At 62.4% G+C, this 112,211-nt stretch carries 99 protein-coding genes, 2 tRNA genes and 9 pseudogenes (2 of these 110 only partly in view); 40 read left to right on the top strand and 70 right to left on the bottom strand.

The window, feature by feature from the left end; all coding sequences use genetic code 11:
* Positions 1 to 228, bottom strand: the 5' portion of a protein-coding gene (locus tag ACIU1A_RS11160) for a MarR family winged helix-turn-helix transcriptional regulator (protein WP_404927301.1). It extends 225 nt beyond the left edge of the window; 228 of the gene's 453 nt are visible here — the first part of the coding sequence; it begins with the start codon at positions 226 to 228; its stop codon lies off the left edge, out of view.
* 47 nt (positions 229 to 275) lie between these two features.
* Between ACIU1A_RS11160 and ACIU1A_RS11155 the strand changes: the two genes are divergently transcribed.
* Complete coding sequence (locus ACIU1A_RS11155; RefSeq protein WP_140561218.1) at positions 276 to 1,187, top strand: alpha/beta hydrolase; 912 nt, start codon at positions 276 to 278, stop codon at positions 1,185 to 1,187.
* Between the two features lie 7 nt (positions 1,188 to 1,194).
* Here ACIU1A_RS11155 and ACIU1A_RS11150 read toward each other — a convergent pair whose 3' ends face one another.
* Positions 1,195 to 1,596, bottom strand: a complete 402-nt coding sequence (locus ACIU1A_RS11150; RefSeq protein ID WP_140548470.1) for a rhodanese-like domain-containing protein — start codon at positions 1,594 to 1,596, stop codon at positions 1,195 to 1,197.
* Positions 1,597 to 1,668: 72 nt separating this feature from the next.
* On the bottom strand, positions 1,669 to 2,283 hold the full coding sequence (locus tag ACIU1A_RS11145; RefSeq protein WP_404927898.1) for a TetR/AcrR family transcriptional regulator: 615 nt from the start codon (positions 2,281 to 2,283) through the stop codon (positions 1,669 to 1,671).
* Between the two features lie 98 nt (positions 2,284 to 2,381).
* Between ACIU1A_RS11145 and ACIU1A_RS11140 the strand changes: the two genes are divergently transcribed.
* Complete coding sequence (locus tag ACIU1A_RS11140; RefSeq protein ID WP_404927300.1) at positions 2,382 to 3,128, top strand: SDR family oxidoreductase; 747 nt, start codon at positions 2,382 to 2,384, stop codon at positions 3,126 to 3,128.
* Positions 3,129 to 3,338: 210 nt separating this feature from the next.
* Positions 3,339 to 5,234: a murein L,D-transpeptidase gene (locus tag ACIU1A_RS11135; RefSeq protein WP_404927299.1), complete on the top strand. Its 1,896-nt coding sequence runs from the start codon at positions 3,339 to 3,341 to the stop codon at positions 5,232 to 5,234.
* Positions 5,235 to 5,238: 4 nt separating this feature from the next.
* Here the strand turns inward: ACIU1A_RS11135 and ACIU1A_RS11130 are convergent, their stop codons facing one another.
* The 4 genes from ACIU1A_RS11130 to ACIU1A_RS11115 form a co-directional block, all read right to left on the bottom strand.
* The gene (locus tag ACIU1A_RS11130) at positions 5,239 to 5,715 is read right to left on the bottom strand and encodes a hypothetical protein (RefSeq protein ID WP_404927298.1); all 477 of its coding nucleotides are present in this window, start codon (positions 5,713 to 5,715) and stop codon (positions 5,239 to 5,241) included.
* Between the two features lie 169 nt (positions 5,716 to 5,884).
* Positions 5,885 to 6,142: a PepSY domain-containing protein gene (locus ACIU1A_RS11125; protein WP_140557198.1), complete on the bottom strand. Its 258-nt coding sequence runs from the start codon at positions 6,140 to 6,142 to the stop codon at positions 5,885 to 5,887.
* A 153-nt stretch (positions 6,143 to 6,295) separates the two neighbouring features.
* Positions 6,296 to 6,370, bottom strand: a tRNA-Val gene (locus ACIU1A_RS11120).
* Between the two features lie 251 nt (positions 6,371 to 6,621).
* Positions 6,622 to 7,305, bottom strand: a complete 684-nt coding sequence (locus tag ACIU1A_RS11115; protein WP_404927297.1) for a phosphoglycolate phosphatase — start codon at positions 7,303 to 7,305, stop codon at positions 6,622 to 6,624.
* A 386-nt stretch (positions 7,306 to 7,691) separates the two neighbouring features.
* Here ACIU1A_RS11115 and rpiA point away from each other — a divergent pair, with 386 nt between their 5' ends.
* The 3 genes from rpiA (at position 7,692) to gor (ending at position 10,515) form a co-directional block, all read left to right on the top strand.
* The gene (gene rpiA / locus ACIU1A_RS11110) at positions 7,692 to 8,387 is read left to right on the top strand and encodes a ribose-5-phosphate isomerase RpiA (protein WP_140498616.1); all 696 of its coding nucleotides are present in this window, start codon (positions 7,692 to 7,694) and stop codon (positions 8,385 to 8,387) included.
* A gap of 22 nt (positions 8,388 to 8,409) precedes the next feature.
* Entirely contained in the window at positions 8,410 to 9,006 is a 597-nt protein-coding gene (locus ACIU1A_RS11105; RefSeq protein ID WP_404927296.1) for a DUF2059 domain-containing protein, read from the top strand.
* 117 nt (positions 9,007 to 9,123) lie between these two features.
* Complete coding sequence (gene gor, locus ACIU1A_RS11100) at positions 9,124 to 10,515, top strand: glutathione-disulfide reductase (RefSeq protein ID WP_404927295.1); 1,392 nt, start codon at positions 9,124 to 9,126, stop codon at positions 10,513 to 10,515.
* A 52-nt stretch (positions 10,516 to 10,567) separates the two neighbouring features.
* Here the strand turns inward: gor and mgtE are convergent, their stop codons facing one another.
* The 4 genes and pseudogenes from mgtE to ACIU1A_RS11080 all read right to left on the bottom strand — a co-directional run bounded on the left by mgtE (position 10,568) and on the right by ACIU1A_RS11080 (position 17,311).
* Positions 10,568 to 11,932 carry a magnesium transporter gene (mgtE, locus tag ACIU1A_RS11095; protein ID WP_404927294.1) on the bottom strand — a complete coding sequence of 455 codons (1,365 nt, stop codon included), beginning with the start codon at positions 11,930 to 11,932 and terminating at the stop codon, positions 10,568 to 10,570.
* 290 nt (positions 11,933 to 12,222) lie between these two features.
* Positions 12,223 to 14,127 carry an ABC transporter ATP-binding protein/permease gene (locus ACIU1A_RS11090; protein ID WP_181165342.1) on the bottom strand — a complete coding sequence of 635 codons (1,905 nt, stop codon included), beginning with the start codon at positions 14,125 to 14,127 and terminating at the stop codon, positions 12,223 to 12,225.
* A gap of 612 nt (positions 14,128 to 14,739) precedes the next feature.
* Entirely contained in the window at positions 14,740 to 15,420 is a 681-nt protein-coding gene (locus ACIU1A_RS11085; RefSeq protein WP_404927293.1) for a DsbA family oxidoreductase, read from the bottom strand.
* A gap of 71 nt (positions 15,421 to 15,491) precedes the next feature.
* Positions 15,492 to 17,311, bottom strand: a pseudogene (locus ACIU1A_RS11080) (extracellular solute-binding protein).
* A gap of 225 nt (positions 17,312 to 17,536) precedes the next feature.
* Between ACIU1A_RS11080 and ACIU1A_RS11075 the strand changes: the two are divergent.
* A complete protein-coding gene (locus ACIU1A_RS11075; protein WP_140498608.1) occupies positions 17,537 to 18,166 on the top strand; it encodes an invasion associated locus B family protein in 630 nt (209 codons plus the stop codon).
* Positions 18,167 to 18,258: 92 nt separating this feature from the next.
* Here ACIU1A_RS11075 and hspQ read toward each other — a convergent pair whose 3' ends face one another.
* Positions 18,259 to 18,582, bottom strand: a complete 324-nt coding sequence (gene hspQ, locus ACIU1A_RS11070; protein ID WP_181165343.1) for a heat shock protein HspQ — start codon at positions 18,580 to 18,582, stop codon at positions 18,259 to 18,261.
* 159 nt (positions 18,583 to 18,741) lie between these two features.
* The gene (locus ACIU1A_RS11065) at positions 18,742 to 19,956 is read right to left on the bottom strand and encodes a UbiH/UbiF family hydroxylase (RefSeq protein WP_404927292.1); all 1,215 of its coding nucleotides are present in this window, start codon (positions 19,954 to 19,956) and stop codon (positions 18,742 to 18,744) included.
* A 112-nt stretch (positions 19,957 to 20,068) separates the two neighbouring features.
* Between ACIU1A_RS11065 and ACIU1A_RS11060 the strand changes: the two genes are divergently transcribed.
* From ACIU1A_RS11060 to ACIU1A_RS11025, 8 genes and pseudogenes are all read left to right on the top strand, one after another.
* Positions 20,069 to 20,965 carry a DUF2182 domain-containing protein gene (locus tag ACIU1A_RS11060; protein WP_404927291.1) on the top strand — a complete coding sequence of 299 codons (897 nt, stop codon included), beginning with the start codon at positions 20,069 to 20,071 and terminating at the stop codon, positions 20,963 to 20,965.
* A 14-nt stretch (positions 20,966 to 20,979) separates the two neighbouring features.
* Positions 20,980 to 21,594 (top strand): DUF1326 domain-containing protein, encoded by a 615-nt coding sequence (locus tag ACIU1A_RS11055; RefSeq protein WP_140515399.1) that lies wholly within the window; start codon positions 20,980 to 20,982, stop codon positions 21,592 to 21,594.
* Positions 21,591 to 22,409, top strand: a complete 819-nt coding sequence (pcsA, locus tag ACIU1A_RS11050) for a phosphatidylcholine synthase (RefSeq protein ID WP_140498605.1) — start codon at positions 21,591 to 21,593, stop codon at positions 22,407 to 22,409. Before ACIU1A_RS11055 ends, pcsA begins: the two co-directional genes overlap by 4 nt.
* A gap of 27 nt (positions 22,410 to 22,436) precedes the next feature.
* On the top strand, positions 22,437 to 23,414 hold the full coding sequence (locus ACIU1A_RS11045) for a quinone oxidoreductase family protein (protein ID WP_404927290.1): 978 nt from the start codon (positions 22,437 to 22,439) through the stop codon (positions 23,412 to 23,414).
* A 215-nt stretch (positions 23,415 to 23,629) separates the two neighbouring features.
* The gene (locus tag ACIU1A_RS11040) at positions 23,630 to 25,207 is read left to right on the top strand and encodes an ABC transporter ATP-binding protein (RefSeq protein ID WP_181171811.1); all 1,578 of its coding nucleotides are present in this window, start codon (positions 23,630 to 23,632) and stop codon (positions 25,205 to 25,207) included.
* On the top strand, positions 25,204 to 26,334 hold the full coding sequence (locus ACIU1A_RS11035; RefSeq protein ID WP_140548520.1) for an ABC transporter permease: 1,131 nt from the start codon (positions 25,204 to 25,206) through the stop codon (positions 26,332 to 26,334). The genes ACIU1A_RS11040 and ACIU1A_RS11035 overlap by 4 nt, the downstream gene beginning before the upstream one ends.
* Positions 26,334 to 27,255, top strand: a pseudogene (locus ACIU1A_RS11030) (ABC transporter permease). Before ACIU1A_RS11035 ends, ACIU1A_RS11030 begins: the two are co-directional and overlap by 1 nt.
* 51 nt (positions 27,256 to 27,306) lie before the next feature.
* Complete coding sequence (locus ACIU1A_RS11025; RefSeq protein WP_404927289.1) at positions 27,307 to 28,374, top strand: BMP family ABC transporter substrate-binding protein; 1,068 nt, start codon at positions 27,307 to 27,309, stop codon at positions 28,372 to 28,374.
* Positions 28,375 to 28,420: 46 nt separating this feature from the next.
* On the opposite strand, the gene ACIU1A_RS11020 is transcribed toward ACIU1A_RS11025, so the two are convergent.
* Positions 28,421 to 29,527: an acyltransferase family protein gene (locus ACIU1A_RS11020; protein WP_404927288.1), complete on the bottom strand. Its 1,107-nt coding sequence runs from the start codon at positions 29,525 to 29,527 to the stop codon at positions 28,421 to 28,423.
* A 98-nt stretch (positions 29,528 to 29,625) separates the two neighbouring features.
* Positions 29,626 to 30,939 carry a 30S ribosomal protein S12 methylthiotransferase RimO gene (gene rimO, locus ACIU1A_RS11015; RefSeq protein ID WP_404927287.1) on the bottom strand — a complete coding sequence of 438 codons (1,314 nt, stop codon included), beginning with the start codon at positions 30,937 to 30,939 and terminating at the stop codon, positions 29,626 to 29,628.
* 315 nt (positions 30,940 to 31,254) lie between these two features.
* Between rimO and ACIU1A_RS11010 the strand changes: the two genes are divergently transcribed.
* Complete coding sequence (locus tag ACIU1A_RS11010; RefSeq protein ID WP_140584412.1) at positions 31,255 to 31,680, top strand: hypothetical protein; 426 nt, start codon at positions 31,255 to 31,257, stop codon at positions 31,678 to 31,680.
* Positions 31,681 to 31,709: 29 nt separating this feature from the next.
* Here ACIU1A_RS11010 and ACIU1A_RS11005 read toward each other — a convergent pair whose 3' ends face one another.
* The 8 genes from ACIU1A_RS11005 to ACIU1A_RS10970 form a co-directional block, all read right to left on the bottom strand.
* Positions 31,710 to 32,396: a TerC family protein gene (locus tag ACIU1A_RS11005; RefSeq protein ID WP_404927286.1), complete on the bottom strand. Its 687-nt coding sequence runs from the start codon at positions 32,394 to 32,396 to the stop codon at positions 31,710 to 31,712.
* Positions 32,397 to 32,581: 185 nt separating this feature from the next.
* Complete coding sequence (locus ACIU1A_RS11000; RefSeq protein WP_140498595.1) at positions 32,582 to 32,989, bottom strand: DUF930 domain-containing protein; 408 nt, start codon at positions 32,987 to 32,989, stop codon at positions 32,582 to 32,584.
* 44 nt (positions 32,990 to 33,033) lie between these two features.
* Positions 33,034 to 33,732, bottom strand: a complete 699-nt coding sequence (locus ACIU1A_RS10995) for a DUF2161 domain-containing phosphodiesterase (protein WP_140674693.1) — start codon at positions 33,730 to 33,732, stop codon at positions 33,034 to 33,036.
* Positions 33,733 to 33,779: 47 nt separating this feature from the next.
* A complete protein-coding gene (locus tag ACIU1A_RS10990) occupies positions 33,780 to 35,336 on the bottom strand; it encodes an FAD-dependent monooxygenase (RefSeq protein ID WP_404927285.1) in 1,557 nt (518 codons plus the stop codon).
* Positions 35,337 to 35,614: 278 nt separating this feature from the next.
* Entirely contained in the window at positions 35,615 to 36,748 is a 1,134-nt protein-coding gene (locus tag ACIU1A_RS10985; RefSeq protein WP_140669900.1) for an acyltransferase, read from the bottom strand.
* A 465-nt stretch (positions 36,749 to 37,213) separates the two neighbouring features.
* Positions 37,214 to 38,403 (bottom strand): IS3 family transposase gene (locus ACIU1A_RS10980; protein WP_404924977.1). Its coding sequence is split into 2 segments (ribosomal slippage): positions 37,214 to 38,145 and positions 38,145 to 38,403, totalling 1,191 coding nucleotides; the frame shifts between segments, so codons are not numbered across the junction.
* 42 nt (positions 38,404 to 38,445) lie between these two features.
* Positions 38,446 to 40,239, bottom strand: a complete 1,794-nt coding sequence (locus tag ACIU1A_RS10975; RefSeq protein WP_404927284.1) for an FkbM family methyltransferase — start codon at positions 40,237 to 40,239, stop codon at positions 38,446 to 38,448.
* A 459-nt stretch (positions 40,240 to 40,698) separates the two neighbouring features.
* A tRNA-Ser gene (locus tag ACIU1A_RS10970) sits at positions 40,699 to 40,788 on the bottom strand.
* Between the two features lie 327 nt (positions 40,789 to 41,115).
* Between ACIU1A_RS10970 and ACIU1A_RS10965 the strand changes: the two genes are divergently transcribed.
* The 8 genes from ACIU1A_RS10965 (at position 41,116) to ACIU1A_RS10930 (ending at position 49,491) form a co-directional block, all read left to right on the top strand.
* Complete coding sequence (locus tag ACIU1A_RS10965; RefSeq protein WP_404927283.1) at positions 41,116 to 42,333, top strand: septal ring lytic transglycosylase RlpA family protein; 1,218 nt, start codon at positions 41,116 to 41,118, stop codon at positions 42,331 to 42,333.
* Positions 42,334 to 42,416: 83 nt separating this feature from the next.
* Positions 42,417 to 43,583 carry a D-alanyl-D-alanine carboxypeptidase family protein gene (locus ACIU1A_RS10960; RefSeq protein ID WP_404927282.1) on the top strand — a complete coding sequence of 389 codons (1,167 nt, stop codon included), beginning with the start codon at positions 42,417 to 42,419 and terminating at the stop codon, positions 43,581 to 43,583.
* A gap of 184 nt (positions 43,584 to 43,767) precedes the next feature.
* Positions 43,768 to 44,442 carry a dTMP kinase gene (gene tmk / locus ACIU1A_RS10955; protein ID WP_140561191.1) on the top strand — a complete coding sequence of 225 codons (675 nt, stop codon included), beginning with the start codon at positions 43,768 to 43,770 and terminating at the stop codon, positions 44,440 to 44,442.
* Complete coding sequence (locus ACIU1A_RS10950) at positions 44,439 to 45,494, top strand: DNA polymerase III subunit delta' (RefSeq protein WP_404927281.1); 1,056 nt, start codon at positions 44,439 to 44,441, stop codon at positions 45,492 to 45,494. The genes tmk and ACIU1A_RS10950 overlap by 4 nt, the downstream gene beginning before the upstream one ends.
* Positions 45,495 to 45,577: 83 nt before the next feature.
* Positions 45,578 to 47,131 carry a methionine--tRNA ligase gene (gene metG, locus ACIU1A_RS10945; protein ID WP_404927280.1) on the top strand — a complete coding sequence of 518 codons (1,554 nt, stop codon included), beginning with the start codon at positions 45,578 to 45,580 and terminating at the stop codon, positions 47,129 to 47,131.
* A complete protein-coding gene (locus tag ACIU1A_RS10940; protein ID WP_404927279.1) occupies positions 47,131 to 47,925 on the top strand; it encodes a TatD family hydrolase in 795 nt (264 codons plus the stop codon). Before metG ends, ACIU1A_RS10940 begins: the two co-directional genes overlap by 1 nt.
* Positions 47,926 to 47,928: 3 nt before the next feature.
* Positions 47,929 to 48,750 carry an MBL fold metallo-hydrolase gene (locus ACIU1A_RS10935; RefSeq protein ID WP_404927278.1) on the top strand — a complete coding sequence of 274 codons (822 nt, stop codon included), beginning with the start codon at positions 47,929 to 47,931 and terminating at the stop codon, positions 48,748 to 48,750.
* A 255-nt stretch (positions 48,751 to 49,005) separates the two neighbouring features.
* Positions 49,006 to 49,491, top strand: coding sequence for a heme-binding protein (locus tag ACIU1A_RS10930; RefSeq protein ID WP_140498580.1), 486 nt, complete (start codon positions 49,006 to 49,008; stop codon positions 49,489 to 49,491).
* A 281-nt stretch (positions 49,492 to 49,772) separates the two neighbouring features.
* Here the strand turns inward: ACIU1A_RS10930 and ACIU1A_RS10925 are convergent, their stop codons facing one another.
* Entirely contained in the window at positions 49,773 to 50,261 is a 489-nt protein-coding gene (locus ACIU1A_RS10925) for a RidA family protein (RefSeq protein ID WP_404927277.1), read from the bottom strand.
* A 171-nt stretch (positions 50,262 to 50,432) separates the two neighbouring features.
* Between ACIU1A_RS10925 and ACIU1A_RS10920 the strand changes: the two genes are divergently transcribed.
* Together ACIU1A_RS10920 and ACIU1A_RS10915 are read left to right on the top strand one after the other, a co-directional pair.
* Complete coding sequence (locus ACIU1A_RS10920) at positions 50,433 to 51,131, top strand: TetR/AcrR family transcriptional regulator (protein ID WP_404927276.1); 699 nt, start codon at positions 50,433 to 50,435, stop codon at positions 51,129 to 51,131.
* A gap of 62 nt (positions 51,132 to 51,193) precedes the next feature.
* A pseudogene (locus ACIU1A_RS10915) lies at positions 51,194 to 52,101 on the top strand (agmatinase).
* Positions 52,102 to 52,146: 45 nt separating this feature from the next.
* Here the strand turns inward: ACIU1A_RS10915 and ACIU1A_RS10910 are convergent.
* Positions 52,147 to 52,407 carry a DUF1127 domain-containing protein gene (locus tag ACIU1A_RS10910; RefSeq protein WP_404927275.1) on the bottom strand — a complete coding sequence of 87 codons (261 nt, stop codon included), beginning with the start codon at positions 52,405 to 52,407 and terminating at the stop codon, positions 52,147 to 52,149.
* Positions 52,408 to 52,542: 135 nt separating this feature from the next.
* Here ACIU1A_RS10910 and ACIU1A_RS10905 point away from each other — a divergent pair, with 135 nt between their 5' ends.
* Positions 52,543 to 54,060 carry a winged helix-turn-helix domain-containing tetratricopeptide repeat protein gene (locus ACIU1A_RS10905; RefSeq protein ID WP_181168655.1) on the top strand — a complete coding sequence of 506 codons (1,518 nt, stop codon included), beginning with the start codon at positions 52,543 to 52,545 and terminating at the stop codon, positions 54,058 to 54,060.
* Between the two features lie 48 nt (positions 54,061 to 54,108).
* Here the strand turns inward: ACIU1A_RS10905 and ACIU1A_RS10900 are convergent, their stop codons facing one another.
* The 5 genes from ACIU1A_RS10900 to ACIU1A_RS10880 form a co-directional block, all read right to left on the bottom strand.
* Positions 54,109 to 54,501: a GFA family protein gene (locus ACIU1A_RS10900; protein WP_140498579.1), complete on the bottom strand. Its 393-nt coding sequence runs from the start codon at positions 54,499 to 54,501 to the stop codon at positions 54,109 to 54,111.
* A gap of 78 nt (positions 54,502 to 54,579) precedes the next feature.
* Positions 54,580 to 55,464 (bottom strand): aldose 1-epimerase family protein, encoded by an 885-nt coding sequence (locus ACIU1A_RS10895; protein ID WP_404927274.1) that lies wholly within the window; start codon positions 55,462 to 55,464, stop codon positions 54,580 to 54,582.
* 205 nt (positions 55,465 to 55,669) lie between these two features.
* A complete protein-coding gene (locus ACIU1A_RS10890) occupies positions 55,670 to 56,386 on the bottom strand; it encodes a Bax inhibitor-1/YccA family protein (protein WP_140525179.1) in 717 nt (238 codons plus the stop codon).
* Positions 56,387 to 56,409: 23 nt separating this feature from the next.
* Positions 56,410 to 57,180 (bottom strand): anti-sigma factor, encoded by a 771-nt coding sequence (locus ACIU1A_RS10885; protein WP_140664474.1) that lies wholly within the window; start codon positions 57,178 to 57,180, stop codon positions 56,410 to 56,412.
* The gene (locus tag ACIU1A_RS10880) at positions 57,177 to 57,710 is read right to left on the bottom strand and encodes a sigma-70 family RNA polymerase sigma factor (protein ID WP_404927897.1); all 534 of its coding nucleotides are present in this window, start codon (positions 57,708 to 57,710) and stop codon (positions 57,177 to 57,179) included. The genes ACIU1A_RS10885 and ACIU1A_RS10880 overlap by 4 nt, the downstream gene beginning before the upstream one ends.
* A gap of 193 nt (positions 57,711 to 57,903) precedes the next feature.
* On the opposite strand from ACIU1A_RS10880, the gene ACIU1A_RS10875 reads away from it, so the two are divergent.
* Together ACIU1A_RS10875 and mazG are read left to right on the top strand one after the other, a co-directional pair.
* The gene (locus ACIU1A_RS10875) at positions 57,904 to 59,088 is read left to right on the top strand and encodes an aromatic amino acid transaminase (RefSeq protein ID WP_404927273.1); all 1,185 of its coding nucleotides are present in this window, start codon (positions 57,904 to 57,906) and stop codon (positions 59,086 to 59,088) included.
* A gap of 89 nt (positions 59,089 to 59,177) precedes the next feature.
* Complete coding sequence (gene mazG, locus ACIU1A_RS10870) at positions 59,178 to 60,002, top strand: nucleoside triphosphate pyrophosphohydrolase (RefSeq protein ID WP_140584645.1); 825 nt, start codon at positions 59,178 to 59,180, stop codon at positions 60,000 to 60,002.
* A gap of 61 nt (positions 60,003 to 60,063) precedes the next feature.
* Here mazG and hflX read toward each other — a convergent pair whose 3' ends face one another.
* The 8 genes from hflX to dusB form a co-directional block, all read right to left on the bottom strand.
* Positions 60,064 to 61,452 (bottom strand): GTPase HflX, encoded by a 1,389-nt coding sequence (gene hflX, locus ACIU1A_RS10865; protein WP_404927272.1) that lies wholly within the window; start codon positions 61,450 to 61,452, stop codon positions 60,064 to 60,066.
* Positions 61,453 to 61,698 carry an RNA chaperone Hfq gene (gene hfq / locus ACIU1A_RS10860; protein ID WP_006202172.1) on the bottom strand — a complete coding sequence of 82 codons (246 nt, stop codon included), beginning with the start codon at positions 61,696 to 61,698 and terminating at the stop codon, positions 61,453 to 61,455.
* Positions 61,699 to 61,843: 145 nt separating this feature from the next.
* The gene (locus ACIU1A_RS10855; RefSeq protein WP_140638084.1) at positions 61,844 to 62,707 is read right to left on the bottom strand and encodes a D-amino-acid transaminase; all 864 of its coding nucleotides are present in this window, start codon (positions 62,705 to 62,707) and stop codon (positions 61,844 to 61,846) included.
* A 184-nt stretch (positions 62,708 to 62,891) separates the two neighbouring features.
* Entirely contained in the window at positions 62,892 to 64,253 is a 1,362-nt protein-coding gene (locus tag ACIU1A_RS10850) for a sigma-54 dependent transcriptional regulator (protein ID WP_140557244.1), read from the bottom strand.
* Positions 64,243 to 66,528, bottom strand: coding sequence for a PAS domain-containing sensor histidine kinase (locus ACIU1A_RS10845; protein WP_181169983.1), 2,286 nt, complete (start codon positions 66,526 to 66,528; stop codon positions 64,243 to 64,245). Before ACIU1A_RS10845 ends, ACIU1A_RS10850 begins: the two co-directional genes overlap by 11 nt.
* Positions 66,529 to 66,657: 129 nt before the next feature.
* Positions 66,658 to 68,118 (bottom strand): nitrogen regulation protein NR(I), encoded by a 1,461-nt coding sequence (ntrC, locus tag ACIU1A_RS10840; protein ID WP_404927271.1) that lies wholly within the window; start codon positions 68,116 to 68,118, stop codon positions 66,658 to 66,660.
* A complete protein-coding gene (locus tag ACIU1A_RS10835) occupies positions 68,115 to 69,257 on the bottom strand; it encodes a nitrogen regulation protein NR(II) (RefSeq protein WP_140564575.1) in 1,143 nt (380 codons plus the stop codon). The genes ntrC and ACIU1A_RS10835 overlap by 4 nt, the downstream gene beginning before the upstream one ends.
* The gene (gene dusB, locus ACIU1A_RS10830) at positions 69,254 to 70,276 is read right to left on the bottom strand and encodes a tRNA dihydrouridine synthase DusB (RefSeq protein WP_404927270.1); all 1,023 of its coding nucleotides are present in this window, start codon (positions 70,274 to 70,276) and stop codon (positions 69,254 to 69,256) included. The genes ACIU1A_RS10835 and dusB overlap by 4 nt, the downstream gene beginning before the upstream one ends.
* A 239-nt stretch (positions 70,277 to 70,515) precedes the next feature.
* On the opposite strand from dusB, the gene ACIU1A_RS10825 reads away from it, so the two are divergent.
* The gene (locus tag ACIU1A_RS10825) at positions 70,516 to 71,745 is read left to right on the top strand and encodes a bifunctional 2-C-methyl-D-erythritol 4-phosphate cytidylyltransferase/2-C-methyl-D-erythritol 2,4-cyclodiphosphate synthase (protein ID WP_404927269.1); all 1,230 of its coding nucleotides are present in this window, start codon (positions 70,516 to 70,518) and stop codon (positions 71,743 to 71,745) included.
* Positions 71,742 to 72,248 carry a CinA family protein gene (locus tag ACIU1A_RS10820; RefSeq protein WP_404927268.1) on the top strand — a complete coding sequence of 169 codons (507 nt, stop codon included), beginning with the start codon at positions 71,742 to 71,744 and terminating at the stop codon, positions 72,246 to 72,248. Before ACIU1A_RS10825 ends, ACIU1A_RS10820 begins: the two co-directional genes overlap by 4 nt.
* Here the strand turns inward: ACIU1A_RS10820 and ACIU1A_RS10815 are convergent.
* The 11 genes and pseudogenes from ACIU1A_RS10815 to eno all read right to left on the bottom strand — a co-directional run bounded on the left by ACIU1A_RS10815 (position 72,227) and on the right by eno (position 82,301).
* Positions 72,227 to 72,682: a type II toxin-antitoxin system RatA family toxin gene (locus tag ACIU1A_RS10815; protein WP_140515423.1), complete on the bottom strand. Its 456-nt coding sequence runs from the start codon at positions 72,680 to 72,682 to the stop codon at positions 72,227 to 72,229. The genes ACIU1A_RS10820 and ACIU1A_RS10815 overlap by 22 nt on opposite strands.
* 114 nt (positions 72,683 to 72,796) lie before the next feature.
* A complete protein-coding gene (gene lipA, locus ACIU1A_RS10810; protein WP_404927267.1) occupies positions 72,797 to 73,762 on the bottom strand; it encodes a lipoyl synthase in 966 nt (321 codons plus the stop codon).
* A gap of 135 nt (positions 73,763 to 73,897) precedes the next feature.
* A complete protein-coding gene (locus ACIU1A_RS10805) occupies positions 73,898 to 74,155 on the bottom strand; it encodes a GlsB/YeaQ/YmgE family stress response membrane protein (RefSeq protein ID WP_140498561.1) in 258 nt (85 codons plus the stop codon).
* Between the two features lie 99 nt (positions 74,156 to 74,254).
* On the bottom strand, positions 74,255 to 75,700 hold the full coding sequence (gene lpdA, locus ACIU1A_RS10800; protein ID WP_404927266.1) for a dihydrolipoyl dehydrogenase: 1,446 nt from the start codon (positions 75,698 to 75,700) through the stop codon (positions 74,255 to 74,257).
* Between the two features lie 15 nt (positions 75,701 to 75,715).
* A complete protein-coding gene (locus tag ACIU1A_RS10795) occupies positions 75,716 to 76,351 on the bottom strand; it encodes an SGNH/GDSL hydrolase family protein (RefSeq protein WP_140584652.1) in 636 nt (211 codons plus the stop codon).
* 123 nt (positions 76,352 to 76,474) lie between these two features.
* A pseudogene (locus ACIU1A_RS10790) lies at positions 76,475 to 77,425 on the bottom strand (2-oxo acid dehydrogenase subunit E2); the annotation flags it as partial.
* Between the two features lie 128 nt (positions 77,426 to 77,553).
* Positions 77,554 to 77,868, bottom strand: a pseudogene (locus tag ACIU1A_RS10785) (biotin/lipoyl-containing protein); the annotation flags it as partial.
* 18 nt (positions 77,869 to 77,886) lie between these two features.
* Positions 77,887 to 79,277, bottom strand: a pseudogene (locus tag ACIU1A_RS10780) (pyruvate dehydrogenase complex E1 component subunit beta).
* A 15-nt stretch (positions 79,278 to 79,292) separates the two neighbouring features.
* Positions 79,293 to 80,330, bottom strand: coding sequence for a pyruvate dehydrogenase (acetyl-transferring) E1 component subunit alpha (gene pdhA, locus ACIU1A_RS10775; protein WP_140525504.1), 1,038 nt, complete (start codon positions 80,328 to 80,330; stop codon positions 79,293 to 79,295).
* 214 nt (positions 80,331 to 80,544) lie between these two features.
* The gene (locus ACIU1A_RS10770) at positions 80,545 to 80,868 is read right to left on the bottom strand and encodes a septum formation initiator family protein (RefSeq protein WP_404927265.1); all 324 of its coding nucleotides are present in this window, start codon (positions 80,866 to 80,868) and stop codon (positions 80,545 to 80,547) included.
* Positions 80,869 to 81,026: 158 nt separating this feature from the next.
* Entirely contained in the window at positions 81,027 to 82,301 is a 1,275-nt protein-coding gene (eno, locus tag ACIU1A_RS10765) for a phosphopyruvate hydratase (protein WP_404927264.1), read from the bottom strand.
* Positions 82,302 to 82,500: 199 nt separating this feature from the next.
* Between eno and ACIU1A_RS10760 the strand changes: the two genes are divergently transcribed.
* Entirely contained in the window at positions 82,501 to 82,623 is a 123-nt protein-coding gene (locus ACIU1A_RS10760) for a hypothetical protein (protein WP_263483006.1), read from the top strand.
* Positions 82,624 to 82,691: 68 nt separating this feature from the next.
* Here the strand turns inward: ACIU1A_RS10760 and ACIU1A_RS10755 are convergent, their stop codons facing one another.
* The 7 genes and pseudogenes from ACIU1A_RS10755 to ACIU1A_RS10725 all read right to left on the bottom strand — a co-directional run bounded on the left by ACIU1A_RS10755 (position 82,692) and on the right by ACIU1A_RS10725 (position 89,143).
* Positions 82,692 to 83,057 carry a PRC-barrel domain-containing protein gene (locus ACIU1A_RS10755; RefSeq protein ID WP_140501340.1) on the bottom strand — a complete coding sequence of 122 codons (366 nt, stop codon included), beginning with the start codon at positions 83,055 to 83,057 and terminating at the stop codon, positions 82,692 to 82,694.
* 173 nt (positions 83,058 to 83,230) lie between these two features.
* Positions 83,231 to 84,076, bottom strand: coding sequence for a 3-deoxy-8-phosphooctulonate synthase (gene kdsA, locus ACIU1A_RS10750; RefSeq protein ID WP_404927263.1), 846 nt, complete (start codon positions 84,074 to 84,076; stop codon positions 83,231 to 83,233).
* Entirely contained in the window at positions 84,073 to 84,963 is an 891-nt protein-coding gene (locus ACIU1A_RS10745) for a VOC family protein (RefSeq protein ID WP_404927262.1), read from the bottom strand. Before ACIU1A_RS10745 ends, kdsA begins: the two co-directional genes overlap by 4 nt.
* Positions 84,964 to 85,011: 48 nt before the next feature.
* Entirely contained in the window at positions 85,012 to 85,302 is a 291-nt protein-coding gene (locus tag ACIU1A_RS10740) for a Dabb family protein (RefSeq protein WP_140501335.1), read from the bottom strand.
* Positions 85,303 to 85,420: 118 nt separating this feature from the next.
* Complete coding sequence (locus ACIU1A_RS10735) at positions 85,421 to 85,555, bottom strand: hypothetical protein (protein ID WP_263486323.1); 135 nt, start codon at positions 85,553 to 85,555, stop codon at positions 85,421 to 85,423.
* A 192-nt stretch (positions 85,556 to 85,747) separates the two neighbouring features.
* Positions 85,748 to 87,726 (bottom strand): annotated as a pseudogene (locus ACIU1A_RS10730) (bifunctional 2',3'-cyclic-nucleotide 2'-phosphodiesterase/3'-nucleotidase).
* Between the two features lie 151 nt (positions 87,727 to 87,877).
* Positions 87,878 to 89,143, bottom strand: coding sequence for an NAD(P)/FAD-dependent oxidoreductase (locus ACIU1A_RS10725; protein ID WP_140525508.1), 1,266 nt, complete (start codon positions 89,141 to 89,143; stop codon positions 87,878 to 87,880).
* A gap of 165 nt (positions 89,144 to 89,308) precedes the next feature.
* Between ACIU1A_RS10725 and ACIU1A_RS10720 the strand changes: the two genes are divergently transcribed.
* A complete protein-coding gene (locus tag ACIU1A_RS10720; RefSeq protein WP_140515432.1) occupies positions 89,309 to 89,968 on the top strand; it encodes a 5-formyltetrahydrofolate cyclo-ligase in 660 nt (219 codons plus the stop codon).
* A 30-nt stretch (positions 89,969 to 89,998) separates the two neighbouring features.
* On the opposite strand, the gene ACIU1A_RS10715 is transcribed toward ACIU1A_RS10720, so the two are convergent.
* Complete coding sequence (locus ACIU1A_RS10715) at positions 89,999 to 90,472, bottom strand: Lrp/AsnC family transcriptional regulator (protein ID WP_140501327.1); 474 nt, start codon at positions 90,470 to 90,472, stop codon at positions 89,999 to 90,001.
* A gap of 158 nt (positions 90,473 to 90,630) precedes the next feature.
* On the opposite strand from ACIU1A_RS10715, the gene ald reads away from it, so the two are divergent.
* On the top strand, positions 90,631 to 91,746 hold the full coding sequence (ald, locus tag ACIU1A_RS10710) for an alanine dehydrogenase (protein ID WP_404927261.1): 1,116 nt from the start codon (positions 90,631 to 90,633) through the stop codon (positions 91,744 to 91,746).
* Positions 91,747 to 92,122: 376 nt separating this feature from the next.
* Here the strand turns inward: ald and ACIU1A_RS10705 are convergent, their stop codons facing one another.
* From ACIU1A_RS10705 to ACIU1A_RS10680, 6 genes are all read right to left on the bottom strand, one after another.
* Positions 92,123 to 92,590: a DUF1203 domain-containing protein gene (locus tag ACIU1A_RS10705; RefSeq protein WP_140525509.1), complete on the bottom strand. Its 468-nt coding sequence runs from the start codon at positions 92,588 to 92,590 to the stop codon at positions 92,123 to 92,125.
* Positions 92,591 to 92,734: 144 nt separating this feature from the next.
* Entirely contained in the window at positions 92,735 to 93,292 is a 558-nt protein-coding gene (locus ACIU1A_RS10700; protein WP_140501321.1) for an OmpA family protein, read from the bottom strand.
* Positions 93,293 to 93,389: 97 nt separating this feature from the next.
* Positions 93,390 to 93,953, bottom strand: coding sequence for a GNAT family N-acetyltransferase (locus tag ACIU1A_RS10695; RefSeq protein WP_140564586.1), 564 nt, complete (start codon positions 93,951 to 93,953; stop codon positions 93,390 to 93,392).
* A 2-nt stretch (positions 93,954 to 93,955) separates the two neighbouring features.
* A complete protein-coding gene (gene sseA / locus ACIU1A_RS10690; RefSeq protein ID WP_404927260.1) occupies positions 93,956 to 94,807 on the bottom strand; it encodes a 3-mercaptopyruvate sulfurtransferase in 852 nt (283 codons plus the stop codon).
* Between the two features lie 81 nt (positions 94,808 to 94,888).
* Positions 94,889 to 95,632, bottom strand: a complete 744-nt coding sequence (locus ACIU1A_RS10685; protein ID WP_140501316.1) for an alanyl-tRNA editing protein — start codon at positions 95,630 to 95,632, stop codon at positions 94,889 to 94,891.
* Positions 95,632 to 96,666, bottom strand: a complete 1,035-nt coding sequence (locus ACIU1A_RS10680) for a cysteine synthase A (protein ID WP_404927259.1) — start codon at positions 96,664 to 96,666, stop codon at positions 95,632 to 95,634. The genes ACIU1A_RS10685 and ACIU1A_RS10680 overlap by 1 nt, the downstream gene beginning before the upstream one ends.
* A 228-nt stretch (positions 96,667 to 96,894) precedes the next feature.
* Between ACIU1A_RS10680 and ACIU1A_RS10675 the strand changes: the two genes are divergently transcribed.
* Positions 96,895 to 97,716 (top strand): SDR family oxidoreductase, encoded by an 822-nt coding sequence (locus ACIU1A_RS10675; protein WP_404927258.1) that lies wholly within the window; start codon positions 96,895 to 96,897, stop codon positions 97,714 to 97,716.
* A gap of 93 nt (positions 97,717 to 97,809) precedes the next feature.
* Positions 97,810 to 98,783, top strand: a pseudogene (locus ACIU1A_RS10670) (alpha/beta hydrolase).
* Between the two features lie 106 nt (positions 98,784 to 98,889).
* Here ACIU1A_RS10670 and ACIU1A_RS10665 read toward each other — a convergent pair.
* Entirely contained in the window at positions 98,890 to 100,305 is a 1,416-nt protein-coding gene (locus ACIU1A_RS10665) for a DEAD/DEAH box helicase (RefSeq protein ID WP_404927257.1), read from the bottom strand.
* 398 nt (positions 100,306 to 100,703) lie between these two features.
* On the opposite strand from ACIU1A_RS10665, the gene ACIU1A_RS10660 reads away from it, so the two are divergent.
* Positions 100,704 to 102,236 carry an acyl-CoA carboxylase subunit beta gene (locus tag ACIU1A_RS10660; RefSeq protein WP_140515440.1) on the top strand — a complete coding sequence of 511 codons (1,533 nt, stop codon included), beginning with the start codon at positions 100,704 to 100,706 and terminating at the stop codon, positions 102,234 to 102,236.
* A gap of 18 nt (positions 102,237 to 102,254) precedes the next feature.
* On the opposite strand, the gene ACIU1A_RS10655 is transcribed toward ACIU1A_RS10660, so the two are convergent.
* Positions 102,255 to 103,784 carry an NAD(P)H-hydrate dehydratase gene (locus ACIU1A_RS10655; protein WP_404927256.1) on the bottom strand — a complete coding sequence of 510 codons (1,530 nt, stop codon included), beginning with the start codon at positions 103,782 to 103,784 and terminating at the stop codon, positions 102,255 to 102,257.
* A gap of 333 nt (positions 103,785 to 104,117) precedes the next feature.
* On the opposite strand from ACIU1A_RS10655, the gene ACIU1A_RS10650 reads away from it, so the two are divergent.
* Positions 104,118 to 104,456, top strand: coding sequence for a P-II family nitrogen regulator (locus ACIU1A_RS10650; RefSeq protein ID WP_006205430.1), 339 nt, complete (start codon positions 104,118 to 104,120; stop codon positions 104,454 to 104,456).
* Positions 104,457 to 104,514: 58 nt separating this feature from the next.
* Positions 104,515 to 105,924: a type I glutamate--ammonia ligase gene (gene glnA, locus ACIU1A_RS10645; protein WP_404927255.1), complete on the top strand. Its 1,410-nt coding sequence runs from the start codon at positions 104,515 to 104,517 to the stop codon at positions 105,922 to 105,924.
* 846 nt (positions 105,925 to 106,770) lie between these two features.
* On the opposite strand, the pseudogene ACIU1A_RS10640 reads toward glnA, so the two are convergent.
* A pseudogene (locus ACIU1A_RS10640) lies at positions 106,771 to 107,810 on the bottom strand (glutamine synthetase beta-grasp domain-containing protein).
* A gap of 311 nt (positions 107,811 to 108,121) precedes the next feature.
* On the opposite strand from ACIU1A_RS10640, the gene ACIU1A_RS10635 reads away from it, so the two are divergent.
* Positions 108,122 to 108,316 (top strand): DUF2735 domain-containing protein, encoded by a 195-nt coding sequence (locus tag ACIU1A_RS10635; protein WP_140501298.1) that lies wholly within the window; start codon positions 108,122 to 108,124, stop codon positions 108,314 to 108,316.
* A gap of 77 nt (positions 108,317 to 108,393) precedes the next feature.
* Here ACIU1A_RS10635 and ACIU1A_RS10630 read toward each other — a convergent pair whose 3' ends face one another.
* From ACIU1A_RS10630 to ACIU1A_RS10615, 4 genes are all read right to left on the bottom strand, one after another.
* Positions 108,394 to 110,283 carry an MFS transporter gene (locus ACIU1A_RS10630; RefSeq protein WP_140880447.1) on the bottom strand — a complete coding sequence of 630 codons (1,890 nt, stop codon included), beginning with the start codon at positions 110,281 to 110,283 and terminating at the stop codon, positions 108,394 to 108,396.
* 172 nt (positions 110,284 to 110,455) lie between these two features.
* On the bottom strand, positions 110,456 to 111,247 hold the full coding sequence (locus tag ACIU1A_RS10625) for an ATP12 family chaperone protein (RefSeq protein WP_404927254.1): 792 nt from the start codon (positions 111,245 to 111,247) through the stop codon (positions 110,456 to 110,458).
* 1 nt (position 111,248) lies between these two features.
* The gene (locus ACIU1A_RS10620) at positions 111,249 to 112,172 is read right to left on the bottom strand and encodes a DMT family transporter (RefSeq protein ID WP_224681524.1); all 924 of its coding nucleotides are present in this window, start codon (positions 112,170 to 112,172) and stop codon (positions 111,249 to 111,251) included.
* 2 nt (positions 112,173 to 112,174) lie between these two features.
* Positions 112,175 to 112,211, bottom strand: partial view of an RluA family pseudouridine synthase gene (locus ACIU1A_RS10615; protein ID WP_140515445.1) — the 3' end only. The gene runs 944 nt beyond the window's last position; the window shows 37 of its 981 coding nt (coding positions 945-981); its start codon lies off the right edge, out of view — the gene reads right to left on this strand; its stop codon occupies positions 112,175 to 112,177.

The raw sequence follows: 112,211 nt of genomic DNA, 5'->3' as shown, positions 1-112,211 counted from the left end.
CAGCATGGTGATGTTGGAGCGGCCGACGAGCAGCTTGCGGGCGAGATCGTGCTGCGACATGCCGGGATGGCGGTAGAGATTCATCAACACATCGAGCTGCGCGGGCTTCAGATCGAGCGGCGCCAGCTTCACGGCAAGCGTGCGCTCCAGCACATGGCAGGCGCGCGCAACCGCGACCCAGTTGCGAAACCGCGGGTTGTCCCAGGGCAGCTCTTGTTTATTGTTCATCTTTGAACTATTATGTTCATGCTTGAACGTATGGATGGATTCCCACTATGGCATCATTCGGACTGAAGGTCATCCGGGGTGTATTCGGGGCCGCCGAACATGTCGCCCCCCGCCTCACTGGGCGCGCCGCATTCGAGCTGTTCTGCCGTACGCCGAACGCCAGGGTGCTGAGCGAGGGCGAACGCCGTGCCGTCGACCGCGCGGCAGATTTCATGGCTGAAGCGCGGCATCACCGGCTGAAAGCCGGATCCGGCTGCGTCATGGTGCATGAATTCCGTCCGGAGCCGGGCAGGGCGTCCGCCGGAACGGTTCTCGTCGTTCATGGGTGGCGCTCGCGCACCGAATATATGCGCATGCTGATCGAGGGCTACCGCGCCGCCGGCTACAGGGTCGTCTCGCTCGACCTTCCCGGCCACGGCCAATCGCATGGCCGGCGGTTGAACATGGTCAATGCCGTGGATGCGGTGCGAATCGCGGGCGAATGGTTCGGCCCGTTCGCGGCGGTGGTCGGTCATTCCTTCGGCGGCGCCGTCGCCGCCAATGCAATCGCCGGATCGATCAGGAACATTGCGCCGCTGGCGGCCGGGCGCCTGGTGCTGATCGCCGCGCCCAGTTCATTGCCGGCCATCTTCGCCGACTTCAGTCGCATGCTCAATGTCGGTCCGCGCTCGCAGGCCGCCATGGCGGACCGTGTCGAACACCTTTCCGGCCGGCCGCTGCACGAATTCACCGGCGATCGCCAGCTTGCCCAGGCGCCGGTGCCGACGCTGGTCATCCACGCACCCGACGATCGCGAAGTCTCGGCCGATCATGCCTGGCGTTATGCCGGCGCCGGTGACCATGTGTTGCTCCACTGGGCCGAAGGGCTCGGCCATCGCCGCATCCTGGCGGACAAGGGCGTGGTGGAACGCGCCGTCAGCTTCGTGGCCGCGCACCGGGAGCCGTCGCTGCTCCATTGAACCGCAATCAGGGCTGTTTCTTCTTCTCGCCGGGTTCCACCGGCAGTCCGGCCGCCTTCCAGGCGGTGTAGCCGCCAAGGATATGCTTGACGGGCGACAGCCCCATGTCCTGCGCGGTCTTGGTGGCGAGCGCCGAACGCCAGCCGCCGGCGCAGAAGAAGACGAAGCTCTTTCCCGACGCGAAGAACGGCTTGTGGTAAGGGCTCTCGGGATCGATCCAGAATTCCAGCATGCCACGGGTGACATGTTTGGCGCCGGGAATCCTGCCGTCGCGTTCAATCTCGCGAGGATCTCGCAGGTCGACAAAGATGGTGCCTTCGTCCTCGATCAGGGCTGCCGCTTCCTCGGGCGAAAGCACTTCGATCTCGGCATTCGCCTCGTCCAGCAGTTCGCGATAACCCTTTTTCACCGTCCGATCCTCCCGGCCCGTTTAGACTGGCGCTCCGTCCGTTCGGATTTCGAGCACAACGCCCGGCGTTTGTCATCCCGCGTCGGTACCGGCTATCATCTTCCAGGCGGCCATTGCCCCCTCCACGGTTGCCAGCAGGGCCGCATGCGAAGCACCGTCGCGCGCCTGGATCGACATGCCGTGTTGAACCGTCGCGAAAAAGGTCGCGGCGGCTTCGCAGTCGAAACTCCTCGGCAATTCGCCCTCGGCCACGCCACGCTCCAACCGCCTCTGCAAGGCTGCGTGGTTTTCGGCGCGCCGACGGCGCAGGTCGTTGCAGATGGCGCCGCGCGAGCTGTCCTGATGCAACGCGCCGAGCGTGACCAGGCATCCTTGCGGGCGGTCGGTCTGCGAATAGGCCTTGGCGGTCTGACGCAGGAAAGCCTCGATCGCCTCACGTGCCGTTGGCGCCTCGTCCAGCGCGGTCCAGATGTCCGTGCCTTCGGCCTGCGTGTAAAACTCGGTCGCCTCGAGGAAGAGCGCTTCCTTGCTGCCGAAGGCGGCGTAGAGACTTGGCGAATTGATGCCCATCGCCCCGGTCAGGTCGCTTATCGACGTGCCTTCATAGCCCTTGACCCAGAACACCTCCATCGCGCGCCCCAGGGCGGCGGTTCTGTCGAAGGTGCGGGGGCGGCCTCGTTCCGGCATCATGCTCTTTCTGTGCTGATCGATACATAATTCAGTTGACGGGGCCGGACAAGCCTGACATCTATTTATGTATCGATCGTTACAAAAAGGAGAATGCAATGTCATCGAACCGTCTGAGCGGCAAGGCCGCGCTCGTCACCGGCGGCAGCCGCGGCATCGGCGCAGCGATCGCTCGCAAGCTGGCGGCAGACGGCGCCAGCGTGGCACTGACCTATGTCAATGGCGAGGAGCAGGCCCGTGCGGTGGTCGGCGAGATCGAGGCCAATGGCGGACGCGCCATCGCCATCAAGGCCGACAACCGCGACGCCGCGGCGGTCGCGAGGGCGGTCGACGATGTTGCTTCTGCCTTCGGGCGGCTCGACATATTGGTCAACAGCGCGGGCATCTGGCGCGCCGCGCCCATCGACACCCTGTCGCTCGCCGACTTCGATGAAACCATGGAGGTCAACCTGAGAGCGCCGTTCGTCGCCTCCAAGGCCGCGGTGGCACATATGGGCGAGGGCGGCAGGATCATCTCCATCGGCAGCAATCTGGCGGAGCGTGTGACCGACACAAGCCTCAGTGCCTATTCCGCGAGCAAGGCGGCGCTGGTCGGACTAACCAAAGCCCTGGCACGCGACCTCGGTGCGCGCGGCATTACCGCCAATATCGTCCATCCGGGCTCGACGGACACCGACATGAATCCGGCAAGCGGTCCGCATGCCGAGCATCAGCGGGAAAAAATGGCCACACCGCGTTTCGGCGACGCCGATGAGGTCGCTGGCATGGTCACCTGGCTCGCCGGTCCCGAGGGGCGCTTCGTGACCGGCGCCGCGCTGACCATCGATGGCGGCGCCAACGCCTGACGTCGCCCGCCCGCTTCGACGGCCGGAGCGGGTTGTGTCCGCTCCGGCCGTCACGATGTTGTGAAACCGTTCTGCCACAGCCGCCCCAAAATTTATGAAAGCTTAACGAAATCGGTATGAATCGGTATAGTCGCGTCTTACATCCGCCATGCGGTGGGCAAGACGCACGAGCGTGCGGAACGGAGCCGGTTGCGGCTGGAGCGGGTGACCATGAAATTGCCGGGAAACAAAGCTACCGCGTTGCCGCTTGCAGCGCTCGTGGCGACGCTGGCCCTGGGAACGCCGCAAGCAGGCGCGCAGGGGCTTTTCGACATGCTTTTCGGCGGCGGCGTAAGGCACGAGCCGCAAGGTGAGTTTCCCCCTCCGCCACCAAGGCGCAAGCCGAACCCCAACGTATCCGCCGGCGGTGGTGGCGGCGGCAGCGTGAAGATCAGCAGCCCTTCCTACTACACCTACAAAGCCGACAAGCTCGTGCGCGTCGACTTCTCGGCGCTTACGGCAGCGCCGCAGCCGGCGACGCCGCAGGACGCCGCCTTCGTGCCCTCAGCCACCGGCAACGCCTTTCGCGAGGCAATCGCCGGACTGAGCGACTACGAGCTCTATGCGGAGCCGGATATCGCCAAGGCGCTGATCGCCTATTATTCGGCCAATCCGGATTTCATCTGGGTGACCGGAGCCAACGCCAACAGCCGCGCGCAGGACGCGGTGCGGGTGCTTGGCGAGGCGGCGAGCTACGGCCTGGCACCGTCCGACTACACGGTCGACGTGCCGACCGCCGCTGCGTCGACTGGTGACGCCGCTGCACGTTTGAAGGAGTTCGTGCGCTTCGAAATGGCGCTGTCGGCCCGCGTGCTTCGCTATGTCCATGATGCCCAAAGCGGCCGCGTCGAACCCAACCGCATGACCGGCTACTATGATTTCCCCGCCAAGCCGCTCGACATGGAAGGCGTTTTGAAGACGCTGGCGCATACCCAGGAAGTGCGCACCTATCTCGAATCGCGGCATCCGCAGAACCCGGAGTACCAGGCGCTGCGCGTCGAGCTGGAGTCGCTGCAAGCGAGCGCCGAGAACGAGATCGTCGTCGATCCCAAGCTGTTGCTGAAGCCGGGCGAAACCAGTCCCGAGCTTCCCAAGCTGCTGAGCCTGATCGCGCGCGATCTCGACGACGAGATGGGCGGCGCCTACGGCGAAGTGCTGTCGCGGCTCGCCACCAGCGACGTCTACCTCCCTGAGCTGGTTCCGGTCATCAAGGCGGTGCAGCAAAAAGCAGGCATGAAGGGCGACGGCGTCATCGGACCGCGCACCGTCGCGTCGCTGGCCGGAACGTCCAAGGCCGACCGGTTGCTCAAGGTACAGGTGGCGCTGGAAGAACTGCGCTGGCTGCCATCCGACCTCGGCAGCCCGCGTGTGTTCATCAACCAGCCAGCCTTCACGGCGAGCTACATCGACAATGGCGAGGAAAAGCTGAAAACCCGTGCGGTCATCGGCAGGACCACCAACCAGACCGCCTTCTTCTACGACCAGATCAAGCAGGTCGACTTCCATCCCTATTGGGGGGTGCCGCAGTCGATCATCGTCAACGAAATGCTGCCGAGATTGCGCAGCGATCCGGGTTATCTCGACCGGGCCGGCTATGAGGTGACCGATTCGCGCGGCAAGCGCATTCCGTCCTCGGCGGTCAACTGGGGCGGCTATGGCGCGAACATCCCCTACAGCGTGCGCCAACTCCCGAGCGAGGCCAATGCGCTGGGCGAATTGAAGATCCTGTTCCCCAACAAGCACGCCATCTACATGCATGACACACCGCAGAAGTCGTTCTTCCAGCGCGACATGCGCGCGCTCAGCCATGGTTGCGTGCGGCTGCAGGATCCGCGGGGCATGGCGGCTGCGGTGCTGGGTACCTCGGTCGATGAGGTCGCCGAGAAGCTGAAGCACGGCCATTCGACCGAGAGCGTGACGCGCACGATTCCGGTCTATGTCGCCTATTTCACCGCATGGCCCGACATGTCCGGCAAGGTCGAATACTTCAACGACGTCTACGACCGGGACACGCGGTTGAAGCAGGCCCTGGACGCCACCGAAGCAGCACGCTCGCCGTCGAGCTAAGAATTCAGCGGGCCGAGAGCGGTCGCCGGAAACCGGCGTCGCGCCCTGCGATCAGCCAGTAGACAAGCCCGGCGACCAGGCCGGCAGCGGCGATGATGCCGATGTCGGCCCAGCGCTCCGAGGCCATGTCCTCGAGCGCGCTCGGCCAGATCAGGGCAAAGCCGCCGACCGCCGCCGCACCGCCGAAGAGCATGTGGAGCCACAAGCCGCGCAACGAGAAGAATTCGGCGATCAATGCGAAGATCAGGGTCTGCGCCCCGGTCAGCACGATCGTCAGGAAATAGATGAACATGCCGAGCGGCGGCACCACCAGCGCCGCGATCGGCGAGACGCCCATCAGGTCGAAATACCGGGGCGCATTGGGCAAGGAGCTCAACGCAGCGTAGATCGCGACGATGGCGATCAGGCCGACCAGCACGGCGACGAGATAGCCGGCAAGCACCATCAAGATACGTTTCAACACATGCCTGGCCGTCGCCATGCATACCCCCCGTGAAGCTCCGCTGTAATCAGCCATCAAAGGTGCATTGGCGCAAGGGCGGGCACATCTCACGCCGCAGGCTCGGCATTTTCAGATTGGGACCGGTGATCATTGCGGGGAGGGATCGCAATACGGGTTGCTCGCCCCCGCAGGTTTTCTCCTGACGAAGCTATCTGGGCTCGGCTGTTACCGGATCATAGGTGATTTCGACCTTCGCCTTGTCGGCGGTGTAGTAGGTGACGGTATAGGCGCCATCATCCCAGTCGACCTCCTTGACATAGCGGAAGCCATCGCGCTGCTCGACCTTGGCGATGATGTCAGACAATTTCTTGGCATTGGGCGGCGGCAAAGGCTTGTCGTCCACGGCGAAGGCCGGCCCGGCGCCGAGGAGAATGGCGACGCTGGTCGCCAGAAGAAGTCTGGACATGGTTTTCCCTCAAGTTTCCACGCACAGAAACTCACTTGTGTGCAGGTTTGTTCCGCGACCGCGCAATGCCGTACCGTTCCTGCCTGGCGCGTTGCGAGGCGCCGTGCTGTCGTCATCAGAACCGGAGGATGGAGGTATTGCCGAGAAAGGAGATGGTGGGCGATGCAGGGATTGAACCTGCGACCCCACCCGTGTGAAGGGTGTGCTCTCCCGCTGAGCTAATCGCCCGCTCGTTGCCCGAAGGCCAAGCGAGCCGCGATATAAGGGAGGCCGGTGCGGGAAGTCAAGGCGGTGTCCGGCGTTCTCACAGAGGGCAGGTGCTTCCGGTTTCGTCACCCTCTTTCAAGCGCCGGCGCCATCTTCGATGTTGGAGGCATCCGCCGCAAATCGGAAATCGTCATTTCGTCGGGCGATTGCCTTGCGACGTTCTCAGAAGGATCGGTTTTTGCCCTTTCGCCTCTATCCCGCCTTGCGGCCGCTCAATGTTGCGCCGCGGCGATCAGCCGTTCGACCAAATCCAGCGTCAGCGCGTCGAAATGCGAGATCACCGCCGAGGGCTCGAACTCGCGCACGTGGCGGTCGGTGTAGCCGAAGTCGACGGCCACCACTGGGATGCCGGCGGCTTTCGCGGTGTCGATGTCGGTCTGCGGATCGCCGACCATCAAAGCTCGGTGCGGGTCGCCGCCGGCGCGCTTGATGGTTTCGGTGAGGTGACGCGGGTCGGGTTTGCGGAAGGCGAAGGTATCCTGTCCGGCAATCGCCGCGAAGTGTTTGGTCAGGCCGAGCGCCTCGATCAGCGCCAGCGAGTTGGCCTCGTATTTGTTGGTGCAGACGGCCAGGAGATAGCCTGCCTTCTCGAAGCGGGCGATCGCCTCGAGGACGCCGGGGTAGGGGCGGGACTTGCCGGGAATGTTGAGGGTGTAGTGGTCGAGGAACAGTTTCAGCAGCCGGTCGTGTTCGGCGACATCGAGCGACCGCTGCTGCGCGGCGTGCGCCCGTTCGATCATGACGCGGCCGCCATGGCCGACGAAGCGCCTGAAGCCGGCTTCGTCGACGGCCGCGAGCGCGCTGGCGGCAAGGCTGTGGTTAAGGCTGTCGAGCAGGTCCGGCGCTGTGTCGATCAGCGTACCGTCGAGGTCGAACACGATGATCGGGCGGGTCATGATCCATCCTGGGCAGTTTATGCAATGGGCAGGCGATAAAGGCTGCGGCGCGTCAAGGCAAGCGCCGGGCAGGCTCGTTCAGGCAAGCAAGCTCCCCGGACCGGGCATTCGCGACGAACCGCCAGGCATGAAAAAACCCGCCAGAGCGGCGGGTCCCGGCGCAAATCTGCACCATAGGCAAATATGTAGCATAACTGCCTTCACCCAGTCAATGGGCTATAAGAAAAAATTCCTATGAACGTCGCCGCACATCACTCGCCGACCGCGCGGGCACACCATTGACGGGAGGCCGAACGTCATCAACCTACGCCGCTGCAAGGGCTTTGACCGGACCGGCAAAAATGGTAGGAGCCGCAAACACCAGGTTCCGGGGCGGTAAAAGCGGCATGGATGCAAGACAGTTGAAGGTCGAAGCCGCGCGGGCGGCCCTTGCCCATGTCACCGATGGCATGCGGCTCGGCATCGGCACCGGCACCACCGCCGACGAGTTCGTGCGGCTGCTTGCCGACAAGGTGGCCACGGGCCTGACCATCATCGGCGTGCCGACGTCCGAGCGCACCGCCTCGCTGTGCCGCGAACTTGGGGTGCCGCTGTCGACGCTGGAGGAGACGCCGGAACTCGATCTCACCGTGGACGGCGCCGACGAAGTCGACCCGGCGCTGACGCTGATCAAGGGCGGCGGCGGCGCATTGCTGCGCGAGAAGATCGTCGCGGCGGCTTCCGCTCGCATGATCGTCATTGCCGATCGCTCCAAGATGGTCGAGACGCTCGGCCGTTTTCCATTGCCCATCGAGGTCAACCCGTTCGGCCTGCGCGCAACCGAAATCGCGATCGGGAAGGCGGCTGCAAGGCTCGGCCTTTCCGGTCCGGTTACATTGAGGATGACGGGCGGCCAGGCTTTTGTTACAGACGGCGGCCACTTTATCCTCGATGCATCTTTTGGCCGCATTCCGGATACAAGAGCGCTATCGAATGCTCTCCACGCCATTCCCGGCGTGGTCGAGCACGGTCTTTTCATCGGGCTGGCGTCAGCGGCCATCATCGCCGGGGGCGATGGCATCCAAACCGTCCATGCCGCCTGAAAAACAGGGAGTTCTATCGACCATGATGTTGCATAACCGGGTTCGCCGCTTGTCCGTCCTTCTGTCGGCATCGGCCGTCTTCGCCTTCTCTTCGCCGGCGTTCTCGCAGGACGTCACGGAAGCACACCTGAAGGCGGCGCGCGCCGCGGTCACCGCGATCCATGCGACCGACCCGTTCGACAACATCCTGCCGCAGGCCGCCGCCGCCCTCGAATCGCAGCTCATCCAAAAGAACCCCGACATGCAGGAGCTGATCGCCAAGACGATCAGCGAGAAGGCGCTGGCGCTTGCCTCGCGCCGGGCCGACCTGGAGAAGGAAGCGGCCCTTGCCTATGCGAAGGTGTTTTCCGAACAGGAACTCAACGACATCGCGACCTTCTACAATTCGGACTCCGGCAAGAAGCTCCTCGAGAGCGGCCCGGCCGTGACGCGCGACCTGGTGAAGGCCGCCGATATCTGGCAGAACGGGCTTGCTCGTGACCTCGCCCAGCAGGTCGGTGAAACGCTGGCCGCAGCGGCCAAGGCGAAAGCGCCGGCAGCGCCTGCTAATGCGGCCGCGCCCGCCGATGGCGCCGCGCCTGCCGATGGATCGGCCCCTGCCGACGACACTCAGAACTGATCCTGCCATTCCAAACGGCCCTGCGGCCATCTGTGAAGCCCGGCTTGTCCGGGCTTTTCTTTGATGGTTTGCGGCCTACCTGTCACTCACATTTTCCGAAGCTCAAGGAGCCGCGCGATGGCCGGTTACGACTACGATCTTTTCGTCATCGGCGGCGGTTCGGGCGGGGTGAGGGCGGCGCGCGTCGCCGCAGCGCTCGGCAAGCGCGTCGGCATCGCCGAGGAATACCGCTTCGGCGGCACCTGCGTCATCAGAGGCTGCGTACCGAAGAAGCTCTATGTCTATGCTTCGCAATTTCCCGAGCATTTCGCCGATGCCGCCGGCTATGGCTGGACGGTGCCGGAAGCCAGTTTCGACTGGCCCACGCTGGTCGCCAACAAGGACCGCGAGATCAGCCGTCTGGAGGCGATCTACAAGAGGAACGTCGAGGGCGCCGGCGGCGAGGCCTTTCACACGCGCGCCATGATCGTCGACCCGCATGTGGTGCATCTTCTGGACGAGGACCGTACCGTCACCGCCGACCAGATCCTGATCGCCACCGGCGGCCGTCCGGCGCCGCACCCGGCACTGCCCGGCCACGAATACTGCATCTTCTCCAACGAGGCCTTCGACCTCGAGCAGTTGCCCAAGTCGATCATGATCGAAGGCGGCGGCTATATCGCGGTCGAATTCGCCAACATCTTCCATGGCCTGGGCGTCAACACCACGCTGGTCTATCGCGGCAAGGAGATCCTCAGTCGCTTCGATATGGACCTGCGGCGCATGCTGCACGAAACGATGGAGAAGAAGGGGATCAAGATCCTTTGCCATGCCGTCTCGGAATGGATCCGCAAACGGCCGGACGGCCGGCTCGACGCGTTGCTCACCGGCGGCCAGACGCTGACGGTCGACCAGGTGATGCTCGCCATCGGCCGCATCCCCAACACCGAGAATATGGGACTGGAAGGCATCGGCATCGAGATGACCGCGACCGGCGCGATCCAGGTCGACGCGTACTCCCGCACCAACGTCGAAAACATCTGGGCGATCGGCGACGTCACCAATCGCGTGCAACTGACGCCGGTGGCGATCCACGAGGCGATGTGCTTCGTCGAGACCGCCTTCAAGGGCAACCCGACCGCGCCCGACCACGACACGATCGCCACCGCCGTGTTCTCGCAGCCGGAGATCGGCACGGTCGGCCTGTCGGAAGACGAGGCGGTCAAGCGCTTCCCCGACATCGAGATCTATCGCGCGGCATTCCGTCCGATGCGGCACACCTTGTCCGGCCGCGACGAAAAGATGCTGATGAAGCTGGTGGTCGATGGCGCGTCTAAGAAGGTACTCGGCGCGCACATATTGGGGCCGGATGCCGGCGAGATGGCGCAGCTTCTCGCCATTCCGCTGAAGGCCGGGCTGGTCAAGGATGATTTCGACCGCACCATGGCCGTGCATCCGACGGCCGCGGAAGAGCTTGTGACCATGTACAAGCCGACTTACCGAGTGAAGGATGGCGAGCGCGTAGACTGACGGACAAACGCGCCGCGGCAAGGTGCTTGCTGCGACGCAGCTAGGAGAGCTGCTACAGCAACGTGCCGCGCAGGATCACCTGCGCCACCGAGAAATAGATGACAAGCCCGGTGACATCGACCAGCGTGGCGACAAACGGCGCCGACGCGCTGGCCGGGTCGAAGCCGACGCGTTTCAAGGCGAACGGCAACATCGAACCCGACAGCGAGCCGAAGGTGACGATGCCGACCAATGCCGCTCCGACCGTCGCGGCGATCAACGGCCAGTGCGGGCCGTAGTTGTAGAAGTCGAAATACTGCCAGAGCGCGATGCGGCAGATGCCGACGACGCCGAGTATCGCCCCGAGCAGGAGGCCGGTGGGCAATTCGCGCAACGCCACCCGCCACCAGTCGCGCAGGCCGATCTCGCGCAACGCCAGCGCGCGTATGACCAGCGAGGTCGCCTGCGAGCCGGAATTGCCGCCGGAACTCATGATCAGCGGAATGAAGAGCGTCAGCACGATCGCTTTTTCCAGCTCGCTCTCGTAGCTTTGCATCGCGTTGGCCGTCAGCATCTCGCTGATGAACAGCGCGCACAGCCAGCCGGCACGCTTCTGGATCATGGCGAGGAAGCTCATCTTCATGTAGGGCTCGTCCAGAGCCTCCATGCCGCCGAAGCGATGCACGTCCTCCGTCGTCTCCTCGATCATCGTGTCGATGATATCGTCGATGGTGACGATGCCGAGGATCTTGCCGTGATCGACGACGGGAACGGCGAGCAGATCGTATTTGGAAATCGTCTGCGCCAGGGTTTCGCGATCGGTCAAAGGCGTGACGGTCACCGGCACGCGGTCCGGCGCCACCGACAGGATCGAATCGTCAGGCTCGCCGGTGATAAGCCGGCGCAGGCCGGTCGAGCGCATGAGCAGATACGTCTCGGGATCGACGATGTAGATGGCGTGGACAGTTTCGCGCGTCCGCTCGACCTTTCGGATGTAGTCGAGCGTGCGGCCGACGGTCCAGTCCGAGGGCACGCTGACGAACTCCGTCGTCATGATCGAAGCGGCACTGCCTTCGGGGTAACCGAGAATCGAGAGCAGGGTTGCGCGCAGCGGGGGCGCCAGCACGCCGAGCAGCTCGGAACGGGCGGGTTCGTCAAGATCGCGCAGGATGTCGGCAGCGCGATCGACCGACATGGCGGTAAGCAGCTTGCCCGCCTTGGCGCGAGGCAAGGCCTCCGCCAGCTCGGGCGCGCCCTCGAGCTCCGGCTGGTCGAAGATATCGACCAGCCGTTCGAACGGCACTTCGCAAAGCAGCTCGGTCGCCGTTTCGCGCGACTCGCGGTTGAGCGCTTCGACCACGTCTGCGACATGGTCGTTTGCAAGGACGCGGGCGATGGCGACGGCCTCGTCGTCCGCTACGGGGGAAAAATCGTTCATGGTTCACTCCTTGCCGTCCGGCAAGACGTGAACCGTCGAGGTCACGTCAGGGCGGACGGCGGTTGCGTTCGACTGTGACTGTCGCCAGGCATGGCGCGGTGACCTTTCCGCTCGCGGGTTCGAGTTTGATGTCTGCGAGCGGGCGCAACATAGGAGCTCGCCTTGCCCTGTCAATCGAGGTGATCGAGGAAAATGCGGGCAACATGCCCCAGTCGCGAGACTGTGATCGCTGAAGCGTATCGCGCCGAAACGGTAAAATGGCTGGACGGCCTATGCCGCGGCGAGTCCGGCTACTTCTGCTTCAGCCGGCGCGGAAAACGCAGCCATTTGTCGTCGACCGGCCTTGGCACCGGCCCTGGCTGTGCGAGAATGGTGGTGAGCTCGGGAGGCAGGCTCGGCACCAGCGGCTTCTTGGTGGCGACGCCGTCCGCGATCGCGACGATCGAGTGGTAGAACTCGGCGCCGGTGACCGATCGCGGCGCCACCGCTTCATGCATGACGCTGATCACCGTTACATCGGGGCAGTTGTCCTTGATCGCCTGGTGGAAGGCAACCTTGCCCTCCGGATCGAGTGCGCCGGTCGCCTCGTCCAGGAATAGTAGCCCGGGTTGATGGAGCACGATGCGGGCCACCACCAGCTTCTGTTTCTGACCGCCGGACAGGACCTGATCCCAGCTTTTGCCTTCGCGGCTTTCGTCGCCCATATTCTCGATGAAGTCGCCCAGACCCGCCTTGTGCAGCGCGGACGCGACCTGCGCGTCGCCATGGTCGTGCTCGGAGCCCGGCAGGCAGACCAGCTGCTTCAGGGTCACCTGCTGCAGCTTGACCTCCTGGGCTGCATAGAAACTCTTCACCCCTTCGGGGAAGACGATGGTGCCGCGGCCGTAGGGCCATAGGCCGTTGATGGCCTTGATCAGCGAGGTCTTGCCGCAGCCGGATTCGCCTTTCAGGAAGGTCCATTCGCCGCGCCGGAAGCGCAGGTTCGCCGCTACGAGGAAAGGCGTTGCGTCCTCGCCCTGATGCGCCAGTTCAAGCTTCTGGATGGTCAAGCCGAAAACCGGGTTCTGGCTGGCGTAGCGGAAGTCGGAACGGCCGCTCTGGCTGTAGAATTCCTGGGGATGCTGAACGTTCTCGATCGCATTGGCCAACTCGGTGACACGCTGGCTGTTGGCGCGCAGGGTGGCGATGGCGGGCATGACATGGATGAACCACGAACATTGGCCGATCAGCGAATTGACCAGTTCGGAGCCGGTTATGTAACCCTTCAGGTCGAAGCCGTTGTGGATGAACGGCACAAGGCCCGGTCCATAGGCGACAATGCGGGCGCCGATGAAATTGTAGATCAGCTCAAAAGACATGTAGACGGTGTTGACGATGTTGAGCCGCGTCCATGTGCCGTCAATATCGCCATAGAGGCGGCCATGCATGGTCCTCTGAACGCTTTCGCCCCGCGAGGCCGCGACATGGAAGCTGCGGCGCAGGAATGTCGTCAGCTCGCCACGGTAACTGCCTTCGGCCTGCTGCATCCTGACATTGAGACGCTCGAGCATGCCACCGAGCTTTACCGCGATCCAAGTGTTGAGCGGCACATAGATGGCGACGGCAAGGAGGGCGAGGATGGCGCTGCCATAGCTGCCGAGGAATTCGAGCCCCTTTACCTCGACGGAGGTCTCGAGCAGCTTCTGGCCGACGAAATAGAGCGAGGTGGCGACACCCAGCACGCCCATGGCCAGGCCGATGGCGCCGCCGGTCATGTCCTTGATCGATTCCTGGACGCGCTGATCGATGTTGTCGGGGGCCGGCGCGCCATTCCCGGTCGAGGCATGCTGGGCGTGGAAATGGGTGTGGTTGCCGTCCAGCAGCGCCTCGTTGAAACGGCTGTCGAGCCAACCGCGCCATTTGCGGTGCAAGGTTGCCGAGACAAGATTGCGGATGCCCGTGAAGCCGGCGTCCTTGAGCACGACCAGCAGCACCAAAATACCGGCATTGGCCAAAAGCGTCTGGAGAGGGGTGGTGTTGGCGGCGTCGTGGAAGAAGGCGATCGAGTTGACCAGTTCTCCGGACGCTTCTGCGAACCAGACGCCGGCCTTGCTGGACAGAGCGGTGAGCAGCGCGATCACCAGCGTCAGCGTCCAGGCCTCCTTCCACCGGTCCGAGACCCAGTAGGCCCGCATCAGGCCCCAGAAGCTGCGCATCGAGGAAACCGGGGTCAGAAGCGACCGCCTTGCGGCATCGCTGTGTAGTCCATCTGTTCCTGACAGTTGCGGTGGTCTGTCGACCCGAATCACAATCCCGCCCAAACCTTTTTTGTATTGTTACGGATGGTAACACCAATTGATCATTTTCCATTAATTTTTATAGGGGGGCAGCGGGATTGAGGTGGATGCCGTGGCTGCAGGGCAACAGGTTCGGCTTCCCGAGCGTCGCGCCAAAGCCGACGAAAAGCCGGTTTAAGCTAGTGATGTCAGGTAATTACGCGGCATCAGGGCGCGACGTTTCTACCTTCCCCTAGGGAAAGCGTTCGCACGAATTTGTGACCCGCTTGGGCTGCCCGGCAAGCCGGCTTTTCATCGCAGGCTAATCAAAATTCCGGAAAACACGTCGCCCTGGACGCCTGATTCCTCGCCGGCATGTCCACGCCGGAGGTCCGGAAATGACCTGAGACGCTGGGCAAGCCATCGATCGACCGGACCGGCGGCGTCAGGGCAGGCCGCGACGCCGGCAAAGCCGACGATCGCGGAACCACAGGGCCAGGCGCGGCCTCACGCCCGGGGAGCTGCTTGAAAATCCTGCGTTGAAGATCGGGCTCAGTCGACTTTTTCCAGTTCGCCACGCGCCTTGGCGGCGGCTACCTGGCGGATGGCGTCGGCGAGCGTGTCGACGTCCTGCGCGCCCATCACCGCGTATTTGCCCTCCAGCAGGAAGCATGGCACGCCTGATATGCCCATGCGCGACGCGGTGGCGATCTCGGTGCGAACCGCCTCGACATCGGCGTCGGTCGGCAAGAGCGTCTCGACAACGGATGCGTCCATTCCGGTCTCGCGCGCCGCCTCGACCAGCACGGCGTGATCGCCGATGTTGGCGCCTTCTTCGAAGTTCAGCTGGAACAGGCGGCGCACCAGCCGGTTCTGCACGTCTTCGCCGGCCGCACCGGCCCAGCGAATGACGCGATGGGCATCAAGCGTGTTGGGCGCGACCTTGATGGCGCCGAAAGCGAAGGAAATGCCTTCGGCTTCACCGAGCGGCTCGATACGGGCGTGGATCTGGCGAATGTGTTCGTCGCTGCCGAATTTGGCCAGCATGTACTCGCGGCGATCCTTGCCTTCCGGCGGAATGGTCGGATCGAGCTGGAACGGCCGCCAGCGTATATGCACATCCACCTCGCCGGCGGCGGCGACTGCCTTGTCCAGCCGCCTCTGGCCGATGAAGCACCATGGGCACACGACGTCGGACACCACGTCTATGGTGATCGCATTCGCTTGGCTCATCTCGATCTCCTGAACGTCTTGGGTGCCGTGCACTTCCCGGAGAACCCGGCTTCCACTCCTCGGGCCCATGCTCAGTTCGGCTTTCGCCACCAGGTCGGCAACTGGTAACCGAATATGGGCGTCTTTCGCGGATGGTCCAGATAATTCCAGTAAGCGATCCATTGCTGCGTGTTGTGCTGCATCGGCACCATGTAGTTGCCGGAGATCAGCAACCGGTCGAGAACGCGCACGGCGGCGATGTAATCCTCCTTGGTGCGGGCGCGCAACATGGCCTCGATCGCAGCGTCCACCGCGGGATCGGCGACGCCGGCGAGGTTGAACGAACCTTCAGCCTTGGCGGCGGAGGATGACCAACGCCCGATCTGCTCGATGCCGGGCGAGAGCGAATTGTTGAAGCCGCTCGAGCCGATCAGCACCTCGAAATCGAAACGCTGCTTGCGCGACTGGATCTGGTCGCCGTCGAGGCTGCGGATGGAGACATCGATGCCGATCTTTTCCAGCGTGCGCTGGTAGATGCCGGCGAGACGCTCCTCGTCCTGCGAGGCGGTCAGTATCTCGAAGCCGAAGGGCTTGCCCTCGGGGTCGAGCATCGTGCCGCCCTGCAGGTGGTAGCCGATGCTTTTCAGGAGATCGAAAGCAGCCTTGAGCACCTTGCGATCCTGGCCCGAGCCATCGGTCACCGGCGGCCGCCAGGTTCCATTCATGACGTCGGCCGGTACCCGGCCGGGGTAGGGCGCCAGCAACGCTTTTTCCTGTCGTCGGCCGGATGGCCGAGTGCGGAAAGCTCGGAATTCTGCCAGTAGCTCATGGTGCGCGCGTATTTGCCGCCAAACAGGTTCTTGTTGGCCCATTCGAAGTCGTAGAGCATGCCGAGCGCCCGACGCACCACGGGGTTCGAGAATTTCGGCAGCCTCGTGTTGAACAGGAAACCGGTCACGACGGGTGGAATACCGGTGTCGAAAGTTTCGGCAACCACCTCTCCCCTATGGAAAGCGGGAAAATCCAGATCGCGTTCGCGCTTCACCGGATCGCTGTCGTCGTCGATGGCGCAAAGGCCTTTCTTGAACGCCTCGAGCTTGGCATTGGCGTTGAGGAAATATTCGATGGTGATCTGGTCGTAATTGTCGAAGCCGCGCTTGGCCGGAATATCCTTGCCCCAATAGTCCGGGTTGCGCTTGAAAACGATGCGCTGGCCGGGCGTCACCTGTGCGATCCTGTAGGGGCCGCTGCCGATCAACGGCTTCAGCGTCGTCCTGTCGAAAGTCTCGATGTCGAAGGCGTGCTTGGGGATGATCGGCGTCAGCGCGATGATCAGCGGAAATTCGCGATCGGCCTTGTCGTTGAAGGTGAACCGCACGCTGTGGTCGCCGGTCTTCTCAAGCTTGGCAATCCTGGCCATGCGGTCGCTGTAGGGCGGACGGCCTTTCTGCGTATAGGCATCGTAGGTGAACAGCACGTCCTCCGGCGTCACCGGCTGGCCGTCCGACCATTTGGCATTCGGGTTGAGATGGAATTCGATGCTCTTGCGCTCGGAATCCATGTCGGCCGACTCGGCAAGCAAGCCATAGAGCGTGAAGGCCTCGTCGGCATTGCGCTGCATCAGCGGCTCGAAGACCAGATTGCCGAAGATCGTGTCCATCATGCCGCGCGCCGTGGTGCGCAGGCTCTTCAGGATGAAGGGGTTGAGATTGTCGAAACTGCCGACGACGCAATAGGTAATGCTGCCGCCCTTCGGCGCGTCGGGATTGACGTAGTCGAAATGCGCATAGTCGGGCGGCAGGGCCGGCTCACCCTGCATGGCAATTGCATATCTGGGTTCCGACGCCGCCGGCAGGGGCGAAAGGGCGAAAAATGATGTCGCGGTGATCAGCCAAACGAGAACGCGGCCCATGACCGTCTCCTTACCGGGTCGGCTTGATGATTCGGTGCGCACACTAGCATGGGGCCCCGCCAATGTTCGTTGCCAAGAATCGCAGATTGCGGGCTGGATTCGGCACCGCTTGCAGTGTAACACGCCGTCCGAAGTCATTCTGTTGCCTCATTTCGGCAACAGGTAGCTGGACCACACGGCGCGAAGAAGCGGGTCCCCGGGATCATTTGAGAGGAAGTGCACGACATGACGAGCCTGAACAGCAATGCGTACCGCCTGTCGGTCATGGCCGCTGGCGTGATCGGCTTTCTGGGCGCGGCAATTCCCGTTGCTTCCGCACAGCAGCAACAACAGATCCCGCAGGGCTGGTTCAAGGCTTGCACAAAGCAGGAAGACGTCGACATCTGCAACGTGCAGAACATCACCACCGCCGGCAACGGCCAGTTGGTCACCGGCGTGAGCCTGATCGAGCTGAAAGGCAAGGTGAACCGCAAGGTCTTCCAGGTGACGGTTCCGACCGGTCGTCTGGTTGGTGCCGGCATTGGCCTCCAGATCGATACCGGCAAAACGCAGAAGCTTGAATATGTGGTCTGCTTCCCCGACCGCTGCGTTGCGGAAGTACCGCTGACCGACCAGCTCGTCGCCTCCTTCAAGAAGGGCCAGGCGCTCACCTTGACCTCGATCAATTTCCAGAACCAGCCCAATCCGATCAAGGTCGCGCTGCAGGGCTTCAGCGGCGCCTATGACGGCCCGCCGCTGCAGCAGTCGGACATCGAGGACCGGCAGAAGAAGCTCCAGGATTTCGTCGCCAAGAACAACCAGGACTTCGCCAAGAAGCTCAAGGAAGAGCAGGACAAGGCGAAGACCGCGAACTGATCGGTTCGGGCATTCTCAAAACCACAAAAAAGCGGGGTCATGCCCCGCTTTTTTGCTTCTGCACCTGACTTACTGATCAGTGCCTGAGGTGATCAATGCCTGGACTGCCGTTTCGGTTCGTAGCGTCCGTCCGGCTTTTTGTCGAACATTTCCTTGATCTGCGGGTGGCGGACCGGTTCTCCCGATTGGTCCTCGAGCAGATTCTGCTCGGACACATAGGCGATGTACTCGGTTTCCGAATTCTCGGCGAGCAGATGGTAGAACGGCTGGTCCTTGCGCGGGCGCACGTCGACGGGGATCGCCTCGTACCATTCCTCCGTATTGGCGAATTGCGGATCGACATCGAAAATGATGCCCCGGAACGGAAACAGCCGATGGCGAACCACCTGTCCGATCGCGAATTTGGCTGTTCTCATCGTACTCACCACTGAATTCCTTAGCTTTATTTGGCGCAGACTCCGAATCAATTCAATCCCGAAGCTTTGAGCGTCCTCAAGCTGCGTGTGATACGGAGCAAAGATTGTGGGCGAGTTGCCGGCCATCGATGCCTGCCGGCAGCAAATGTGTTCGCAAGCTCACTGCTGGCGCGCTTGCTTTCCCAAGCCACCGCCAAGCGCCGCAAACCCGCTGCCGGGACGGAGCCCTTCGCGCATGAAGAAAGCGCGAAGCGGTGCAAAACCACCAAGCACGCCGAGCCCGGCACCGCGCGCCATCTGCGCCGGCAGCAGGTCGGAAAGCAGCGACATGTTCAGTAGATTGACCGCGCTGCTGCGCGCCAGAATATCGGGCCGGCGCTTGAAGTCATAGATGGCGAGGGCTTTCGCGGCCCCTGGGTCTTCATAATTTTCATTCGCGATTCCAATAAGATCATCGATATCCCTAATGCCAAGATTGAGCCCTTGCGCGCCGATCGGCGGAAATACGTGGGCGGCTTCGCCGACAAGCGCCACCCGGTCGCGCGCAAAACGCAGCGGCGTCGCCGTTGCAAGCGGATAGACCTGCCGGCCTGGCTCGACCGTCACCCGGCCCAGCATGGACTGCATCCGCTGTTCGACCCGCAGCGACAACGTCGCATCGTCCAGCGCGGCAAGTTCCGTGGCGGTTTCCGGCTTGACCACCCAGACCAGGCTCGAGCGGTTGCTGGGCAGCGGAACCTGCGTGAACGGACCGGTTTCGGTATGGAACTCGGTCGAGGTGAAGGCATGATCGCGGCCGTGGGAGAAGTTGAGCACCAGCGCTGCCTGGGGATAAGTCCGGGCGGCGGTCGAGATGCCCGCCGCCTGGCGCGCCGGCGACAGGCGTCCGTCGGCGGCAATCGCCAGGGATGCTTCGATCACGCTGCCGTCGGCAAGGGCCGCGCGAGCCTTATCGGCGCCGAGATGCCAGGCATCGACCATGGATGTCAGCCACGCGATCCCGGAATGCGCGGCAACCCTGCCGGCGAGCGCGGGAATGAGGACGCTATTGGGCAGGTTGAGCCCGAACTGATCCTCGTCGATCTCGCTGGCGCGGAAGGTGACGACCGGACTGCGGATCAATCGGTTGGTCGCGTCGACGATGCGCATCACCTTGAGGGGCGCGGCCTGCGGCTTGATGTCGGCGAGGACGCCCAGCCGCTCAAGCACCTTCAAGGCAGGGTTCATCAGTGCCGTCGTGCGGCCATCGGGAGCGGATGCCTCCGGCCCGACGAGCGTCACCGGAAAGCCGGCATCGGCGAAACCGAGCGCGGCGATCAGCCCTGCCGGCCCCGTGCCGGCGATGAGTATCCGTGTTGTTTTCTGATGCTCCAAGATCGGCTTCCGGCTTGCGATGCGGGGCAGCGCACGCGCCCCGCCACTCGATGAGCATATAGGTCAGGTCATACGGCTTGATCAACGGGGCGATTCGGCCCATTCGAAGGTCATGACCGGCCGCCAGGACGACTTCAGCCATCTCGACAGCGCAGGCCGTGCGACGGCCGATATCGCACGCAACCCGCGTTTGACGGTGAACCTCGTTGTCGGCGCCGGCATCCTGCTTGCCTGGCTCTCCCTGGCCGCAATGGCGGTCCGCGCCGCGGAGGGACGCGCCGCGGGTATCGGCGCGCCCGGCGACGCCTTGTTGAAAGCCCTGCCGCAGCTGCCGTTGCCCGATCTGCTGGCCCGGTTCTTCGCCCTCTGCCTCTCGGCCGCGCCCCTGGACGGAGATATCGGCCCGCGCGCCGGTGCGCTGACGGCAATGTGGTTCCTGATGGCGACCGCGACGATGCTGCCCTCGGCGGCACCGATGATCCGAACCTATTGCGAGATCGCCGACACGGCCAGGATCAGGCATGAGCCGGTCGTCCATCCGCTGGTGCTGGTCGCCGGCTATCTCTCGACATGGCTGGCCGCGTCGGCTGGGTTTGCGGCGCTGACGCTCGCCATCGATGCGTTCGCCTCGTCAGGCCAGATGTTCGATCCGGTTCTGGGCATTGCCGGCGCTGTCGCCTTGCTGGTCGCCGGCCTCTACCAGTTCAGTGGCCTGAAGGAGGCCTGCCTGAAGAAATGCAGGAACCCCTTCGCGATCCTGTTTGCCAACTGGAGCGCGCGGCCTGCAGCCATTTTCCGGCTCGGCGTCGCGCAAGGCATCTGGTGCCTTGGCTGTTGCTGGGCACTGATGCTGGTGATGTTCGCCGTGGGCGTGATGAACGTCTTCTGGATGGCGCTGATCGGCCTGTTCACCCTGATCGAAAAACAAGCCGCGGGCAGGCTTCCAACCCGGCTGGCCGGTGCGATACTGCTTGTCTGGGCAGCCGCGCTGCTAGTAGTCTCGCTATGAGTGGGGGAAACTCGATGACGGATCCGAGCTGGGCAATGAAGGGGGAGCTCGTACTCTCCTGCAATTGCACGGTTTTTTGCCCTTGCGTGCTGTCGCTGGGCAGCCATCCTCCGACCGAAGGCTATTGCCAGACCTGGGCGGGTTTCCGTATCGATGCCGGTCATTTCGGAGAGGTCGACCTGTCAGGGCTTAATCTCGGGCTGATCATGGAAATCCCCGGCTATATGAGCCGCGGCAACTGGACCGCCGGCCTGTTCATCGACGTCAGAGCCTCGATCTACGCGGTCAAGGCGTTGACGAAGATTTTCACCGGCAAGGCGGGCGGGACGACGTCGCTGCTTTCGATCCTCGTCGGCAAATTCCTCGGTGTCGAACAAGTGCCGATTACCTATGAGACACGCGACAAGACGCGTATCTTCCAGATACCGAAGATCATCGATGGGGCGGTCACGCCAATTGCCGGCAAGGACCGCGACAAGGACACGGTGATCAGCAATTCCGAATATTGGATCGCGCCGGAGATCATCGTGGCCAAGTCCGACAAGAGCAAGATGCGAGCCTTTGGTCGCAACTGGAATTTCGGCGGCCGTTCAGCCGAAATCTGCAAGCTGGACTGGCAGGGCCCGTGAGCAAGAACACAACGGCCAGGAAAGCCGCCAAGAAAATCGCCGACCGGATTCCGCGGCCGAAGAAGAAAGTCACCTGGCCGCAGGCGCGCGCCTTTTCGGTGCATCTCCTGACCGCCTCCGGTTCGTTCCTGGCCTTCCTGTCGCTGGTGGCGGCGAGCGAGGAGCGCTGGACGGCCATGTTCTGGTGGCTGGGGCTGGCGCTGTTCGTCGACGGCATAGACGGGCCGATCGCGCGCAAGCTCGAGGTCAAGGAGATCCTGCCAACATGGTCGGGAGAGCTCCTCGACAACATCATCGACTATGTCACCTATGTGCTGATCCCGGCCTTCGCGCTCTATCAGCGCGGCTTCATGGGCGAGGGCCTGTCGTTCCTGTCGGCGGCCATCATCGTGGTGTCCAGCGCGATCTACTATGCAGACACCGGCATGAAGACGAAGGAGAATTTCTTCAAGGGATTCCCCGTTGTCTGGAACATGGTGGTGTTCACGCTGTTCGTCATCGAGCCGGGACAATGGGTCTCGTTCGCGGTGGTCGTGGTGGCGGGCATCCTGACATTCGTTCCGATCAACTTCATCCATCCGGTTAGGGTGGTGCGGCTGCGGCGCATCAATCTCGCAATGACTCTTTTGTGGTGCGCTTTCGGCGCGCTTGCGCTTGCGCAAGCGGCACTCGCCGCCTTCTATGACCAGATCGGCGTGCTGGGCGCGCAGGTCAGCACCTTCATAAAGATTGGCATTACCGTTACCGGGCTCTATCTCGCCTGTATCGGCGGCATCATGCAGTTCTTTCCAAATCTCGGTGCCAAAAAGGCCTGATCGGCAAATTTTTCAAGGAAGCCCACCATGCCCAAAGCAGTCCGCATCCACGCCCATGGCGGTCCGGAGGTCCTGACCTATGAGGACACCGATCCCGGCCAACCGGGATCAGGGCAGATCCTGGTCAGGCACACGGCAATCGGCCTCAATTTCATCGACGTCTATCATCGCTCCGGTCTCTATCCGCCGCCCGGCGGGTTTCCGCTCATTCCCGGCAGCGAGGCCGCCGGTTTGGTCCTGGCTGTGGGCGAGGGCGTCGACTGGCTGAAGCCCGGCGACCGGATCGCCTATGCCGTCACCACAGGCGCCTATGCGCAGGAGCGCGTCATCGATGCCAGCAAGGTCGTCAAGGTGCCGGACGGCATCAGCGACGAGCAGGCGGCAGCAATGATGCTGAAAGGCATGACCGCCGAATATCTCTTGCGCCGGACTTTCAAGGTCAAGGCAGGCGACACCATCCTGTTCCATGCGGCAGCCGGCGGCGTCGGGCTCATTCTCGGCCAATGGGCGAAGCATCTGGGCGCGACCGTCATCGGCACGGCAAGTTCGAGCGACAAGATCGAACTCGCAAAGGCACACGGCTTCGACCATGTCATCAACTACAAGGAGCAGGATTTCGTTGCCGGCGTCGCGGCCATCACCGGCGGCAAAAAATGCGACGTCGTCTACGACTCCGTCGGCAACGACACATTCCCGGCCTCGCTCGACTGCCTGAAGCCGCTCGGCATGTTCGTCAGCTTCGGCCAGTCGTCGGGACCGATCCCGCCATTCTCGATGTCGCTGCTAGCGCAGAAAGGATCCTTGTTCGCCACAAGGCCGACGTTGTTCGTCTACAATGCAAAACGCGAGGATCTGGACGCCTCGGCCGCGGCCTTGTTCGAGGTCGTGCTCAGCGGCGCCGTCGAGATCAAGATCAACCAGCGTTATGCACTCAAGGATGCGGGCAAGGCGCACGCGGATCTTGAAGGGCGCCGGACCACGGGCACGACCATACTGGTTCCCTGACGGGAACTGCCCTGGTTTTGAGCTCTCTGCCGCAGGTGCGGGCACGGTTTGCGCGAAAAGGCGGCCCGCCGCGTGGTTGCGCGAAGAAGACTGATCTTTGCCCTTGAGTTTCCGCTGAAATTCTTGAAGCTCTTTCAAGTCGAGTGCTGCTTTCGCATGAGAGCTGGCCGCGCATACGATGCTTGCGGGAACACAGAACATATCCGGGAACCTGGATGGGAGGCACTGTGAGTGCAAATCATAACGGAGCGAATCTGCTTGAGGTTCGCGGCCTGACCAAGATTTTCGGCACGCTGACGGCGTGCGATCATGTCGACCTCGACATAGCCAAGGGTGAGATCCACGCGCTGCTCGGCGAGAACGGCGCCGGCAAATCGACGCTGGTCAAGATGCTGTTCGGCTCGCTGGAGCCCAATTCCGGCGAAATCTTCTGGAATGGCCAGGCCGTCAGAATTACCAGCCCGGGCGTGGCGAAAAAGCTCGGCATCGGCATGGTGTTCCAGCACTTCTCGCTGTTCGAGGCGCTGACGGCGGCCGAGAACATCGCGCTTTCCCTGGATGACGGTTCGCCGATCAGCAGCATCGCGGCCAAGGCGAGGGCGCTTTCCTACAGCTATGGCCTGCCGCTCGATCCGGAATCGCTGGTCGGCGACCTATCGGTGGGCGAGCGCCAGCGCATCGAGATCATCCGCTGCCTGCTGCAGACGCCGCAGCTCATCATCCTCGACGAGCCGACTTCGGTGCTGACGCCGCAGGAGGCCGACAAGCTGTTCGAGACGCTCGAACGTCTGCGCTCGGAAGGCAAATCGATCCTGTACATCTCGCACCGGCTGGAGGAGGTCAAACGCATCTGCGACCGCGCCACCGTGCTGCGGCACGGCAAGGTGGTCGGCCACTGCAATCCGCGCGAGGAAACAGCCTCGTCGCTGGCCCGCATGATGGTCGGCAACGAAGTACAGGCTGTGGTGCGGGCGCCGGTCGCGGGCATCGAAACAGCGCAGTCCCTGCTCGAAATCCGCGGCCTCAGCCGCAAGCCGGCGACGCCGTTTTCGATCCCGCTCAAGAACATAAACCTCACCGTCCGCGCCGGCGAGGTGATCGGAATCGCCGGCGTCGCCGGCAATGGCCAGGGCGAGTTCTTCGAATCCGTTTCCGGCGAAGTCCTGCAGCCGGATGCCGCCTCGGTGCGCATTCGCGGCAAGGATGCGGGCAGCCTTAGCATTACCGGGCGCCGGCTGCTCGGTGCAGCCTTCGTGCCGGAGGAGCGCCTCGGCCATGGTGCCGCCCCGCGCATGCGGCTTTCGGAAAACCTGCTCCTGTCGCGCCATGCCACCGATGGCAAGACCTTTGTGGGCACGGGCGGAATGGTCAAGAGCGGCACCGTCTACGCCGCCGCCCAGCGCATCATCGAGGCGATGGACGTGCGCAAGAGCGCGCCCGATCCGGAGGCGGCAGCCCTGTCCGGCGGCAATCTGCAGAAATTCATCGTCGGCCGCGAACTCGACCGCAGGCCTGACGTCATGGTGGTCAACCAGCCGACATGGGGTGTCGATGCAGGCGCAGCCGCCCATATCCGCCAGGCACTCATCGAACTGTCCCGCAGCGGATCGGCGGTGTTGGTCATCAGCCAGGATCTCGACGAGCTGTTCGAGATATCGGATGCGATCGCGGTGATGCACAATGGCGAACTGTCCAGGCCGCTGGCGATCGCCGAGGCGACCTTCGAAAAAATCGGCCTGCTGATGGGCGGCGCCGAACCAGGCCACGCCGAACACACGCTGGAGACGGCATGATGCGCCTCGAACTCGTCAAACGGCCGCAGCGCTCGGCGCTGTTTTCGATGCTGTCGCCATTCATCGCCTTCGCGCTGACGATCATCGCGGGCGGTATCATGTTCGCGCTGCTTGGGGTCAATCCGTTCAGCGCGTTCAACATCTATTTCATCGAGCCGATCAGTCAGGTCTGGCAACTGCACGAGCTGGCGATCAAGGCGGCGCCGCTGATCCTAATCGCGGTCGGCCTGTCGGTCTGCTACAAGGCCAACATCTGGAACATCGGCGCCGAAGGCCAGTTCATCTTCGGCGCCATCTTCGGCTCGGCCGTTCCGGTGCTGTTTCCTGGGTTCGAGGGCCCATTGGTGCTGCCGCTGATGCTTCTGCTGGGCATGGTCGGCGGTGCCGCCTACGCGGCTATCCCCGCATTTCTGAAAACCCGCTTCAGCACCAACGAGATCCTGACCAGCCTGATGCTGGTTTACGTCGCTCAGCTCTTCCTCGACTGGCTGGTGCGCGGACCCTGGCGCGACCCGCAGGGCCATGGCTTCCCGCAGACCATCCAATTCGGCGATTCCGCCATCCTGCCGGAACTGATGCCGGATGCCGGCCGCGCCAATTGGGGCTTCGTGTTCGCGCTGGTCGCGGCGGTGCTGGTGTGGCTGATGATGAGCCGCATGCTCAAGGGTTTCGAGGTTCGCGTGCTCGGCTCCAGCCCGAGGGCAGGGCGCTTCGCCGGCTTCGGCCTCAACCGCATGGTCTTCTTCGCCTTCCTGTTGTCGGGCGCCCTGGCCGGGCTTGCCGGGATATCGGAAGTTTCCGGCGCCATCGGGCAACTTCAGCCCGTCATTTCGCCCGGCTACGGCTTCACCGCCATCATCGTGGCGTTCCTTGGCCGGCTCAATCCGCTCGGCATCGTCGCGGCGGGCCTGGTGCTGGCCCTGACCTATCTCGGCGGCGAGGCGGTGCAAAGCGCGCTCGGCATCTCCGACAAGGTGGCTCGCGTGTTCCAGGGCATGCTGCTGTTCTTCGTGCTCGGCTGCGACACGCTCATCCATTACCGCATCCGGTTGATCGGTCTGGCGCTGACCAAATCGGAGAGTGCCGCGAAGCTCGAGGCCGCGCCAAAGTTGAAGGAAGCCCGCTGATGGACATCACCGTCAACATCCTCCTGACCATCGCCACGGCGGCGACGCCGCTGCTCATTGCGGCGATCGGGGAACTGGTGGTCGAACGCTCCGGCGTGCTCAACCTTGGCGTCGAAGGCATGATGATCATGGGCGCCGTCGGCGGTTTCGGCGCAGGCTATCTGACCGGCTCGCCCTGGATCGGGCTCTTGGCGGCCATCGCCATGGGCGCGCTGTTCTCGCTGCTGTTTGCCGTCATGACGCTGTCGCTGGCCACCAACCAGGTGGCGACCGGCCTGTCGCTGACACTGCTCGGCCTCGGCCTCTCCGGCATGATGGGAACCAGTTTCGTCGGCCAGCCCGGCGTCAGGTTGCCCAATCTCGATATTCCCGGGCTCAGCTCCATCCCGGTGGTGGGCAGACTGCTGTTCGGCCAGGATCCGCTGTTCTACATCTCGATAGCGCTGACGGCGGCGGTGATGTGGTTCCTGTTCCGGACGCGCACCGGGCTGACGCTGCGCTCGATCGGCGACAGCCACGCCCTCGGCGCATGCGCTCGGCATCAGGGTCATCCGCTACCGCTATCTCTCGGTGATCTTCGGCGGCGCCTGCGCCGGTCTTGCCGGCGGCCATCTCTCGCTGGTCTACACCCCGCAATGGGTCGAGAACATGAGCGCGGGCCGCGGCTGGATCGCGCTTGCGTTGGTGGTGTTCGCGTCCTGGCGGCCGTGGCGGGTGCTGGCGGGCGCCTATATCTTCGGCGCGGTGTGGATCGGCCAGCTTCATGCACAGGCTTTTGGCATTCCAGTGCCTTCGCAACTGCTTTCTTCGTTGCCCTATCTGGCGACCGTCGTGGTTCTCGTTCTAATCTCGCGCAACAAGCGTCTGACGATGATGAACACACCGGCTTCCTTGGGGCAGCCATTCGTTCCGGATCGTTGACAACAATAACAAGACGGGAAGCTCCAAGGCTTAACTCAGAGAGGTAACACGATGAAAAAACTGCTTATTGCCCTGATGACGACGACAGCGGCATTTTCGCTGGTCGCGTCCGCGGAGGCCGCCGACAAGCTGAAGGCATGCTGGGTCTATACCGGCCCGATCGGCGACTTCGGCTATTCCTACCAGCACGACCAAGGCCGCCTCGAAGTCGAAAAGGCGCTCGGCGACAAGGTCGAGACCGCCTATCTGGAAAACGTCTCCGAAGGCCCCGATGCCGACCGCGCTTTCGAGCGCTTGGCGCGCGAGGGCTGCAAGATCATCTTCGGCACGTCCTTCGGCTTCATGGATGCAGAAGTGAAGGTCGCCAAGAAGTTCCCCAAGGTGATGTTCGAGCACGCCACCGGCTACAAGACGGCGGACAATCTCGGCATCTACAACGCGCGCTTCTATGAGGGCCGCTATGTGCTCGGTCAGATCGCGGCCAAGGAATCGAAGTCCGGCGTCGCCGGCTACATCGTCTCCTTCCCGATCCCGGAAGTGGTGATGGGCATCAACTCCTTCATGCTCGGCGCGCAGTCGATCAATCCGAATTTCAAGGCCAAGATCGTCTGGGTGAATTCCTGGTTCGATCCGGGCAAGGAAGCCGATGCGGCCAAGGCCCTGTTCGACCAGGGAGCCGACATCATCGTCCAGCACACGGATCTGACCGCGGCCCTGCAAGTGGCCGAGGAGCGCAAGCTGCACGGATTCGGCCAGTCCTCCGACATGATCAAGTTCGCGCCGAACGCGCAGTTGACTTCGCTGACCGACGAATGGGGACCCTATTACATCAGCCGGGTTCAGGCAGCCATCGACGGCACCTGGAAGCCCGACAATGTCTGGCTCGGCATCAAGGACGGCGCGGTGAAGCTCGCGCCCTACACCAATATGCCCGACGACGTGAAGGCAATGGCCGAGGCGACCGAGAAGAAGATCGCCGGCGGCTGGAACCCCTTCACCGGACCGATCGCCAAGCAGGACGGCTCGCCATGGCTGAAGGACGGCGAGGTCGCCGATGACGGCACGCTGCTCGGCATGAATTTCTACGTCAAGGGCGTCGACGACAAGCTGCCGCAATAGGTGTTACGCAAGGTCCGACGGGGAAGGGCGCCGCGAGGCGCCCTTCTCATTCGGCGGCTTGCGCTACCGCCGAGACATGGCGAAACCGCGCCAGACCGACGTGCACCATGAGGCTGAGCCGGACCTTGAACCAACGCTGCACCGGCCGCTCGAAATAGCGCCAGATCGCCCACGACACCAAAACCATGAGCGCCACACAGGTCCACGCTGCAACCCATTTGCCGGCCAGCGGCGACACGGCGTTGATGAAGAGATAGCCGGCATTCTGGTGAAGGAGATAAAGCGGGTAAGTCAGCCCGCCGAGAGCCAGCGTGAGCGGCGACGGTCTGATCCGGTCGCGCAGCAGGACAGCGCCGATCAGCGCCGCGTGCATCGCTAGGTTGGCGGCCACGAGATGGGCGGACGAGACCGCAATGCCATAATGCCCGATCATCCACTGTTGCGTCACCGATAGCGTATAGCTGGAGAGCACGAAGGCGGCCGCCAGCAACAGCAAGGCCGGCACTGAGCGACCATGCGCGTGGAGATGATGGACCAGCATGCCGGCGGCGAAGAACGGCCCGAACTCGGTGAGAAACAGAAGCCGCGCCGCGCCGCTGCCGAGGAAGAGTTCGTTGATGGCCGAGATCGCCAGCCAGCCGAGGATCAGCCCCAATTTCCATCGCTGGAAAACGCCGGCAATCAGGGCCAGCGTCACCCAGCCGTAGAAAACCACTTCAAGCACGACCGACCAGTAGACGCCGTCCATGAAAGGTTGGCCGACGGCCGGCGCGAACATTGTGAGATTGGCGAGATACTGGCTGAAGGAGGCTGGGAGCAGCCGCGTGCCGGAAAAGGCGATAACCGCGAAGCTTATCGTCATGCAGAGCAGAAAGCCCGGATATAGACGCGCGAAACGCGCGACGGCGAATTCTTCCCAGCCGCCGCCTTCCGCCGACCATGCGATGACGAAACCGCTGATCAGAAAGAAAAGATTGACGCCGAGATAGCCGTACAGAGCGAGTGGAGCGGCATGAGGATAGCCCGTCGTGAGAAAGCCGTCGGCAGCCGCGCCGCGGAAGAAATAGTGAAACAGCACAACGGCCAGCGCCGCCGCCAGCCTCAACAGGTCGAGCGTCGCGATATAATCCTGGCGGACAGGTCTGGGGTCCATCCTGAGTTCCTGCGTTTACGGTCCGGAAACCATAAGGCAGGCGGCGGCCAAACAGGGTAAATGGCCGGAACTATCGCGAAATGTGGTAAATCGCAGTCTCAGACGGCCGAGCCGTAGAGGTCATAGGCGTCGGCGCGATCGACCTTGACGGTGACGATGTCGCCGGCGCGCAGCGGGCGGCGCGACTGGATATGGACGAAGCCATCGATCTCCGGCGCATCGTATTTGGTGCGGCCCTTGGCCGATGTGCCATGCGCTTCGTCGATCAGCACCGGCAGGCGCTTGCCGACCTTCTTGGCCAATTGCGTCGCCGAGATCTTCTGCTGGCGTTGCATGAAGCGATGCCAGCGCGCCTCCTTGATTTCCTGCGGCACCTGCTCAAGGCCGAGTTCGTTGGAGCGCGCGCCCCGTACAGGTTCATATTTGAAGCAGCCGGCGCGATCGATCTTCGCTTCATCCAGCCAGTCGAGCAGCATCTCGAAATCCTCGTCGGTCTCGCCGGGAAAGCCGACGATGAAGGTCGAACGGATGGCGAGGTCCGGGCATACATCGCGCCAGCCGCGAATGCGCTCGAGCGTCTTTTCGCCATGTGCCGGCCGGCGCATGTTCTTCAATACCTGCGGCGAAGCATGCTGGAAGGGGATGTCGAGGTAGGGAAGGATTTTTCCCTCGGCCATCAGCGGGATGACGTCGGCCACGTGCGGGTAGGGGTAGACATAGTGCATGCGCACCCAGATGCCGAGCTTGCCCAGTTCCTCGGACAGATCGAGGAATTTCGCCCGCACCTCACGATCACCGAACATGCTGGCCTGGTATTTGATGTCGATGCCGTAGGCGCTTGTGTCCTGCGAGATGACGAGGAGTTCCTTGACGCCGGCCTTGGCCAGTTTCTCGGCTTCACGCAGCACATCGGCCGCCGGCCGCGAGACAAGGTCGCCGCGCAGCGCCGGGATGATGCAGAAGGTGCAGCGATTGTTGCAGCCTTCCGAAATCTTGAGATAGGCATAGTGGCGCGGCGTGAGCTTGACGCCTTGAGGCGGCAGCAGATCGATATAGGGATCATGGCTCGGCGGCGCCGCCTCGTGCACGGCCGCCATGACGCTCTCATAGGCCTGCGGACCGGTGATGGCGAGAACGTTGGGATGCTTCTCGCGAATGACATCGGGCTCGGCGCCCAGGCAGCCTGTGACGATGACCCTGCCGTTCTCTGAAAGCGCCGAACCAATGGCGTTGAGCGATTCATCGCGGGCGGAATCGAGGAAGCCGCAAGTGTTGACCACGACGAGATCGGCACCGTCATGCTTGCGCGCGATCTCATAGCCCTCGGCGCGCAGGCGCGTGATGATGCGTTCGGAATCCACCAGGGCTTTGGGGCATCCGAGACTGACGAAGCTGACGCGCGGGGCGGACATGGGCAAGGTTCCAATGGACATGAACCGGAAACGCTGATCCGGCTCGAAGTCTCGACATATAACGGTTTGCACGGCTCTGGCGGGAGCTCGATTCGGGCGGCGCAATAGCACGGCTCGCCCCATCAGGCAAACAGGCGAGCTCTGCGACGCCGGCGATCTCGTCGTGCAGATCGAAGCGAAGAAGCCGAAAGCCGTTGGTTCGTGGCTCTTACAAAAAGCGAATTGTCGGGTAATGGCAGCCAGTCAGCGCGACTTTCAGTGCTATGATTAGGACTCACTAATATGCTATAGGCAGAATGGTGAGGGGCTAGTCCCATGAGACAGTTGCTAGGACACATTGCATTGGCGTGGCTTGTGCTGCCCGGCGATGCGGACGCACACGGTTGGTATACGGGCAAGACCGATCCCGTTCTTCACTATGACTGCTGCGGAAACAAGGATTGCCGCCCCATCGATTCCAACGATGTCAGAATGACCAAAGACGGCTATTTTGTCAGGCTGCACCCTACCTACTTGAATGAGCCACAAGAAGCAGAGTGGTTTATCCCGAGAGAACGTGTCCAGGCTGCGCCCGATGATCGATACCACATCTGCGAGCGTCTAGTGACGTTTTATCGAACGATCATTCCCCATATGAAGTTTGATCCTTACCAGCGATATAGGTGGACATGCTTCTTCGCGCCGATGGGCACCGGTTCAATCCCAATTAGAATGAACCACTACGCTGCAATTTCAAACTGACCAACATCGGCGGGCGCGAGGGTTCCGGCTCAGTGGCCGCTCGACCCGAACCAGGGCGCCAGGAAAGCGAATTGGTCGGGAAACTGCTGCACGGCGCCATCGAGAAGCATCTTCACGGCGACGTAAAGGATGATCAGCAGGCCGATATAGGCGATCCAGCGGTATTTGTGCAGCAGGCGCGCGACGAAGGACGCGGCGAAGCCCATCAGCGCAATCGATAGAGCGAGGCCGATGATCAGCACCGTCGGATGGTTCATGGCCGCACCCGCGACGGCCAGGACATTGTCGAGCGACATCGAGACGTCGGCAATGACGATCTGCCACGCGGCCTGCGAGAAGGTCTTGCGCGGCGACTTGCCGGCGATGGTCCCATCCTTGTCGAAATCGCCATTCGACAGCACTTCGGTCGCGTCGCGCTCCTGCTCGTGGCTGACACCCAGCTCCCGCCACATCTTCCAGCATACCCAAAGCAGCAGCAGGCCGCCGGCGATGAGGAGCATGGGGCCAATTGTCAGCAGCCATTGCGTGATCAGGGCGAAGAAAATGCGAAGGACGGTGGCCGCGATGATGCCGACCAGAATGGCCCGTTTGCGCTGACTGGCCGGCAGGCCGGCCGCCGCAAGGCCGATGACGATGGCGTTGTCCCCAGCCAGCGCAAGATCGATCGCGATAACCTGAAAAAGGGCCGATAAGCCTGCGGCAGTAAATATTTCCATCGACCTGGAAGCCCTTGCCTGTTCGCCGAGTGTTCGTTGTCGATCACCCAGCCCGCCCTAAAGGCATGGTTCCTTGCCGTCAAGACATCGCTTCGGGCAACGCCGCAAAACCGCTTTCGTTGCAGCGGCGCCATTGAGGGGATTCGACAATCACGGGCAGACGAGCCGAAACGGCAATGAAAAACCTAATCGTAGAGATTGTATTTTGCCCAGTCGGTCTCCGGAATCTCGTCGCCGATGCGGTAGCGGAGCTGTAAGACCTCCATATGGTCCGGCGCCGTCTCGCACTTGAATTTCAGCCGGTACCATTGCCCCTTGCTGCGGAAGGCGGCTCCCGGGCTCTTGATAGCGTCGTCGCTCATGACGGGCGTGGCAAAGGCGTAAGCGACCACCCGATCCGCCTTGTACTTGCGGTCGTCATGGGTGATCCGGTCGAGAACTTCAGCGTCGCAGCGCTGTTCGAGGCGGGTTTGCGGGTCGAGTTTCAGGAGGCCTGCGCGCAAGGCGCTGTCCATGGCGTTGGCCGGAAAAGCCAGGGTCAAGAACGCCATGACCGTCGTGCAGAGTGTCTTCATGGGCGGGACAAGCAGCATATTTTGTCTGAAAAATCAACCAAAGGCCGGGCGTTGTCCCGCGCTCAGGCACTCGGCGCGTTCAAAATCCCGTGTCGGGATTCATCGTGCGATGGCTGCGGCCAACGCATCAGCGAGGCACGGCCGGCGTCGGTCAGATCATAGACGCCGCGGTCGACGCGCGCAAACCAGCCATAGACATTGTGCAGCAGGATTTTCGGCGCAAGCGGCGTCAGCGCCTTGAGATCGCGCGGGCGCTTGGGCCCGTCGGCCAATGCCGCGGCGCAGGCGAGGGCGCTTTGGCGGTACGCTGTCATGATGGGATTGCGCGATCCCCCGCCCGCGACAGGATCGCCGCGGCGCCGGCGGTGCTCGTCGACCAGCCGCGAGCGGCGCCGTGGGTTCTTGCGCGGCGCGACGGTGACCGGACTCAGGAGCACCTCGACCCGGTCGCTCGCCGTCACGCCGAGCAGGCCGAAGCCAAGCCGGCGGCAAAGATTGCGGAACCGGGCGTCGCTCTCGCGTCCCTTGCCCCTGGCCGACATGCGCGCGGCCAGCCACACCTCGTCGCAGGCGGTCGCGCGGTCGACGCCTTGCAGCACCAGTTCGAGATTGAACGCCAGCTTCAACTCGCAAATGACGACGATAGGCGGCTCCCCCTCACGCAGCGCGACGATGTCGCAGCCGCCGATCTCGCCCTTCACGGCAAAGTCCAGGCTTTCGAGAAACCGCTTCACCGGCGCGTAGAGGGAGGTTTCGTTCATAGGCTCAAGGCTTAGCCGATTCGGCACGAAAAGCCTCGGGACCAGGCCTACATGCCTTTCCGGGGTTCGCCGAACCATCGTGATGCGGCTTGAGCGGCTTCCTCCGGGTTGGGGTCATCCCCAGCGGCCCAGGCCACGAAGCCATCGGGGCGCACGAGCACGGCGCTCAGGCCCAGTTGATCCTTGGCCTTACCGGCGACGTAGGTGATCCGGTCGCCCCAGCGGCCTGCAAGCGCTTCAAGCGATGGGCGAGCGTCAAAGTCAAGGAACAGGCCCTTGCCCGGGCTGAGGAGTTCGCTGATTTTTCTTCCTTCGCTCAGCTCGAAATCGGGAACACTGCGCCCGACCAGCCGGTGGCCGCTGCCAGGATCGTAGCGAAGAGAAATACCCCATACCCGTTCGGCGAAGTATGTCGCGCCGTCGCGCGTGTCGATCAGGTCACGGATGATGGTTTCGAGCGCGCGCGTTGCCGGGCTTGGCCGCATGAGCGCGACCTGGGCGCGCGACCAGTCGAGGATTTGCGCCCCGACCGGATGGCGTTCGCTGACATAGCTGTCGAGCAGACCGTCCGGCGCGTCGCCGCGGATGGTGGCGGCCAGCTTCCAGCCAAGGTTCATCGCGTCGCCGAGCCCGAGGTTGAGACCCTGGCCGCCCAAGGGGGAATGGATATGCGCGGCGTCGCCGGCAAGCAGCACTCGTCCCTTGCGGTAGGTCGTTGCCTGATAGGCGCGATCCGTCCAGGTGGCGGCGAGTTTGAGGGCCGTCAGCGTGATGTCCGCGCCGGATACTCGGCGCAAAACCGCCTGCACGTGGTCGCAGGTGATTGGCCGGATTCGGTGGAAAGCCCCGCCATCGAACTCGACCATCGCGACGGTACCGGGTCTTTGATAAGTGTACATGCCGGTCGGCGTGTAGTGGCGGCCGGGCGTGAGCCCGTCCGGGTCGGCCATTTCGATCTGAACGGAATAGCCGGTGAATTCCGGATTGGTACCGACGAACGCGAAGCCGCTGGCCTTGCGCACCGTGCTGCGCCCGCCGTCACAGCCGATAAGCCAGCATCCGCGAAAAATCTCACCGCCGGCGCAAACGGTCACGCCTTCATGCGTCTGATCGAAATCCTCGACACCGAAGCCGCGCCTGATCTCGACTCCCATTGCGATTGCGCGCGCGGCCAAGACTGATTCGAGATGCGCCATTTCGACCGCGATTGCGGCGGTGGCCGAACCTGGCAGGCGGTAGGGCCATTTCGCGGCGTCGATGGCGTCGTGGAAGAACTGGATACCTGCGAAATGGCCGCCCGGACGGCGCGGTTGATTCAGCCAGTGCGCGCCAGTCGCAGCGCCACCGTTGCCCGTCCCATCCCTCGCACTTTGTGGAGCGACGATGTCGTCCAGCAGACCGCGACGGTAGAGGGCTTCGATGGTGGGCACCGAGAGGCCGCGCAGCCCGAACGGAAGCTGCTTCAACGGGGAGTGCGGATCTTCGGCTTGCTCCAGCACCAGCACCGAGAGGTCGGCGAGGCGCAACTCACAAGCGAGGAACAGGCCGACAGGGCCTGCACCAGCAATTATTACGTCATGGGAATCCAGATGGCGGTTGTGCATGAACTGCTCCTTTGTCGATGTTCGACCGGAGCGTTCCTCGGATTTGAGAACCACGGACGAACGATTGGACGCGAGAGAAGCGTCCGATGTTCGTCGTGGGGATCTCCTGCAGGAGGCCAAAGACCAGAGCTTTCGTTACCGAAAGGACTTGGGCTTACCAAACCAAGTCTGCCTTTTCCGACACCGGCTCTATAGCGTTGCGGTGAGCGATCCGCAACAGACGGGGTTGCGGCCGACGCCGAACGGAATCATGGCCGCTCAGGCTAGAACCGATAGGCCTATTCTGCTGGCGTCGGCACCGCTTGCGAGGCGGCCGGCAACTCAATGGGCGCCCTTGGGCGGCGCGCAAAGAGGCGCTGGCCGAGACGAATAAACGGTTGCTCCAAATATCGCTCACAATAGGCAGATATCGGGATGGCAATCCCCGCGATGATCACGGCAAAAATCAGCCCGAACACCGCGTAATGGTTCGCAACCCGCTCCGCGCCTATTGCACTCTCATAAAACGGGAACAAGGTTGCGCCGACGATTGGATGGATCAGGTAGAGGCCATAGCTGATTTTGCCGAGGAACTTGAGCGCGGGATGGTCAAGCAGGTGGCTCTCTTCCTTTCCATGGTAGAGGCTGGCGACTACCAGGAACGAAATTGCCAAGATCGCTATCAGCGCGGGCATTGACGACAACGGGAAATAGAACCGTATCGCCACCATGGCCGCAAGCCCGGCCAGAAACGTCCAGCCGGGCAATCTCTGCACATCATTGGGTTGGATGGCAGTTGGGATCAGCATGCCAAGCGCAAAGGACGGCAGCGCCACGGCCAGCCATATCGACGCAAATGGCGCACCGGTCAGCAGGCAAGTCGCGGCCCAAAACAGGAAGGCGATAAGCGCAATGTTGCCGATGAATGACCTGCACCATGCAACAAACAAGATCACAGGGACCATCAGCATTTCGGATTGGAGCGTCCATGTACCCCCGTTCACCGACGAGGTGATCAACAAGCAGTTTTCCAGGACCTGGCGCAATGTAAATGGAGCCGCCTGTCGCGCTGGCAATGTGACCAGGCTGATGACGCCAAAGGCAAGAACGGTAGCGATCATCGCGGGGTAGATCCGGAGGATTCTCCGGCCGGCAAACCGTATAACCGCTGCAAGATTGAATAAGGGCTCCCGCTGAAGCGAAGCTATCAATACCGCGCCGCTCAGGATGAAGAACAAATTGACCGCCATGCCCCCGCTGGCGATGGACATCAGCAAACGGCCGGGGACATCGCCTGTCGCGACGCCTGATAGCGGCGGATCGAGCACCCGCTGAACAAGACTGGTATTCATTTCATGGAAAGCATGGTGAAACACCACGCACAGCGAAGCGATACCGCGCAGGCTGTCCAGCCTGCTATTCCGCACTGCCATCAGAGTTCCCCAACCGGGCGGAGCCGCCGGTTCACCAGTACAAGAAGTAAGTATAGGTTGCAATTCCCCTCGTCACACTTGCCCCACCGCAGCTAGTCCCTAAATTTCATCGGCGCAGAGAGCGCGACCGTCGCTTCGCGGTGAGCGATCCGCAACAGACGAGGTTGCGGCCGGTGCCGAACGGAATCACGGGCGCTCAGGTTTCAACCGATGAAGCGCTGCCCGTTGCATTGTTCGATTCGTTCATCTCGTGGCAGTTTCGCTGTCGATCGGTTTGAAGAATGCCATTCCAGGGCGCCATTCCCGTGGCACAACCCTAAGGACTTCCTGACGGCGGATGGCTTTCATCTTTGAGACGCCGGCAGAGCCGCCTGCTCGACCGAGCGCGGACACTACGGAGACTCTCGAATGTTTAGCATTGCTCCTCCTGTTGCTTCTCAACCGTGGTGACGTTGCCCCCAAGTTTTATCCAATCCTGAGTTCGCTCCGGCGATCTATGTTGCCCTGTTGGGCGGTTTGAGCGACGGGCACAGGCGCGGAGCTGATCACGGTGCGCAGCGCTGTGTCCCGTCGCGGGGTGAAGGTGTGGGCGAACTCGAAGGGGGTCTGCCATCCGAGCCGCGAATGTGGGCGATTGAAGTTGTAATCTGTCCGCCAACTGGCCAAGACCGCGCGAGCCTGTGCCAATGAGGTGAACAGCGTCTCGTTCAGCAGTTCGTCACGGAGGCGACCGTTGAAGCTCTCGATGAAGCCGTTCTGCATTGGCTTGCCCGGCGCGATATAATGCCAGTCCACGCGGCTTGCATCGGCCCAGGCAAGGATCGCATTGCTGGTCAGTTCGCTGCCATTGTCACTGACCACCATCTTCGGCTTGCCGCGTTCGATCACGAGCCGATCGAGTTCGCGGGCAACCCTCACGCCGGACAGAGACGTATCCGCGACCAACCCCAGGCACTCGCGCGTGCAGTCGTCGACGACGGTCAATATCCGGAAGCGACGGCCATCGGTCAGCTGATCCGACACGAAGTCCAGTGACCAACGGTCGTTGGGTGCAACGGGGACCATCATCGGTGCCCGCGTTCCAATGGCTCGCTTGCGGCCGCCACGGCGCCGAACGGCAAGCCTCTCCTCGCGATAGAGCCGGAACAGACGCTTGTGATTGACCACATAACCTTCCCGCCGCAGCAGCACGTGCAGGCGGCGATAGCCGAAGCGCCGGCGCTCATGCGCGATCGCCTTCATCCGCTCCCGCAGGTCACCATCGTCGCCACGGCTCGCCTTGTGGCGAACCGTCATCCGACAGCAGCCGATGGTCTTGCACGCCCGCCGCTCGCTCATCTCGAATGCCGTTCGAAGATGCGCGACAGCCTCTCGCTCGGCAGCGGGCGTCACCATTTTTTTCCGAGAAGATCTTTCAAAGCGGCATTGTCGAGCATGGCGTCCGCCAGGAGCCGCTTCAGACGAGCGTTCTCATCCTCCAGCGTCTTCAGCCGCTTCGCTTCCGACACGTCCATGCCGCTATACTTCGCCTTCCATTTGTAGATGCTGGCGTCGCTGACCCCGTGCTTGCGGCACAGATCGGCCACCGAAACTCCGGCCTCATGCTCCTTCAAAATCCCGATGATCTGCTCTTCACTGAAACGGCTGCGCTTCATTCTCTGGTCCTCGCGTTGGGCCAGAGCGAACTTCAAACCGGATTAAGCCAAAGGGGCAACGTCAAATACAACATTGTTGTACTCACCATCCTTGACTCTGTCTGTGATGCGAAAACCTGTCCTCTCAGCTAATATTTCGGGCGATCGGCCGAGGAGAAATATCGTATGAAAACGCGTTATGGGATAAAGATATTCGTAGCAGGGAGACGAGTGTGCCATTTTCCCGCCTGGTGCGAGTACGCGCTGAAACTCGCGGAACTGAACGATTGGCTCCTTGAAATGTTCAATCACGTTGTTAGAAAAAATACCTGCAAGATCGCTCCCTAAGTCTGATCGATCCATTTTCACAAAAGGCGCTTCAGATGGCGCGTTGGGTTCAAAACTCCAAACATCATACCCGTCGGCACGTAATACTTGGGTTGTGTCGTTCCAGACTCCTGCACCCCAATTTACGTAGGTAGCTCCCCGGATGGGTCGAAGAGACTGGAAAGTTCTCTTTTCGTTTTCTCCAGTGTTCCCTTCACGATAGCGAGAATAGAGCAATCGATAGTCGAGATCGGTCATGGCCTCGTCGAGATCGAGAAACTTTTGACCGCCAAAGACGCAATCGCAATTTGGGCAGCGGTATCGCTCAAGCCGCCCCCCGTTGAAAATGCATTCTGATCTGAGAATCTCGAAGCCGTCTCTAAAGTCGTCATGATCGCAGACTAAACACTTTAACCGTCGCGACGGTAGCGCCAGGTCGTCAATTTTGTCGAGCGTGTGCCAGAACCCACGTATATGATGAGTTTCGACAAGTTCTACCTGTTCCTCAAGCTTCCTAACTCTTTCCTGCAAACCTTTCGCCACCGATTCGGGCGTGGTGTTAATTCCTTGGCTTGGAGTTGCCGGATCTGTCCGAACTCGTTCCGAGGAGCTGTCATTGGTTGCCTGCAAAGACGTCCCAATCACATCTGGTTTGCGTTTGGTTCGCTTTAGATGCCGAAGGTTTCGCAACACCTCCAAGGCCCTCCAGCCCCTGGAATTCGTCATCGTCTCTACAAGTTCTACGAGTTCTTTCTCGCGCTCCTTAAGCCACTTCGCTTCAGTGTTGAGTCGATCAACCTCGATCTGTTTGTCAGCGATTTCAGCACTTAGCTGCTCGACCTGATGTTGAGTTCCGCTATTTCCCGCCAATCGACGAAACGCCATGAGCGGTATCATGTCCGTTCGCACGAAATATGCGTTAGCAAAAGAGTGAATGTCATATTGGTAACCGAGTTCACCCATGACTATTCGAAGCTGATCAAACCCCACGTGACCAAACTCGATGCACATGACGTGGGGCAACACAGGGCTATTTCTCATTCCGGACAACACAGATAACTCATGACCCTCGACGTCGAGAACCATCAGGTCGACGTCCGTAATTTTTTGGGTCGAAATAAGTTCTTGCCAGCTTATGGCCCTGATCTTGATCTCCTCAAACGTACAACCGCCGGCTATTAGCGCTTCCTTGAAGACCGGGTCGTGATCGACCGATCCAATCGTTGTATCTCGCCCGTAGACTGGATGAGTGACGCTTTGGAAATTCAACACGCCTGTCTTGTCGGACATGCCGACGTTGATGTTTTTACTGTTGGGACGATTAACGACCAATTTATCGTATATCCACGGAACCGGTTCAAGGTTGTAGCCCTGCCATCCCATCGTTTCTTCAAAGAAACGACAGGAACATTCGGTCTGCCCGTCAAAAGCCCCGCATTCAATAAATACGCCCTTAATGTCGGGGTCGGGGAAATAGCGCTCGAAAATGAAACGATCGACAGGAACCTCGAATTGTCCGTAGAATTTCATTCTTAGTCTCACTTCCGAAGAATCTGAAGGATATTGCGGGCAGTTGATTCCTTAATTGCACGCGGGCTCATTAGGCGACGCGATTAATGCCGAATTCACGACGATTGGCATCACCCTGAACAACGCTTCGTAACGGGTCCGGAGATCCCCTTGCAAGTGCGATTACTCCGGTCAAGTGCGTCGCGGCTCGGCATCCATTGCAGGGGCATTATGACGAGCGGCACACGGCCTCACATTTAATGGCCGGCGCCAAACAGGAGGCGGGGTTGGGGTGGGTACCTGATGAGCGCCGGCCGTGCAGCCTTGGGTGCCTTCCCATCCGTTTCGCTGTTCACATCAACCATCCGAAGCAATGCTAATAAGTTGGGTATTTTCGGTGGTAGCCGCCCTCATTATTCGCAGGAGTTAGGCGCCAAGAGGAAAACAAAAACGACGCTATTTCCATTCGATAGCAAAAAATGGCGGAGGGAGTGGGATTCGAACCCACGGTGAACTTGCGCCCACGCCGGTTTTCAAGACCGGTGCCTTAAACCGCTCGGCCATCCCTCCAGCGACATCTCTTCGCCAACGTCACCCGATCAGATATTCGAGCTTGGCGGCGAATGAAGAGAGCCATCTCGCTGATGCTCTAGTGTGCCCGGCAAAGACCTGTCAACCGGCATGCGCGGACCGCATGTTTCCCGGCAGCCGACGCCGGGCAGGGTGGCGTCACAATCTGCCCGGTTCCGGCCACAATCGATTAATAGCGTGATAAACAATTCCTGCGCACAAAGGACAGGGGGTTCGAGGCGTCGTTGGTCTTGGTCAGGTAAGCTTTGGCTCCTGCGACGTCCAAGCCGCGGCGTTTTTGGTCGAGACTGTAGGGGACATCAGGAAATGCAGACTACGGTGCGCCCGCGTCTACGCCGTGCTTGCGCTTTCGCGCTATTCACCATGTCGGCAGCCTTGCTTCCCGCCTGCGCGTCGCAGCCTGAACCAAAAGGGATGGTCCACAAGAAGATCCGTTCCAAGGAATATTTCGCCGAAACCGAATATGGCGTGAAGGCCAGCCCTCGCGTCGCCTTCATGCGGCGTGGCGGCGGCCGCGACCAGCTTGGTAAACCCTACCAGGTTCGCGGCAAGTGGTACTATCCGAAGGAAGACAAGCACTATGCCAAGGTCGGCCTGGCGTCGTGGTACGGCGATGCCTTTCATGGACGGCTGACCGCCAACGGCGAAGTCTACGACATGAGCCATCTGACGGCGGCGCACCCGACCATGCCCCTGCCGAGCTACGCCCGCGTCACCAATCTCAAGACCGGCAGTTCGGTCATCGTGCGCGTCAATGACCGCGGTCCCTACCACCAGGGCCGCATCATCGATGTCTCGGAACGCGCCGCCCAGATGCTCGACTATGCCAATGTCGGTACGGCCGAGGTGAAGGTGGAATATGTTGGCCGCGCACCGCTCGACGGCAATGACGACCAGTATCTGATGGCCTCCTATCATCCAGGCAACAGGATACCGGATCCATCGGACGGCCTGCCGACCGGCGTCATGGTGGCCATGAACGGACCGTCGCCCAGCCTGCCGGTGGGCGCTGCCGCCGTGCCGTTCCCAGGCCAGTTGACGAATTCCGATATGGTTCCGCAAGGGCAGGTGCCGGCACAATCGCCGGCGTTGGGTGACCTGGCGCTGCCCGACTTCGGTCCGATCGTGCCGGAGCGTCCGGATATCGGCCTGCCGCCGCAATCGCCGTTTTCGGTGGCCTCGCTCTCCTATGCCGACGAGCGCGTGCGGAGCGCCGATGTCTTTGCCGCACTTGACGACGATGGCATGTCGCCCGCCGACATCCTGCGCTCATGGAAGAGCGCCAATCCCCAGGCGCCATCGCCGGCCTATGTCGCGGCCGGCACCTTCGATGACGCCACCGAGGCAAAACGCGTGGCGGCCGCGCTCGAGCCCTTCGGCAGGATCGAGATCCAGCGGTCCGAATTCGACGGCAAGGACTGGTATGCGGTGAACCTCTATCCGGACGGCCATGGCGGCGTCGACGATCTGCTGCAGGCGGCCTGGTCGCACGGTGCGCCGGACGCTCTGGCCGTGCGCAACTGATCTATTTTTCCGGCACGGTTGATCCTGCGGAAAAAACCCTGATAGCTTGGCTGCGCCAGAACCGGCAAACGGGTCGAGATTTCATGCAGTTGCGCGTCTTTCCGCCTTTGGCCGGATTTCTGGGATTGGCCCTGCTGCTGTTTTGTATCGCACCCGCCAGCGCGCAGCTTTTCGAGACCAAGGCAGCCCAGGCCTTCATGATCGACGCCGAGACTGGAACGGTGTTGTTTTCCAAGGACGCCGACAAGCCGATACAGCCGGCCTCGATGGCCAAGCTGATGACGATGGAAGTGGTGTTCAACGCCGTCAAGTCTGGACGCCTGACCCTCGACGACACGTTCGTGGTGAGTGAAAACGCCTGGCGCAAGGGCGGCGCCCCTTCGGGAACGTCGACGATGTTTGCCAAGCTCAAATCGGCGGTCCGGGTCGAGGACCTGATCCAGGGCGTGACGGTGCAGGCGGCCAATGACGGCTGTATCGTGCTGGCCGAAGGCATCGCCGGGTCCGAGGACAATTTTGCCGCGCAGATGACCGAACGCGCCCGCCAGATCGGCCTGACCAAATCGACTTTCGTCAATTCGACCGGGCTGCCGGCGGACGGCCAGCAGACGAGCGTGCGCGAGCTGGCAATGCTGGCCTTGCATCTGTGGCGCGACTATCCGGACCTCTATCGCTACTACGGCCTGAAGGACTTTACCTGGAACAAGATTTCGCAGAGGAACCGCAACCCGCTGCTGGCGATGGACATCGGCGCCGACGGCTTGGCGGTCGGCAGCAGTGAGGTGTCCGGCTTTGGCATAGTCGGCTCGGTCAGCCGCAATGGCGCGCGGGTGATCGCGGCGATGAGCGGGCTCGCCAGCGACAAGGAACGCGCCGAGGAGGCGCGCAAGCTGCTCGACTGGGGTTCCCGTTCCTTCGAGAAGACGCAAATCTTCGCCAAGGACGAGGTGGTGGGCCAAGCTCAGGTTTTCGGCGGCATTAAAGCCGGCGTGACGCTGAAGGCGAAAGGGCCGATCGCCATCTTCCTGCCGGTAGCCAACCGCGACAAACTGACGGCGAGCATCGTCTATGACGGACCGGTTGCCGCACCTGTGGAGGAGGGGCAGCCGGTAGGCGTGCTGCGGGTCTGGATCGGCGATACGCTGAGCCAGGAGACGCCGCTGTTCGCCGCCGAATCGATCGGCATCGGCACGCTGCCGCAACGCGCCCTCGACGCCGTCAAGGAACTGGCCGTCGGCTGGCTCCGCTAAAGCGCGTCGCGCTGAACCGGATTCACGCTATGCGCTTTGGCGTCTTTGTTTATGCATGTCGTTCTCTCAAAGCCGAGGTCACTTTTGAGCGGCATGCGATAACGCCGGCGGCATGGACGTTTTCCCGAACGCGGACTATCTAGAGCGCTAGAATCCATTCAAATAAGGGACAAAGGCCTTTCGATTGGCACGCGGATTTTTCATCACCTTCGAAGGCGGCGAAGGAGCAGGCAAGTCGACGCAGATCGAGCGGCTGGCGGGAAAGATGCGCGCCAAGAAGTACGACGTCCTCGTCACCCGGGAACCGGGCGGCTCGCCGGGCGCGGAAGCGGTCCGGCATGTGCTGCTCTCGGGCGCCGCCGAGCCGTTCGGGCCGAAGATGGAAGCGCTGCTTTTCGCGGCGGCGCGCTCCGACCATGTCGAGCAGGTCATCCGCCCGGCGGTCGAGCGCGGCTCCATTGTCCTATGCGACCGCTTCCTGGATTCCTCGCGCGTCTACCAGGGCGTCACCGGCGGCCTCGACCCGGTGTTCATGGAGACGCTGGAGCAGGTCGCCATCAATGGCATGATGCCCGACATGACGCTGATCTTCGACATCGATCCCACGGAAGGCCTGAGACGCGCAACAGTGCGTCGCGGCGCCGGCGCCGGCCCCGATCGCTTCGAAAAGGAAACGCTTGCCATCCACCAGGCGCGCCGCGAGGCGTTCCTGGCGATCGCCGCGGCCGAGCCGGAGCGCTGCGTTGTGATCGACGCATCCGCCGCTCCCGACGCGGTAGAAAATGTCGTCACCGCCACGGTGTTCGCGGCGCTGGAGGCGAGGGCGCCCATGCGCAACAGACAGACCGCACCCGCATGATCTTCGAACGCATCGCGCCGGAACAGCATGACACGCTGGACGGCGTCCCTGAACCGTCCGAAACGCCACGCCTGGTCGGGCACGGGCAGGCCGCCGCCATGCTCGCCGCCGCCTATCGCGCTGGAAAGCTGCCGCACGCGCTGATCTTCACCGGACCGCTCGGCATCGGCAAGGCGACGCTCGCGTTCCATCTGGCGCATCATCTCCTGAAGCATCCGGCCTTCGAGCAGGCGCCGGAGACGCTCGCCGTTCCCGATCCGGCGTCCTCGCTGTTTCGCCAGATCGCCACTGGCGCGCATCCCGGCGTGCTGCACCTGACGCGGCCGCTGAACGACAAGACCAAGAGCTTCAAGACGGTCGTCACCGTCGACGAGATCCGCAAGGTCAATCGCTTCCTGTCGCTGACTTCGCATGACGGCAGCTACCGGGTGGTGATCGTCGACCCGGCCGACGACATGAACACCAATGCAGCCAATGCCTTGCTGAAGAATCTTGAGGAGCCGCCGGCGCGAACGCTGTTCATCCTCATCGTCCATGCGCCGGGCAGCCTGCTGCCGACGATCCGCTCGCGCTGCCAATTGGTGCGGCTGTCGCCGCTCGATATCGACGAACTGATGGCGGTGCTGGAAACCGCCGAGCCGCCGCCGCCGGGCGATCCGGCGGCGCGGGCAGCGCTGGCCACGCGGGCGGGCGGCAGCGCCCGCAATGCGATCCTTCTGACGCAGTATGGCGGACTGGAGATCGCCGAGACGCTGGATGCCCTGGTGAGCGCCGGCAAGAGCGACATCGCCGGCGCCTATCGCCTTGCCGAGGTGGTGGCCGGGCGCGACCAGGCGATCCAGTTCGATATATTCAACTGCCGCGCGCTCGACCTGTTGTCCGATGCGGCGAGCCGGGCGGCGCTGGCCGGCGACCTCGCACGAGCCAAAACGCTGTCGGACACTTGGCATGAGGCGCTGGACGCTATATCTGAGACCGATACCTACAATCTCGACAAGAAGCAGCACGCCTTGACCATGATCGACCGCCTGAAGTCTGCAATGCGAATGTGATGGTTCCCTCGGGATGGCAATCGCCGCCCCGATGCGATATCCACCGCCACGCCTTCCATTCAGACATTCATGACGGTTCATTCATGTCACGCGATACATACTACGTCACGACCGCGATCTCTTACCCCAATGGCAAGCCGCATATCGGCCATGCCTACGAATTGATCGCCACCGATGCGCTGGCCCGCTTTCAGCGGCTCGACGGCAAGCAGGTCTTCTTTCTCACCGGCACCGACGAACACGGCATCAAGATGCTGCAGACGGCGAAGAAGGAAGACATTTCTGCGCGCGAACTGGCCGACCGCAATTCGGCTGAGTTCAAGCGCATGGCGACCGCGCTCAACGCCTCCAACGACGATTTCATCCGCACCACCGAAGAGCGGCACTACGTGGCCTCTCAGGCGATCTGGAAGGCGATGGCTGCCAATGGAGACATCTACAAGGGCGGCTATGCCGGCTGGTACTCGGTGCGTGACGAAGCTTATTACGGCGAGGAGGAAACCGAGGTTCGTCCCGACAATATCCGCTATGGCCCGCAAGGAACGCCGGTCGAATGGGTCGAGGAGGAAAGCTATTTCTTCCGGCTTTCGGCCTATCAGGACAAACTGCTGGCGCTCTACGAGGGCCAGCCGGATTTCATCGGCCCGGCCGAGCGGCGCAACGAAGTGATGAGCTTCGTCAGATCGGGACTGAAAGACCTGTCGATCTCGCGCACGACGTTCGACTGGGGCGTGCCGGTGCCCGGCGACGAGAAGCACGTGATGTATGTCTGGGTCGACGCGCTGACAAACTACATTACCGGCGTCGGCTATTCCGATGAAAACGCAGATAATTGGAAATTCTGGCCGGCCGATGCGCACATCATCGGCAAGGACATCGTGCGTTTCCACGCCGTCTACTGGCCGGCCTTCCTGATGTCGGCAGGCATTCCGCTGCCGAAGCGCGTCTTTGGCCACGGCTTCCTGTTCAACCGCGGCGAGAAGATGTCGAAATCGGTCGGCAACGTCATCGACCCCTTCACCATGATAGAGCACTACGGGCTCGACCAGGTGCGCTATTTCTTCCTGCGCGAGGTGCCGTTCGGCCAGGACGGCAGCTACAGCCACGAAGCGATCGTCAACCGCACCAATGCCGACCTCGCCAACGGCATCGGCAATCTGGCGCAGCGCTCACTGTCGATGATCGCCAAGAACTGCGGCGGCGTGGTGCCGACGCGCGGCGAGCTGACGGATGCCGACAAGGCAATCCTCGATCAGGCGGCGGCAGCTCTTGCCGCCGCGCGTAAGGTAATGGCCGAGCAGGGCATCCATCTGGCGCTGGCATCGATCTTCGGCGTGGTGGCCGAAGCCGACCGGTATTTCGCCGGACAGGAACCCTGGGCGCTGAAGAAGACCAACCCCGAGCGCATGCAAACGGTGCTATGGACAACGGCCGAAGTGGTCCGGCGCGTGGCGATTATGTGCCAACCCTTTATTCCAGGATCGGCCGCGAAGCTCCTTGACCTGCTGGCGGTGCCGGCAGACGAGCGCGATTTCGTGCATCTCCACGCCGACCATGCGCTTGTGCCGGGCAGAGCGTTGCCTGTGCCAGAAGGCGTGTTTCCGCGTTATGTCGATCAGCCGGAAGCGAACGGCTGATGCTCGTCGACAGCCACTGCCATCTGGATTTTCCGGACTTCGCCGAGGAGCGGGCGGCCATCGTCGCCCGCGCCCTGGCTGCCGGGATCGGCCGCATGGTGACGATCTCGACGCGCGTGAAGCGATTTCAGCAAATACTTGAAATCGCAGATGCTTTCGACGAAGTGTACTGCTCCGTCGGAACCCATCCGCACAATGCCGCCGAAGAGCTTGACGTGACGACGGCGGATCTCGTGCGCCTGTCCGTTCATCCAAAGGTGGTGGCGATCGGCGAGGCCGGGCTCGACTATTTCTATGACAAGGCGCCCCGCGATGCGCAGGCGCTGGGTTTGCGCAACCACATCGCCGCGGCCCGCGAGACGCGCCTGCCGCTGGTCATCCATTCGCGCGATGCCGACGACGACATGGCTCATATCCTGGAGGAAGAAACGGGGAAGGGCGCCTTCCCGTTTATCCTGCACTGTTTTTCGTCGGGACGCAGGCTGGCCGAGGTTGGCGTCTCGCTGGGCGGCTATGTTTCGTTTTCCGGCATCCTGACCTTCAAGAATTCGCCCGAAATACGCGCCATAGCCGCCGACCTGCCGCACGACCGGCTGCTGGTGGAGACCGATGCGCCATATCTCGCGCCGATCCCATTTCGCGGCAAGCGCAACGAACCCGCTTATGTCGCGCACACGGCCAGGGTTCTCGCCGAGACGATCGGCGTCAGCGAAGGTGAAATCGCAGCTTTGACGACCGATAATTTCTTCCGGCTGTTCGGCAAGATGCCGCGCCCCGCCGAGCAAAGCGCCTGAACGATGACAGACCGGCTGCGCCTCACCATTCTCGGCTGCGGCTCGTCACCGGGCACGCCGCGCATCACCGGCGACTGGGGCAATTGCGATCCGCAAAATCCGAAAAATCGGCGCATGCGCACGGCAGCCCTTGTCGAGCGGATTGCCGAGAGCGGCGCCCGCACCACCGTCGTCATCGACACAGGACCGGATTTCCGCCAGCAGATGCTGATGGCCTCCGTCAAACGCATCGATGCCGTCGTCTACACCCATCCACATGCCGACCACATCCACGGCATCGACGACCTGCGCGGCTTCGTGCTCGACCAGCGGCAGCGGATCGATATCCATGCCGACCAGCCAACGATGCTGCGGCTGCGCCAGGCCTTCGGCTACTGTTTCGAGACGCCGCCAGGCAGTTCCTATCCGCCGATCGTCGACGCCCATATCATCGATCACGCAAAGCCCGTCGTGATCGAAGGCGAGGGCGGTGCCCTCACCCTCGAGCCGCTGCCGCAGGTCCATGGCGACATCATATCGCTCGGCTTCCGTATCGGCGGACTAGCCTATTGCCCCGACATCAGCGATTTTCCGGCTGCCACTGCCGAACGACTGCGTAATCTCGATGTCCTGATCATCGACGCGCTGCAGTACAGGACGCACCCGAGCCATCTGTCGCTCGGCGAGGCGCTTGAGTGGATCGAGCGGCTGGCCCCGAAACAGGCTGTGCTGACCCATATGCATGGGCCGCTGGACTACGCTACCGTGATGGCTGAGACTCCGGCAAATGTCGAGCCGGCATTTGATGGCATGGCGCTTGAAATTCCTTATAGATCAGACAGATAGAATATTCTCTTCATAGCCGGTGGCATTGATCGCCTGGCCATGAGCCGCGATTACAGGTCCGATGTCGAGATCTTGCACTTGGCTGTCGCTGTAAGATTTGCAAAAATGCCAAAAGAGGATTGCATTGTCAGGCCGGTGGATGCTTGTCGATCTGCATTGCAGGCCTGACAGGCAGTCTATGTGATGGCTTCCTAAAATATACATTGAGAGCAAGAGGCGCTAACCTTTGCCCGTTAGTTGGAAAGGAGAGGCCCGATGATTCGCAAACTCATACTTACAGTGACGCTTCTTGCTCCTATCGCTGCCACAGCGCAGGAATTGCCAACCGCCCCTTACTTGCCGCTTGAGCGGGCAACCAAGGCAGCACAAGCCGCGCTGGAGGCTTGCGCTGCCGAAGGCAGCAATGTCAGCGTCGCCATCGTGGCGCGGAGCGGCGCGACGCAAGTGCTGCTCAAGGCCGACAATTCCGGCGCACACACCGCATCCAGCGCCGAAGGCAAGGCCTTCACCGCGGCAGCCTTGGGTCGCGACACTGCGGGGCTCGCCGAATTCATAGCCTCCAAGCCGGCAAATGACGGCATGCGTGACATGGATCCTCGCATGGTGATCCAGGCTGGCGGCTTGCCGGTCAAGTTCGGCGATGCCCTGGTGGCCGGCATTGGCGTCGGCGGTGCTCCTTCGGGCGATATCGACGCCAAATGCGCCGCCGCCGGGCTCAAGGCGATCGGCGCCGCCGAGTAAACTTGCCTAGGATGTGCCAACGCAGCCCGCCAAAGGCGGGCTGCTCCGTTGAACGGGGTTCAGTGAACCTGTCTCCACACCCGAACCGGCCGACGTGCAAGATCGCATTCGCTGGCAACCGACGGCCGATTCAGAGACCGGAGCTGAAGGCTTAGTTCCATAATCTATCTTATGCGACTTATGGGCACCAAATCGCCGCAAGAGGCGCAATATGCCAGCCGCATTCGGTGGCGGTGCGGCCGGTCATCTTCAATCTGCTGTCTGGCAGCCCCTGCTCGCCGCTATTCCAGAACGACGACGGCTTCCACTTCGAAGAGCATGGGGTCAATTGCAAGCTTGGGAACGGGAACAAGGGTCTGCGCCGGCAGCGCTTCGCCGAACATCTGCTTGACGTTCTTGGTCAGCACCTCAAGTTTGGACATATCGTGGTCGACCACGAAGACCGTGAGTTTGGCGACCTGATCCGGCCTGGCACCGAGCGCATCGATGGCAGCGCGCAAATTGGCGTAGGCCTGCTCGACCTGGACAGCGAAGTCGGGCGATAAAGCCCCCGTGTTGTCTTGACCGCCCTGTCCGGAGATGTAGGCCACACGGCCTCCGCGGGGCACGATCACCGCCGTGCTGTAGCCATTCGGCGACGGGTCGTAGAGGTTTTTCGGATTGACGATGGTCAGCTTGAGATCATTCTCATTCGCTGTGGTCGCAGTGGGAACTGCCATAGACATGATGATTAACCCTCCGATAAGCAGACGTTTGATTCCGCGCGACATGATTTTCTCTTGGCTCTGCGGCTTGCGAGCAACCTGCCCTCGCGACCGGCATGAGTGAACGTTAGACCTGCATCGCCCATACAACTGGTACGACGTACGAGTCAATCGTGCAGGATCGACATTGGTCGCGTTGCCGGCCAAAATCGACGTCCTGACCAGCGAGGAAAACGGATGGTAGCCAAACGCAACGGCGTCCGGAGCAACCGGTCTCAACGGACAAATATGCAGTCCGAGATCGTGCAGAAAGCGCGCAGTGAGCCAGCTCTCTGCCTGGAACGTATCGGGGCGACTGCGGTAGAATTGCTGGACGCTCAAGGAGTCGGCGGATTGACAATGCGTCGGCTTGCCGATCGCCTCGGCTCGGGCGTAATGAGCTTATATTGGCACGTGAGCAACAAGGAAGATGTCTTTGATCTGGCACTTAATTCTGTGCTCGAATATCATAGGCCGCCTCAAGCAGTAGAGTCTCAAGACTGGCGCGGAGAAATCGTTCATATGCTCGAAGATTGGCGCGCCAGCATGCTTCGCCATCCTTGGTCGGCATCGCTGTTGCCGCGCCGGGCGCTCGGCCCGAACATCCTCAGTCGCCTGGAACTGCTGGGCAAGATCTTGTCCAGAGCCGGTGTGGCGGACGCGGATTTGAACGTCGCGATCTGGTCGCTCTGGAACTATGTGATGGGCGCCACCATCACCCGGGCGAGCTTCGACCTATCGGGTGACGACCAAGCCTCCGCGCAGCAGCGCCTTGCCGGTCTCAGCGAACGCTTTCCGACGATCGAACGCTCCCGTCTGCTATTGGATAACGACTGGGATGGCGCATTTCAGAAGGGCCTCGACTTCCTGCTCGATGGCCTCGTACCGAAACATTGAACACTTCTTCAAAAAGCTGCTTATCGAGCTTCAGCGGAACTCACCATCAGGACCTTCAAGAAATGACCGCCGCTTCCTTTCTCGGCTTTCCCGATCGCCTCGCCGACGGCCGCCTGCCCTGTGCGGTGATCTTCGGAGTCGGCCACGGCAGTACTTATCCCGGCAAGGACAGCAGCGGCTATGCTTTGGCCGCCGAGGCTATCCGCGCCGCGAGCCAGGATGATGCCGGCCTCGTCGAGCATTGGGATTTCGATCTCGGCGGCCCGCTGTTCGACGGCAGGCCGGTCTGCTGCATCGACGCCGGCGACATCGAGACCATCATGCATGACAATGCCGGCAACCGGGCTCGCATCGAGGCGAAGACGCGCGAAGTCCTGGCATTGCCGGCCGTGCCGATCCTGCTCGGCGGCGACTGTTCGGTGACCATGCCCTTCGTCGCCGGCTTCGCGGTCCACGGGCCGATCTGGATCCTGCAGATCGACGCCCATATCGACTGGCGCGACGAGGTCGATGGCGAGCGCCATGGCTATTCGAGCCCGATGCGCCGGGCGAGCGAGATGCCGCATGTCGCCGGCATGGTGCAAGTCGGGTTGCGCAGCGTCGGCAGCGCGGGCCTCGCCGACATCGAAGCGGCGCGGCGCTATGGCAGCCGCTTCGTGACCGCCCGCGAGGTCCATGCCCAAGGCGTCGAAGCCGCTCTGCGGCATATTCCGGAAGGCGCGCGGGTCGTCGTCAGCCTCGACTGCGACAGCCTTGACCCCAATATCATGCCGGGCGTGGCGGCGCGCACCCCCGGCGGCCTCACCTACACGCAGGTGATCGACCTGATCGCAGGCCTCGGCAGGCGAGCCACGATCGCGGGATCGACCTCGTCGAGTTGCGTCCTCCCGCCGATATCGACGGCCTGTCGGCCCTGACCGCCGCACGGCTCGTCGTCAATGCGATCGGCACCATCGTCCGGCAGGTCTGACAACCCGCCCCTATCTTTGCCGCGGAGATCTGCTCAGCATTCGGCCTACCGTTCCCAAAAAGGCTTTGCGAGCTCTGCCTCGACCTGCCCTCTCGTCAGTCCGATGTCGCCGATCAGATGGGGATTGTCCTTCGACATTCGCTCAAGCTCCCAGCGAAAGCGTATCCGCTCGCGCCAGGTCCGATCGTGCCAGGCCGCGACAATGCTTCGCAGGGTCGCCAAGTGCCGACGCGACGCTTCCGCCAGCACTACAGGCATTCTCGGCCGCACCGTCGGACACCGCGTCGATGCAAGGGTATCGTTCATGGCAACCTCCTATGGTTTGAGGGTGGGTCCTCGACTTGGGACCTCGACCTGAAAGAGGTTGAATTGTGCCGGATGCGAACAGTGCCGTAATTAAGCTCTCCCAAATAGTTCTCAAAATTTCCAAACGGGCTATAGATGCGCCTTATGCAGGGATCGCGCTTTGCCTTCGGTCCGTTCGTGCTTGATCCGGATGCGGGAACGCTGCTTCGGAACGATGATCCTGTTGCCGTCGGCTACCGCGGGCTGAAGCTGTTGGCGGCGCTCGTCGGGCGGCCTGGCGAAATCCTCGACAAGGCCAAGCTGATGGATGCGGCGTGGCCGGGTACGGCCGTCGAGGAAGGCAATCTCACCGTCCAGATCGCGCAGCTGCGCAAGCTGCTTGGTCCGTCCGCCGACGGCGGTGAATGGATCACCACTGTTCCGCGCGTCGGCTACCGCTTCACGGGGATCGTCGAACCCCTCGATGGCGCGAACCGAAAAGCTTTGCCGCTGCCCGACAAACCGTCGATAGCCGTGCTCCCCTTCGTCAATCTCAGCAACGACCCCGAACAAGAGCCTTTCGCCGACGGATTGACCGAAGACCTGATCACCGACCTGTCCAGGGCCTCGGGCTTGTTCGTCATCGCGCGCAATTCGACCTTCGCCTACAAGGGAAAGGCGGCGGACGTGCGCGAGATCGCCCGGGAGCTTGGCGTGCGCTACCTCCTGGAGGGCAGCGCAAGACGTGCCGCGGGGCGCGTGCGCATCAACGCCCAGCTGGTCGACGCGGCGAGCGGCGATCACCTGTGGGCGGAACGCTTCGATCGCGGCCTGGACGATATCTTTGCCGTTCAGGACGAGGTGACGGCCAAGATCGTGGAGGCGCTGCTTGGCCGGCTGCGCGCGCCGCCGCCGCGCAATCGGCCCAAGACTCTCGAGGCCTACGATCTGTGCGTGCGGGCGCGCAAGCTGATCGACGATTCGCCGCAGACCGCGCGGGAGGCGCATCTGATGCTGACGCGCGCGGTCGCGCTCGATCCGGACTATGCCGAGGCCTATCGCTGGCTTGCCATGAACCACTGGATGGGATGGGTGCATTGGGGCGAGCCGGTGGAACCCAACCGCCGTATTGCCCTGGAGCTGGCGCGCAAGGCGGTGGCGATCGATCCCAACGACGCCGGCTGCCGCTGGGTGCTCGGCAACCTGCTTGCCTATGAGCGCGACTTCGCCGAAGCGGATGCCGAGTTCGCCAGGGCGTTCGAGCTCGACCCCAACGAGGCCGATGCCTGGGCGACACTGTCTGACATCTCCGTGCTGGCCGGGCGGGTCGAGGAAGGACTCGAACAGATCCGCAAGGCGTTCCGGCTCAACCCGTTTCCGGCAAGCTGGTACTATCTGACGCTCGGCGCGGCGCAATATGCGGCGCGCGACTACAAAGCCGCCGTCAAGACACTGCGCCGGGACGAGACTTACCGCACCAGCTCACGCCGCTTCCTGGCGGCCAGCCTCGCGCAGCTCGGCCGGCTCGACGAGGCGCGCGCGGAAGTCGAACTGTTCCTCGTCGGCAATCCGCATTTCACCACCAGCCATTGGGTCTGGACGGAGCCCTTCCGCGATCCGGCGATGCTCGACCATTTCGTCGATGGCTTCCGCAAGGCCGGCCTTCCGGATTGAAGCGCCGCCGGTCCCTTGGTCATGGCGCCTTCCCGCCGTTCGTGCCGCCTACTCTTCGAACCGACCCGTGGCGTCACGATCGCGCTCATATCGTCTCGTGAGCGGAAACGGCGGCAACCAGGTTTCGCGACGGACGATCCAGCTTTCGTACGTTGGCGTCAGTTGGTCCGGGGCATCCAGGGATCCCAGGTTCACTTCGATTTCGTCGGCGGTGCGACCAAAAATGGTCGAGCCGCAACGGGGACAGAAGAACCGCCCGGCGTAGTCACGGGTTTCGCCATCGATCGTCACCGCATCCTGAGGGAAAATCGCGGAAGCATGAAAAAGCGCCCCGTGATGCTTGCGGCAGTCGAGACAGTGACAAAGGCCCACCCGGTATGGGCGTCCAGTCGCCACAATTCGGACGTTGCCGCACAGGCAACCGCCGGTGAATCGGTCCATGCTGCATTCCTCCAAATCAAGCGAGCTGGATGTTTACGAACAACTCCACCATCCATGAACGCGACGCCAGCCTTTCAGCTAATGCGTCTGCGGTTGAAGTTCGATCCGATAGCCGAGCACGCGCCTTCCGGCCGGCTCGATCAGCATCACTCCTGGCTTGTCGGCGAATTCGCCATCGAAATCCACCGGGCTGGCGAGGCCGTGCCAGGGTTCGATGCAGAGGAATGGCGCGCCGCCCGGCTTTGACCAGACGCCCAATTCCCGGAATCCGTTCCAATGCATCTCGATCGCCGGACCACGATCGGCACCGTAACGCACAGCGGTGCTGGAAGGCTGGTCCAGGATCAAGGCATCCTCGTCAAACAGCCGATCCGACAAAGCGAGAATGTTGCCCTCGATGGGCGTGGGCTGCCTTGCCGCCAGCAGTAACCCGTCCTTGAGACGGCGGATCGGCGCATGCTCGGGCTTTGCAAAGGTCAGGCAGTAGGCCTCCTTGGGCAGGTCCGGCAGCAGCGGCCAGTTGAATGCCGGGTGCGCCCCGATCGACGCCGGTAGCGGCTCGTCGCCGGTGTTGGTGATCTCGAACGTGACGCCAAGCTGCCGGCCGTCGAGAGTGTAGGTTACCGCCAGACGGAAGGCGAAGGGGTAGTGCGTTCGGGTCTCCGCGTCGTCGGTGAGCACCAGCATGCAGGACCGAGAACCCCTCTCCGCCCAGGCAAACGACTTATCGCGGGCGAAGCCGTGCTGCGTCATCGGATAGGTCTGGCCGCGATGGCGCAGTTGGTCGCCCTTCAGCCGGCCGACGATCGGAAACAACACCGGGGAATGACGGCGCCAGGCCGGTCCGGCCTGCCACACAAGCTCCAGCCCATCCGCATCCCGCAGCGAGACCAGTTCGGCCCCCTGCCCGACTATAACGGCCGAGATGTCGTCGCCATGAAGTGTCTGGCTGTCCTGTGCCATATGTTCTCGCGGTTTGTCTTTGCTTGGCCGGCAGGCTAGCAAATGGCCAGGCGTGAACTCAAGGCGGCGGTTTGCATTGCGTTTCACACAGTCACGATGAACGTGCGATGGCACAAGCGGGCAAGGCGCCGTCTCAAATGAAGAGTGGCCGGAGATTTCCCTCCGGCCACGGCAAGATGCAAGGTGTTGCCTGCTACAGTTCGGACTATTCCCGCTCGCCGGTGAAGTTCAGCAACAGCTGGAAGATGTTGACGAAGTTGAGGTAGAGCGAGAAGGCGCCGAAAACGGCCAGCTTCTGCCGCGACTCCGCGTCGAAGTTCTCCGCATACTGTTCCTTGATCGACTGCGTGTCCCAGGCAGTCAGGCCGATGAACACGGCGATGCCGATCACCGAGATGGCGAACTGCAAAGCGGTCGAGCCGAGAAAGATGTTGACGATGCTGGCAATCACCACGCCGATCAGGCCCATGATCAGAAAGGACGAGAACTGGGTCAGGTCACGCCGGGTCGTGTAGCCGTAGAGGCTGGTGGCGCCGAACATGGTGGCGGCGATGAAGAAGGTGCGTGCGATGCTGGTTCCGGTGAAAACCAGGAAGACCGAGGCCAGCGACAGACCCATGACCGCACAGAAGGCCCAGAACATCGCCTGCGCGCTTGCCGCCGACATCGTCTGCATCTTGAACGAGAACAGCAGGACGAAGGCGAGCGGCGCCAGCATCACCACCCATTTCAGCGGGCTGGAAAAGATTGGCACGTAGAGCGCGGGCGTCGACGACACCATGAACGCGATGAGGCCGGTGACCACGAGGCCGAGGCCCATATAGTTGTAGACGCGCAGCATGTGCTGGCGCAGGCCCTCGTCGTAGAGGGCGCCGCTTTGGGCGCCGGTGCCGACGCGGTATCCCAGGTTGGGCGTGTTCATTTGCATTCTCCTTTGTGAACGGATCAGTAAAGCGTTCTCGCAAGGGTCTCGGCGGCGCGGTCGAGGTCGCGGACCTGGCTTTGCGCGACCACCGCATAAGCGACCTCGCCGATCTGGAAATAGGCCGAGGAAATGTCGCCCGAGGGCGCGACGGTCGGCTTGACCACGTCGAAGGTTCCCGGCCGTATCGCGAACAGCGACACCAGGCCCATCTCCTTGGTCTCGACCGCCATCTCGACGCTGGGGCCGAAGCGCGATGGATAGACCTGCACGTCGCGGACCTTCCAGTCCTTGGGCAAGGACGGCATGACGATGGCCGTCGCCGCGCGGATTTCGCCGGCATTGTAGTTTGGCGCCTCGGCCTGCGAAGACATGCTTTCGCGCACAAGGGTCGTCCTGTGCGCGCGCACCGCCTCGTCGACATAGGCGGGCGGCTGCGGCGAGGCGACGACCCTGGTCACAGACATCGGCCCGACGATGCCGTTAGCCAGCCAGCCGGCAGCGACGAAAGCGGCCACCGCCGCGGCACGTTGCAAGACGCCGAAGATGCGGCCCCGGGCAAGTCCCCTCTCCAGGCGCCGCGCGGCATCGGTCGTCACCGGCCTCGCCATGCCTGATCCGGCCAGCGCCACGCGCAGTTCGTCCCGCATCCTGAGATCCGACATCACACGCGCGGCCTCTTCCGGCCGGGCGGAGAGGAAGGCCTCGACTTCGATACGGCGCGAGACGTCGAGCTGATCGTCGACATAGGCGTCGAGATCAGCGTCCGTCACGGGGTCGATAGTTCCTGTCATGACGGGCCTCCAACAATCCTGAGGTGATTTTTCGCCTTCGTCGGAGCCCCCTCCTCCATCTTCCGAAGCGCGGCGCGCGCCCTACCGATGCGCGACATCAGTGTTCCGAGTGGCACGCCGCTGGCATCGGCCGCCTGGCTGTAGGAAAGGCCCTCAATGGCGACGAGATGCAGGGCCGAGCGCTGTTCTTCGGGCAGGCTGAAAAAAGCATCGCGCACCTGGCCCAGGCGCACCGAATGCTCCTGCGGCGCCGCCGCGCTGCCATCCGCAAGGTATCCAGCCTGTTCGATGCGCGCTGCTTCAGAGCGTCGCGAGCGCATGCGGTCGACGAACGTGTTGTGGACGATGGACAGCAGCCAGGCGCGCAAATTTCCGCCCGAGCGGAAGGTGCCGCGCCGCTCATAGGCGCGCACAAGAGCGTCATGCACGAGATCCTCGGCATCGGCACCGTCGCGCGTCAGCGAGCGCGCGTAACGCCTGAGCGAACCGAGTTGTCCGACGATATCGAAGCGTGGCATCGACCGTTTCATGCCCTGTTTACGGAACATGTGGGGGTTTTAATCCCGGCCCCGCAGATTTTTTCGCGAAACGCCGCAGATATGCAGCCGCCGAGGTAGCTCGCAGCGATGCCAGGCTATGCGATTCAGGCTGGCGCGAGTTAAAACCGCTGGTGCAAGGGGGTCGATTTGCGTATCACTCCGCCGCGCCAACGGAACCATGCAGATGTTTGAAAACCTTCAGCCGGCTGCCGCCGACAAGATCCTTGCCCTGATCGGCCTCTATCGTGCCGATCCTCGACCCGACAAAGTCGACCTCGGTGTCGGCGTCTACAAGGATCGCGACGGCAAGACGCCGGTCATGCGGGCCGTGCGCGAGGCGGAGAAGCGGCTGCTGCAGGGTCAGGACACCAAGACTTATCTCGGCCTCGCCGGCGACACCGGGTTCAATACCGTGATGGCCAGGCTGGCCTTCGGTGCGGATGCAGACATGACGCGGATCCGTGCCGCGCAGGCGCCGGGCGGCTCCGGCGCGCTGCGGCTGGTAGCCGAGCTTTTGAAGCGAACCCGCGTCGATGCGACGGTCTGGTTGTCCGACCCCACCTGGCCGAACCACATGCCAGTGATGCGCGCCGCGGGGCTGCAAATCCGTGAATATCCCTATTTCGACGCGACATCGGGCGCCGTTCGCTTCGACGACATGCTGGCAGCACTGCGCAAGGCGAAGGGCGGCGAGGTGGTGCTGCTGCATGGCTGCTGCCACAACCCGACCGGCGCCAATCTGGACATCGCGCAGTGGGCCGCTGTCACCGATCTCGTCGTCGGGCGCGGCCTGCTGCCGTTTGTCGACATTGCCTATCAGGGCTTTGGCGATGGCCTCGAGGCCGATGCCGCCGGACTGCGGCTGCTGGCCGAAAAAGTTCCGGAAATGGTCGTCGCGTCCAGCTGCTCGAAGAACTTCGCCGTCTACCGCGACCGTGTCGGCGCGGCGATGATCCTGGCCAGGGACAGCGCGCAGGCCGACGTGGCGCTGGGCCAGATGCTGTCGGCGGCTCGTGCCATGTATTCGATGCCGCCGGACCATGGCGCGGCGGCGGTGCGCATCGTGCTCGAGGACGCGGCCTTGCGCGCGGACTGGGAAGCCGAGCTCGAGGAGATGCGCGTGCGCATGCTGAGACTTCGGGTGCAATTCGCTGAGGCGCTGCGCCGGCAGTCCAATTCCGACCGCTTCGATTTCGTCGCCAGCCATCGCGGCATGTTTTCCCGGCTTGGGCTCACGGAAGCGCAGGTCGAACGGCTGCGCGCGGAATATGGCGTCTACATGGTCGGCGACAGCCGCATCAATGTCGCCGGCCTGCCGGAAGACGGCATGGACAAGCTCGCCAAGGCGATCGTTTCCGTGCTCGACTGACTGGACTTGTCCGGCGCAGTTGTGGACAAGCCCGCTTCGCCCGCCGACAGCATTGGCCGCGCGGCGGACCGCGCGATAGCATCCGCCGCATGAAGCCATCGAAAGACATTTCGCGCCTGATCGAAATCATGGCGGCGCTGCGTGCGCCAAAGACCGGCTGTCCCTGGGATATCGAACAGGATTTCTCGACCATCGCGCCTTACACGATCGAGGAGGCCTATGAGGTGGCCGACGCCATCGCGCGCGGCGATCTCGACGATCTGCGCGACGAACTCGGCGATCTCCTTTTGCAGGTCGTGTACCACGCGCGGATGGCTGAGGAAGCCGGCGAGTTCGCTTTCGGCGACGTGGTCCAGGCCATCACCACGAAGATGATCCGCCGCCATCCACACGTCTTCGGCGACGAACAGGCCCGCAGTGCCGGCATGGCCAAGGGCATGTGGGAGAAGATCAAGGCACAAGAGAAGACCGAGAAGCGTAGCGCCCGTCTCGCGCGCGGACTCGACCCGGAAGACAACGGCAAGGGGTTTCTGGACAGCGTGCCGGTCGCCCTGCCCGCACTGACGCGGGCATTGAAGCTTCAGGAGAAGGCCGCCCGCGTCGGTTTCGACTGGAGCGAGGCAGCGCCCATCCTCGACAAGATCGAGGAAGAGATCGGCGAATTGCGCGAGGCGCTGGCCAAAGGCCAAACCGCGGAGATCAAGGATGAATTCGGCGATATGCTGTTTGCCGTCGTGAATCTCGGCCGTCACCTGAAGCTCGATTCGGAAGCAGCGCTCAGCGGCACCAACGAGAAATTCCGTTCGCGCTTCCACTATGTCGAGCAGGCCCTGGAGAAATCCGGCAGCTCGCTGGAAAAGGCTGATCTGGACGAAATGGAAGCGCTCTGGCAGGAAGCAAAAGGCACGAAGTAGAGCTCTTCGTCATCACGCAGCCTCGGGCGGAATAACGCCCAGCGTTTTTCCTGGAATCCCTTCAGCCGTGGTTCTTGCGACGCAATCTGCTTTCGATCTCTTCGCGGGCACTTTGCGTGGCCTTGAGGGAGATGGTGGCGCTGCCGTCGTCATTGTCGGTTCGCGAAACAACATCGCCATTGCGGTAAAGCCAGTCGACAAGGCCGAACTGCGCCGGCCCGATCGTCACCGTCAGATCCTCAAGCTCGCCGGACATGCGTGTCTCGATAATCGCGTTCAGCGCGTCAATGCCTTCGCCCGTGACGGCCGATATGGCGACGGGCGGCGCCTTGGCGTCCGTACTCTCGGCAAGCAGCCGTGCGCGATTGCCTTCATCGAGCAGGTCGACCTTGTTCCAGACTTCGATGACCCGCTTGGCGTCGCTAGCGTCGACGCCGAGATCGGCCAGGATGCGCTCGACGTCCTCAGCCTGGGCTGCGGTATCGGGGTCGGAAATGTCGCGCAAATGGATGACGAGATCCGCCTCGACCACCTCTTCAAGCGTGGCGCGGAAAGCCGCGATGAGATGCGTCGGCAGGTCCGAGATGAAGCCGACCGTATCCGAGAGGATGATCGGCGTGCCGTGCGGCAGCCGCACGCGGCGCAGCGTCGGATCGAGCGTGGCGAACAGCATGTCCTGCGCCAGCACCCCTGCCCCGGTCAGCTTGTTGAACAGCGTCGACTTGCCGGCATTGGTGTAGCCGACGATGGCCACCACCGGAAACGGCACCTTCTTGCGCTTGGCACGATGCAGGTCGCGGGTGCGGCGTACCGTCTCCAGCTCGTGCTTCAGCTTGACGATCTTGTCCTGCAGGACGCGCCGGTCCGATTCGATCTGGGTTTCGCCGGGGCCGCCGAGGAAGCCGGCGCCGCCGCGCTGGCGCTCGAGGTGGGTCCAACTGCGCACCAGCCGGCCCTTCTGGTAGTTGAGATGGGCAAGCTCGACCTGCAGCGTGCCTTCCTTGGTGCGGGCGCGCTCGCCAAAGATCTCGAGGATCAGCCCGGTGCGGTCCAGCACCTTGGCGTTGAATTCCTTCTCGAGGTTGCGCTGCTGCACCGGCGTCAGCGGATGATCGACGATGACCACCTCCGCATGCCCTTCCTTGACGATCTCCGCCAACTCCTCGACCTTGCCGCTGCCGAGCAAGGTCGCCGGACGTGGATCGTTGACGGTAACCACGGCCGTGTGGATCAGATTGAGATCGATGGCGCGGGCAAGGCCGACCGCCTCGTCGTGACGGGCCTCGGCTGAGCGCGTCAGCCGCGGACGGTTGGTGTCGTCCTCGCCGCGCGGCTGGCGGGTAAGCACCGGCACGATGACAACTGCCCGGGTCGGACCCTCGGCCTCCGTCCCCGGCTGATGTGCTGATTTTCCGCGAACGCTGCGGTCCGGGTCCTTCTCACGTGCCAATCAGGCGCCCTGGCTTTCCTCGCCATCGAACATCTGAACCGGCTGGCTCGGCATGATCGTGGAAATGGCGTGCTTGTAGACGAGCTGGGAGTGGCCGTCGCGGCGCAGCAGGACGCAGAAATTGTCGAATGAAGTGACGACGCCGGTCAGCTTCACGCCGTTGATGAGAAAGATGGTGAGCGGGTTCTTGCTCTTGCGAACAGAGTTCAGGAACAGGTCCTGAAGGTTTTGCGATCGTTCCGCCATTGTTCTTGTCTTTCGCCGATCCCCTTCGGTTTGCAGGCCAATGCGCCAAATTAACCAGCACATGTCAAGCGCGCAAACACCGTCTTGTCGTCAGTAACGACAAGCAGAACGAGATATATTGATGTTCATTCCACCTGTGCGGTTATCAGGCTGGACTTTTTTCCGCAATGTCAAAAAAGGCTTGCCGCAACGAAAGTGTTATCGAGCCGGGGTGGCCGTTGGCGATCGGGTCGCCGTCTATGGCCACGACCGGCATGGCGATCGTGGTCGCGGAACTGATGAAAGCCTCCCTCGCCGCCTTGGCCTCGGCGACGGAAAAACCGCGTTCCTCGATCTTGAGTCCGAGCTTGGCCGCCACTTCAAACATGGTGGTGCGGGTTATGCCGCGCAGAATACCGTGCTCGGCGGGCCTGGTGACCAGAACGCCGTCCCTGGTGACGATCCAGGCATTCGACGACCCGCCTTCCTTGACGTTGCCGTCCGTATCCACGAACCAGGCTTCCTGCGCGCCAGCTTCCTTCGCCTTCTGCTTGGCCAATACATTGGGCAGCAGGCCGGTGCTCTTGATGTCGACGCGATCCCAGCGATTCTCGGGCACGGTGATGACGGCGATACCGGTCTCGGCCCGCTTGGTCCCAGCAGCGGGATCCATCTTCCTGGCGGTGATCACCAGCGACGGCTTGGTATCAGCCGAGGGGAAGGCGAAGTCGCGGCTGGCGACGCCGCGTGTGACCTGGACGTAAACAAGGCCGTTGACGACATGGTTGCGATTGACCACTTCGCGCATGATGAGCGGCAGGACGCCTGGGGTGACGGGCCAGCCGATCGACAGCTCGCTCAGCGAACGGTTCAGCCGGGCAAGGTGACGCGGCATGTCCACGATGAAGCCGCGCGCCACTTCGCAGACCTCGTAAACGCCGTCGGCGAACTGGTAGCCACGGTCTTCGATATGCACAGCGGCATCGGCATGAGCGGTGTAGCGCCCGTTCACATAGGCAATACGCGGCATTTGTCACCTCGGGGGATCTGCTTCGGGTTGTTTAGGCGATTCCGCCTCAACAGTGATGGATAATCGCGTGGGCCACTGAAGCAATTCCAGAAAGCGTGTAACGGTTTTCCGGCCGGAACTGCTTGAGCAAGGTATCGAACCGGGCCGGCAATGCATCAAACGCCGAACCGCTCAACCTATCAGGTCAGACGCCGAGCGACTTCAGCTTGCGGTGCAGCGCGGAACGCTCCATGCCGATGAACTCGGCCGTTTTCGAAATGTTGCCGCCGAACCGGTTGATCTGGGCGATCAGATAGTCCTTCTCAAATTGTTCGCGCGCCTCGCGCAGCGGCAGCGCCATGATGTGCTGGTCCGACTGATTCGGCGTGCGGGGCATGACATCGCCGATTTCGGATGGCAACAGGTCGGCGGTGATCGGCGCATCGACATCCTCGCCGCGCGCCAGGATCATCAGCCGTTCGACATTGTTGCGCAATTGGCGAACATTGCCTGGCCAATTGTGCGCCTGCAGCACCGCCATGGCGTCATCGCCGATGCGGCGCGGCTTGATGCCGGCCTGACGGGCGATCTGCTTCATGAAATTGTCAACGAGGTAAGGAATGTCCTCGCGCCGCTCGGCAAGTCCCGGCACCGTCACCGGTACCACCGCAAGGCGATGGTAAAGATCCTCGCGGAAACGGCCATCGGCGATCATCGCCTCCAGGTTCTGCGACGTCGAGGAGATGATGCGGACATCGACCTTGACCCGTTTGGTGCCGCCGACGCGCTCGAACTGCTGTTCGACCAGCACACGCAGGATCTTGTTCTGCGTCTCGCGCGGCATGTCGGCCACCTCATCGATGTAGAGGATGCCACGATGGGCTTCCTCCAGGGCGCCGACCTTGCGCTCGACGCCGTTCGATTCGGTGCCGAACAGTTCGATCTCCATGCGTTCGGGCGTGATGTTGGCGGCGCTCAGCGTCACGAAAGGCGCGCTCTTGCGCGCCGACAGCGTGTGGATGGCGCGCGCGGCCAGCTCCTTGCCAGATCCGGAGGGGCCAATGATCATGACGCGGCTGTTGGTCGGCGCGACGCGCTCGATGGTCTGGCGCAACTGGCTCATCGCCGACGACATGCCGATCAGGTCGAAGGTCTCGCCGCTGCGCAGCTTGAGATCGGAAACCTCGCGCCTCAGCTTGGAGGTTTCCAGCGCACGCTCGGCAATCAGAATCAGCCTGTCCGCCTTGAAGGGCTTCTCGATGAAGTCATAAGCGCCGCGTCTGATGGCGGAGACCGCGGTTTCGATGTTGCCATGGCCCGAAATCATCACCACCGGCAGGTTGGGGTGCATGGTCTTGATCTCGTCCAGCAAAGCCAGGCCGTCCAGGCGCGAACCCTGCAACCAGATGTCGAGGAAAATCAGCCGCGGGGCTCGGTCGGCGATGGCCGCCAGCGCGGTGTCGGCATCGGATGCCGTGCGGGTTTCGTGACCTTCGTCGCTCAGTATGCCTGCGACGAGCTCACGGATGTCTTCCTCGTCATCGACGATCAGAATATCAGACGCCATTACCGACCTTTTCAGTTTCTCTTTCGTGTTCCGTCCTGCTTTCGCCGCGCGCTGGCGCCACGGCCGCAGGTGGCAGGATGATGCTGATCATCGCGCCGCGCCCGCCATGGAAATCCGCAGGCGCATCGTGGAGCTCCAGCCTACCGCCATGGTCCTCCACGATCTTCTTGACGATGGCGAGACCAAGGCCCGTGCCCTTCTCACGCGTGGTCATGTAGGGCTCCAGCAGCCGCTGACGATTCTCCCGCGGCAGGCCTTTGCCATTGTCGATGACGTCGATGCGAATCGCGCCATTCTGACGCCCGGCTTGAATCCGGATTATGCCGTGCGAACCGTCCTTCTGTTCCAGCCCGTCGATCGCTTCGGCAGCGTTCTTGATCACGTTGCCGAAAGCCTGCGCCAACAGGCGGCTGTCGAAAGTACCCTTGAGCGGTTCGTTGCCGAATATGCGCTCGAACGTGATGTCGGAACGGCTCACCTCGACCAGGAAGGAGGCCTCGCGCAGGGATTCACGCAGGTCTATGGACTTCATCTCGGGCTTCGGCATGCGCGCGAAAGCGGAGAATTCGTCGACCATGCGACCGATATCCTCGACCTGCCGGATGATCGTGTCAGTGCACTGGTCGAACACCTCGCGGTCCTCGGTGATGACCTTGCCGTAGCGGCGCTTGATGCGCTCGGCTGAAAGCTGGATCGGCGTCAGCGGGTTTTTGATCTCATGGGCGATGCGGCGCGCCACATCGGCCCAGGCAGAGGAGCGCTGCGCCTGGACCAGATCGGTGATGTCATCGACCGTCACGACGTAGGATTTCTCCTCCGTGCCGTTATCGCCGGCCTCGATGGTGATCTGCACGTTGAAAGTCCGCTCCGTGCCGGCGCGGAAAAACGTCACCTGCTCGCGATAGACGGGCTTGCCCGATTGGCGGCCGATCTCGAAGACGCGGCCGACATGCGGCAGAATGGCGGAAAGGTTCTGCCCGAGCGCCGCACTGGCCGAAATGGCCAGCATGGACTCGGCCGAGCGGTTCACGATGGTGACGATGCCATAAGGATCGACGCCGATGACGCCGGCGGTGACACCGGCCAGCACCGCTTCCGAAAAGCGCCGTCGCTCGTCGATCAGATCCTTGGCGGACAGGATCTCGTTGCGCTGCGATTTCAATTCTTGAAGCATCTTGTTGAAAGTATTGCCGAGCGAGGCAACGTCGCCGTCGGACGGCCGCACCGGCACGGCGACATCGAGATTGCCGGTCGCGACCTCGTCGGCAGCGCCGATGAGCTGACGAATCGGCCGCACCAGCCGGTCGGCCACGGCAATGCCGGTCCAGATTGCCGACAGGATGATAATCAAAGTCAACGACAGATAAGGCAACGCGAAAGCCACCTGCGAAGTGCGCCTGTTGTCTTCGAGATTGCGATATTCGTCGGTGTTCGATCTGACGATCTGGCGCGCCTTTATCACCTCGGGATCGACCAGCCGGATCGTGTAGAGGTAGAGCCCCTCGATCTCACGCAGCTTGACGATGGCGCCCATGATGTTGCGCGTGCGCGGCTCGATCAGAACCGGCTTGCCGTCGGTGGCGCTGGCGACCGCTCCCTCCGGCGGTTCCGGCATGGCGAAGTCGGCATCGGTCTTGGCGCTCATCACGAAGGAGCCGTCGGGCTTGATCAGCGCGGCATGCGCCAGCGAGCGGCCCACCGCCTCCTTGCTCATCAGATCGAGGAAGCCAGTTCGGTCGAGGCCGTAAAGCGTGCGCGACGCGTCGAGGTCATAGGCCATCGACAGCGTCGTGCCCTGCAGGTTGCGCGCGTTTTCCTGCACATAGGCATCGGCGATGGAAAGCGACGAATTGACGATCGTCTTGGTGCGAATCTCGAACCAGCGGTCGAGGCCGATATCGAGCGTGATCGATGCGATGATGGCCACCATGATGGCGGGGATGGCGGCGACGAGCGCGAACATAGCCACGATGCGCACATGCAGCCGCGAGGCTGCCTTGCCATGCCGGCGCGCCATGACGATGCGATGCACCTCCCGGCCGATCAGTGCGATCAGCAACAGGACGAAGATGGCGTTGAGCGCGATCAGCGCCCAGGTTGTCCTGGCATCGGGCGCAATCGGCGTCGCGCCGACCAGGATCGCGAACGAAATGGCCGCCATGACCAGCGCACCGACGACCGCCACCACGCCGGGCAGCGCCAGCAGCCGGCGCCCGTCACGCGTGCCGGGGTCGTTGAAAAGCGGTTCGTTCGGTGTCGGAGCCTGCGAAGCCATGTCGCCGTCTAGAGCCAGTGATTGCGTCGGATCTATGCAACGCATTGTGGCGATTATGCAACAAGTGTGGCCTGGACGGAAATCTTTCGCGGACAGTCCCCCGGAAAAGCGCTTCGGCTCTATCCCGGCTCAGGCTTGGCGCGACGATTTGTAGACGTTGACGCCGAGTTCGCGAATCTTCTTGCGCAGCGTGTTGCGGTTGAGCCCCAGCAGTTCCGCGGCTTTGATCTGGTTGCCGCGCGTCGCGGTCATCGAGGCCAGCACCAGCGGATATTCGACCTCCGAGAGAATGCGCTGGTACAGCCCGGCAGGCGGCAATTCGCCGGCAAACGAGGTGAAATAGCGCTGCAGGAAATGCTCGACCGCCTGGCCGATGGACAGGTCGTCGGGAATGAGGTTGCCGCCGCCCGGCACCACGGGACGCTCGCCGGTCTTGAGTTCCGCCTCGATGATCTCGGCGGAAATCTCGTCCTGTGAATAGAGCGCGGCGAGCCTGCGGACCAGGTTTTCCAGTTCGCGCACATTGCCCGGCCAGGGATAGCGCTTCATCAATTCGATGCCGCCCGAGGAGATACGCTTGGTCTGGAGACCCTCCATCTCGCCGAGCTTGAAGAAGTGCCGGACGAGGTCCGGCACGTCCTCGGAGCGCTCGCGCAGTGCCGGCAGCCTGAGGGGCACGACATTGAGGCGATAGAAAAGATCCTCGCGGAAGAGCCCCTGGTTGATCAGCGTGCGCAAATCCTTGTTGGTGGCGGCGACGATGCGCACGTCGGTCTTGATCGGCGTGCGGCCGCCGACCGTCGTGTATTCGCCTTGCTGGAGGACGCGCAGCAGGCGCGTCTGCGCTTCCATCGGCATGTCGCCGATCTCGTCAAGGAACAGCGTACCACCTTCGGCCTGTTCGAAGCGGCCGGTTGAGCGGTTCTGCGCACCGGTGAAGGCGCCCTTCTCATGGCCGAACAGTTCCGATCTGATCAGGTCGCGCGGGATAGCCGCCATGTTGATGGCAACGAAAGGGCCGCCACGGCGGCGTCCATATTCGTGCAGCGCACGCGCCACCAGCTCCTTGCCGGTGCCCGATCTGCCCGAAATCATCACCGTCAGGTCGGTCTGCATCATGCGCGCCAGCATGCGATAGATGTCCTGCATGGCGGCCGAGCGGCCGACCAGCGGCATGGTCTCGGGCTGCTCTTCCGGCCGCGCGTCGATCTTGGGGCGCCGAGGCTCCGACAGCGCCCGGTTGACGATGTTGAGGAGCTCGGTGAGGTCGAACGGCTTCGGCAGATATTCGTAGGCGCCGGTCTCGGAGGCACGGATCGCCGTCATGAACGTATTCTGGGCGCTCATGACGATGACGGGCAGCTCCGGCCGTGCTTTCTTGATGCGCGGCAGCATGTCGAATGCGTTCTCGTCCGGCATCACCACGTCGGTGATGACGAGATCTCCCTCGCCCGCCGCCACCCAGCGCCACAGCGTCGAGGCATTGGAGGTCACGCGCACCTCATGGCCAACACGCGAAAGGGCCTGGTTGAGGACCGTACGGATCGCCGCATCGTCGTCGGCGACGAGAATATTGCCGCGAACGGTCATTTGCGGTCTCCTTCAGCGTCTTCATCGGCACCGAGCGCCGTTTCCTTCCAGGCCGGCATCAGGATGCGGAACATTGTCGCGCGCGGCGTCGATTCGCATTCGATGATGCCGCCATGCTCACCGACGATCTTGGCCACCAGCGCGAGGCCCAGTCCCGAGCCGTTCGGCTTGGTGGTGATGAAGGGATCGAACAGGATCGGCAGGATATCCTCCGAGACGCCGGAACCGTTGTCGCGCACGCAGAACTCGAGCGGCAGCGACACGCGATCCTGAGTGCCTGGAACCGAAACGCGAATGCCCGGCCGGAAGGCCGTCGACAGGACGATTTCACCTTGGGGATCGCCGCCGATCGCCTCGGCGGCGTTCTTGACCAGGTTGAGGAACACCTGGATGAGCTGGTCGCGGTTGGCGAAAACCGGAGGCAATGAAGGATCATAATCCTCCAATATCTTGATTTTTTTCGCGAAACCGTTCTTCGCGATCGCCTTCACATGGTCGAGTACGACATGGATGTTAACGGGGTAGCGGTCAATCGGCCGCTCGTCGGAAAACACCTCCATGCGATCGACCAGCGACACGATGCGATCGGTCTCGTCGGTTATCAGCCGCGTCAGCGCGCGATCCTCGTCGGAAGCGGACAGTTCAAGCAGCTGGGCAGCGCCCCTGATGCCGGAGAGCGGGTTCTTGATCTCGTGAGCCAGCATCGCCGCCAGGCCGGTCACCGAGCGCGCCGCGCCGCGGTGCGTCATCTGCCGGTCGATCTTGTCGGCCATCGACCGTTCCTGGAACATCACCACGACGGAGCCTGGAAACTCCGGCACCGGGGCGACATAGAGATCGACCACCTTCTCGATGCCGAGACGCGGAGACGACACGTCGACCCGGTACTCGTTGACGGGGGCCCGGCGCTCGCGCACCTGGTCGACCAGCGTCAGCAACGGGCTGCCGAAGGGAATGAGCTTTGACAGCGTGTTGCGGGCGAGCATCGTCGCGCTCGAGCGGAAGAAGTCCTCCGCATCGGCGTTGGCGAAGGTGATGAACCCCTCAGAACTGATCATGATGACCGGACGGCGGATGGTGTTGAGCACGATCTGGGCAGCATCCGCCATTTCCGGGCCCTGGCTGACGGAGGCGTTCATGCGGCGCTCCGCAAGGGTGCTTGCTCGGCGGCCGAAAACACCTCGCGAAGCAAGGTAATCGTCCGCGCGGGATCGAAAGACGTGAGAATGGCCTTGCGCTTTTCGTCGGCAACGGCGCCGGCATGGCGGTCCAGATACCAGCCGAGGTGCTTGCGCGCCTGGCGCAGGCCGCTCTCGACGCCGTAGAGCGCAAGCATGTCCTCGTAATGGGCAATGATGTAGTCGGTCAGTTCCGCAGCGCTTTCCGGTAGCCGGGCAAGCTCGCCTGCCGCCGCGGCCGCGATGGTTCCGGCGACCCAGGGCGCGCCGTAGTGGGCGCGGCCCACCATCACCGCATCGGCGCCGGATTGCTCCAGAACAGCGGCTGCTTGCGCAGGCGAAGACACATCGCCATTGGCGACGACCGGGATCGACACGGCAGCCTTGACGCGGGCTATGGCACGCCAATCAGCATTGCCCTGATAGAACTGGCAGCGCGTACGGCCGTGCACCGTCACCATCTTGACGCCCGCCTGCTCGGCACGGCGCGCCAGGTCGGGCGCGTTGAGCGCATTCTCGTCCCAGCCGAGCCGCATCTTCAGCGTCACCGGCACGCCGACCGCTTCCACCACGGCGTCGACCAGCGACAGTGCATGATCGAGGTCCTGCATCAGTGCCGAGCCGGCATAGCCACCGGTCACCTTCTTGGCGGGGCAACCCATATTGATGTCGATGACGTCGGCGCCCTCGCCGGCCGCGATGCGCGCGCCTTCGGCCATGTGTGCCGCCTCGCGGCCGGCAAGCTGCACCATATGGACGGGCAGGCCCGAATGACGTATGCGCAGGTCGCAGCCGGCCCTGCCTCTGGCGAGCTCGCCGCTTGCCACCATTTCGGACACGACCAGGCCGGCGCCATGCGCATGGGCGCGTTGGCGGAACGGCTCGTCGGTAATTCCCGACATCGGCGCGAGGAACACGCGATTGCGGATACTCACGCCGCCGACGTCGAGAGGTGCGGCCAATTTGGTCAGGTCAGGCATGCACAAAAACCAAGCATGTTCATTTGCTGCACATTCTCTAGCCATATCGGCCGCAATGTGCAACGCGGAATGACGCCACATTACGGCGCAATTGGGAAATGCCGAGCTCGGCTGCAGTCCCGAGCAAAGCGCCGCGCCTTGCACGAACACGCAATGGACGTTTTAGGGCTTCCTGTTCGGCCTACAATCTCTCCGAAAACCGATTACACTTTTGGGGATCGTGCGCTAAGCCAATCGGCATGACTGACGGAAACGAAAACCGGGCTTTGGAGGCGAACGGCAAGGTCGCGGTGGTTATTGTTGCGGCCGGCCGCGGCGCGCGTGCCGGACAGGCCGATGGCCCGAAGCAATATCAGCAGATCGGCGGTCGCGCCGTCATCGCCCACGTCATCGATATTTTCCTGGCGCATCCGCGTATCGGCCCGCTCGTCGTGGCAATACACGCCGAGGATCACGAACTTTTTCGACATGCCGTCGGCGCACACTCCAATCGCGTCACGGCAATTGCGGGTGGCCCCACCAGGCAAGACTCGGTTCGACTCGGACTGCAGGCGTTGAGAAGCCACGCACCGGACAAGGTTCTCATCCACGACGCGGCGCGCCCCTTCGTCGACGCGGACCTGATCGACCGCACGATCGCAGCCATCGGCGAGCGCGAGGGCGCGCTCCCGGCGCTGCCCGTCGCCGATACGCTGAAACGCGAATCCGCCGCCGGGATGGTCGCCGAAACGGTTTCCCGGAGCGGGCTTCACGCGGCGCAAACGCCGCAGGGTTTCCCATTCCTGGCGATTATGGCCATGCATGAGGAAGCCTATAACAGCGGCAAAACCGACTTTACCGACGACGCCGCGATCGCCGAGTGGATGCAGATGCCGGTCAAACTCGTTCCCGGCTCACCGGACAACGTCAAACTCACCTGGGCACGGGACATCGCCATGGCGGACCAACGACTTTCCAGCGAGCGCATGCGCTTTCCCGATATTAGAACCGGCAATGGCTACGACGTCCACGCGTTCGAGCCCGGCGACCACGTCACGCTCTGCGGCATCGCCATCCCACATGACAAGAAACTGTCCGGCCACTCCGATGCCGATGTCGGGCTCCACGCCCTTACCGATGCGCTGCTGGCGACCTGCGGCGCCGGTGATATCGGCACCCATTTCCCACCCTCCGACCCGCAGTGGAAGGGTACTGCCTCCCGGATTTTCGTAGAACATGCGGCAAAGCTGGTGCGCGCGCGCGGCGGCCGCATAGCCAATGCCGACATCACGCTGATCTGCGAGGCGCCACGCGTCGGCCCACATCGCGAGGCGATGACGGCTGCCCTGTCGCAGATGCTGGCCATCTCTGCCGACCGCATCTCCATCAAGGCGACAACCAACGAGAAGCTCGGTTTCGTCGGCCGCGAGGAAGGCATTGCGGCGATCGCCACGGCGAGCGTGGTGTTTCCCGGCGAGGTGCCGGGATGAGCAACAGCGAACTGGCAAATGCATTGCTGCAAGCCTGCCAGAAGCGCGGCATTATGCTTGCGACGGCGGAAAGCTGCACCGGCGGCATGATCATCGCCGCGCTGACCGACATCGCCGGCTCTTCCGCCGTGGTCGATCGCGGCTTCATCACCTATTCCAATGAAGCCAAGATGGACATGCTCGGGGTTTCCGCCGCCACGCTGGAGGCTCATGGCGCGGTTTCACGCGAGACAGCGATCGAAATGGCAACCGGCGCGCTGGCGCGCTCCCGTGCCGGGCTCAGCCTCGCCGTTACCGGCGTTGCCGGACCGGGCGGTGGCTCGCCGGAAAAGCCAGTCGGCCTGGTCTGGTTCGGCATTGGCCTAAGTGGCCGGCCGGTGACGGCCGAGCGGGTGCTGTTCGCCGATGAAGGCCGTGATTTCATTCGCCAGGAGACCGTCAGCCATGCACTCAAGCTGGGATTGCACGCGCTTGGGCATGCTCACGCCGGTCTTGCACCGTAGATGACATCAGCACGCTTTTCGAAGGCTTCGGAGAACATGCGGAAGGCACGGTCGAACATCGTGCCCATCAGGGCGCCCAGAATGCGGCTCTTGAACTCGTAGTCGATGAAGAAGCAGACCGCGCAGCCGCCGTCGGCAGGGTCGAATCGCCAGACATTGGTCAGATATTTGAACGGACCGTCGATGTACTTGACGTCGATCGCACGCTCGTCGGGCTTCAGCAGCACCTGCGTCGTGAAGGTCTCGCGGATCGCCTTGTAGCCGATGCTCATATCGGCGACGAGGATAGTGCGCCCGTCACGCTCCTTGCGCGAGCGCACCGTCAGTGCCTCGCAAAGCGGCAGGAATTGCGGATAAGCTTCGATGTCGGCGACCAGGGCGAACATCTGTTCCGGCGTGTGGGAAACGCGGCGGGTGGCTTCGAATTTCGGCATGAACCCGGCTCTAAAGCGCGTCGCGTCGACACAGACTCATGCGACGCACCTTAGAGTCTTTGTTTTCGTGCATGCCGTTCTCCCAAAACCCGAAGTCACTTTGGGCGACATGCATCAGAGCGATTTCTCGAGCTGCGCTTGGCGCGCGGCGCGCAGCTTGGCGAAATCGTCGCCGGCGTGGTGCGAGGAGCGGGTCAGCGGGCTCGACGCCACCAGCAGGAAGCCCTTGGTCCGGCCGATCGTCTCGAAGGACTTGAACTCCTCCGGGGTGACGAAGCGGATCACCGGGTGGTGCTTTTTCGATGGCTGCAGATACTGGCCTATGGTCATGAAGTCGACATTGGCTGAACGCAGATCGTCCATCAGCTGCAGGATTTCGTTTCGCTCCTCGCCCAGCCCAACCATGATGCCGGACTTGGTAAAAATCGAAGGGTCGAGCTCCTTGACCCGCTGCAAAAGCCTGATCGAATGGAAATAGCGGGCGCCTGGCCGGACCGTCAGGTAGTTCGACGGCACGGTTTCCAAATTGTGATTGAACACGTCCGGCTTGGCGGCCACGACGATCTCCAGGGCGCCGTCCTTGCGTAGGAAATCAGGCGTCAGGATCTCGATCGTGGTCGAGGGCGTCGCTGCGCGGATCGCACGGATGACGTCGGCGAAATGCTGCGCGCCGCCATCAGCGAGGTCGTCGCGGTCGACAGAGGTGATGACGACGTGGCTGAGGCCCATCTGCTTGACCGCGTGGGCGACCCGTGCCGGCTCGTCCGGGTCGAGCGCGGTCGGGATGCCGGTGGCGACGTTGCAGAAGGCGCAGGCACGTGTGCAGATCTCGCCCATGATCATGAAGGTGGCGTGCTTCTTGTCCCAGCACTCGCCGATGTTCGGGCAGCCGGCCTCCTCGCAGACCGTCACCAGCTTGTGCGATTTCACGATCTCGCGGGTTTCGGCATAGCCTTTCGACGCAGGCGCCTTGACGCGGATCCAGTCAGGCTTGCGCAGCACGTCCTGGTCGGGCTTGTGCGCCTTCTCCGGATGCCGCAGCCGCGGCGCATTGGCGATCGTGTCGAGGACGGTGACCATCGGAACCCTGGTTTTCTTTGCGATCGCCGCCGGCGATCGTCACTTACACGTCATCTAGGACTTTTCAGCACAAAGAAAAAGGCTGCGGCGGTACATGCCGCCACAACCGTTTTCGCATGGCGGAAACGATACCGACTAACGGCGCACCAGACGTCCGGCCCAGATCAGCAGGCAGGCGCCGATGAAACCGGTGATCAGGTAGGCGGTCCAGCCGACGCCAAACACGCCGATGTTCAAGGCTCGCAGGATCGCGTTCAGCACCACTGCGCCGGCAATGCCCAAGATGATGTTCATCAAGACGCCGGTATTGCTCTTCATGACCATTTCGGCAAACCAGCCCGCCAGGCCGCCGATGATGATGGCTGCGATCCAGCCCACGCCATTCACGTCCATATGCCCTCTCCTTGCTTGAGAAAAAACGCATCCGGAACCGAACTAACTTGCCGTCGAGCTCCTGCGGCTTTCGCATCTGAGTCTCGTGCGGCCAATCTATCATGCGTTCAACGCACGGCCATAGGCGTCGAGTACGCTTTCCTTCATCATCTCCGACAGCGTCGGGTGCGGGAAGATCGTGTGCATCAGTTCTTCCTCGGTCGTCTCGAGGTTCATCGCAACGACAAAACCCTGGATCAGTTCGGTCACTTCGGCGCCCACCATGTGGGCGCCAAGCAGTTGGCCGGTGTTCTTGTCGAAGATGGTCTTGATGAAGCCCTGGTCCTCGCCGAGCGCGATGGCCTTGCCATTGGCGGCGAACTGGAAGCGGCCGACCCTGACGTCCTTGCCCTCGGCCTTGGCTTTCGCTTCCGTCAGGCCGACCGAAGCGACCTGCGGATTGCAATAGGTGCAGCCAGGGATCTTCAGCTTGTCGGTGGCGTGCACGCCGGGGAAATTGGCGATCTTCTCGACGCAGACGACGCCTTCATGCTCGGCCTTGTGGGCGAGCATCGGCGGGCCGGCGACATCGCCGATGGCGTAGATGCCGGACACATTGGTCTTACCGTAGCCGTCGACGACGACGCAGCCGCGCTCCGTCTTCACGCCAAGCGTCTCCAGGCCGAGGCCCTCGATATTGCCTTGCACGCCGACGGCCGAGATCATGCGATCGGCCGTGATCTTCTCCACCTTGCCGTCCTTCATCTCGACATGCGCGGTGATCGAGTTGGCGCCTTTCTCGACCTTGGTTACCTTGGCTTCGAGAATGATTTTCATGCCCTGCTTCTCGAACTGCTTCTGGGCGAATTTCGACACCTCGGCGTCCTCGACCGGCATCACGGCCGGCAGCAGTTCGACGACGGTCACGTCGGCGCCCATGGTGCGGTAGAACGAGGCGAATTCGATGCCGATGGCGCCCGAACCCATCACCAGCAGCGACTTCGGCATTTCCTTGGGCACCATGGCCTCGAAATAGGTCCAGATCAGCTTGCCGTCCGGCTCGATGCCCGGCAGCGCCCGCGGCCGGGCGCCGGTCGCCAGTATGATGTGCTTGGCGGTGTAGGTGCCCTCGCCCTTTACGCCTTTCGGCACAGGCGGCTGCGGCTCCATCGGCTTCTTGGCCGTCTTGGAGACGACGATCTCGCCCGGTTTTGTCAGCTTGGCCTCGCCCCAGATGACGTCGACCTTGTTCTTCTTCATCAGGAAGGCGACGCCGCCATTGAGCCGCAGCGAAACCTTGCGCGAGCGGTCGACGACGGCCGACGTGTCGACGCTGACCTTGCCGTCGAGCTTCAGTCCATAGTCCTTCAGATGGTCCGAACAATGCATGATCTCGGCCGAACGCAGCAACGCCTTGGTCGGAATGCAGCCCCAGTTCAGGCAGATGCCGCCGAGATGCTCGCGCTCGACGATCGCCGTCTTGAAACCGAGCTGCGCGGAACGCACTGCCGTGACATAGCCGCCGGGACCGGAGCCGATGATGATGACGTCGTAGTTCTCAGCCACGGTTTTCTCCTTCAATCACAATTCCAGCATGACGCGCACGAGAGGCGTCAACGCCTCGCCGATGTTTCGCGTATTTTCGGCATCGAGATGGACGCCGTCGAGCGGCGTGGTCTTGGCCACAGTGCCGGCATCGAAGAAGCCGCAGCCAGCCTCATCGGCAAGCGCGGAATATTGCGGCGCAAGCTCTTTGGACGCATCGTCGCCGCCGGCAAACATCGCCTTGAACTCGGCATCTTCGGTGCGACTGACGAGAGGCGGCGAGACGATGAGGATCTGCGGCGGCGGCCAGTCGAACGGATAGTCGTGGCCGCGCACGATGTCGATCAGGCGCTGGATGCCTTGTTTGGCCGCAACGGGATTGCCGTGGATCCAGGGCTTCATGTCGTTGGCGCCGAGCATGATGACGATGACGTCGATCGGCGCATGCGTGGTCAGCACCGTCGGCAGCGTTCTTGCGCCATTGCGGTCGGCGCCTGCCAGGTGATCGTCGAACGCCGTTGTGCGGCCATTTAGCCCCTCGGCAATGACATGCACGCCGTCACCGAGCCCAGCCTGCAGCACGCTTGGCCAGCGATCCTCAAGCGCATGGCGGCCACCCTCGGCATTGTAGCCCCAGGTCAGCGAGTCGCCGTAGCAAAGAACCGTCTTCATCTTGCTCAACCCGCCCTTGCGAGGGAGTATTCTTCCTCGGCATTGGTGACGACGGCGAATTCCTGCGCCTCCAAGCCGCCGGCGAAGAGGCTGGTGAAGAATTTCCGCACCGCCTTGTTCTTCCTACACCAGCATGCCCATCGGGTTCTCGATCAGCTTCTTGAAGGCGACCAGCAGTTCGGCGCCAAGTGCTCCGTCCACGGCGCGATGGTCGGTCGACAGCGTCACCGACATCACCGTGGCGATTTTGATCTCGCCGTTCTTGACCACCGCCCGCTCCTCGCCGGCGCCCACTGCCAGGATCGTCGCATGCGGCGGGTTGATGACGGCGGCGAAATCCTTGATGCCGAACATGCCAAGGTTCGACACCGCCGTGGTGCCGCCTTGATATTCCTCCGGCTTCAGCTTGCGGCTGCGCGCGCGGCTGGCCAGGTCCTTCATCTCGTTGGAGATCACCGACAGCGTCTTTTCGTCCGCCTTGCGGATAATCGGCGTGATCAGACCGCCGGGGATCGACACGGCGACGCCGACATCGGCATGCCTGTGCTTGACCATGGCCCTTTCGGTCCACGAGGCATTGGCATCCGGCACCGCCTTCAGGGCCATGGCCATCGCCTTGATCACCATGTCGTTGACCGACAGCTTGTAGGCGGGCGCCTCGCCCTTTTCGGTCTTCTTTACCGGTGCGGCCGCATTGAGCTGCGTGCGCAGCGAAAGCAGCGCATCGAGCTCGCAGTCGAGCGTCAGGTAGAAATGCGGGATGGTGGTCTTGGCCTCGACCAGCCGCCGCGCGATGGTCTTGCGCATATTGTCGTGCGGGACGAGTTCATAGGAGCCTTCCTCGAACAGGCGCAGCACCTGATCGTCCGACATCGCCTTTACCGGCGCGGGAGCAGCGGCCGGCGCGCCAGCCGGAGCTTTGGCAGCGGGTGCCGCCTTGGCGCCGCCGCCGGCTATGGCGGCATCGACATCGGCCCTCACCACCCGGCCATGCGGGCCGGTGCCGGTCACGGCAGACACATCGACGCCCGCCTCTTTGGCAATACGGCGCGCGAGCGGCGAAGCAAAGGTGCGCCCTTCACCCTCCCCTTGTGGGGAGGGTCGGCAGGCCTTCCGGCCGGGGTGGGGGTCGCGGCGGTGGGTTCACCCGCGGCGCGACCTCCCCCATCGGACGGAGAGGTGGGAGTCTCGGTCTTCGATGTCTCAGCCTTGGGAGGCTCCGCTTTCGCCGGTGCGGCATCGCCACCGCTTTTCGCGGCGGCACTTGCGTCCTCACCCTCGGCGGCAAGCACGGCGATCAGCGCATTGACCTTGACACCTTCGGTGCCGGCGGGAACGACCAGTTTCGCCACCGTGCCCTCATCGACGGCTTCGACTTCCATCGTCGCCTTGTCGGTCTCGATCTCGGCAATGACATCGCCGGGCGAAACCTTGTCGCCCTCCTTCACGAGCCACTTCGACAGATTGCCCTCTTCCATGGTGGGCGAGAGGGCCGGCATGGTGATGTTGATTGGCATTGTGTCCTCCCGCCCGGTTCAGCGATATGAGACGGCTTTGACGGCCTCGATGACTTCGCCGACATTCGGCAAAGCCAGCTTTTCGAGATTGGCCGCATAGGGCATCGGCACGTCCTTGCCGGCGATGGTGATGACCGGCGCGTCGAGGAAATCGAAGGCTCGCTGCGACACCTGGTTGGCGATATGGTCGCCGACCGAGTTCTGCGGAAAGCCTTCTTCCACCACGACCAGCCGGTTGGTCTTCTTCACCGAGGCGATGATGGTGTCGAAGTCGAGCGGACGGATGGTCCTGAGATCGATGATCTCTGCGTCGATGCCCATGCCGCGCAATTCCGCTTCGGCCTTGACCGCATAGGTCATGCCGATACCGAAGGAGACGATGGTGACGTCCTTGCCTGATTTGTGGATGCGCGCCTTGCCGATCGGCAGCACGAAGTCGTCCAGCTTCGGCACGTCGAAGGACTGGCCGTAGAGGATTTCGTTTTCGAGGAAGATGACCGGGTTCGGGTCGCGGATCGCCGCCTTGAGCAGTCCCTTGGCGTCGGCGGCGGTATAAGGCATCACCACCTTCAGGCCCGGTATATGGCTGTACCAGGCGGCGTAGCATTGCGAATGCTGGGCGGCGACGCGAGCCGCAGCACCATTCGGCCCGCGGAAGACGATCGGCGCGCCCATCTGTCCGCCGGACATATAGAGCGTCTTGGCGGCCGAGTTGATGATCTGGTCGATCGCCTGCATGGCGAAGTTGAAGGTCATGAATTCGACGATCGGCTTCAGGCCGGCCATCGCCGCACCGACCCCGACGCCGGCAAAGCCGTGCTCGGTGATCGGCGTGTCGACGACGCGACGCGGCCCGAACTCCTGCAGCAGGCCTTGGGTGATCTTGTAGGCGCCCTGGTACTCGGCAACTTCCTCGCCCATGACGAAGACATCGCCGTCGCGGCGCATTTCCTCCGCCATGGCATCGCGCAGCGCTTCGCGCACCGTGGTCGAGACCATTTCGGTACCGGCAGGGATGTCAGGATCGGCGGCGACTTCCGTTTTCGGTGCGGCTGCCACAGGTGCCGCTGCCTCGCTCTTGGCCGCCGCGGGGGCGGTGCCGGCGCCGTTGCCTCACCCTTGGCGGGCTCTTCACCGATGCCTTCGCCGGCCTTGTCGACGTCTTCGCCATCGACAGCCAGGACGGCGATCACCGCGTTGACCTTGACGCCTTCGGTGCCTGCGGGAACCACGATCCTGGCAAGCGTGCCCTCATCGACAGCTTCGACTTCCATCGTCGCCTTGTCGGTTTCGATCTCGGCGATGACCTCGCCGGCCACGACCTTGTCGCCCTCGTTCTTCAACCACTTGGAAAGATTGCCCTCTTCCATGGTCGGCGAAAGGGCGGGCATGAGAATTTCGATCGGCATGTCCTTGCCCTCCCGTTACAATACGATGTCGGTCCAGAGCTCGGACGGATCCGGCTCGGCGTCGTGCTGGGCAAACTCGGCGGCATCGGCGACGACGTCGCGAACCTCCTTGTCGATGGTCTTCAATTCGTCCTCGCTTGCCCACTTCTTCTGGATCAGCCGCGCTTTGACCTGCTCGATCGGGTCATGCTCGGAGCGCATCTTCTGCACTTCTTCCTTGGAGCGGTATTTCGCCGGGTCGGACATCGAATGGCCCCGATAGCGGTAGGTCTGCATTTCGAGGATCAGCGGCCCATTGCCGGCACGGCACCATTCGGTGGCGAGATCGCCGGCGGCCTTGACAGCACGCACGTCCATGCCGTCGACCTGGATGCCGGGAATCTTGAACGAGGCGCCGCGATTCGAGAAGTCGGTCTCCGCCGAGGAGCGCGATACCGAGGTGCCCATGGCATAGCGGTTGTTCTCGATGATGTAGATCACCGGCAGCTTCCAAAGCGAGGCCATGTTGAAGCTTTCGTAGACCTGGCCCTGGTTTGCGGCCCCGTCGCCGAAATAGGTCAGCGTGACATTGTTGTTGCCGCGATAGCGGTTGGCGAAGGCCAGGCCCGTGCCGAGCGACACCTGGGCGCCGACGATGCCGTGGCCACCGTAGAAATGCTTCTCCTTGGAGAACATGTGCATGGAGCCGCCCTTGCCCTTCGACAGGCCGCCTCGGCGGCCGGTCAGTTCGGCCATGACGCCACGCGGCGACAGTTCCATCGCCAACATATGACCGTGGTCGCGGTAGGCCGTGATCATCTGGTCACCGTCGATCAGCGCCATCTTCATACCGGTGACGACCGCTTCCTGGCCGATGTAGAGATGGCAGAAGCCGCCGATGAAGCCCATCCCGTAAAGCTGGCCGGCCTTTTCCTCGAAGCGGCGAATAAGCAGCATATGCCGGTAGGCGGCAAGCTCCTCGTCCTTGGTGAATTCCACTGGTTTGGGCGCGGAAAGGCCCGATTTGCCGTCGGATTTCGATTTGGCAGGCGCTTTCCTGGCTGCGGTTGCCATGCATCACTCCCTGTTGGCGTCTCTTCGCGGACATTTCGAGCAAGATGAAATCTGCTCGAGCAAGATGAAATCTGCTCAGGGGAGATCAGCTCTCCCCACTGATTTTGGGGAGGCTAACACGTGAGAACGTGTTCCGCCATGTCGAAATTGCATAGCTGGCATGCGACTAAGCAATTAGAATCATTGAAAATATTGGTGATTAACCTGATATTGGTTACTTTGCCGAGGCCGGCAACATGATGGTGATTTCGTCGGCCTGGGACAAATTCAGCGCCTTACGCGCCTGCTCGTCGAGCATGTCCTTCTCCAGCGTGCCGTCGTGCATCAGCTTGACGCGCCGTTCCAGCTCCATCCTGCGCGCCTTGATCGCATCGAGCTGGGCCTGCAGGGCAACAGTCTCGGCCTCCAGCTGGTATTTCGAATTGATGCCGAACTCGCCGTGATAGGCATGAAAGCCGAAATAGGCCAGGAACACCGCGCAGAGCGAGGGGATGATCAGCCGGCCGGTGTTTCTCTGTTTGTGCTGACGCGTCCACATCGTCCGTTCCCTCGCAGTCGCGAACTCGGGCGACCACGGTCTTTTTCGCTCCATTGTGCTTAACGGACGGTTACGGATGACGCGTCCACAGGCGCTCCAACGAAAAAAGGGCGGGAATTCCCGCCCCTCACCGCCATGCCTGCGTCAGATGCTCCGGCTCAGCCCTTCAACATCGACCTGCCGGCGTAGCGCGCCTGCTTGCCGAGTTCTTCCTCGATGCGGATGAGCTGGTTGTATTTGGCCATGCGGTCGGAACGCGACAGCGATCCGGTCTTGATCTGCCCGCAATTGGTGGCGACGGCGAGGTCGGCGATGGTCGAATCCTCGGTCTCGCCCGAGCGATGCGACATGACGGCGGTGTAGCCGGCCTTGTGCGCGGTCTCGACGGCATCGAGCGTCTCGGTCAGCGATCCGATCTGGTTGACCTTGACCAGGATCGAATTGGCGACCCCCATGCGGATGCCGTCGCGCAGGCGCGCCGTATTGGTGACGAAGAGATCATCGCCGACGAGCTGCGTCTTCTTGCCGATCAGGTCGGTCAGATATTTCCAGCCTTCCCAGTCATCCTCGGCAAGGCCGTCCTCGATCGAAATGATCGGATAATCGGCGGCGAGCTTGGCCAGGTATTTCGCCTGCGCCTTCGGATCGCGTGTCTTCTTCTCGCCTTCATAGACGTAGTTGCCGTCCTTGAAGAATTCCGTCGCGGCGCAATCGAGGCCGAGCGCAATCTCCTCGCCCGGCTTGAAGCCGGCCTGCTCGATCGACTCCATGATGAAATCGAGCGCCACCGGCGCGCTCTTCAGGTTCGGGGCAAAGCCGCCTTCATCGCCGACATTGGTGTTGTGGCCGGCGTCCTTCAGCTTCTTCCTCAGCGTGTGGAAGACCTCAGAACCCCAGCGCACGCCTTCGCGCAGCGTTGGCGCACCGACCGGCAGGATCATGAATTCCTGGAAATCGATCGGGTTGTCGGCATGGGCGCCGCCATTGATGATGTTCATCATGGGTACCGGCAGCAGATGCGCCTTGGTGCCGCCGACATAACGATAGAGCGGCAGGCCGGCGGCTTCGGCCGCGGCCTTGGCCACCGCCAGCGACACACCGAGAATAGCGTTGGCGCCGAGCCGGCTCTTGTTGGGCGTGCCGTCGAGTTCGATCATGGTCTGGTCGATGTGGATCTGGTTTTCGGCTTCCATGCCGCCGATTGCCTCGAACAGTTCGCCGTTGACCGCCTCGACGGCCCGCAGCACGCCCTTGCCGAGATAGCGGGCGCCGCCGTCGCGCAGTTCGACGGCTTCATGCGCGCCGGTGGAAGCTCCAGACGGCACGGCCGCGCGGCCCATCGAACCGTCTTCGAGCACGACATCGACCTCGACGGTCGGATTTCCACGGCTGTCCAGGATTTCACGCCCGACAATGTCGATGATGGCGGTCATTGCGATGTCCCCGATTGATCTGACGAAACGTCGCGCCCGTCTTAGCCAAAGCGGCGCAAAAGGCAATCGGGCCACCGGCAATTATTGCCGCCGGCGCGATTCACGAAGCGCAAATTCCTGTCATCATAAGTCATGCGCCATAGGGTGGCCGCCGGTCTATGATGGCAGCTGCGCGGGGCGAAACAGGAGGAGTTTCGCCATGTCCGAGTTGAGCGGTATCGTGAGTTTGTTCCTGATCGCGGCGGCGTTCCTGACGTCCTGCGACAACCAGCAGCCTCCACAGGGCGCGGTGCAACTGTCGACCCTCCGCAGCGCGGAGTAGGCACTACAGACGATCATGTAAAAGGCCCCCGCTGCATTTGCGGGGGCCTTTCACGTCAGGCTGGCTGGTCAATGCCAGTAAGGCTCGACCTTGTAGTAATTGTAAGAGGCGTCACGTGCGGCCTCGCCATCGGCGCCCGTCAGCTCGTTGATCGAATAGGCGGGAGCGGCTTTCAGCTGGTCCTTGGAGAATGGCACGACATAGCCGCCCCGATCCTCATCGTAATCCAAACTCGCCCACGGGATGGCGTGATATTTTTCACCCATGCCGAGAAAGCCGCCGAAACCAATCACAGCGAACATGATGCCGTTGGACAGCTTGTCGAGCATGACGTCCTCGATGCTGCCGATCTTCGTTCCTTCGGTGTTATAGACGGATGTGCCGATAACCCGCGAAGCAGCGATAGCCTCTGTGTGTCCTGCCTGGGTTGTCATGATGTGCTCCTCATTGTCGTTGCTCTGGACTTTCACAATGAGGGGCGAGATCGAAGGTTCCCGACTTTTCCGCCGGTCTGTTCGACTTTTTCCGCCCGTATGAAGGTGACTTCTCACTGACGTGGCAGGCCGATATATGCCCTCAGCGGCGACGACCTTCAGCTGCGCCGGGGTCAGCGGGCCTTCGCTACCCGATCGAACGCCATCAACCTTTCCAGAAGTGCCGGCATGTCCTTCAGCGGCACCATGTTCGGTCCGTCGGACGAGGTCGAATTATCCGGATCCTGGTGGGCCTCGATGAAGACGCCGGCAACGCCGACAGCGACAGCCGCGCGGGCCAAGGTCTCGACAAAGCGGCGTTCGCCGCCGGAGGAACCACCCTGCCCGCCCGGCTGCTGGACCGAATGGGTGGCGTCGAAAATCACAGGCGCGCCGATGTCGGCCATAATGGGCAGGGCCCGCATGTCCGAGACAAGTGTGTTGTAGCCGAACGAGGCGCCGCGCTCGGTGGTCAAGACATTGGGGTTGCCGGAGCCGGTGATCTTGGCCACCACGTTCTTCATGTCCCAGGGCGCGAGGAACTGTCCCTTCTTGACGTTGATCACCTTGCCCGTCCTTGCGGCGGCAACCAGCATGTCGGTCTGACGCGACAGGAAGGCCGGGATCTGCAGCACGTCGACATGCGGCGCAACGATGGCGCACTGTTCCTCGGTGTGGACGTCGGTCAGAACCGGCAAGGAGAATTCCTTGCGCAACTCGTCGAAGACCGGGAGCGCCGCCTCCATGCCGGCACCGCGCGTTGCCGACAGGGAGGTGCGGTTGGCTTTGTCGTAGCTGGTCTTGTAGACGAGGCCGATGCCCAACCTGCCTGTCAGTTCCTTCAGCGCGCCGGCCATGTCGAAGGCGTGCTGGCGTGATTCGAACTGGCAAGGGCCGGCGATCAGCGACAGCGGTGCTGCGTTGTCGAAGACGACATTGCCGACGGTTACCGATGAATTGGGCGCCAAGGCGTTGCTCATTGTATCTCCCGAAAGATGAAGGCCGCGCCCTGCCCGGATGTCGGCTGCACGACGATATCACTGCCCGACATATCGTATCTGATGGAATTGGCTGCAAGCAGACCTGCCGCGACGGCGGCACGCCGAACCGAAAAGACGACTGCCGCGAAGCGGAGTTGCGTCGGCTTACCGGCGGGCACGCCAAAGCGTGCCGTGAAAGAGGCCGGGTCGAGTACAGCCAAGATAGCGTTAGGTAGACGAAAAATGGAGGCGCGCGCGTCAGCCGTCGGATCGTTTACTGCCACGGAAATCAGCCGGCGCTGCTCGGCGGGCTCGTCGCTGATCGCCACGATCTCGACAATTCCCGTGGCACCGTTGGCGTGAGCCTGCAGCGCTGTGCGGTCCACTTCCGGCGCATTGACGCGCTGGCAGGCGAACAGGAACGCATCGGTCGAACGGCTGGCCGAAGCGAAGGCCAGTTTGAATGACGCCATGTCGCTTTTGCCGGCAGCGTCGGTGAACGCCCGCGAAAAGCCCAGCATGTCCCCGCCCGACAGGCTCGCATCGACAAAGCGTGCATGGTCCGCATCGGCGTCGTCCGTGGTCAGGACCACGGCGGAAAAACCTTCATTGCCATTGCGGTCACGATAGAGCCGGTCGCGCGCGACGAAGACATTGCCCTGGCCGGCGGCCTTCATCGCGGCGTGATCATCGCCGACAGCCAGCGGTTCCAGATAGGTGCCGTCCGCGAGGAAGACGCAGCAATTTTCCGTGCCGAATGGATGGATGCCTGTCGGCGCGACGATGAAGCCGAGGGCCGTTAGCCGCGCCCGCGCCACATCCAGGCTCGAGGTCGGCAGCACGAGGTGATCGAGCGGATGAGTGCCTGTGGGTGGTGTTTGGATCATGCCAGCGCGGTGTGCATCATTGCGCAAAAGGGTTCAAGGGCGCCCGAATCAGCTTCCGGCCACCACATCGGCGGAATAACGCAGTTCGCGCAATGGCTTGACCCTGCTGGTGGTCTGCGCATAGAGCGGATGCGCCTTGTAGGCGGCCAATGCGGCGGCATCCGTGAATTCGGCATAGACGACCACGTCGATCTCATCCGACAGCGGATCGACCTTGGTGTTCAGCGTCACCTCGAACAGGCTGGAATGGGGAATGCCGCCGAGCGCCAGCAGCCCAGAGCGCACTGCCTCCACATCCTCGCCACGCCGCGCGCTGAAGAAAACGATATGCCGGATCAACCCCGCCTCCTCGATCAAAAATCCGGGGTCTTTTGTGACGACGAAACCGTCAGGTCAACCGTTCAGGGTGCCGCGCGTCCTTGCGACGCGCCCGGGATGCACGAGACCTGAACGGAAACTAGGCCTTGCCGGTGACGTAACGCACCACGTGAGAGACATTCCTCACCGTCATATCGAGGTACCGGCCCTGGTTGTAGAGACCGTCCCAGATCAGGAAAAACGCAACGGCGGCGATGACGATGACATAACGCATGGCTAATCTATCGCATAAGCCCGGCTGTGCTCATAGACGTTTCCGCCAGGCAAAGATGGGATCCGTGTCGACCCTCGTCCGGTATGTGAACTCTCGGCACTTGGAACTGGCAAATCAATGCCGGCGCGCCTTCGATCTCGTCGCCGGCGACTGGCCGGGCATGATCCAGAAATGGCCAATTGCGAATGGCGGTCAGAGAAGGATGCGGTATTTCGCAAATCCTGCCTCGCCGGCGCCCGCCGGCTCGATCTTCAACGACTTCACTTCGGCGATGAAGTCCTTCGCCTTGGGCCCTGTCTCGAACACGACGCTGGTTCCGGGCAGCGGCGCGAATGACCAGTTGCCGTCCGCCGACGGATTGATCGTGCCCTGCTTGACGATGTAGCGGACGATGACGTCGCGGTTGGTGTCTGGCGCTTCGTAGATAATTTTGGAAGCGTCGATGTCAGGAAAATTGCCGCCGCCTCCGGCCCGGTAGTTGTTCGTTGCAACGACAAATTTCTGATTGGGATCAATCGGTTTGCCGTCGAACATCAGGCCGACGATGCGATTGGCACTAGCATTGGCCAGCCCGCCCTTGGCATCGTATTTCGGCGGCTGCGACAGATCTATTCTGTAGGTGACGCCGTCGATAACGTCGAAATTGTAGGACGGAAAGTCGGTGTTGATGAGCGCCTGGTCGGCCTTGCCAGGTTCGATCCGGTTGAAGATGCCGGCCGACATTTCCAGCCATTCCTTGACCTGCGCTCCGGTGATCTCAACGGCCCGCACGGTGTTGGGATAAAGGTAGAGGTCGGCGACGTTCTTGATGGCGATGTCGCCTGCCGGCACATCGGTGTAGTAGTCGGCGCCGTTGCGCCCGCCGGCCTTGAAGGGGCTGCCGCCGACAGCAGCGGCATGTCCTTCCATTGTGTGTTTTTCAGGATGTCCTGAAGGTACCAGGTCTGCGCCTGGCTGACGACCTGAACCGACGGATCGTCGGCGACCAGCGCGAAATAGGAATAGAGCGGCGCTGCGGTCTTGCCGACGGGACGACGCACATAGGCGAGCGTTGCCTGGTGGTCCTGCTCGAGCGCGGCGATGATGCGGTTGTCGTCCGCGACAGTCGGCTTGTTCTTGTTGTCGACACGTTCGAAGATCGGCCGCGCTTCCGAGGTGGCGGACACGATCTTCCATTTCGAGCCGTCGCGCTCCAGCATCAGGTCGATCAGGCCCATATGCGAGCCCCAGAAGCCGCCCATGACGGCCGGCTTGCCCTGCAGCGTACCCTTTTGCGCATCGACGCCTTCGAGCGCCTGAAAATCCTTCTTGCCAGGGAACACCAGATGCTGGTGACCCGTGAACACCGCGTCGATGCCTTCGACGCCGGCGACAAAGAACGATGCGTTCTCCATCATATCGCCCTGCTTGACGTCGATGCCAGAATGCGAGAGCGCGATGATAATGTCGGCGCCCTCTTCCTTCATCTGCGGCACCCAGGCCTTGGCGGCCTCGACAATGTCGCGCGTTCTGACATTACCTTCGAGGTTCTTGAGATCCCAGACCATGATCTGCGGCGGCACGAAGCCGATGATGCCAATCCTGATCGGTTGCTCGGTGCCTGAACCGTCGCTGATCTTCTTGTGGAGGATGACGTAGGGCTTGAGGTAGAGCTTGTCGTCGCGCGGGTTCGCGGCAAGCTCGGTGCCGCGGATCAGGTTGGCGCAGACGAAGGGGAAATTGGCGCCGGCCAGAACCTTGTCCATGAAGGACAGGCCGTAGTTGAATTCGTGGTTGCCCAACGTCGAGCACTCGTAGCCGAGCAGGTTCATGCCTTTCATGATCGGATGCAGGTCACCGTCCTTCATGCCCTTTTCATAGGCGATGTAGTCGCCCATCGGATTGCCCTGCAGCAGGTCGCCATTGTCGATCAGCATCGAATTAACGGCTTGCTTGCGCACCGCGTCGATCAGGGAGGCCGTGCGCGACAGTCCCATCGTGTCATTCGCTTTGTCGGCGTAATAGTCATAGGGCAGCACATTCACATGGATGTCGGTGGTCTCCATGATCCGGAGATGCGCCTGGTTGGTCTGGGCGCGGGCGGAGAAAGGGTGAAGCGCAATTAGCGCGCCCGTGGCGGCGGCGCCCGCGAGGAGACCGCGGCGGGAGACGGAATGGAGCGGCTGCGACATGTTTTCTCCTTTTCGACGACACGAAAGACCCTGCCCGAAGCGAACTTCGCGCTGAAACCTATTCGAGTCCATTCAAGAAGTTGCGCGCGTCGGAGCTGTCAGTCGATCAGCAACAGATGACGCGCGGATGAACGGTCGCAAGCGCGGAAGATCAGCCCTTGTCGTCGTCGCCCTGCGTGATCAGGCGGGCGCTGCGTTGGCCCGTGACGTAGATCCATAGCCAGCTCAGCGACACCGCGAGCCGGTTGCGGAAGCCGATCAGGAAATAGATGTGCGCCAGTCCCCACAGCCACCAGGCCGGCCAGCCGGTCAGCCTGATCCAGCCGAAATCGATCGCCGCGGCGCGCTTGCCGATCGTGGCCAGGTCCCCGGCATGCTTGTAGTGGAACGGCCGTACGCTCGTATCGCCGGCAAGCCTGGCCTTGATGGTCGCGGCAACATGGCGGCCCTCCTGCTTGGCGGAAGGCGCCACGCCGGGAACGGGCCGTCCATCGGGCCGCAGCACGAGAGCGGCGTCGCCGATGACGAAAATCTCGGGGCTGCCCGGCACGGTGAGATCGGGTTCAACCAGCACCCTTCCCGCCCGGTCGGCGGCGGCGCCCAGCCATTCGGCTGCCGGCGAAGCGGCAACGCCCGCCGCCCACAATATGGTCCTCGCCGGCAGATGCGTGTCGCCGAAGACGACGCCCTCGGCGTCGCAGCGCGTGACCGCCCGGCCGAGTTCGATCGTCACGCCGAGCCGCTTCAACGCCTTTCCGGCATAATCGGACAGTTTCGGTGCGAAATTGGCCAATATGCGGTCGCCAGCCTCGATCAGCACCACACGCGTCTCGCGCGTGTCGATGTTGCGGAATTCGCCGCGCAGTGTGTCGTGCGCCAGTTCGGCAATGGTGCCGGCAAGTTCGACACCGGTCGGACCGCCGCCGACGATCGCGATCGTCAGCAGCGCCTGGCGCCTGGCAGGATCGGTTTCCCGTTCGGCCTGCTCGAAGGCGAGCAGAATACGCCGTCGGATGGTGGTGGCGTCCTCCAGCGTCTTCAACCCTGGCGCGAACGGCTCCCATTCGTCGTGGCCGAAATAGGCATGTCGGGCGCCGGTGGCGAGCACCAGCGTGTCGTAGGCGACGGTGCTGCCGTCATCGAGCAGCACGCGCTTTCCGGCTCGGTCGATGCCGGTGACATTGGCGAGCAGCGTCGTCACGTCCTTGCGCTTGCGCAGCAGGTGGCGGATCGGCCAGGCGACCTCCGAGGTCGCCAGCGCCGTCGTTGCGACCTGGTAGAGCAGCGGCTGGAAAAGATGGTGATTGCGTTTGTCGATCATGGTGATGCGCACGGGCGCACCGGCGAGAGCGCGGGTGAATTCGAGGCCGCCGAACCCCGCCCCTACGACGACGACATGGTGATTGGCTTGATCCATCGCATTCACCCTGACCAGCAATATCGCATGCCTTTGATGTAGGAGCTTTTGTGCAATGCAACAACACGAAGGCCGTGCCCGAGACTCGTCGTTCCATGTCGTGAATGCACATGTCGCATCCCCCCGCCGGGTATAGCGTTATGGAAAACAGCGATGAGGTGAAGCATGGCCAACGATCACGACGACCAGGGTCCGGCGCAATATTCCTCGCCGCCATGCTTCATGCACGAACTCGATCCCGCGTTTCACGCGCCGATATCCGATTGGACCGACGTCAGACGATGGCGCAAGGCCGAACGGGAACGCCTGATCGCGGCGCGTCTCGCGGTTTCCGCCGATGCGCGAACGGCGATGTCGCAGAGCATCGCCGGAGCCCTCGACGCGGCGATCGGCGATATCGACGGCCGCATGGTCAGCCTCTATTGGCCGTTTCGCGGCGAGCCGGACCTGCGGCCATGGATGGCCGCCATCAATGAACGAGGCGGGCGCACCGCGCTGCCCGTCGTCATCGAAAAGGCACAGCCGCTGATCTTCCGGGCCTATGTTCCGGGCGACCGGCTGGAGAAGGGCGTGTGGAACATTCCGATTCCGGCCGAGGGCGAACCGGTCTTGCCCGACATCGTCATCTCGCCGATCGTCGGCATCGATTCCGGCAATTATCGCCTGGGCTATGGCGGCGGGTTCTATGACCGAACGCTGGCGGCGATGCCGTTCAAGCCGCTGGTCATCGGCGTCGGCTACGAATTGCAGCGCATCGCCACCATCTACCCGCAGCCGCACGATATCCCGATGGACCGGATCGTGACGGAGGCTGCCAAGGCGTAGACGGCTGAAGGCATGGAAGGCTGAGAATGCTCAGGCCATTTCGGGCTTCAGGCCCATCGCCGTCCGGTCGACGATTTCGCGCAGGGCAAAAGACGAATTGATCTTCGTCACATGCGGCATCGCCGACAGCCATTCCTTGTGGATGCGTTCGTAGTCGGCAAGGTCCTTGGCAGCGATTCTGAGAATGTAGTCGTACTCGCCCGACATCAGGTGGCAGGACAGCACGTTCGGGCAGCGCTTGATCGCAGCTTCGAAATCCGACAGCGTCTTCTCGAACTGGCCCGACAGCGATATGTGCACGATCGCCGTCATCTGGTGACCAAGTGCTGCATTGGAAAGCCGGGCATGATAGCCGCGGATGGTTCCGGATTTCTCCAGATTGTCGAGCCGGCGCGAACAGGCCGACTGGGACAGGCCGACCCTTTCGGCAAGGGCGGCGTTCGGCATCCGGCCATCCTTCTGCAATGTCTCCAGAATGGCGATATCAATCCTGTCGAGCGGCATTCTTCGTGATTCCTGCGAATTTTTATGCATTTTACGCAACAATTATCGAATAGCGAGCCCTCCTGCAAGTGCATTCGCAAACACTTACGCAACGATTCGTGGTTGACTACGTCAATACAGGGAACGAGCCCCGAAGGGCCGTGTCAGGAGAAAAGAAAATGCGCGTCGGCTGCCCCCGGGAAATCAAGAACCATGAATATCGCGTCGGACTTACGCCCGGCTCGGTCCGCGAATATGTCGCCCACGGACATGAGGTGCTGGTCGAGACCGGCGCCGGGGCTGGCATTGGCGCCGACGACAGCGCCTATCGCGCCGCCGGCGCCACCATCGCCAAGACGGCGGCCGATGTGTTCGCCAAGTCGGATATGATCGTCAAGGTCAAGGAGCCGCAGCCTAACGAATGGGCCCAACTGCGCGATGGCCAGATCCTCTACACCTATCTTCACCTCGCTCCGGATCCGGAACAGACCAAGGGCCTGCTCGCTTCGGGCGTTACCGCCATCGCCTATGAAACGGTGACCGATGACCGGGGCGGCCTGCCGTTGCTGGCGCCGATGTCGGAAGTCGCCGGCCGCCTGTCGATCCAGGCCGGCGCTACGGCGCTGCAGAAGGCCAATGGCGGCCGCGGCGTGCTGCTCGGCGGCGTGCCCGGCGTGCTGCCCGGCAAGGTCACCGTGCTCGGCGGCGGCGTCGTCGGCCTGCACGCAGCCAGGATGGCGGCTGGCCTGGGCGCCGACGTCACCATCATCGACCGCTCGATCCCGCGCCTGCGCCAGCTCGATGACCTCTTTGCCGGCCGCGTCCATACCCGCTACTCGACCGTGGAGGCTCTGGAAGAAGAGTGCTTTTCCGCCGACATCGTTGTCGGCGCCGTGCTGATCCCGGGTGCTGCGGCGCCGAAGCTGGTCTCGCGCGAAATGCTTTCGGGCATGAAGAAGGGGTCGGTGCTGGTCGACGTTGCCATCGACCAGGGCGGCTGCTTCGAGACCTCGCACGCGACCACACATGCCGAGCCGACCTACGAGGTCGACGGCGTCATCCACTACTGCGTCGCCAACATGCCGGGCGCCGTGCCGGTCACCTCAGCACATGCACTCAACAACGCGACTCTGCACTATGGCCTTCAGCTCGCTGACAAGGGCCTGAAGGCGCTGGTCGACGACCATCATCTGCGCAATGGACTCAACGTCCACAGAGGCAAGATCACCAACCGTGCGGTCGCCGAAGCGCTCGGCTACGAACTGGTCGAACCGAAGGCGGTTCTCGCGGCCTGATTCTCCTGAGAGGATACCTGCCTCCCGTCAGCCCGCCGGTCATTCCCGGCGGGTTTTTTCTTTCCGGATTGGCGGCTGTCAGGCCTGCACCCGGCTCGGACTTAAAACATGTGCCGCAACCTGCGTCTCGGCGCCAATTGCAAGTTTAACTGAGCCCTCCAGGCAAATAGTCGAAGCCCATATGCTTCTTTGCGCAGAAAATTTCTGTGGAAGGTTCAGGCAAACAAAAAAGCGGAGCCAAGGCCCCGCTTCCTCGATGTCGAGATTTGCCGCCGGTTCATCCGCGGTCGACAAATCGATCGACGGCTACCCGTGTACCGCAATGGTATGACAGGAGTACGACAGCGCTCCGCTATCGCACCGCCACATGCGCCCGTCAGACACGTTCGATCCGGCACTGGAAGCAATTGTTGCGCGCCGAGCGGACATGCACGTAGGCAATCTCGTCGCGTTCCAAGAGAGCCTCGGCGCGCGCGGCGATCGCATCGGTCGCAATGACGCCACCGCTGCCATAGACGATGCGGTCATCCCTGCCGTAGCCGCGCACTATATAGTCCGGGCCTTCGAGAATTTCGGGAAGTGCCTGAGATTCCGCGGCGCGCTCGCATTCCTGCGCGTGAAGGAAGATCGGTCCGGTCTCGGCATAGGGCTGAAGTTTGGGGAATGGCCGGTAGGCCAGGATGAGATAGTCGTCTCCGTCGGCGATGTTCTTCAGGCAATGCCGGCATGGCATGCCGTCGCCGTCGGAGACCTTACGCTCGGGCGTGTTTCCATAGGCATCGGGCCCGCCGCGCTGAAGCGCTCGTACATCTTGTGTCGGCAAGGCTTTGAACTGGATGGTCATGGCGAAAATCTCCGATGTCGTTGATCGGAAATTATGCGCATCAGCCCCCGCCTCCCACCCGATTCCTGACAATCATTGGCCCCTTGGTCGGCTTGTTCCAGCCGACCAAGGCAAGGCGAACTTCACCGGATTGTCGGAACTCCCTCAGCGAATGAAGTCGTCAAAGCGACGGAGGGTGACCCGCCGGTTCCGCCAGTTTTCGTTCTGCGTCTGCACCAGCAGGAATTCCTCGCCATAACCGACCGTCTCCAAAGCATAGGCCGGCACGCCGAACTCGCGCACCAGCGTGCGCTTCAGCGAGGCGGCGCGCTGTTCCGACAGGATCCGGTTCGATTGGAAGGAGCCGACGGCGTCGGTATGGCCCTCGATGAGGACGCGCGCCCCGGGGTTGCGGCGCAGGATACGCTGCAACGCATCGGCGATAGTGTCGATCTTGTCGTATTGCGAGCTGGAGATCGCGGCCGAGCCGAAAGCGAAATTGATCGACTGGATATCGATCGACCGGGCCATGCGGCGCAGGTCCGGCCGGCGCTTGAACTCACGGATGGTGACGCGCTCGTTCGGGCGCAGCTTCACGCGGGGTGCCGCCTCGAGCTTTCGTTCGATGGTTGCGGCCGAAGGCGTTGTCGCCTGCGCGGCGGCGAGACCGGGCATTGCGATTGCCGCGATCAGCGCGGCGGCAAGGGTACGGCGGGTCAGCATGTCTTTTTCTCCTTCGGCCCGTATTATGTGCGGGCAAGATGGCAGAGACAGGCTGAAGCGCGGATGAACGAGAGGTTCAGCTTTTGTGAGGGCGTCGCTATGGCCGCATGACGCTGGCCGAGCGCTCGGCGAAGGGCAGAGGGTGAACGGTCTCCTTCTTCTGCGCCACCGGCGCGAAGCCGAGCTTCTGGTAGAGCGGCAAGGCAGCAGGATGGTCGAGCGTGCAGGTCTGCACCGTCACCCGCTTCGGTCCATACGACCAAGCCGCGGCGATCGCCGATCCCAGGAACCAGCGGCCGATGCCTTGCCCGGTGGCGTGTTCCATCATGCCGAAATAGGCAAGCTCGACTTCTTCCGGCAGATGCGGCTTGAGGTCGAAAAAACCGGCGGGTGCGCCATCGAGATAGAGCACCCTGATGTCGCGATCCTCGCGGTGGACGCCGGCCGAAAGCTCGTCGTCATCCAGCCTCAGCACATTGACCCAGTGCCATTTACGCCCCACCCGATCCATCAGGTACCGGTAGAAATGCAGCGGAATGTCTTTAGTTTTCAGGAGTGCGACCTGGCGGTTGTAGGGCATGGGCGGCGACACGGCCGGTGGCGCATGCATCTCGAGGAACGTCACCGTGACTTCGATGTCCTTCAGCTCGCCGTTTTCCATCGTCATTCCTTGCCAGTCGCGACTGGTGTGTCGGAGAGACCGCCCCATTCGGTCCATGAGCCGTCGTAAAGCCTGTTGTCGGTATGGCCAAGCGTTTCCAACGCAAGCGTGATCACCGCCGCCGTAACGCCGGAGCCGCAGGAAGTGACGATAGGCTTCGACAGATCGAGGCCGGCGTCCTCGACCACCTTGCGCAACCGCTCCTTCGGCAGAAGCACGCCGTTTTCCGACAGCGCCGAATAAGGCAAGTTGCGCGCGCCCGGCATATGGCCGGAACGGACGCCCGCACGCGGCTCCGGCTCCGCGCCGGTGAAGCGTCCTGCCCCGCGTGCATCGGCAATCTGGCTTTCCCGGGTTTCGACGATGCGGCGCATCTCGGCAAGGCTGGCGACCCGGCCGGCGTCGAAATCGGCGTGGAACACGCTTGGCGCGATTTTGGTCGGTTCGGCCGTCACCGGCCGACCTGCCGCTTTCCAGCCATCGAAACCGCCGTCAAGGATATAGGTCTGGAAGACGCCCATCACCCGGAACATCCACCAAGCCCGAGGTGCCGAGAAAAAGCCCGGGCCGTCATAGACGATGATCGTGTCATCTGCCGAAACGCCCATCGCGCCGACATACTGCGCGAAATGCTGCGGCGACGGCAGCGTATGCGGCAGCGCGGCGTCCGGATCGGAGACCGCGTCCTGATCCAGGAAGCGGGCGCCCGGAATGTGCCCGGCGTCATACTCGGCGCGCGCGTCGCGGTTTTGCGCCGGAAGATACCAGGATGCATCGACAATCGTCAGGCCAGGCTGGCCCAAACGCTCCTGCAACCAGTCCGCGTCGACGGTGAAAGGACTGTCGTCAGCCATTGTGGTTCTCCTGCCGCCATTGACCAGACGTTGTCTTGCCTTGCCGCATGATCTTGTCCGAAAACATCGTAGCTTTCGAGATCATGTTTGGGGCATCGGTCCAAACCGGATGCGGAAGCGCCGGTTTTCACGCCCCTTCTTCTCGATCTTGCCGATATGGATTTCGCCGATCTCGCCGGTGCTTTTGACATGGGTGCCACCACAGGGCTGACTGTCCACCGAAGCATTCTCGCCGATGCAGACCAGCCGGATTTTGCCGGTACCTAGCGGCGGACGGACATTCTTGGACTTCACCAGACCCGGATTGGCGGCCAGTTCCTCGTCGCTGATCAGCCTGGTAAAGATCGGATGATCGGCCCGCACCAGGCCCATCAGGCCAGCCGTCACGTCTTCCTTGCTGAAGCTGGCGTCGGGAATGTCGAAATCGACACGGCTGTCGTCTTCCGAAACCGCCGCGCCGGTGATCGGAAACGGGCAGACGACGGTGAGCAAATGGCAAGCGGCATGCATGCGCATCAAGAGATGACGTCGCTCCCAGTCGATTGCGAGCTTCAGGCGCTCGCCGACCGCAGGCGCGGCTTGTTCCGGCGCCGGCACGTGGATGATCTCGTCCTTTGTTTCCCCGGTGATGGTAGCGGCCAGGACGATGCGGCTGCCATCGGCGCGCTGGAGATAGCCGCTATCGCCCGGCTGCCCGCCCGAGGTGGCATAGAAGATGGTGCGGTCCAGAACGATGCCGCCGCGCTCGTTGACGGCGACCACCACGGCATCGGCCGTCCTGAGATAGGCGTCGTCGCGAAACAGCGCTTCGGTCTTGTGAGCCATCACACGACCTTTTCAAACGGCACGGAAATATCTGATTTCTCTTCCATCCAGCCGGGCACCGGCAGCTTCTTTTCGCGCAGGAATTCGGGATTGAACAGTTTCGATTGGTAGCGTGTGCCGTAGTCGCAAAGAATGGTCACGATGGTATGGCCGGGGCCGAGTTCACACGCCAGCCGGATCGCGCCCGCTATGTTGATGCCGGTCGAACCGCCGACGCAAAGGCCTTCCTCCTGGACCAGGTCGAAGACGATCGGCAACGCATCCTCATCACGAATCTGGAACGAAAAGTCGGGCGTGAACCCATCGAGGTTGGCTGTGATGCGCCCCTGCCCGATGCCTTCGGTGATCGAACTGCCTTCCGACTTCAGCTCACCGCTGGTGTAGAAACTGTAGAGCGCGGCGCCCAGCGGATCTGCGAGAGCAATCTTGACGTCCCTGTTTTTCGCCTTCAGTCCGAAAGCGACGCCGGCCAGCGTTCCGCCGGAGCCAACCGCCGAGACGAAGCCGTCTACCTTGCCGCCGGTCTGGCTCCAGATCTCCTGCGCCGTGGTGCGGATGTGCCCGTCGCGGTTGGCGACATTGTCGAACTGGTTGGCCCAGATAGCGCCGTTCGGCTCCGACCGCGCCATTTGTTCAGCCAGCCGCCCCGATAATTTCACGTAGTTGTTGGGGTTCTTGTACGGCACGGCCGGAACCTCGATCAACTCGGCGCCGAGCAGCTTGATCGTGTCCTTCTTCTCCTGGCTTTGTGTCTCGGGAATGACGATGACGGTGCGGTAGCCGAGCGCCTTGGCAACCAGCGTCAGCCCGATGCCCGTATTGCCGGCCGTGCCCTCGACAATGACGCCGCCCGGCCTGAGCAGCCCACGCTCTTCGGCATCGCGGATGATGAACAGGCCGGCGCGGTCCTTGACCGACTGTCCGGGATTCATGAATTCGGCCTTGCCCAGGATCTCGCAGCCGGTTTCTTCCGAAGCCCTGTTGAGGCGGATCAATGGCGTGTTGCCGATAGCGTCGATCACGGAGCGGGGCATTCGGGAGTCCTTGTGTAGCTGCGCGAAACCCTAGAAACCCGAAGCTTCGGTTTCAAGGCAAGAATTTGCCTGGTCTAGTCGCATTTTCCGTACTGCATTTGCGCCGGCGTCACCTTGGTGCCGGGCCTATCCGCGCTGTTCATTTGCGGCCGGCGTCGAAAACCGCTCTTTTCATTCGATTTCTTCGCGGTTAGAGCAAAGCCAAGAACAATTCGACGGGGGCGCAGCATGACACTCTATCGGGCCGACCCGAAGCATGGCGTCGCCTGGGTCACGGGAGGCAGCAGCGGCATCGGCCGTTCGCTGGCCAGGGACCTTGCGTCCCAGGGCTATGCGGTGGCCGTAACGGCACCCGATGGCGATCCCATCGACACGCTGATTGTCGAGACCGCGCAGATGCCAGGCAAGGTCAAGGCTTTTCCCTGCGACGTGACCGACGAGCCGCGCATGGCAAGAACCGTCGCTGCAATCGAGAACGAGCTTGGCCCCATCGTGCTCGCCGTCTTAAACGCGGGCAACTACATTTCCACGCCTGGCGAGGCTCTCGTCGTCAGCGATTTTCGCCGGTCTTTCGAGGTCAACTATTTCGGCATCATCAACGGGCTGGTGCCGGTCGTCGAACGCATGCGCGTGCGGGCGCGCGGCCATATCGTGCTGGTCGGCTCGGTCACCGCTTATTTCGGCTGGCCGACGACCGCCGCCTATGGCGGCACCAAAGCGGCGATCAACATCCTGGCCGAATCGCTGAAATACGATTTCGACAAGATGAACGTGCGCGTCCAGGTCATGAACCCGGGCTTCATAGACACACCGCTGACCGAGAAGAACATGCTGCCCATGCCGGGGCTGATGCCGGTCAGCCGAGCGACGCGGCGCATGGTGCGGGGTATCAAATCCGGCGGCTTCGAGGTCACGTTCCCGCGCCGGACGAGCTGGCCCCTGAAGCTGCTCAGCCTGTTGCCGAGACCGGTGTACCGAGGCGTGATCAGCCTCATGACGAGCTGGAAGGCACGGCCGCTGAATTACGAACGCAAGCCGCCGAGCGAATAGAAGCCAGCGGATCGGCGGCTTCATCGCCGGGCCGGTCGTTGCCTGTTCCCCGCCACCGCCGTAGGTTTGTTGTTGTTGCGTTTGGAGTCTGCGATGGGGCGACGAATCGTGCTTGCTGTGCTGGGGTTAGTCGCCATCCTCGCACTGGCCTTCGTGCTCGGCCCGCGGGTTCCCGTCGACACCACGATCCGCTTCGATCCATCCGCAATCGGCGACGATCCGCAGGCCTATGTGGCCAGGACGGAAGCGGCGATATCCGGCATCCGTGACGGGCTGGAGAAAGAGATCATCTGGGCCAATCCGATGGTGCAGCCAGGACACGGCTGTCCATCGTCTATATCCACGGCTTTTCGGCGTCGAAGGGCGAGCTCCGCCCGCTGCCCGACGAGGTTGCCGACCAACTCGACGCCAATCTGTTCTTCACCCGCCTCACCGGCCACGGGCAGGATGGCGCGGCCATGGCGCAAGGCAGCCTCAATGCCTGGATCAACGACTATGAGGAGGCGCTCGCGATCGGCCGGGCCATCGGCGACAAGGTGATCGTCATCTCCACCTCGACCGGCGGCTCGCTGGCGGCCTGGGCGGCAACACAACCGGGTGCTTCGGACGGCGTGGCGGCGATCGCGTTCATCTCGCCGAATTTCGGCGTCAAGGCGTCCGGCGCCGGGATCCTGACCATGCGATGGGGCAAACAAATCGCCGAACTCGTCGCCGGCAAGGAGCGCAGCTTCATGCCGCGCAACGCACTGCACGAGAAATTCTGGACCACCAGCTATCCCCTTGCCGCGACGCTGCCAATGCAGGCGCTGACGGAACTTGCCTATGGCGCGCCGGTGGAGAAAGCGAAGGTCCCTGCCCTCTTCATCCTTTCGGATTCGGACAGCGTGGTGCGGCCTGACCGCACGCGTGAAATCGCCGGGCGTTGGGGCGCGCCGCACGAGTTGGTTCCGGTCGACGACACCGGCGACCCCGACAACCACGTCATCGCCGGCGACGCCCTGTCGCCGTCGACCACGACCTTCCTCGCACAAAGAATTGCCGTCTGGATCGAGGCGGTGGTGAAATAGCCAGATTTTCCAGACAGAAAGGGCGACCGCAGGATCGTCGCGGTCGCCCTTTCTTGTGGCTGGTTGGTCCAGCCGGGCACTGCCCGGCCAGTGCGAAGCGGCCTGCCTACGCAGCCCGCGCCGCAGGACGCTTGCCGCCGAAGCGGCGTTTATTGTTGCCCTTGAAGGGCTTGGCGCCTTCCGGTTTGCGGTCGCCGGCGAAGGCCGGCTTGTCACCGAAGCGCTTCTTGCCGGAGCCGTTGTTCTGGCCGCCTGGCCGCCTGCCGTCGCGACGGCCATTGCGGTCGTTTCGGTCATTGGCAGGCTCGAAGCGCTCGTTCTTCTCAGCCGGGTTGCGCTGCGGATCGGGGCTGCCGAGATGGTCGGCGACAACAGGCAGCTTGGCGCGGATGATGCGCTCGACCTGGCGCAGCTTGCTGTTCTCGGACGGATCGCAGAGCGTAATCGCAATGCCGTCCCGGCCGTTGCGGCCGGTGCGGCCGATGCGGTGGACATAGCTCTCCGCCTCATCGGGCAGGTCGAAATTCACGACATGGCTGATGCCGGGCACGTCGATGCCGCGCGCGGCGATGTCGGTGGCGACCAGAATGCGCACCGAACCCTCGCGGAAATCGTTCAGTGCCTTCTGCCGCGCATTCTGCGACTTGTTGCCGTGGATGACAGCGGCCTTGAAGCCGTCGCGATCGAGATCCTTGGTCACCCTGTCGGCACCGTGCTTGGTGCGCGAAAAGATGATGACGGATTTCATCGCCTCGTCGGCGAGCATCGTCGACAGCACTTGGCGCTTCTGCTTGGTGCGGGCAAGGACGACGCTCTGCACGATCTCGGCCGCCGCCGTGCTTTGCGGCGCGACTTCGACACGGATCGGGTTCTTCAGCAGGCCTTTCGCCAGTTCGGCGATTTCATTGGGCATAGTCGCGGAGAACAGCACCGTCTGACGGTCCGGCGCGGTCGCCTTGGCGATGCGCTTGACGTCATTGATGAAGCCCATGTCGAGCATGCGGTCGCCCTCGTCGAGCACCAGCCATTTGGTGTCGGCAAGCATGAGGTCGCCTTCGCGCACCAGATCCGTCAACCGGCCGGGCGTGGCGATCAGGATGTCGACACCGGGCGCAACCTTCTTCACCTGGCTGAAGCGCGAGACGCCGCCCAGCACGAGCGCCGTCGAGACATGCGCGCCCTTGGCGAGGATCTTGATGGTGTCCTCGATCTGCACGGCGAGTTCGCGAGTCGGCGCCAGGATCAGCGCGCGTGCCGTCTTCGGCCGGCGCTTGGTGCCGAGCGCAATGATCTTCGACAGGATCGGCAGCGCGAAGGCCGCGGTTTTGCCGGAGCCGGTCTGGGCGATGCCGAAGATGTCACGGCCTTCCATCTGCGGCGGGATCGCCTGAGTCTGGATCGGCTTCGGATCGGTGAAGCCGGCGGCATGGGTGGCCTTGAGCAGCGCACCCGTGATTCCCAGTGCTGCGAAACCGGAGAGTTCTCCAGTGTCCATACCGGGCAAAGTATTTTCGTTGGTCAAAATATTCTTCTTTCACGCGGCCTCTGGCCGCAAACATCAATGGCGGCAGGGCGCAACCTGCCGTCGGGTCAATTGTCATGGAACGACAAGGCGGCGGACGTGTTCGTCCGCACGGCTGCGCTGTCGTGCCCGCAGGCATCATGCCACGGGGCTTTTTCGCCACCTTGCTAACCAATCGGGGCCGATCAGCAGGAAAGAGGGAAAACAGACGCAACCAGTCTCATTCGAGGAGAAGGCCGGATCGGTCCGGCCCAAGCGCCTATGCCGTGCATATGGCTGAGTTCGCTCTGAAATGCAAGGGCATCATGTTGCAGCGCAACAAAACGCCTCGAAAAAGCGACGCTTGCGCTCACCTGCGGGCATCATTACCACAAAGCAGCCCGCGCAGGAGATCGAGAATGAAGGACGTGCTGAAGGAACTCGAGCGTCGTCGCGAAATCGCCCGCATGGGCGGCGGTCAGGCTCGCATCGACGCGCAGCACAAGAAGGGCAAGCTCACCGCCCGCGAACGCATCGAGGTGTTTCTCGACGAGGGTTCGTTCGAGGAGTTCGACATGTATGTCGAGCACCGTTCGACCGACTTCGGCATGGAAAAGACCAAGATCGCCGGAGACGGCGTCGTCACCGGCTGGGGAACCGTCAACGGCCGCCCGGTCTATCTCTTTGCCAAGGATTTCACCGTGTTCGGCGGCTCGCTATCGGAAGCCCATGCGGAAAAGGTCATCAAGGTGCAGGAGATGGCGCTGCGCAACCGCGCGCCGATCATTGGCCTCTACGATGCCGGCGGTGCCCGCATCCAGGAAGGCGTGGCCGCACTCGGCGGCTATGCCGAGATCTTTCAGCGCAATGTGCTGGCGTCGGGCGTCATTCCGCAGATTTCCGTGATCATGGGGCCTTGCGCCGGCGGCGACGTTTATTCGCCGGCCATGACCGACTTCATCTTCATGGTGCGCGACACCTCCTACATGTTCGTTACTGGACCGGACGTGGTGAAGACCGTCACCAACGAGACGGTGACCGCCGAGAGCCTCGGCGGCGCTTCCGTCCATACGACGAAATCCTCGATCGCCGACGGCGCCTATGACAACGACGTCGAAGCACTGCTGCAGATGCGCCGGCTGGTCGATTTGCTGCCGGCCTCGAACACATCGGAGATTCCCGAGATTGAATGCTACCAGTCGGTCACCGATCACGATCTGTCGCTCGACCGGCTGATCCCCGACAACGCGAACAAGCCTTACGATATCAAGGAGCTGATCCTGAAAGTCGCCGACGAGGGTGATTTCTTCGAGATCCAGCAAAGTTTCGCCAAGAACATCGTCACCGGCTTCGGACGTATTGAAGGCCGCACGGTCGGCTTCGTCGCCAACCAGCCCATGGTGCTGGCCGGCGTGCTCGATTCTGACGCCAGCCGCAAGGCGGCGCGCTTCGTGCGCTTCTGCGACTGTTTTTCGATTCCGATCGTCACCTTCGTCGACGTTCCGGGCTTCCTGCCGGGCACGGCGCAGGAATATGGCGGGCTGATCAAGCACGGCGCCAAACTGCTCTTCGCCTATGCCGAGGCGACCGTGCCGAAGATCACCGTCATCACCAGGAAGGCCTATGGCGGCGCCTATGACGTGATGGCTTCGAAACACCTGCGTGGCGATATGAACTATGCCTGGCCGACGGCGCAGATCGCCGTGATGGGCGCCAGGGGCGCGGTCGAGATCATCTATCGCAAGGACATCGGAGACGCCGAAAAGATCGCAGCTCATACAAAGGCTTACGAAGACCGCTTCCTGTCGCCCTTCGTCGCCGCCGAGCGCGGCTATGTCGACGAGGTGATCATGCCGCATTCGACCCGCCGCCGCATTGCCCGCGCACTGCGGATGCTGCGCAACAAGGACATGCAGAACCCCTGGAAAAAGCACGACAACATTCCGCTGTAAGCTGAATGTCGCGGCAAGTCAGCGCGCGCCGCGAGCCGCCACCAGTTCACGCAGCACAGGCACCAGCGCCAGCGGGAAATCCTCGGCGATCAGCCCCGGCCCGAACCGGCTGCCGGCCTCGGCATGGATCCATACCGCCGCGCATGCCGCCTCGAAGGCCGGCATGCCTTGCGCCAGGAAGCCGGCCACGAGGCCCGATAACACATCGCCCGAACCGGCGGTTGCCAACCACGGCGCGCCATTGGAGTTTATCGCGGCCTTGCCATCGGGAGCAGCGATTACGGTGTCGGCGCCCTTATAGACGATCACGGCATTGGCACGGGTGGCGGCCACACGAGCCCTGCCCAACTTGGACGAAACGGCGCCACCCGCGATGTCAGCAAACAGCCTGGCGAACTCGCCTTCATGCGGCGTCATCACCAGCGACGGCGCGCTCGGCTGGCGCGAGGCTTCGAACAGGACATCCGGCTTCTCGCGAAACGAGGTGATCGCGTCGGCGTCGAACACCAGACCATCGACCGAGGCGGAAACGTTCCGCTGCTGGCCAGCGGCAAGCAGCGTGAGAGCAAAATTCCGCGTTCTTTCACCGACACCGAAGCCAGGGCCCAGTACAAAAGCGGAGGGCCGGCGTTCGCCGATGAAGGCGTCGATGTCGGCGCTGTCATTTGCTTTGCGCAGCATGATCGAGGTCAGATGCGCGGCATTGACCTGCATGGCTTTCGCCGGGGACAGGACGGTGACCGCCCCTGCCCCGCTTCGCGCCGCGGCAAGCGCCGCAAGCCGCGCCGCGCCAGTGGCGCTCGGGCCGCCGGAAAAGACGCCGACATGGCCGCGCTTGTACTTGTGCGTATCGACGCCCGGAATCGGAAAGGCGCTGAGCCAAAGCGCCGGCGAGTTCTCGAACGCCTGGGGCCGAATCCGCGCAATGACACCGTCGGTGATGCCGATATCGGCCAGCACGACCTCCCCGCACAGCTTGCGCCCGGGGAGCAGAAGATGGCCAGGCTTTTTGCGTGCGAAGGTGACGGTGACCCCAGCGCGAAAAGCCTGGCCGAGCACTTGGCCGCTGCCTCCGGAAACGCCTGATGGCAGATCGACCGCGACGACCGGCAAGGCCAGGCTTGCCACAATGCCAACCGTTCTCGCCGCTTCACCGGACAGAGGTTTGGACAGCCCTGCTCCGTAAAGAGCGTCGACGACGACAGCGCCGGCTTCGGCCGCGAAATTCGCCAGCGGCCGAGGTTTGACCGGGCATTCGCCGGCGGCGAGCGCGGCATCGCTGCCCGGCTTCGGCGTGCCCGACGCCCACACCATCGTGTCGACGCCAGCGGCTGCCAGGCAGCGGGCCACGACATAGCCATCGCCGCCATTGTTGCCGGGACCGCAAAGCACATGGACCCGCTTCGCCGCCGGATAGCGGCTGAAAATTTCAGCCGCGACGGCTTCTCCTGCACGGCGCATCAGGCCGATGCCGTCGATTGCGCCGGCGGCAATCGTCAACCGATCCGCCTCGCTCATCTCCTCGGGAGAAAGAAGTTCGTTGCTCATGGATTGCCGATCCGCATTCGATAAAGCATTGTCCAGTTTTCGGCTCGACGCAAACGCAGAGGAGTTGGCGCGGTCCCAGCCAAGCTGAGCAATGCCCACCAAATAAGCAATACGCCTAAATATCGGGCAGACATAAACACCGACGCCGCGTAGGCTGCAGCCATCCGTCGCGCGCTGGATGCAGTGAACGATGCGAATTTGCATCTTCGTGCGGCATGTTCTGGAATCGAATGACACCGCTTGAAATCCCGCCAATTGGCACAATTCGTGCTTGATGGAGGCGCAAGCGGGGGCTCACAACCCGTTTTTTTGGCAGTGGAGGCCACTTTTTACATGAAAAAGATCGAAGCGATCATCAAGCCATTCAAGCTGGACGAAGTGAAGGAAGCGCTTCAGGAGGCCGGACTGCAAGGCATCACCGTGACCGAGGCCAAGGGTTTTGGACGCCAGAAGGGCCACACCGAGCTTTATCGCGGCGCCGAATATGTCGTCGACTTTCTGCCCAAGGTGAAGATCGAAGTCGTGCTCGGCGACGATGCGGTCGAAGGCGCCATCGAAGCCATCCGCAAGGCGGCCCAGACTGGGCGCATCGGCGACGGCAAGATCTTCGTCTCCAACATCGAGGAAGTCGTGCGCATCCGCACCGGCGAAACCGGCATGGATGCCGTCTGACGCCTCGCCCATATTTCGAAACGTCATCATTAAAAAACGTCACACAGGGATACATGACATGACGACAGCCAAAGACATCATGAAGCAGATCAAGGACAACGACGTGAAATTCGTTGACCTGCGCTTCACCGACCCGAAGGGCAAGCTGCAGCACGTGACGATGGATGTCATCGAGGTCGAGGAAGACATGTTCGCCGATGGCGTGATGTTCGATGGCTCCTCGATCGCCGGCTGGAAGGCAATCAACGAGTCCGACATGGTGCTGATGCCCGATCCGGAAACGGTCCACATGGATCCGTTTTTCGCGCAGTCGACCATGGTCATCCTATGCGACATCCTCGATCCGGTTTCGGGCAGATCCTACAACCGCGACCCGCGCGGCACGGCCAAGAAGGCGGAGGCCTACATGAAGTCGGAAGGGATCGGCGACACCATCTATGTCGGCCCGGAAGCCGAGTTCTTCGTCTTCGATGACGTCAAGTACAAAGCCGATCCCTACAACACCGGCTTCAGGCTCGATTCCACCGAACTGCCGTCCAATGACGACACCGACTACGAAACCGGCAATCTCGGCCACCGTCCGCGCGTCAAGGGCGGTTATTTCCCGGTGCCGCCGATCGATTCGGCGCAGGACATGCGTTCCGAGATGCTGACCGTGCTCGCCGAGATGGGCGTGCGGGTCGAGAAGCATCACCACGAGGTGGCCGCGGCCCAGCACGAACTCGGCATCAAGTTCGACACGCTGGTCCGCAACGCCGACAAGATGCTGATCTACAAATATGTCGTGCATCAGGTCGCCAATGCCTATGGCAAGACCGCCACCTTCATGCCGAAGCCGATCTTCGGCGACAACGGCTCGGGCATGCATGTTCACCAGTCGATCTGGAAAGGCGGCAAGCCGACCTTCGCCGGCAACGAGTATGCCGGCCTCTCGGAAAGCTGCCTGTTCTATATCGGCGGCATCATCAAGCACGCCAAGGCCATCAACGCCTTCACCAACCCGCTGACCAATTCCTACAAGCGCCTGGTGCCGGGCTACGAGGCGCCGGTGCTGCTCGCCTATTCGGCGCGCAACCGCTCGGCATCCTGCCGCATCCCGTTCGGCTCGTCGCCAAAGTCGAAGCGCGTCGAGGTCCGCTTCCCCGATCCGGGCGCGAACCCCTATCTCGCCTTTGCCGCCATGCTGATGGCCGGCCTCGACGGGATCAAGAACAAGATTCATCCCGGCCAGCCGATGGACAAGGATCTCTACGATTTGCCGCCGAAGGAGCTGAAGAAGATCCCGACCGTCTGCGGCTCGCTGCGTGAAGCGCTCCAGAGCCTCGACAAGGACCGCGGATTCCTGAAGGCCGGCGGCGTCTTCGACGACGACCAGATCGACAGCTACATCGAGTTGAAGATGGCCGAGGTGATGCGCTTCGAAATGACACCGCATCCCGTCGAATACGACATGTACTATTCGGTCTGATTTTTGATCTCCCTGGACCCGGCGTGACCCGGATCCAGCGGCTTCAACAGCCTGCAAATGCGGGGCCGGAAGATGAACCTCTTCCGCCCCTTTGTTTGCACACATCGAGGCTTCCATTCAGCCAAATCCGCGGACACCGACGCGTTCGATCGGATGCTGCCCGATCCAGCGACTGGAAAGGCGCATCGGCTGCTGAGGTTCCGTCGGCTGGTCACGTCACACGTGTCGATTGCGCTGAGGCACAGACCGGCTTGAGCCAGCCAAGCTGGGCTGCCACGCGATCCGGCATGCGCTTTTTGCAAGTAAAGGGATAAGCCAGGAGCGAGCGGCACACTGCCTCAGGCTGCAATGCCCGCTCGTCCGGCGCCCCCGCCAATGCTGTTGTTCAAGAAACCCCGCCCCGTTCGAACAGCACCGCTTGGCGTATCCCCCAATGCCTGCGAATACGCATGTTGCGCCGCAGCCTGTCAATGTCGCCTGCCGGGCGTCGAGACGGTCGATTTTGGTGTATGAACAGGGGCTTATGAAAGGATCGGTCGACAGGCATTCTTGCCGGAATGGCCGGATTTCCGGGCTTTTTCGAGGATTTCGAAGCCTGCGGCCCGGCGCCAAGGTATGCTTTCGTCAGCCCAAAGCCGCCTTGTCGGGATGGGTTTGAGCCGCCCTTTTTAACCTGACTTTTTTGGGGGAATTTGCTTTGCCAGGCCAGGAGGAGGAAGACGAGGAGCGGCGAACGGAAACAGCGGCATGCGATAGTGCCCGCCATCGTCACACGAAAAAGCCCCGGCAACTCCCGCCGGGGCTCGCGTCATGGTTGTCGGGGATCTTGAGGCCCGACGTGAAATATCAAGCAGCGGCCGAAACCGATGCGCCGGTCGAAACCTGCGAGATCGTCTTCAGGACCTGGGAAGCGATCTGGTAGGGGTCGCCCTGCGAGTTCGGGCGGCGGTCTTCCAGATAACCCTTGTAGTCATTCTTGACGAACGAATGCGGCACGCGGATCGAGGCGCCGCGGTCGGCGATACCATAGCTGAACTTGTTCCAGGGGCCGTCTCGTGCTTGCCGGTCAGACGCTTGTCGTTGTCCGGGCCGTACACGGCGATATGGTCCATCAGGTTCTTTTCGAACTGCGCCATCAGGGCCTCGAAATAACCCTTGCCGCCGACTTCGCGCATATATTTGGTCGAGAAGTTGCAATGCATGCCCGAGCCGTTCCAATCGGTGTCGCCGAGCGGCTTGCAGTGGAACTCGATATCTATGCCGTACTTTTCGGTGAGGCGCTGGAGCAGGTAGCGGGCCATCCACATCTGATCGGCGGCCTTCTTGGAGCCCTTGCCGAAAATCTGGAATTCCCACTGGCCTTTGGCCACTTCGGCGTTGATGCCTTCATGGTTGATACCCGCGGCAAGGCAGAGGTCGAGATGCTCTTCGACGATCTGGCGCGCGACGCTGCCGACGTTCGAATAGCCGACGCCGGTGTAGTACGGGCCCTGCGGGGCGGGATAACCGCTCTCGGGGAAACCGAGCGGACGGCCATCCTTGTAGAAGAAGTACTCCTGCTCGAAACCGAACCAGGCATCCTCGTCGTCGAGAATGGTCGCGCGGCTGTTGGACACGTGCGGCGTGACGCCATCGGGCATCATGACTTCGCACATGACGAGAACGCCGTTGGTGCGGGCCGGATCGGGATAAAGCGCGACCGGCTTCAACACGCAATCGGAGCTTCGGCCCTCGGCCTGCATGGTGGACGAGCCGTCGAAGCCCCACAGCGGCAGCTGGTCGAGCTTCGGGAACTCGGCATAATCCTTGATCTGGGTCTTGCCGCGAAGATTGGGGGCCGGGGTGTATCCGTCGAGCCAGATATACTCGAGCTTGTATTTGGTCATTCTAGAGCCTCTCGTTGTGCTTGACCACCGCACGCGGTGTCGACGCATGGCCGGAGCAAGCCGACCTGCCGACTGGTAAAAAGCAATTCATATGCCACTCTGGCATCGACCGGTGCGACAAAATGGTCGTAAGATTCCCGTGAATTCACTGCACCGCCCAAGCAATGCGCCGGGATCGATCAGACGCAGAGATTGCGCAAATAATAGGCAATAACTGATCTTTTCATAAGCATATTGCCTAAATGAATCGCAGAACCTATTTTGAGGAAAAGCTGAATCAACTGATCCTCGGAGAAGAAAGGAGACCGCCAATGGAAGTCACCCTCGCCCGTCCGTCGGCAAAGATCCTGATGTTCCCGCTTGCAGGCCGCGTATCTGCCTCAAATTTAGGCGCGAAGGCCAAGTTCGCGGCAGAGCTTGCCTCGCTGCGTAACACGCATGCCGATTTCGATGGCTGGTATCACGAGGCCGCTGTCGAGGAAGAAAACCAGCAGCCGAAGAGCTGAACGCATCTTCAGCCTCGATATGAAAACCCGGCGCGATCGCTCGCGCCGGGTTTTCTCATGCATGTGGATCCGACCCGTTACTGCTTGGTCTCCAGGTTCGTGCCCAGCGTATCCTTGACGAAGATCATGCCGATGACGAGCGACATCGCCGCGATTATCACGGGATACCAGAGGCCATAATAGATGTCGCCCCTGTAGGCACTGAGCGCGAACACCGTCGCCGGCAGCAACCCGCCGAACCAGCCATTGCCGATATGGTAGGGCAGCGACATGCCGGTGTAGCGGATGCGGGTCGGGAACATCTCGACCAGGATGGCCGCGATCGGACCGTAGACCATGGTCACGAACAGGACGAGGACGAACAGGATGGCGATCGTCATAGGCCAGTTCACGGCCGCAGGGTCGGCGAACATGGCGAAGGCACCGCCGCCGGGTATGTTGTAGACGGTGACCTCAGGCGCACCGGCAGCCTCGTCGGCGGTCAAAAGCTTGTCCTTGATAGCCTGATCGGTAGGAACCGTCGCCTTCTCGCCGGCGCGGATGGCGGCGGCGTCGAGCTTCAGTTCGGGATTGGCAGCGACAAACGCGTCGAGCTTCTGGTCCGGTATCTTGATCGCAGCACGCTTCAGCGGATATCCGCCGTCCTGCAGCGACATGTTGACGGCCTTGACGAAGGCGGCCTCCTTGGCCTTGGCCTGGTCGCCCGCGGCGACAGCATCGTAGGATGCCACCGTTTCATTGCCGATCTTGACCGAAGCAGCCGTACCGGGTGCCGCCGTGGAAACGACGTCATAGGGCACCGAGTTCTTGGTCAGGAACGAGGTCGCGATGTCGCAAGACGTCGTGAACTTGGCGGTGCCCACCGGATTGAACTGGAACCTGCAGTCGCCGGGTGCCGCGGTCACCGTCGCGCGGGTGCTCTGCTGTGCCTCGGCAAGGGCCGGATTGGCGGCCCAGGTCAATGCCTTGAACAGCGGGAAGGTGCAGACGATCGCCAGTGCGAGCCCGGCCATGATGATCGGTTTGCGGCCGATCTTGTCGGAGAGCCAGCCGAACACGACGAAGAAGATGGAGCCCAGCGCAAGCGCGATGGCGATCATGATGTTGACCGACTGTGCGTCCAGCTTCAACACGTTCTGGAGGAAGAACAGGGCGTAGAACTGGCCGTTATACCAGACCACGGCCTGGCCAGCCGTAAGGCCGAGCAGTGCCAGCAGCGCGATCTTGGCGTTCTTCCACTGGCCGAAGGCTTCCGAGAGCGGTGCCTTGGAACCCTTGCCCTCTTCCTTCATGCGCTGGAAGGTGGGGGATTCGGAAAGCGACAGCCGGATCCAGATGGAAATGCCGAGCAACAGGAACGACACGATGAAAGGAACGCGCCAGCCCCAGGCGGCATAGGTTTCCTTGCTCATGGAGCCCTGGACGATCAGGATGACGATCAGCGACAGGAACAGGCCGAGTGTGGCGGTCGTCTGGATCCACGACGTATAGTAGCCGCGCCGGTCGTCCGGCGCATGCTCGGCGACATAGGTGGCCGCACCGCCATATTCGCCGCCTAGTGCCAAGCCCTGGAGCATGCGCAGGACGATCAGGATCACCGGAGCCGCGATGCCGAGACTCGCATAGCCAGGCAGCAAGCCCACCAGGAAGGTCGACAGGCCCATGATCGTCATGGTGACGAGGAAGGTATATTTGCGGCCGACAAGGTCGCCGATGCGGCCGAACAGCAAAGCGCCGAACGGACGGACGAGGAAGCCGGCGGCGAAAGCCAGCAGCGCGAAAATATTGCGCGTCGCTTCCGGAATGGTCGGGCTGAAAAAGGTCGAACCAATAAAGGCCGCGAGCGATCCGTAGAGATAAAAATCGTACCATTCGAAAACGGTGCCGAGCGAAGAAGCGAAGATGACTTTCTTCTCCTCTCGCGTCATGCCGCGGCTCTTTCCGCTGGCGGTCGATGCGATAGCCATTGAGATGCTCCTCCCGTGAGACCCTTGTGCTCGATGCAGCGCCCTTGCGTTCGCATTCTCTTCCGAACGCAGACTCGCGGCAGCAATCACGGGAAAAATGACAGAAAGCGCCTGCCAACGGCAGATGACTTTGGGATTATGACTTTGGTATTAGGTGCGGTGCGGTGGCCGGTCAGCCTTCGAGCGCCTCGATCAGACCGACGGCAGCCATCATGTCGCGCTTACGGGCGGAGCGGCGCGCGACAGCTTCCGCATCCTGTCCCCAATGCTCGATCTGCCAATCCTCGTCGACATGGCCGGCAGTCCAGGCCGCCTCACCGCCGAGTTCGCCGAAATCCACGGCCAACGCCAGCAGCGCCGAACCGGTCAGCGAGGTCATGACGTGGATCGCTGCCAGGCGCAGCGGCTCGGCGCGCTGGGCAAGATGCGCACCCAGCACAGCAATGGTTTCGCGCGGTTGATCGACGTGAATGATGCCCTCGGCAAGGTTGAAGCGAGCGCCGAGTGCTGCCTGCGCCCAGTCGAGGACAGGATCCCACAGCTCGTTCTGCCGCTCGACCAAGCCTTGTGGTGCCTCGGCGCGATAACAGAGCAGATCCGACGAGGCAAAGCGCAGTATGTCCTCCAGCACCGCCTGCGGATCGCTGGCGACGCCGTCGAGCGCGGTGTTGACGAGACGCATCACCGGCATCGACACCGGATCGACGGTCTCGCCCTGGGCGGCGAATTCATCGGCGACCAGCGATGCCGCCTTCTCGGTCGGCAGCGTCAGCAGCGCCTTGCCCGGCGTGCGTACCGGCTTGCCGTCGAGATGGACGGCAAAGCCAGCATCGACGCGCGCGACCGAAACGGTCTTGTAAAAACGCTTCGGCAGCGGCTTCTTCATCTGGATTTGGGCGCGGCGCACCGGATCGGGGTCGGAGAGCAGTTTCCCCGCCTCGAGATCGCTGAGGATATCGCGCATGTCAGCCTCCTTCGGCCGTCTGCTGGCGCGGCGGCCTGTTGACGATGACCAGACCGGCGGCAATGAGACCAAGTGCCAGAAAAATGCGTATGGTCAGCGGCTCGTTCAAGAACAGGGCGCCGCACAGCACGCCGAAGACCGGCGACAGGAACGTGAAACTCGACAGGCTCGAGGCGGGATAGCGCCGCAGCAGCCAGAACCACAACACATAGGTGAAGGCGACGATATAGAGCGCCTGGAAAAGCAGGGCCAACGTCGGCAACAGCGCGGGATCGCGCACGGAGGGGCCGGCCAGAGGCAACACCAGGACGCCGACGATCGCAGCGCCGGAGAGTTGATAGAGCAGCAGCTTTTCGGCGCTAGTCTCAACCAGCTTCGAGCGCTTGATGAGGATATTGGTCAAGGCCCAGACGAATCCGGAGCCAAGGCTCAGCAGATCGCCGAACAGCATGTCCCCGCCGCCGCCGAGCTTGTCGGAGAAGACTGCGGCGAGGCCGGCAAAGGCAAGCAGAAGGCCAAGGGATTTGCGCAGGCTGATCGGCTCGCCGAGCAGGAAATGGCCCCCCAACAGCATCCAGAACGGCATGGTGTTGACGAGCAGCGTGTTGCGGGCGACCGTGGTGTGCTCCAGCCCGACATAAAGGCAGAGGAACTCGATACCGAAGAGCACGCCCACTGCAATGCCCGCGAGCAATGTCCCGTCCCTCCTGAAAAGCGCAACGCCGCGCCAGCGGCACCAGAGGAAGACGCAGAGCCCGCCGATAACCGAGCGCGCGATCGACAGGAAGACCGGATCATAGCCGGCATAGGAGATCTTGGCGGCGACATAATTCAGGCCCCAGGAGAACGTCAGGCCGACCATTATGGCGGCGGCCGCCATGTCGACCGCATCGCGACGGTCGAGCGCATCGGCAGCTCCGCTCATGGTCAATCCTCCGCACTGGCGTCGTCGAAGCCGATCAGG

Origin of the sequence: Mesorhizobium maamorense, from assembly GCF_044998965.1 — a bacterium.
In the GTDB taxonomy this organism is placed as follows: Bacteria; Pseudomonadota; Alphaproteobacteria; order Rhizobiales; family Rhizobiaceae; genus Mesorhizobium.
Note: the sequence above shows the minus strand (reverse complement) of the source record. Positions and strands in the feature narration are given on the sequence as shown.

What these genes read in the sequence shown, in the direction of transcription:
- ACIU1A_RS11155 (WP_140561218.1), top strand. Translation starts at nt 276, where the DNA reads ATGGCATCATTCGGACTGAAGGTCATCCGGGGTGTATTCGGGGCCGCC.
- ACIU1A_RS11145 (WP_404927898.1), bottom strand. Translation starts at nt 2,283, where the DNA reads ATGCCGGAACGAGGCCGCCCCCGCACCTTCGACAGAACCGCCGCCCTG.
- ACIU1A_RS11140 (WP_404927300.1), top strand. Translation starts at nt 2,382, where the DNA reads ATGTCATCGAACCGTCTGAGCGGCAAGGCCGCGCTCGTCACCGGCGGC.
- ACIU1A_RS11135 (WP_404927299.1), top strand. Translation starts at nt 3,339, where the DNA reads ATGAAATTGCCGGGAAACAAAGCTACCGCGTTGCCGCTTGCAGCGCTC.
- ACIU1A_RS11130 (WP_404927298.1), bottom strand. Translation starts at nt 5,715, where the DNA reads ATGGCGACGGCCAGGCATGTGTTGAAACGTATCTTGATGGTGCTTGCC.
- ACIU1A_RS11125 (WP_140557198.1), bottom strand. Translation starts at nt 6,142, where the DNA reads ATGTCCAGACTTCTTCTGGCGACCAGCGTCGCCATTCTCCTCGGCGCC.
- ACIU1A_RS11115 (WP_404927297.1), bottom strand. Translation starts at nt 7,305, where the DNA reads ATGACCCGCCCGATCATCGTGTTCGACCTCGACGGTACGCTGATCGAC.
- rpiA (WP_140498616.1), top strand. Translation starts at nt 7,692, where the DNA reads ATGGATGCAAGACAGTTGAAGGTCGAAGCCGCGCGGGCGGCCCTTGCC.
- ACIU1A_RS11105 (WP_404927296.1), top strand. Translation starts at nt 8,410, where the DNA reads ATGATGTTGCATAACCGGGTTCGCCGCTTGTCCGTCCTTCTGTCGGCA.
- gor (WP_404927295.1), top strand. Translation starts at nt 9,124, where the DNA reads ATGGCCGGTTACGACTACGATCTTTTCGTCATCGGCGGCGGTTCGGGC.
- mgtE (WP_404927294.1), bottom strand. Translation starts at nt 11,932, where the DNA reads ATGAACGATTTTTCCCCCGTAGCGGACGACGAGGCCGTCGCCATCGCC.
- ACIU1A_RS11090 (WP_181165342.1), bottom strand. Translation starts at nt 14,127, where the DNA reads ATGCGCAGCTTCTGGGGCCTGATGCGGGCCTACTGGGTCTCGGACCGG.
- ACIU1A_RS11085 (WP_404927293.1), bottom strand. Translation starts at nt 15,420, where the DNA reads ATGAGCCAAGCGAATGCGATCACCATAGACGTGGTGTCCGACGTCGTG.
- ACIU1A_RS11075 (WP_140498608.1), top strand. Translation starts at nt 17,537, where the DNA reads ATGACGAGCCTGAACAGCAATGCGTACCGCCTGTCGGTCATGGCCGCT.
- hspQ (WP_181165343.1), bottom strand. Translation starts at nt 18,582, where the DNA reads ATGAGAACAGCCAAATTCGCGATCGGACAGGTGGTTCGCCATCGGCTG.
- ACIU1A_RS11060 (WP_404927291.1), top strand. Translation starts at nt 20,069, where the DNA reads ATGACCGGCCGCCAGGACGACTTCAGCCATCTCGACAGCGCAGGCCGT.
- ACIU1A_RS11055 (WP_140515399.1), top strand. Translation starts at nt 20,980, where the DNA reads ATGACGGATCCGAGCTGGGCAATGAAGGGGGAGCTCGTACTCTCCTGC.
- ACIU1A_RS11045 (WP_404927290.1), top strand. Translation starts at nt 22,437, where the DNA reads ATGCCCAAAGCAGTCCGCATCCACGCCCATGGCGGTCCGGAGGTCCTG.
- ACIU1A_RS11040 (WP_181171811.1), top strand. Translation starts at nt 23,630, where the DNA reads ATGGGAGGCACTGTGAGTGCAAATCATAACGGAGCGAATCTGCTTGAG.
- ACIU1A_RS11035 (WP_140548520.1), top strand. Translation starts at nt 25,204, where the DNA reads ATGATGCGCCTCGAACTCGTCAAACGGCCGCAGCGCTCGGCGCTGTTT.
- ACIU1A_RS11025 (WP_404927289.1), top strand. Translation starts at nt 27,307, where the DNA reads ATGAAAAAACTGCTTATTGCCCTGATGACGACGACAGCGGCATTTTCG.
- ACIU1A_RS11020 (WP_404927288.1), bottom strand. Translation starts at nt 29,527, where the DNA reads ATGGACCCCAGACCTGTCCGCCAGGATTATATCGCGACGCTCGACCTG.
- rimO (WP_404927287.1), bottom strand. Translation starts at nt 30,939, where the DNA reads ATGTCCGCCCCGCGCGTCAGCTTCGTCAGTCTCGGATGCCCCAAAGCC.
- ACIU1A_RS11010 (WP_140584412.1), top strand. Translation starts at nt 31,255, where the DNA reads ATGAGACAGTTGCTAGGACACATTGCATTGGCGTGGCTTGTGCTGCCC.
- ACIU1A_RS11005 (WP_404927286.1), bottom strand. Translation starts at nt 32,396, where the DNA reads ATGGAAATATTTACTGCCGCAGGCTTATCGGCCCTTTTTCAGGTTATC.
- ACIU1A_RS11000 (WP_140498595.1), bottom strand. Translation starts at nt 32,989, where the DNA reads ATGCTGCTTGTCCCGCCCATGAAGACACTCTGCACGACGGTCATGGCG.
- ACIU1A_RS10995 (WP_140674693.1), bottom strand. Translation starts at nt 33,732, where the DNA reads ATGAACGAAACCTCCCTCTACGCGCCGGTGAAGCGGTTTCTCGAAAGC.
- ACIU1A_RS10990 (WP_404927285.1), bottom strand. Translation starts at nt 35,336, where the DNA reads ATGCACAACCGCCATCTGGATTCCCATGACGTAATAATTGCTGGTGCA.
- ACIU1A_RS10985 (WP_140669900.1), bottom strand. Translation starts at nt 36,748, where the DNA reads ATGGCAGTGCGGAATAGCAGGCTGGACAGCCTGCGCGGTATCGCTTCG.
- ACIU1A_RS10975 (WP_404927284.1), bottom strand. Translation starts at nt 40,239, where the DNA reads ATGAAATTCTACGGACAATTCGAGGTTCCTGTCGATCGTTTCATTTTC.
- ACIU1A_RS10965 (WP_404927283.1), top strand. Translation starts at nt 41,116, where the DNA reads ATGCAGACTACGGTGCGCCCGCGTCTACGCCGTGCTTGCGCTTTCGCG.
- ACIU1A_RS10960 (WP_404927282.1), top strand. Translation starts at nt 42,417, where the DNA reads ATGCAGTTGCGCGTCTTTCCGCCTTTGGCCGGATTTCTGGGATTGGCC.
- ACIU1A_RS10950 (WP_404927281.1), top strand. Translation starts at nt 44,439, where the DNA reads ATGATCTTCGAACGCATCGCGCCGGAACAGCATGACACGCTGGACGGC.
- metG (WP_404927280.1), top strand. Translation starts at nt 45,578, where the DNA reads ATGTCACGCGATACATACTACGTCACGACCGCGATCTCTTACCCCAAT.
- ACIU1A_RS10940 (WP_404927279.1), top strand. Translation starts at nt 47,131, where the DNA reads ATGCTCGTCGACAGCCACTGCCATCTGGATTTTCCGGACTTCGCCGAG.
- ACIU1A_RS10935 (WP_404927278.1), top strand. Translation starts at nt 47,929, where the DNA reads ATGACAGACCGGCTGCGCCTCACCATTCTCGGCTGCGGCTCGTCACCG.
- ACIU1A_RS10930 (WP_140498580.1), top strand. Translation starts at nt 49,006, where the DNA reads ATGATTCGCAAACTCATACTTACAGTGACGCTTCTTGCTCCTATCGCT.
- ACIU1A_RS10925 (WP_404927277.1), bottom strand. Translation starts at nt 50,261, where the DNA reads ATGTCGCGCGGAATCAAACGTCTGCTTATCGGAGGGTTAATCATCATG.
- ACIU1A_RS10920 (WP_404927276.1), top strand. Translation starts at nt 50,433, where the DNA reads ATGGTAGCCAAACGCAACGGCGTCCGGAGCAACCGGTCTCAACGGACA.
- ACIU1A_RS10910 (WP_404927275.1), bottom strand. Translation starts at nt 52,407, where the DNA reads ATGAACGATACCCTTGCATCGACGCGGTGTCCGACGGTGCGGCCGAGA.
- ACIU1A_RS10905 (WP_181168655.1), top strand. Translation starts at nt 52,543, where the DNA reads ATGCGCCTTATGCAGGGATCGCGCTTTGCCTTCGGTCCGTTCGTGCTT.
- ACIU1A_RS10900 (WP_140498579.1), bottom strand. Translation starts at nt 54,501, where the DNA reads ATGGACCGATTCACCGGCGGTTGCCTGTGCGGCAACGTCCGAATTGTG.
- ACIU1A_RS10895 (WP_404927274.1), bottom strand. Translation starts at nt 55,464, where the DNA reads ATGGCACAGGACAGCCAGACACTTCATGGCGACGACATCTCGGCCGTT.
- ACIU1A_RS10890 (WP_140525179.1), bottom strand. Translation starts at nt 56,386, where the DNA reads ATGAACACGCCCAACCTGGGATACCGCGTCGGCACCGGCGCCCAAAGC.
- ACIU1A_RS10885 (WP_140664474.1), bottom strand. Translation starts at nt 57,180, where the DNA reads ATGACAGGAACTATCGACCCCGTGACGGACGCTGATCTCGACGCCTAT.
- ACIU1A_RS10880 (WP_404927897.1), bottom strand. Translation starts at nt 57,710, where the DNA reads ATGAAACGGTCGATGCCACGCTTCGATATCGTCGGACAACTCGGTTCG.
- ACIU1A_RS10875 (WP_404927273.1), top strand. Translation starts at nt 57,904, where the DNA reads ATGTTTGAAAACCTTCAGCCGGCTGCCGCCGACAAGATCCTTGCCCTG.
- mazG (WP_140584645.1), top strand. Translation starts at nt 59,178, where the DNA reads ATGAAGCCATCGAAAGACATTTCGCGCCTGATCGAAATCATGGCGGCG.
- hfq (WP_006202172.1), bottom strand. Translation starts at nt 61,698, where the DNA reads ATGGCGGAACGATCGCAAAACCTTCAGGACCTGTTCCTGAACTCTGTT.
- ACIU1A_RS10855 (WP_140638084.1), bottom strand. Translation starts at nt 62,707, where the DNA reads ATGCCGCGTATTGCCTATGTGAACGGGCGCTACACCGCTCATGCCGAT.
- ACIU1A_RS10850 (WP_140557244.1), bottom strand. Translation starts at nt 64,253, where the DNA reads ATGGCGTCTGATATTCTGATCGTCGATGACGAGGAAGACATCCGTGAG.
- ACIU1A_RS10845 (WP_181169983.1), bottom strand. Translation starts at nt 66,528, where the DNA reads ATGGCTTCGCAGGCTCCGACACCGAACGAACCGCTTTTCAACGACCCC.
- ntrC (WP_404927271.1), bottom strand. Translation starts at nt 68,118, where the DNA reads ATGACCGTTCGCGGCAATATTCTCGTCGCCGACGACGATGCGGCGATC.
- ACIU1A_RS10835 (WP_140564575.1), bottom strand. Translation starts at nt 69,257, where the DNA reads ATGAACGCCTCCGTCAGCCAGGGCCCGGAAATGGCGGATGCTGCCCAG.
- dusB (WP_404927270.1), bottom strand. Translation starts at nt 70,276, where the DNA reads ATGCCTGACCTGACCAAATTGGCCGCACCTCTCGACGTCGGCGGCGTG.
- ACIU1A_RS10825 (WP_404927269.1), top strand. Translation starts at nt 70,516, where the DNA reads ATGACTGACGGAAACGAAAACCGGGCTTTGGAGGCGAACGGCAAGGTC.
- ACIU1A_RS10820 (WP_404927268.1), top strand. Translation starts at nt 71,742, where the DNA reads ATGAGCAACAGCGAACTGGCAAATGCATTGCTGCAAGCCTGCCAGAAG.
- ACIU1A_RS10815 (WP_140515423.1), bottom strand. Translation starts at nt 72,682, where the DNA reads ATGCCGAAATTCGAAGCCACCCGCCGCGTTTCCCACACGCCGGAACAG.
- lipA (WP_404927267.1), bottom strand. Translation starts at nt 73,762, where the DNA reads ATGGTCACCGTCCTCGACACGATCGCCAATGCGCCGCGGCTGCGGCAT.
- ACIU1A_RS10805 (WP_140498561.1), bottom strand. Translation starts at nt 74,155, where the DNA reads ATGGACGTGAATGGCGTGGGCTGGATCGCAGCCATCATCATCGGCGGC.
- ACIU1A_RS10795 (WP_140584652.1), bottom strand. Translation starts at nt 76,351, where the DNA reads ATGAAGACGGTTCTTTGCTACGGCGACTCGCTGACCTGGGGCTACAAT.
- pdhA (WP_140525504.1), bottom strand. Translation starts at nt 80,330, where the DNA reads ATGGCAACCGCAGCCAGGAAAGCGCCTGCCAAATCGAAATCCGACGGC.
- ACIU1A_RS10770 (WP_404927265.1), bottom strand. Translation starts at nt 80,868, where the DNA reads ATGTGGACGCGTCAGCACAAACAGAGAAACACCGGCCGGCTGATCATC.
- eno (WP_404927264.1), bottom strand. Translation starts at nt 82,301, where the DNA reads ATGACCGCCATCATCGACATTGTCGGGCGTGAAATCCTGGACAGCCGT.
- ACIU1A_RS10760 (WP_263483006.1), top strand. Translation starts at nt 82,501, where the DNA reads ATGTCCGAGTTGAGCGGTATCGTGAGTTTGTTCCTGATCGCGGCGGCG.
- ACIU1A_RS10755 (WP_140501340.1), bottom strand. Translation starts at nt 83,057, where the DNA reads ATGACAACCCAGGCAGGACACACAGAGGCTATCGCTGCTTCGCGGGTT.
- kdsA (WP_404927263.1), bottom strand. Translation starts at nt 84,076, where the DNA reads ATGAGCAACGCCTTGGCGCCCAATTCATCGGTAACCGTCGGCAATGTC.
- ACIU1A_RS10745 (WP_404927262.1), bottom strand. Translation starts at nt 84,963, where the DNA reads ATGATCCAAACACCACCCACAGGCACTCATCCGCTCGATCACCTCGTG.
- ACIU1A_RS10735 (WP_263486323.1), bottom strand. Translation starts at nt 85,555, where the DNA reads ATGCGTTATGTCATCGTCATCGCCGCCGTTGCGTTTTTCCTGATCTGG.
- ACIU1A_RS10725 (WP_140525508.1), bottom strand. Translation starts at nt 89,143, where the DNA reads ATGGATCAAGCCAATCACCATGTCGTCGTCGTAGGGGCGGGGTTCGGC.
- ACIU1A_RS10720 (WP_140515432.1), top strand. Translation starts at nt 89,309, where the DNA reads ATGGCCAACGATCACGACGACCAGGGTCCGGCGCAATATTCCTCGCCG.
- ACIU1A_RS10715 (WP_140501327.1), bottom strand. Translation starts at nt 90,472, where the DNA reads ATGCCGCTCGACAGGATTGATATCGCCATTCTGGAGACATTGCAGAAG.
- ald (WP_404927261.1), top strand. Translation starts at nt 90,631, where the DNA reads ATGCGCGTCGGCTGCCCCCGGGAAATCAAGAACCATGAATATCGCGTC.
- ACIU1A_RS10705 (WP_140525509.1), bottom strand. Translation starts at nt 92,590, where the DNA reads ATGACCATCCAGTTCAAAGCCTTGCCGACACAAGATGTACGAGCGCTT.
- ACIU1A_RS10700 (WP_140501321.1), bottom strand. Translation starts at nt 93,292, where the DNA reads ATGCTGACCCGCCGTACCCTTGCCGCCGCGCTGATCGCGGCAATCGCA.
- ACIU1A_RS10695 (WP_140564586.1), bottom strand. Translation starts at nt 93,953, where the DNA reads ATGGAAAACGGCGAGCTGAAGGACATCGAAGTCACGGTGACGTTCCTC.
- sseA (WP_404927260.1), bottom strand. Translation starts at nt 94,807, where the DNA reads ATGGCTGACGACAGTCCTTTCACCGTCGACGCGGACTGGTTGCAGGAG.
- ACIU1A_RS10685 (WP_140501316.1), bottom strand. Translation starts at nt 95,632, where the DNA reads ATGGCTCACAAGACCGAAGCGCTGTTTCGCGACGACGCCTATCTCAGG.
- ACIU1A_RS10680 (WP_404927259.1), bottom strand. Translation starts at nt 96,666, where the DNA reads ATGCCCCGCTCCGTGATCGACGCTATCGGCAACACGCCATTGATCCGC.
- ACIU1A_RS10675 (WP_404927258.1), top strand. Translation starts at nt 96,895, where the DNA reads ATGACACTCTATCGGGCCGACCCGAAGCATGGCGTCGCCTGGGTCACG.
- ACIU1A_RS10660 (WP_140515440.1), top strand. Translation starts at nt 100,704, where the DNA reads ATGAAGGACGTGCTGAAGGAACTCGAGCGTCGTCGCGAAATCGCCCGC.
- ACIU1A_RS10655 (WP_404927256.1), bottom strand. Translation starts at nt 103,784, where the DNA reads ATGAGCAACGAACTTCTTTCTCCCGAGGAGATGAGCGAGGCGGATCGG.
- ACIU1A_RS10650 (WP_006205430.1), top strand. Translation starts at nt 104,118, where the DNA reads ATGAAAAAGATCGAAGCGATCATCAAGCCATTCAAGCTGGACGAAGTG.
- glnA (WP_404927255.1), top strand. Translation starts at nt 104,515, where the DNA reads ATGACGACAGCCAAAGACATCATGAAGCAGATCAAGGACAACGACGTG.
- ACIU1A_RS10635 (WP_140501298.1), top strand. Translation starts at nt 108,122, where the DNA reads ATGGAAGTCACCCTCGCCCGTCCGTCGGCAAAGATCCTGATGTTCCCG.
- ACIU1A_RS10630 (WP_140880447.1), bottom strand. Translation starts at nt 110,283, where the DNA reads ATGGCTATCGCATCGACCGCCAGCGGAAAGAGCCGCGGCATGACGCGA.
- ACIU1A_RS10625 (WP_404927254.1), bottom strand. Translation starts at nt 111,247, where the DNA reads ATGCGCGATATCCTCAGCGATCTCGAGGCGGGGAAACTGCTCTCCGAC.
- ACIU1A_RS10620 (WP_224681524.1), bottom strand. Translation starts at nt 112,172, where the DNA reads ATGAGCGGAGCTGCCGATGCGCTCGACCGTCGCGATGCGGTCGACATG.